The 115,343-nt window shown below is 64.9% G+C and carries 88 protein-coding genes (2 of these 88 only partly in view); 54 read left to right on the top strand and 34 right to left on the bottom strand.

The annotated features are described in order from the left end of the window. From mnmE to rpmH, 5 genes are all read right to left on the bottom strand, one after another. Nucleotides 1-605, bottom strand: partial view of a tRNA uridine-5-carboxymethylaminomethyl(34) synthesis GTPase MnmE gene (mnmE, locus tag M9799_RS08550; RefSeq protein ID WP_231042864.1) — the beginning only. It extends 799 nt beyond the left edge of the window; 605 of the gene's 1,404 nt are visible here — the first part of the coding sequence; its start codon is at nucleotides 603-605; the stop codon falls past the left edge of the window. 422 nt (nucleotides 606-1,027) lie between these two features. Further along, nucleotides 1,028-2,707: a membrane protein insertase YidC gene (gene yidC / locus M9799_RS08545; RefSeq protein ID WP_231042865.1), complete on the bottom strand. Its 1,680-nt coding sequence runs from the start codon at nucleotides 2,705-2,707 to the stop codon at nucleotides 1,028-1,030. Beyond that, complete coding sequence (yidD, locus tag M9799_RS08540; protein ID WP_231042866.1) at nucleotides 2,704-2,991, bottom strand: membrane protein insertion efficiency factor YidD; 288 nt, start codon at nucleotides 2,989-2,991, stop codon at nucleotides 2,704-2,706. The genes yidC and yidD overlap by 4 nt, the downstream gene beginning before the upstream one ends. Continuing rightward, nucleotides 2,988-3,509: a ribonuclease P protein component gene (locus tag M9799_RS08535; protein WP_231042867.1), complete on the bottom strand. Its 522-nt coding sequence runs from the start codon at nucleotides 3,507-3,509 to the stop codon at nucleotides 2,988-2,990. The genes yidD and M9799_RS08535 overlap by 4 nt, the downstream gene beginning before the upstream one ends. Before the next feature lie 61 nt (nucleotides 3,510-3,570). After that, entirely contained in the window at nucleotides 3,571-3,705 is a 135-nt protein-coding gene (rpmH, locus tag M9799_RS08530) for a 50S ribosomal protein L34 (protein ID WP_012207856.1), read from the bottom strand. Between the two features lie 295 nt (nucleotides 3,706-4,000). On the opposite strand from rpmH, the gene dnaA reads away from it, so the two are divergent. The 9 genes from dnaA (at nucleotide 4,001) to M9799_RS08485 (ending at nucleotide 15,847) form a co-directional block, all read left to right on the top strand. Further along, entirely contained in the window at nucleotides 4,001-5,404 is a 1,404-nt protein-coding gene (gene dnaA / locus M9799_RS08525) for a chromosomal replication initiator protein DnaA (RefSeq protein ID WP_231042868.1), read from the top strand. Between the two features lie 128 nt (nucleotides 5,405-5,532). Further along, the gene (gene dnaN, locus M9799_RS08520; RefSeq protein WP_231042869.1) at nucleotides 5,533-6,651 is read left to right on the top strand and encodes a DNA polymerase III subunit beta; all 1,119 of its coding nucleotides are present in this window, start codon (nucleotides 5,533-5,535) and stop codon (nucleotides 6,649-6,651) included. A 119-nt stretch (nucleotides 6,652-6,770) separates the two neighbouring features. Further along, nucleotides 6,771-9,380, top strand: a complete 2,610-nt coding sequence (gene gyrB, locus M9799_RS08515; RefSeq protein WP_231042870.1) for a DNA topoisomerase (ATP-hydrolyzing) subunit B — start codon at nucleotides 6,771-6,773, stop codon at nucleotides 9,378-9,380. Between the two features lie 345 nt (nucleotides 9,381-9,725). Continuing rightward, nucleotides 9,726-10,166 carry a hypothetical protein gene (locus M9799_RS08510; RefSeq protein WP_231042871.1) on the top strand — a complete coding sequence of 147 codons (441 nt, stop codon included), beginning with the start codon at nucleotides 9,726-9,728 and terminating at the stop codon, nucleotides 10,164-10,166. Nucleotides 10,167-10,703: 537 nt separating this feature from the next. Continuing rightward, nucleotides 10,704-11,933, top strand: coding sequence for an RtcB family protein (locus M9799_RS08505; protein WP_231042872.1), 1,230 nt, complete (start codon nucleotides 10,704-10,706; stop codon nucleotides 11,931-11,933). 44 nt (nucleotides 11,934-11,977) lie between these two features. Then, nucleotides 11,978-12,307: a DHCW motif cupin fold protein gene (locus tag M9799_RS08500; RefSeq protein WP_231042873.1), complete on the top strand. Its 330-nt coding sequence runs from the start codon at nucleotides 11,978-11,980 to the stop codon at nucleotides 12,305-12,307. Nucleotides 12,308-12,310: 3 nt separating this feature from the next. After that, nucleotides 12,311-12,715 carry a hypothetical protein gene (locus tag M9799_RS08495; RefSeq protein ID WP_231042874.1) on the top strand — a complete coding sequence of 135 codons (405 nt, stop codon included), beginning with the start codon at nucleotides 12,311-12,313 and terminating at the stop codon, nucleotides 12,713-12,715. Between the two features lie 134 nt (nucleotides 12,716-12,849). Beyond that, a complete protein-coding gene (locus tag M9799_RS08490; protein WP_231042875.1) occupies nucleotides 12,850-15,375 on the top strand; it encodes an inositol phosphate phosphatase SopB in 2,526 nt (841 codons plus the stop codon). A gap of 22 nt (nucleotides 15,376-15,397) precedes the next feature. Continuing rightward, nucleotides 15,398-15,847 carry a type III secretion system chaperone gene (locus tag M9799_RS08485; RefSeq protein ID WP_231042876.1) on the top strand — a complete coding sequence of 150 codons (450 nt, stop codon included), beginning with the start codon at nucleotides 15,398-15,400 and terminating at the stop codon, nucleotides 15,845-15,847. A 3-nt stretch (nucleotides 15,848-15,850) separates the two neighbouring features. Here the strand turns inward: M9799_RS08485 and M9799_RS08480 are convergent, their stop codons facing one another. Together M9799_RS08480 and M9799_RS08475 are read right to left on the bottom strand one after the other, a co-directional pair. After that, nucleotides 15,851-16,711 carry an N-formylglutamate amidohydrolase gene (locus tag M9799_RS08480; RefSeq protein ID WP_231042877.1) on the bottom strand — a complete coding sequence of 287 codons (861 nt, stop codon included), beginning with the start codon at nucleotides 16,709-16,711 and terminating at the stop codon, nucleotides 15,851-15,853. Nucleotides 16,712-16,731: 20 nt separating this feature from the next. Next, entirely contained in the window at nucleotides 16,732-17,724 is a 993-nt protein-coding gene (locus M9799_RS08475) for a Bug family tripartite tricarboxylate transporter substrate binding protein (protein ID WP_231042878.1), read from the bottom strand. A 120-nt stretch (nucleotides 17,725-17,844) separates the two neighbouring features. Between M9799_RS08475 and M9799_RS08470 the strand changes: the two genes are divergently transcribed. Beyond that, nucleotides 17,845-18,762, top strand: a complete 918-nt coding sequence (locus M9799_RS08470) for a LysR substrate-binding domain-containing protein (protein ID WP_231042879.1) — start codon at nucleotides 17,845-17,847, stop codon at nucleotides 18,760-18,762. Nucleotides 18,763-19,024: 262 nt separating this feature from the next. On the opposite strand, the gene M9799_RS08465 is transcribed toward M9799_RS08470, so the two are convergent. Beyond that, the gene (locus M9799_RS08465) at nucleotides 19,025-19,975 is read right to left on the bottom strand and encodes a LysR family transcriptional regulator (protein WP_231042880.1); all 951 of its coding nucleotides are present in this window, start codon (nucleotides 19,973-19,975) and stop codon (nucleotides 19,025-19,027) included. Between the two features lie 104 nt (nucleotides 19,976-20,079). On the opposite strand from M9799_RS08465, the gene M9799_RS08460 reads away from it, so the two are divergent. The 8 genes from M9799_RS08460 (at nucleotide 20,080) to M9799_RS08420 (ending at nucleotide 32,755) form a co-directional block, all read left to right on the top strand. Then, on the top strand, nucleotides 20,080-21,066 hold the full coding sequence (locus tag M9799_RS08460; RefSeq protein WP_231042881.1) for a Bug family tripartite tricarboxylate transporter substrate binding protein: 987 nt from the start codon (nucleotides 20,080-20,082) through the stop codon (nucleotides 21,064-21,066). Between the two features lie 74 nt (nucleotides 21,067-21,140). Then, nucleotides 21,141-22,766, top strand: coding sequence for a gamma-glutamyltransferase (gene ggt, locus M9799_RS08455; protein WP_231042882.1), 1,626 nt, complete (start codon nucleotides 21,141-21,143; stop codon nucleotides 22,764-22,766). Between the two features lie 359 nt (nucleotides 22,767-23,125). Further along, nucleotides 23,126-24,445: a tetratricopeptide repeat protein gene (locus tag M9799_RS08450; RefSeq protein ID WP_231042883.1), complete on the top strand. Its 1,320-nt coding sequence runs from the start codon at nucleotides 23,126-23,128 to the stop codon at nucleotides 24,443-24,445. Nucleotides 24,446-24,718: 273 nt separating this feature from the next. After that, nucleotides 24,719-26,857, top strand: a complete 2,139-nt coding sequence (locus M9799_RS08445) for a putative bifunctional diguanylate cyclase/phosphodiesterase (protein WP_231042884.1) — start codon at nucleotides 24,719-24,721, stop codon at nucleotides 26,855-26,857. Nucleotides 26,858-26,877: 20 nt separating this feature from the next. Next, entirely contained in the window at nucleotides 26,878-28,644 is a 1,767-nt protein-coding gene (locus M9799_RS08440; protein ID WP_231042885.1) for a putative bifunctional diguanylate cyclase/phosphodiesterase, read from the top strand. Between the two features lie 14 nt (nucleotides 28,645-28,658). Continuing rightward, a complete protein-coding gene (locus M9799_RS20565) occupies nucleotides 28,659-29,996 on the top strand; it encodes a methyl-accepting chemotaxis protein (protein ID WP_304505203.1) in 1,338 nt (445 codons plus the stop codon). Between the two features lie 260 nt (nucleotides 29,997-30,256). Then, a complete protein-coding gene (gene atzF, locus M9799_RS08425) occupies nucleotides 30,257-32,047 on the top strand; it encodes an allophanate hydrolase (RefSeq protein ID WP_231042886.1) in 1,791 nt (596 codons plus the stop codon). A 30-nt stretch (nucleotides 32,048-32,077) separates the two neighbouring features. After that, a complete protein-coding gene (locus tag M9799_RS08420) occupies nucleotides 32,078-32,755 on the top strand; it encodes a GntR family transcriptional regulator (RefSeq protein WP_231042887.1) in 678 nt (225 codons plus the stop codon). A 203-nt stretch (nucleotides 32,756-32,958) separates the two neighbouring features. Here M9799_RS08420 and M9799_RS08415 read toward each other — a convergent pair whose 3' ends face one another. The 8 genes from M9799_RS08415 to M9799_RS08380 all read right to left on the bottom strand — a co-directional run bounded on the left by M9799_RS08415 (nucleotide 32,959) and on the right by M9799_RS08380 (nucleotide 41,131). Continuing rightward, nucleotides 32,959-33,768, bottom strand: coding sequence for an alpha/beta hydrolase (locus M9799_RS08415; protein ID WP_250621332.1), 810 nt, complete (start codon nucleotides 33,766-33,768; stop codon nucleotides 32,959-32,961). Further along, nucleotides 33,768-34,565: an ABC transporter ATP-binding protein gene (locus M9799_RS08410; protein WP_231042889.1), complete on the bottom strand. Its 798-nt coding sequence runs from the start codon at nucleotides 34,563-34,565 to the stop codon at nucleotides 33,768-33,770. The genes M9799_RS08415 and M9799_RS08410 overlap by 1 nt, the downstream gene beginning before the upstream one ends. Further along, a complete protein-coding gene (locus tag M9799_RS08405) occupies nucleotides 34,558-35,469 on the bottom strand; it encodes an ABC transporter permease (RefSeq protein WP_231042890.1) in 912 nt (303 codons plus the stop codon). Before M9799_RS08405 ends, M9799_RS08410 begins: the two co-directional genes overlap by 8 nt. Before the next feature lie 39 nt (nucleotides 35,470-35,508). Beyond that, complete coding sequence (locus tag M9799_RS08400) at nucleotides 35,509-36,450, bottom strand: ABC transporter substrate-binding protein (protein WP_231042891.1); 942 nt, start codon at nucleotides 36,448-36,450, stop codon at nucleotides 35,509-35,511. A gap of 511 nt (nucleotides 36,451-36,961) precedes the next feature. Beyond that, complete coding sequence (locus tag M9799_RS08395; RefSeq protein ID WP_377007752.1) at nucleotides 36,962-37,939, bottom strand: Bug family tripartite tricarboxylate transporter substrate binding protein; 978 nt, start codon at nucleotides 37,937-37,939, stop codon at nucleotides 36,962-36,964. Between the two features lie 36 nt (nucleotides 37,940-37,975). Continuing rightward, nucleotides 37,976-38,956 (bottom strand): tripartite tricarboxylate transporter substrate binding protein, encoded by a 981-nt coding sequence (locus M9799_RS08390; RefSeq protein WP_231042892.1) that lies wholly within the window; start codon nucleotides 38,954-38,956, stop codon nucleotides 37,976-37,978. Nucleotides 38,957-38,990: 34 nt separating this feature from the next. Continuing rightward, a complete protein-coding gene (locus M9799_RS08385) occupies nucleotides 38,991-39,923 on the bottom strand; it encodes a hydroxymethylglutaryl-CoA lyase (RefSeq protein ID WP_231042893.1) in 933 nt (310 codons plus the stop codon). Nucleotides 39,924-39,934: 11 nt separating this feature from the next. After that, nucleotides 39,935-41,131, bottom strand: a complete 1,197-nt coding sequence (locus tag M9799_RS08380) for a CaiB/BaiF CoA transferase family protein (RefSeq protein ID WP_231042894.1) — start codon at nucleotides 41,129-41,131, stop codon at nucleotides 39,935-39,937. Nucleotides 41,132-41,298: 167 nt separating this feature from the next. Between M9799_RS08380 and prpR the strand changes: the two genes are divergently transcribed. From prpR to M9799_RS08275, 21 genes are all read left to right on the top strand, one after another. Beyond that, complete coding sequence (gene prpR / locus M9799_RS08375) at nucleotides 41,299-43,233, top strand: propionate catabolism operon regulatory protein PrpR (protein WP_231042895.1); 1,935 nt, start codon at nucleotides 41,299-41,301, stop codon at nucleotides 43,231-43,233. A gap of 136 nt (nucleotides 43,234-43,369) precedes the next feature. Next, the gene (locus M9799_RS08370) at nucleotides 43,370-44,389 is read left to right on the top strand and encodes an XdhC family protein (protein WP_231042896.1); all 1,020 of its coding nucleotides are present in this window, start codon (nucleotides 43,370-43,372) and stop codon (nucleotides 44,387-44,389) included. A 475-nt stretch (nucleotides 44,390-44,864) separates the two neighbouring features. Then, complete coding sequence (locus M9799_RS08365) at nucleotides 44,865-46,280, top strand: mannose-1-phosphate guanylyltransferase/mannose-6-phosphate isomerase (RefSeq protein WP_231042897.1); 1,416 nt, start codon at nucleotides 44,865-44,867, stop codon at nucleotides 46,278-46,280. 135 nt (nucleotides 46,281-46,415) lie between these two features. Then, a complete protein-coding gene (locus M9799_RS08360) occupies nucleotides 46,416-47,570 on the top strand; it encodes a KpsE/RkpR family capsule polysaccharide export protein (RefSeq protein ID WP_231042898.1) in 1,155 nt (384 codons plus the stop codon). A 92-nt stretch (nucleotides 47,571-47,662) separates the two neighbouring features. Then, nucleotides 47,663-48,388 carry an ABC transporter permease gene (locus M9799_RS08355; protein ID WP_231043237.1) on the top strand — a complete coding sequence of 242 codons (726 nt, stop codon included), beginning with the start codon at nucleotides 47,663-47,665 and terminating at the stop codon, nucleotides 48,386-48,388. After that, a complete protein-coding gene (locus M9799_RS08350; RefSeq protein ID WP_231042899.1) occupies nucleotides 48,385-49,041 on the top strand; it encodes an ABC transporter ATP-binding protein in 657 nt (218 codons plus the stop codon). The genes M9799_RS08355 and M9799_RS08350 overlap by 4 nt, the downstream gene beginning before the upstream one ends. Nucleotides 49,042-49,274: 233 nt before the next feature. Beyond that, nucleotides 49,275-50,360, top strand: coding sequence for a glycosyltransferase family 4 protein (locus M9799_RS08345; RefSeq protein WP_250621333.1), 1,086 nt, complete (start codon nucleotides 49,275-49,277; stop codon nucleotides 50,358-50,360). Then, nucleotides 50,357-52,201: a hypothetical protein gene (locus tag M9799_RS08340; protein ID WP_231042901.1), complete on the top strand. Its 1,845-nt coding sequence runs from the start codon at nucleotides 50,357-50,359 to the stop codon at nucleotides 52,199-52,201. The genes M9799_RS08345 and M9799_RS08340 overlap by 4 nt, the downstream gene beginning before the upstream one ends. Nucleotides 52,202-52,212: 11 nt before the next feature. Further along, nucleotides 52,213-54,504 (top strand): DUF4214 domain-containing protein, encoded by a 2,292-nt coding sequence (locus M9799_RS08335; protein ID WP_231042902.1) that lies wholly within the window; start codon nucleotides 52,213-52,215, stop codon nucleotides 54,502-54,504. Between the two features lie 41 nt (nucleotides 54,505-54,545). Further along, nucleotides 54,546-55,763, top strand: coding sequence for a glycosyltransferase (locus M9799_RS08330; protein ID WP_231042903.1), 1,218 nt, complete (start codon nucleotides 54,546-54,548; stop codon nucleotides 55,761-55,763). Then, nucleotides 55,763-56,944 carry a glycosyltransferase family 4 protein gene (locus tag M9799_RS08325; RefSeq protein ID WP_231042904.1) on the top strand — a complete coding sequence of 394 codons (1,182 nt, stop codon included), beginning with the start codon at nucleotides 55,763-55,765 and terminating at the stop codon, nucleotides 56,942-56,944. The genes M9799_RS08330 and M9799_RS08325 overlap by 1 nt, the downstream gene beginning before the upstream one ends. Before the next feature lie 152 nt (nucleotides 56,945-57,096). Then, nucleotides 57,097-58,131 (top strand): GDP-mannose 4,6-dehydratase, encoded by a 1,035-nt coding sequence (gmd, locus tag M9799_RS08320; protein WP_231042905.1) that lies wholly within the window; start codon nucleotides 57,097-57,099, stop codon nucleotides 58,129-58,131. Between the two features lie 29 nt (nucleotides 58,132-58,160). After that, nucleotides 58,161-59,660 (top strand): phosphomannomutase, encoded by a 1,500-nt coding sequence (locus M9799_RS08315; RefSeq protein ID WP_263725862.1) that lies wholly within the window; start codon nucleotides 58,161-58,163, stop codon nucleotides 59,658-59,660. A 429-nt stretch (nucleotides 59,661-60,089) separates the two neighbouring features. Beyond that, nucleotides 60,090-60,989 (top strand): GDP-mannose 4,6-dehydratase, encoded by a 900-nt coding sequence (locus M9799_RS08310; protein WP_231042907.1) that lies wholly within the window; start codon nucleotides 60,090-60,092, stop codon nucleotides 60,987-60,989. Between the two features lie 9 nt (nucleotides 60,990-60,998). Then, nucleotides 60,999-62,132 (top strand): glycosyltransferase family 4 protein, encoded by a 1,134-nt coding sequence (locus tag M9799_RS08305; protein ID WP_231043238.1) that lies wholly within the window; start codon nucleotides 60,999-61,001, stop codon nucleotides 62,130-62,132. Nucleotides 62,133-62,163: 31 nt separating this feature from the next. Beyond that, nucleotides 62,164-63,363 (top strand): polysaccharide biosynthesis/export family protein, encoded by a 1,200-nt coding sequence (locus M9799_RS08300; protein ID WP_231042908.1) that lies wholly within the window; start codon nucleotides 62,164-62,166, stop codon nucleotides 63,361-63,363. A 36-nt stretch (nucleotides 63,364-63,399) separates the two neighbouring features. Next, entirely contained in the window at nucleotides 63,400-64,569 is a 1,170-nt protein-coding gene (locus M9799_RS08295) for a glycosyltransferase family 4 protein (RefSeq protein ID WP_231042909.1), read from the top strand. Continuing rightward, nucleotides 64,553-65,599 (top strand): capsular polysaccharide export protein, LipB/KpsS family, encoded by a 1,047-nt coding sequence (locus M9799_RS08290; RefSeq protein WP_231042910.1) that lies wholly within the window; start codon nucleotides 64,553-64,555, stop codon nucleotides 65,597-65,599. Before M9799_RS08295 ends, M9799_RS08290 begins: the two co-directional genes overlap by 17 nt. Before the next feature lie 32 nt (nucleotides 65,600-65,631). Next, nucleotides 65,632-66,825, top strand: coding sequence for a capsule biosynthesis protein (locus M9799_RS08285; protein ID WP_231042911.1), 1,194 nt, complete (start codon nucleotides 65,632-65,634; stop codon nucleotides 66,823-66,825). Continuing rightward, nucleotides 66,816-67,586, top strand: coding sequence for an SDR family NAD(P)-dependent oxidoreductase (locus M9799_RS08280; protein WP_231042912.1), 771 nt, complete (start codon nucleotides 66,816-66,818; stop codon nucleotides 67,584-67,586). Before M9799_RS08285 ends, M9799_RS08280 begins: the two co-directional genes overlap by 10 nt. Nucleotides 67,587-67,590: 4 nt before the next feature. After that, nucleotides 67,591-69,114, top strand: coding sequence for an LTA synthase family protein (locus M9799_RS08275; RefSeq protein WP_231042913.1), 1,524 nt, complete (start codon nucleotides 67,591-67,593; stop codon nucleotides 69,112-69,114). A gap of 235 nt (nucleotides 69,115-69,349) precedes the next feature. On the opposite strand, the gene M9799_RS08270 is transcribed toward M9799_RS08275, so the two are convergent. The 4 genes from M9799_RS08270 to M9799_RS08255 all read right to left on the bottom strand — a co-directional run bounded on the left by M9799_RS08270 (nucleotide 69,350) and on the right by M9799_RS08255 (nucleotide 79,945). Next, nucleotides 69,350-70,039: a TerC family protein gene (locus M9799_RS08270; protein WP_231042914.1), complete on the bottom strand. Its 690-nt coding sequence runs from the start codon at nucleotides 70,037-70,039 to the stop codon at nucleotides 69,350-69,352. Between the two features lie 113 nt (nucleotides 70,040-70,152). After that, nucleotides 70,153-70,995 carry a 2-oxo acid dehydrogenase subunit E2 gene (locus M9799_RS08265; RefSeq protein ID WP_231042915.1) on the bottom strand — a complete coding sequence of 281 codons (843 nt, stop codon included), beginning with the start codon at nucleotides 70,993-70,995 and terminating at the stop codon, nucleotides 70,153-70,155. Beyond that, nucleotides 70,995-72,344 (bottom strand): aminotransferase class I/II-fold pyridoxal phosphate-dependent enzyme, encoded by a 1,350-nt coding sequence (locus M9799_RS08260; protein ID WP_231042916.1) that lies wholly within the window; start codon nucleotides 72,342-72,344, stop codon nucleotides 70,995-70,997. The genes M9799_RS08265 and M9799_RS08260 overlap by 1 nt, the downstream gene beginning before the upstream one ends. After that, entirely contained in the window at nucleotides 72,344-79,945 is a 7,602-nt protein-coding gene (locus tag M9799_RS08255) for a type I polyketide synthase (RefSeq protein WP_231042917.1), read from the bottom strand. Before M9799_RS08255 ends, M9799_RS08260 begins: the two co-directional genes overlap by 1 nt. A gap of 1,273 nt (nucleotides 79,946-81,218) precedes the next feature. On the opposite strand from M9799_RS08255, the gene dinG reads away from it, so the two are divergent. Next, on the top strand, nucleotides 81,219-83,384 hold the full coding sequence (dinG, locus tag M9799_RS08250) for an ATP-dependent DNA helicase DinG (RefSeq protein WP_231042918.1): 2,166 nt from the start codon (nucleotides 81,219-81,221) through the stop codon (nucleotides 83,382-83,384). Between the two features lie 1,462 nt (nucleotides 83,385-84,846). Here dinG and M9799_RS08245 read toward each other — a convergent pair. Then, nucleotides 84,847-85,431: an acyloxyacyl hydrolase gene (locus M9799_RS08245; protein WP_231042919.1), complete on the bottom strand. Its 585-nt coding sequence runs from the start codon at nucleotides 85,429-85,431 to the stop codon at nucleotides 84,847-84,849. A 195-nt stretch (nucleotides 85,432-85,626) separates the two neighbouring features. Then, nucleotides 85,627-86,181 carry a Spy/CpxP family protein refolding chaperone gene (locus tag M9799_RS08240; protein ID WP_231042920.1) on the bottom strand — a complete coding sequence of 185 codons (555 nt, stop codon included), beginning with the start codon at nucleotides 86,179-86,181 and terminating at the stop codon, nucleotides 85,627-85,629. Between the two features lie 285 nt (nucleotides 86,182-86,466). Here M9799_RS08240 and M9799_RS08235 point away from each other — a divergent pair, with 285 nt between their 5' ends. Continuing rightward, a complete protein-coding gene (locus tag M9799_RS08235) occupies nucleotides 86,467-87,507 on the top strand; it encodes a recombination-associated protein RdgC (RefSeq protein WP_231042921.1) in 1,041 nt (346 codons plus the stop codon). A gap of 185 nt (nucleotides 87,508-87,692) precedes the next feature. On the opposite strand, the gene M9799_RS08230 is transcribed toward M9799_RS08235, so the two are convergent. From M9799_RS08230 to M9799_RS08220, 3 genes are all read right to left on the bottom strand, one after another. Then, entirely contained in the window at nucleotides 87,693-88,880 is a 1,188-nt protein-coding gene (locus M9799_RS08230; protein WP_231042922.1) for an acetyl-CoA C-acyltransferase family protein, read from the bottom strand. Between the two features lie 187 nt (nucleotides 88,881-89,067). Beyond that, nucleotides 89,068-89,538, bottom strand: a complete 471-nt coding sequence (gene cueR, locus M9799_RS08225) for a Cu(I)-responsive transcriptional regulator (RefSeq protein WP_231042923.1) — start codon at nucleotides 89,536-89,538, stop codon at nucleotides 89,068-89,070. 58 nt (nucleotides 89,539-89,596) lie between these two features. Continuing rightward, entirely contained in the window at nucleotides 89,597-89,791 is a 195-nt protein-coding gene (locus M9799_RS08220; RefSeq protein WP_231042924.1) for a heavy-metal-associated domain-containing protein, read from the bottom strand. Nucleotides 89,792-89,943: 152 nt separating this feature from the next. Between M9799_RS08220 and M9799_RS08215 the strand changes: the two genes are divergently transcribed. After that, nucleotides 89,944-92,199 (top strand): heavy metal translocating P-type ATPase, encoded by a 2,256-nt coding sequence (locus tag M9799_RS08215; RefSeq protein WP_231042925.1) that lies wholly within the window; start codon nucleotides 89,944-89,946, stop codon nucleotides 92,197-92,199. A 104-nt stretch (nucleotides 92,200-92,303) separates the two neighbouring features. Then, nucleotides 92,304-93,992 (top strand): methyl-accepting chemotaxis protein, encoded by a 1,689-nt coding sequence (locus tag M9799_RS08210; protein ID WP_231042926.1) that lies wholly within the window; start codon nucleotides 92,304-92,306, stop codon nucleotides 93,990-93,992. A gap of 82 nt (nucleotides 93,993-94,074) precedes the next feature. Here the strand turns inward: M9799_RS08210 and M9799_RS08205 are convergent, their stop codons facing one another. After that, on the bottom strand, nucleotides 94,075-95,193 hold the full coding sequence (locus M9799_RS08205; RefSeq protein WP_231042927.1) for an alkene reductase: 1,119 nt from the start codon (nucleotides 95,191-95,193) through the stop codon (nucleotides 94,075-94,077). 435 nt (nucleotides 95,194-95,628) lie between these two features. Further along, a complete protein-coding gene (gene gstA / locus M9799_RS08200; RefSeq protein WP_231042928.1) occupies nucleotides 95,629-96,234 on the bottom strand; it encodes a glutathione transferase GstA in 606 nt (201 codons plus the stop codon). A 219-nt stretch (nucleotides 96,235-96,453) separates the two neighbouring features. On the opposite strand from gstA, the gene mnmG reads away from it, so the two are divergent. The 7 genes from mnmG to M9799_RS08165 all read left to right on the top strand — a co-directional run bounded on the left by mnmG (nucleotide 96,454) and on the right by M9799_RS08165 (nucleotide 103,479). Beyond that, nucleotides 96,454-98,424 (top strand): tRNA uridine-5-carboxymethylaminomethyl(34) synthesis enzyme MnmG, encoded by a 1,971-nt coding sequence (gene mnmG, locus M9799_RS08195; protein WP_231042929.1) that lies wholly within the window; start codon nucleotides 96,454-96,456, stop codon nucleotides 98,422-98,424. Next, entirely contained in the window at nucleotides 98,421-99,080 is a 660-nt protein-coding gene (gene rsmG / locus M9799_RS08190; RefSeq protein WP_231042930.1) for a 16S rRNA (guanine(527)-N(7))-methyltransferase RsmG, read from the top strand. The genes mnmG and rsmG overlap by 4 nt, the downstream gene beginning before the upstream one ends. Nucleotides 99,081-99,166: 86 nt before the next feature. Continuing rightward, complete coding sequence (locus M9799_RS08185) at nucleotides 99,167-99,781, top strand: LysE family translocator (protein WP_231042931.1); 615 nt, start codon at nucleotides 99,167-99,169, stop codon at nucleotides 99,779-99,781. A 16-nt stretch (nucleotides 99,782-99,797) separates the two neighbouring features. Further along, nucleotides 99,798-100,568 carry a ParA family protein gene (locus M9799_RS08180; RefSeq protein WP_231042932.1) on the top strand — a complete coding sequence of 257 codons (771 nt, stop codon included), beginning with the start codon at nucleotides 99,798-99,800 and terminating at the stop codon, nucleotides 100,566-100,568. 5 nt (nucleotides 100,569-100,573) lie between these two features. Further along, nucleotides 100,574-101,098: an RBBP9/YdeN family alpha/beta hydrolase gene (locus tag M9799_RS08175; protein ID WP_231042933.1), complete on the top strand. Its 525-nt coding sequence runs from the start codon at nucleotides 100,574-100,576 to the stop codon at nucleotides 101,096-101,098. A 4-nt stretch (nucleotides 101,099-101,102) separates the two neighbouring features. Continuing rightward, a complete protein-coding gene (locus M9799_RS08170; protein ID WP_231042934.1) occupies nucleotides 101,103-102,011 on the top strand; it encodes a ParB/RepB/Spo0J family partition protein in 909 nt (302 codons plus the stop codon). Nucleotides 102,012-102,039: 28 nt separating this feature from the next. Further along, nucleotides 102,040-103,479 (top strand): lyase family protein, encoded by a 1,440-nt coding sequence (locus tag M9799_RS08165; RefSeq protein WP_231042935.1) that lies wholly within the window; start codon nucleotides 102,040-102,042, stop codon nucleotides 103,477-103,479. A 5-nt stretch (nucleotides 103,480-103,484) separates the two neighbouring features. On the opposite strand, the gene M9799_RS08160 is transcribed toward M9799_RS08165, so the two are convergent. Beyond that, nucleotides 103,485-104,999: an argininosuccinate lyase gene (locus M9799_RS08160; RefSeq protein ID WP_377008666.1), complete on the bottom strand. Its 1,515-nt coding sequence runs from the start codon at nucleotides 104,997-104,999 to the stop codon at nucleotides 103,485-103,487. A 217-nt stretch (nucleotides 105,000-105,216) separates the two neighbouring features. On the opposite strand from M9799_RS08160, the gene M9799_RS08155 reads away from it, so the two are divergent. Continuing rightward, nucleotides 105,217-106,485, top strand: a complete 1,269-nt coding sequence (locus tag M9799_RS08155; protein WP_231042936.1) for an MFS transporter — start codon at nucleotides 105,217-105,219, stop codon at nucleotides 106,483-106,485. A 512-nt stretch (nucleotides 106,486-106,997) separates the two neighbouring features. Here M9799_RS08155 and M9799_RS08150 read toward each other — a convergent pair. Continuing rightward, nucleotides 106,998-108,422, bottom strand: coding sequence for an FAD-binding oxidoreductase (locus M9799_RS08150; protein WP_231042937.1), 1,425 nt, complete (start codon nucleotides 108,420-108,422; stop codon nucleotides 106,998-107,000). Between the two features lie 264 nt (nucleotides 108,423-108,686). Between M9799_RS08150 and M9799_RS08145 the strand changes: the two genes are divergently transcribed. Continuing rightward, nucleotides 108,687-109,256, top strand: a complete 570-nt coding sequence (locus tag M9799_RS08145) for a cob(I)yrinic acid a,c-diamide adenosyltransferase (protein ID WP_231042938.1) — start codon at nucleotides 108,687-108,689, stop codon at nucleotides 109,254-109,256. Nucleotides 109,257-109,260: 4 nt separating this feature from the next. Here M9799_RS08145 and rraA read toward each other — a convergent pair whose 3' ends face one another. The 5 genes from rraA to M9799_RS08120 all read right to left on the bottom strand — a co-directional run bounded on the left by rraA (nucleotide 109,261) and on the right by M9799_RS08120 (nucleotide 114,621). Next, nucleotides 109,261-109,734 (bottom strand): ribonuclease E activity regulator RraA, encoded by a 474-nt coding sequence (gene rraA, locus M9799_RS08140; protein WP_231042939.1) that lies wholly within the window; start codon nucleotides 109,732-109,734, stop codon nucleotides 109,261-109,263. A gap of 7 nt (nucleotides 109,735-109,741) precedes the next feature. Continuing rightward, nucleotides 109,742-110,725 carry a Bug family tripartite tricarboxylate transporter substrate binding protein gene (locus M9799_RS08135; protein ID WP_377007711.1) on the bottom strand — a complete coding sequence of 328 codons (984 nt, stop codon included), beginning with the start codon at nucleotides 110,723-110,725 and terminating at the stop codon, nucleotides 109,742-109,744. Beyond that, on the bottom strand, nucleotides 110,631-112,715 hold the full coding sequence (locus M9799_RS08130) for an aconitase family protein (protein ID WP_231042940.1): 2,085 nt from the start codon (nucleotides 112,713-112,715) through the stop codon (nucleotides 110,631-110,633). The genes M9799_RS08135 and M9799_RS08130 overlap by 95 nt, the downstream gene beginning before the upstream one ends. 88 nt (nucleotides 112,716-112,803) lie before the next feature. Further along, on the bottom strand, nucleotides 112,804-113,652 hold the full coding sequence (locus M9799_RS08125) for a LysR substrate-binding domain-containing protein (protein WP_231042941.1): 849 nt from the start codon (nucleotides 113,650-113,652) through the stop codon (nucleotides 112,804-112,806). Nucleotides 113,653-113,724: 72 nt separating this feature from the next. Further along, nucleotides 113,725-114,621: a LysR family transcriptional regulator gene (locus tag M9799_RS08120; protein ID WP_231042942.1), complete on the bottom strand. Its 897-nt coding sequence runs from the start codon at nucleotides 114,619-114,621 to the stop codon at nucleotides 113,725-113,727. 100 nt (nucleotides 114,622-114,721) lie between these two features. On the opposite strand from M9799_RS08120, the gene M9799_RS08115 reads away from it, so the two are divergent. After that, nucleotides 114,722-115,213 (top strand): (R)-mandelonitrile lyase, encoded by a 492-nt coding sequence (locus tag M9799_RS08115; protein WP_231042943.1) that lies wholly within the window; start codon nucleotides 114,722-114,724, stop codon nucleotides 115,211-115,213. A 10-nt stretch (nucleotides 115,214-115,223) separates the two neighbouring features. Next, a protein-coding gene (locus M9799_RS08110; protein ID WP_231042944.1) for a carboxymuconolactone decarboxylase family protein crosses the window boundary here: on the top strand, nucleotides 115,224-115,343 show its 5' end (the start). The gene runs 612 nt beyond the window's last position; only the first 120 of its 732 coding nucleotides appear in the window; its start codon is at nucleotides 115,224-115,226; the stop codon falls past the right edge of the window.

Raw genomic sequence — 115,343 nt, 5'->3', positions numbered from 1 at the left:
TCGGCCTGCTGCAGGAAGTCGATGTCTTCCTCGGGGAAGTCCAGCGTCGCCTCGACCAGCATGCGCAGGCGTACCAGTGCGTCGCGCAGCGTGTGGATCTCCTGCGAGAACGCGCCCGACAGCGAGCGGCTGGCGCTGCGCGCCGCGGCCTCGGTGCTGGCGTCGATCAGGTCGGCAATGGCCTCGGCCTGGGCCAGGTCGATCTTGTCGTTGAGAAAGGCGCGCTCGGTGAACTCGCCCGGCTGCGCCAGGCGCAGGCCCGGCAGGCAGGGTTGGCCCGTGGATTCCAGCTCGGCCGCGGCTTCGAGGCAGCGCGCCAGCAGCAGCTGCAGCACCACCGTGCCGCCATGGGCCTGCAACTCGAGCACGTCCTCGCCGGTGTAGCTGTGCGGGCCGGGGAAGAACAGCGCCAGGCCGTGGTCGATGGGCTGGCCCTGGGCATCGCGCATCGGCAGATAGGTCGCCTCGCGGGGCTTGAGCGCGCGCCCGCACAGGCGCTGCACGAGGGGCGCCAGGCCCTTGCCGGAGACCCGCACGATGCCCACGGCTCCGCGACCGGGGGCTGTGGCAATGGCGGCGATGGGGTGGTCGTGGCGGGGGAGCATGTGACTTTGAATTTTGAGGACAGACGTTCATGGTTCGACGGGGCCGCCGAGGCAGGCTCACCACGAACGGTTTTTATCCGTTCGTCCTGAGCTTGTCGAAGGATGAAGGGCCTGCAATCCAGTTTAGAGGACAGGCCGTCCATGGTTCGATCCTTCGACAAGCTCAGGATCACCACGAGCGGCTTCCGTTCGTCCTGAGCCTGTCGAAGGATGAAGGGCCTGCGCTCAAGTTTCGAGGACAGGCCGTCCATGGTTCGACATGGCTCACCACGAACGGTTTTTAGGACAAGCTCACCACGAACGGTTCAAAACAGGCATCGCGGCATGATAGCCCGACGTCTGCCCGTCCGTTTCACACTCCACAAACCACCACGGCCGCAAAAGCGGCCGTGGCGTTCAGGAGCGTGAGCCCGTCAGGTCAATTACTTGAACTTCGGCAGATTGAACTGCGGCGGCACGCCCATGCGGGTGTTGATCAGCCATTGCTGGGCGATCGACAGCAGGTTGTTCGTCAGCCAGTACAGCACCAGGCCGGCGGGGAAGAAGAAGAACATCACGCTGAACATCAGCGGCATGATCCACATCATCTTGGCCTGCATCGGGTCCGGCGGCGCGGGGTTGAGGGCGGTCTGCAGCAGCGAGCTCAGCGTCATCAGGACGGGCAGGATGAAGAACGGGTCGGGCGAGGACAGGTCCTTGATCCAGCCGATCCAGGGCGCGTTGCGCATCTCGACGCTCGACAGCAGCACCCAGTACAGCGCGATGAACACCGGGATCTGGATGATGATCGGCAGGCAACCGCCCATCGGGTTGACCTTCTCCTCGCGGTAGATGCGCATCATCTCCTGCTGCATCTGCTGCGGCTTGTCCTTGAGGCGCTCGCGCATCTCCATGATCTTCGGGTTGATGGCCTTCATCTTGGCCATGCTGGCGTAGGCCTTGGCGTTCAACCAGTAGAACAGGATCTTCAGCACCAGCACCAGGCCGACGATCGACCAGCCCCAGTTGCCCAGCAGGCTGTGGATCTTGTCGAGCAGCCAGTACAGCGGCTTGGCCATGATGGTCAGCCAGCCATAGTCCTTGACCAGTTCCAGGCCGGGGGCCAGGGCTTCGAGCGTCTTCTCGAGCTGCGGGCCGGCAAACAGCCTGGCGTCCACGCTCTTGCTCTGGCCGGGTTCGACCGTGCCCAGGGGCGTGATCATGCCCACCGCATAGAAGTTGTCGCTGACCTTGCGCGCGAAGATGTCGCGCTGCATGCCGTCGGCCAGCAGCCAGGCGCTGGCGAAGTAATGCTGCACCATGGCCACGTAGCCGTTGGCCGAGGCCTTCTCGAATTCGGCCTTGCCGTTTTCGATGTCCTTGAAGGCGACCTTCTGGTACTTCTTGGCCTCGGTGTAGACCGCGGGGCCGGTGAAGGTCGAGTACATGCTCGACTCGCCCGGGGGCGCATTGCCGTCGCGCGCCAGCTGCACGTACAGCTGCGGGTTGATCGCGGAAGTGCCGGCGTTGACCACTTCATGCTTGACGGCGATGTCGTAGGCGCCGCGGCGCAGCGTATAGGTCTTGGCCAGCTTCACGCCGCCGAGCTCGGCCGACTCGAAGCGGATCTGCAGCGTGTCCTGGCCGTCCTGCAGGGTCGTCGCGCCCGGCATGAGCTGCATGGGCGTCGTGTGGTTGGGGAAGCTGCCGCCGATCAGGCCGGACTCGGCCTTGTACATGCGCTGCGCGCTTTCATCGAACAGCACGAAGGACTTGGTCTTGTCGGCCATGTCCGCGTACTGGCGCATCTCGGCGTGCTTGAGCGTGCCGCCCTGCGTGTCGAAGGTCAGTGCCAGCACATCGGTGGCGACCTGCACGTTCTGGCGCGCGATGGCCGGGGCCGCGGCGCCGGGAACCTGGTTGGGGTTGACGGACGCGGGCGCCGACGACGGCACCGTGGAGGCACCCGATGTCACGGGCGTCGCGGGCGCGGCGACCGGAGTGGTCACGGGCGCGGGGAAGAAGGTGGCCTGTTTGCCGTTGTGAACTTGCCACTTGTCCCATAGCAAGACCATGGAAAAGCCAAATATCACCCACAGGATGGTGCGGCGAATGTCGTTCATGAAGACTTCTTTGAGGAAGGTTGGGTGGTCGAAGAAGAAGGCTGGCAGCAGGCAAACAGCCGGGGCGCCTGCGTGGGGACCGGATCATGACCGCCATCACACCACGGATGGCAGCGCGCCAGCCGGCGCAGGGTCAAATAGCTGCCCGCGGCCGCGCCATGCCGCTCGAGGGCGCCCAGCGCATACACGGAGCAGGTGGGCTCGAAACGGCAGGCCGAGCCAAGCCAGGGGCTCAAGGTCAGGCGGTAGCCCCGCACCAGTGCCATGAGCAGGGCACGCATCATGGGGCAGCCCTCGCTGGAACGGCTTCTGCGGGGGCGGCGGCCTGCGCCGGCACAGCCTTGGCCTTGGGTGCCGGAGACGCCGGCGCGTTCTGGCGGCGCACGGCGTAGGCGAAAAGCTGGTGCAGCTCGGCGCGCACCGCCTGCTTCAGCACCTCGGACGTCGCGCTGATGAACTGCTTGCGGTCGAAGGTGGCGCGCAGGCGCACCACGTAGGCGGCGCAGGCCAGCTGCGGCGCGTATTCGTCGCCCAGCACATAGACCTGGCGGTTGATCGCATGGCGCGTGACGGAGCGCTTGGCCCAGCGCTTGGGCGCCATGGCGCCGAGCCAGGGGCCGGGCGCCATGGCAAACAGGGCCTGCGGGGCTTGCGCTGAAGGCAAGCCGCCGGGCCCTGAGGGAGGCGTTGCAGGCACATCCCCGCCGAGTACCAGCCGATGCAAGGCAAAGTGCGGGGTACGGGAGACGATGCCTCCCGCCATCGCAGCCTGGAACTGCGGACGCGTTTTCAGCCGTTGCATACGTGGCACCTCCGAGGAGGAGCCCAAGGGGTGAACCGATGGGCAGGCGCCAAGAATGGCCTTAGACGGCCAGGCGCTTGCGGCCCTTGGCGCGACGTGCGTTGATGACAGCACGGCCGCCCTTGGTCTTCATGCGGACGAGGAAGCCGTGGGTACGGGCGCGGCGTGTCTTGGAGGGCTGGTAAGTACGTTTCATGATGTTGTTCCTTGAGGAGGTTCAGATTTGCACCGGGCCGGCAAAACGCCGCCTTCCGGCAACACCCGCTGGCTGCAAAAAACAGCCGGCCGGGCCATATCACCCTGAACACATTCAGGGAAACCCGCGATTATCTCCACATTCGTTCCATGTTGCAATGCCCCTTCACGGCGCAGGCCGGCAACTTTCCGGGGCACGGGTTGAGGACAACCACCTGATATTTTGTGGATAAGTCCTGTAAAAGCTACAATCGGTGCCCCGCAACTGTTCCTCTATCCACAACAAGACACCGAAGATGACCGAGGAACCTAACAACGACGCCGGCCAAGGCCTGTGGCAGGTCTGCGTGGAGCAGCTGGGGCAGGATCTGCCCGAACAGCAGTTCAACACCTGGATCAAGCCGCTCACGGCCACGGTGGCTGAGGACTTTTCAAAGGTCACGGTCCACGTGGCCAACCGCTTCAAGCTCGACTGGATCCGCGCGCAGTATGCCGGGCGCATCTCGGCCATGCTCGAGGCCCTCTATGGCCAGCCCGTCACCCTGGAGTTGGCGCTCGCTCACCGGGAATCGGTGACGCGCACTTACGTGCGCCCGCCTTCCGCCGACCGTCCCGGCGTGCAGGAAACGCAGCAGATCACCACCAGCGCCGCGCCGGAAGAACCCGCCGCGCCGGGTTTCCGCACGCGCCTGAACGCCGCCCTGACCTTCGACACCCTGGTCGAGGGCACGGCCAACCGCATGGCGCGCTCGGCGGCCATGCATGTCGCGGGCTCACCCGGCCATCTGTACAACCCGCTGTTCATCTACGGCGGCGTGGGCCTGGGCAAGACCCACCTGATGCACGCCGTGGGCAACCAGCTGCTGGCGGACAAGCCCGACAGCAAAGTTCTCTACATCCACGCCGAGCAGTTCGTGTCGGATGTGGTCAAGGCCTACCAGCGCCGCACCTTCGACGAGTTCAAGGAGCGCTACCACTCGCTCGACCTGTTGTTGATCGACGACGTGCAGTTCTTCGCCAACAAGGACCGCACCCAGGAGGAGTTCTTCAACGCCTTCGAGGCGCTGCTGGCCAAGAAGAGCCACATCGTCATGACCAGCGACACCTACCCCAAGGGCCTGGCCAACATCCACGAGCGCCTGGTGTCGCGCTTCGATTCGGGCCTGACGGTGGCCATCGAGCCGCCTGAGCTCGAGATGCGCGTCGCGATCCTGATCAACAAGGCGCGCGCCGAGAACGCCGACATGCCCGAGGAAGTGGCGTTCTTCGTGGCGAAGAATGTGCGCTCCAACGTGCGCGAGCTCGAAGGCGCGCTGCGCAAGATCCTGGCCTATTCGCGCTTCAACCAGAAGGAAGTCTCGATCCAGCTGGCACGCGAGGCGCTGCGCGACCTGCTGTCGATCCAGAACCGGCAGATTTCCGTGGAAAATATCCAGAAGACGGTGGCCGACTACTACAAGATCAAGGTCGCCGACATGTACAGCAAGAAGCGCCCGGCCAGCATCGCGCGGCCGCGCCAGATTGCCATGTACCTGGCCAAGGAGCTGACGCAGAAGAGCCTGCCCGAGATCGGCGAGCTGTTCGGCGGCCGCGACCACACCACGGTGCTGCATGCGGTGCGCAAGATCGCCGGCGAACGCCAGCAGCTCACCGAACTCAACCAACAACTGCACGTGCTCGAGCAGACGCTCAAGGGCTGAGGTGCTTCGACCCTCGCTTGCCAACCTCCAAAAAAGCCCCGCGAACGGGCAGAATGCTGGATGGGGTGGCGCGAGGGCTCCGCTCCCCCTTATAGCGCGCAACGTACCCCAAAACACTAGAGGTTGACATGATCGTCCTGAAGGCAACACAAGACAAGGTTCTCGCAGTCCTGCAGTCGGTGTCCGGCATCGTCGAGCGCCGCCACACGCTGCCCATCCTGGCCAATGTGCTGATCCGCAAGACAGGCAACGCCCTGCAACTCACCACCAGCGACCTGGAAATCCAGATCCGCACCACCGTCGAGCTCGGCGGCGACACCGGCGACTTCACCACCACCGTGGGCGCGCGCAAGCTGATCGACATCCTGAAGACCATGCCCGGCGACCAGACCGTGGCGCTGGAAACCAGCCAGAACAAGATCGTGCTCAAGGGCGGCAAGAGCCGCTTCACGCTGCAGACCCTGCCGGCCGAGGACTTCCCGCTGGTGCAGGAAGCCGCGGCCTTCGGCCCCTCGTTCAGCGTGCCGCAGAAGGTGCTCAAGGACCTGCTGGGCCAGGTCTCGTTCGCGATGGCCGTGCAGGACATCCGCTACTACCTCAATGGCATCCTGTTCGTCGCCGAGGGCAAGACGCTGAGCCTGGTGGCCACCGACGGCCACCGCCTGGCCTTCTCCAGCGCCACGCTCGACGTCGAGGTGCCCAAGCAGGAAGTGATCCTGCCGCGCAAGACCGTGCTCGAGCTGCAGCGCCTGCTGTCCGACGTCGGCGGCGACAACCAGCCGCACATCGAGATGCAGTTCGCCAACAACCAGGCGAAGTTCACCTTCGGCGGCATGGAGTTCGTGACCAAGCTGGTCGAGGGCAAGTTCCCCGACTACAACCGCGTCATCCCCAAGAACCACAGCAACAGCGTGACCCTGGGCCGCGCGCCGCTGCTCGCGAGCCTGCAGCGCACGGCCATCATGACCAGCGACAAGTTCAAGGGCGTGCGCCTCACGCTCGAGCCCGGCACGCTGCGCGTGGCGTCGAACAACGCCGAGCAGGAAGAGGCCGTGGACGAACTCGACATCGACTACGGCGGCGCCACGATCGAGATCGGCTTCAACGTCACCTACCTGATCGATGCCCTCACCAACATGGCGCAGGACATGGTGAAGATCGACCTGGCCGATGGCAACAGCTCGGCGCTGCTGACCATTCCCGACAACGAGCAGTTCAAGTACGTCGTCATGCCGATGCGCATCTGAGGCCCGGGCCCGCGCATCGTGAAACCACGCGGCACCTGCCCTCCCCGGCCGGTGCCGCCTTACTACCCCATTGAATATTTTGGAAACCCCGTTTCCTCCGGACCGCAAGGCTTCTCCCAATGACCGCTGACACTACGCTGCCCGAACCCCAAGGCGACTCGATCGAGCCGACCCACAAGATCGACGCCCAGCAGGCCGGCGCCAGCGAAGGCTATGGCGAAGGCGCGATCCAGATCCTCGAAGGCCTCGAGGCGGTGCGCAAGCGCCCCGGCATGTACATCGGCGACACGTCCGACGGCACCGGCCTGCACCACCTGGTCTTCGAGGTCGTCGACAACTCCATCGACGAAGCGCTGGCCGGCCACTGCGACGACATCCTCGTCACCATCCACGCGGACAACTCCCTGTCCGTCATCGACAACGGCCGCGGCATTCCCACCGGCGTGAAGATGAACGACAAGCACGAGCCCAAGCGCTCGGCCGCCGAAATCGCGCTGACCGAGCTGCACGCCGGCGGCAAGTTCAACCAGAACAGCTACAAGGTGTCGGGCGGCCTGCACGGCGTGGGCGTGTCCTGCGTGAACGCGCTGTCGTCCTGGCTCAAGCTCACGGTGCGCCGCGAGGGCAAGGCGCACGAGATCGACTTCGCGCGCGGCTTCGTGCAGAACCGCCTGATCGAAGAGGTCGACGGCGTCGAGATCTCGCCGATGCGCATCATCGGCCCGAGCGACAAGCGCGGCACCAAGGTCCACTTCCTGCCCGACACCGAGATCTTCACGCAGAACAACGAGTTCCACTACGAGATCCTGGCCAAGCGCCTGCGCGAGCTGTCCTTCCTGAACAACGGCGTGCGCATCCGCCTCAAGGACGAACGCTCGGGCAAGGAAGACGACTTCTCCGGCGCCGGCGGCGTGCGCGGCTTCGTGAACTTCATCAACGCCAACAAGAAGGTGCTGCACCCCACGGCCTTCTACGCCACGGGCTCGCGCCCGGCCGAGTCCTATGGCGGCATTCCCGGCACCGAGATCGGTGTCGAGGTGGCGATGCAGTGGAACGACGGCTACAGCGAGCAGGTGCTGTGCTTCACCAACAACATCCCGCAGCGCGACGGCGGCACCCACCTCACGGGCCTGCGCGCCGCGATGACGCGCGTCATCGGCAAGTACATCGAGCAGAACGAGTTGGCCAAGAAGGCCAAGGTCGAGGTCACGGGCGACGACATGCGCGAGGGGCTGTGCTGCGTGCTCAGCGTCAAGGTGCCCGAGCCCAAGTTCTCGAGCCAGACCAAGGACAAGCTGGTGTCGAGCGAAGTGCGCGCGCCGGTCGAGGACATCGTCGCCAAGACCCTGGCCGAGTTCCTGGAAGAGCGCCCGAACGACGCCAAGCTGCTGTGCGGCAAGATCATCGAGGCCGCCCGCGCCCGCGAGGCCGCGCGCAAGGCGCGTGAAATGACGCGCCGCAAGGGCGTGCTCGACGGCATGGGCCTGCCCGGCAAGCTCGCCGACTGCCAGGAAAAGGACCCCGCGCTCAGCGAAATCTACATCGTCGAGGGCGACTCCGCCGGCGGCTCCGCCAAGCAGGGCCGCGACCGCAAGTTCCAGGCCATCCTGCCCCTGCGCGGCAAGATCCTGAACGTCGAGAAGGCGCGCTACGAGAAGCTGCTCGCCAGCCAGGAAATCATCACGCTGATCACGGCGCTTGGCACCGGCATCGGCAAGGCCAGCGCCGAGTCAGGCAAGAGCAGCAGCGACGATTTCGACCCCGCCAAGCTGCGCTACCACCGCATCATCATCATGACCGACGCGGACGTGGACGGCGCGCACATCCGCACCCTGCTGCTGACCTTCTTCTACCGCCAGATGCCCGAGCTCGTCGAGCGCGGCCACATCTACATCGCCCAGCCGCCGCTGTACAAGGTCAAGAGCGGCAAGGAAGAGCTCTACCTAAAGGACGGCCCGGCCCTCAACAGCTACCTGCTGCGCATCGCCTTGAACCACGCCAGCGTCACCACCGGCGGTGCCCAGCCGCGCACGCTGGAGGGCGAGGAGCTGGGCAAGCTGGCCTATATGCACCTGGCGGCGGAATCGGTCATCGAGCGGCTGTCGGCTTTCATGGACGCCGAAGCTCTGCGGGCGATTGCCGATGGGGTGCAGATCAAGCTTGATACGCTGGAGGAAGCGCAGGCCTGCGCGCCGGTTTTGGAGGCCAAGCTGCGCGAGCTGACCGTGACTGGCGTCCCTGCTGAAGTCACCGGCGAGATCGACCCGCAGTCTGAGAATCCGGTGCTGCGGATCAGCCGGCATCATCATGGGAATATTAAGAGCTCTATCTTGACGCAGGACTTTGTGCGGAGTTCTGACTATGCGGCGTTGTCGGCTGAGGCGCAGCATTTCAATGGACTGCTCTCGGAAGGTGCCAAGGCGATTCGTGGAGAAGGCGACAAGGCTCGCTCGGAGCGCGTTGGGGACTTCCGCCAAGCCATGCAGTGGTTGCTGTCTGAGGCGGAGCGGACTACCAGCCGCCAACGCTATAAAGGTCTTGGTGAGATGAACCCGGCGCAGCTTTGGGAGACTACTATGGATCCTAATGTTCGTAGTCTGCTGCAGGTTGGCATTAGTGATGCTATTGAGGCGGATCGGGTGTTTACCATGTTGATGGGGGATGAGGTCGAGCCGCGACGCAACTTTATTGAGGCTAATGCGTTGAGGGCGGGGAATATTGACGTTTGAAAATACAGGTTTTCAAAAATTCTCATAAATGAGAAAAAGCCCGGCGTGCCGGGCTTTTTTATTTAGAAAGTGTGAAGGAAAATTTTCGAGTGACTGCTTCAGGCTGAGAGCTGACGTATGAGCTTCAACATCGAATGTCGGCGGCGATCAACAGCTGAACTTGATGGTCTCTGGCTGTAATCTCCAAGAATCGGCATTCAAGGATTTACGCAGCCCTTGTCGGCGACCACCCCGACCCAGCCCCTTGACGAAGATTACCGTGCCTTCAGGCAAAATCCAGATGATCGGGGCAAGCCTGGCGTCGGGTCTGCCGGGAAGCCCACCTTGAAGAATGGAACAGCACCAATGGCACTGACGAAGAAGGGCGAGTTCTGGTACGGGACGACGTCCGGCGACACCCAAGCCGAGCTGCGCAGCTATAGCGTTGCGAATCGCCATGAGGCCGTCCGGTTTGCCTCGTCCAAATGCGATTGCGGGTGCCGGACTTTTGCGCTGCAGACAGATGAACAAGCCGGTGTGGCAATCCGCACCTGCACCGACTGTGGGCAGGAACACCTGATGGGCGACAGCGCGGACTACGTTGAAGAGGCCGCCCCCGAGGCGCACGAGTGTGTGTGCGAGAACGAGGCGTTCGAGCTGATGTCTGGCGTCTCCGTGTATGAGGGCACACATGACGTGCGCTGGTACTACATCGCTTGCCACTGCGTGGAATGCAATCTGGTTGGGGTCTTCGCAGACTGGAAGTGTGAAGCGGGTGATGCGGCGGCCTTCCTCGCCAAGGTATGAGTGCGCGCATCCCGCAGAGATCCTGCTCGCAGGCTCGAGCGGCCGAGGAGTGTCATGAGGTGGTCGGTGGACTTGGCTGTATTAATGACAGCAATCGCTGCAATGCAGTCACTCGGCCTTAACGCAAAGATAACTATTAGGACCCAAAAATAAAAGAAAACTTCGTGAAAAGTCATCGACCTTCGACTGATGAATGCTTTAGCTACTATCCCGAATCGCCAGGCAGATGAAAAATTCAGATGGCGCAAACGCGGCTTTCACGCAGCTGTTCCAACTGAAATGCTTGTTTTTACTGATCTAACCCCCATGTATCTGGACTAAGCCCAAAGACTTCTCGACAGCATCAGCGCGGTGAATAGACGCCACGCTGCTACCAAAGAGCAGTAAAGACAAGTGATCGACGATGGGTTCTGCAACATCACAAAAGGCAGATCTATCGGTCAGCAGCATCACGCACACGGGGTCGGCTGTTCACCTCGCAACAAGCTCCCCAGTTCGCGGTCCCCCAAAGACCGCACTTCGAGTAGAGAGATGAACATGCCCAAACAGACCTACAACGTACAAGAAGTCCCAGGAGGCGTCCCCGTAAAAATGTGGACCAAAGGCGTTCCCGTCGAAGAAGAAGCCCGCCAACAACTAGCCAACGCCGCTCGCCTCCCCATCGTCTTCAAGCACATCGCCGCCATGCCCGACGTGCACCTGGGCATTGGCGCCACTGTGGGTTCGGTGATCCCCACGCTCAAGGCGATCATCCCGGCGGCCGTGGGTGTGGATATCGGCTGCGGGATGATGGCGGCGAAGACCACGCTGCGCGCCGAGGATCTGCCGGACAATCTGGGGAAGCTGCGCTCGGCCATCGAGAAAGCGGTGCCGCATGGCTCGGCGCCCAAGCATAAGGGGCGCGACGTGGGCAGTTGGGGCGACAGGCCGCCGGAGACGGTGGACAAGGCCTGGGCTGGGCTGGCCGATGAGTTCGATGCGCTGTGCGAGCTGCATCCGCGGCTGAGGCATACCAACAACCGCAAGCACCTGGGCACGCTGGGCAGCGGCAATCACTTTATCGAGGTCTGCCTGGACGAGGTCGGCTTCGTGTGGTTCATGCTGCACTCGGGCTCGCGCGGGGTGGGCAATGCCATTGGCACGCATTTCATCGAGCTGGCGAAGAAGGATGCGGAGCGGCACCAGCGCAATCTGCCCGATCAGGACCTGGCCTATTTCGAGGAAGGGGCGCAGTATTTCGGCGACTATGTGCGCGGCGTGTCGTGGGCGCAGAAGTTTGCGATGAAGAACCGCGAGGTGATGATGGCCAACCTCATCGCCACGGTGCGCTCGGTCATTACCAAGCCTTTCGAGGTCTACGTCGAGGCGGTCAACTGCCACCACAACTATGTGCAGCAGGAGCGCCACTTCGGCCAGGATGTGTTCGTCACGCGCAAGGGCGCGGTGAGCGCGCGGCGTGGCGAGATGGGCATCATTCCGGGGAGCATGGGGGCGCGCAGCTATATCGTGCGCGGGCTGGGCAATCCGGAGAGCTTCGAGAGCTGCAGCCATGGCGCGGGCCGGGTCATGAGCCGCACCAAGGCGAAGAAGATGTTCACGGTCGCGGACCAGGTCCGGGCCACGGCGGGGGTCGAGTGCCGCAAGGATGCCAACGTCATCGACGAGATTCCCATGGCCTACAAGGACATCGATGCCGTCATGGCGGCGCAGAGCGATCTGGTCGAGGTGGTGCATACCTTGAAGCAGGTCGTTTGCGTGAAGGGGTAAGCGCATCGGGCGCAGCTGCGGCCCCACTCCCCTAAGATCCCCCCATGAAACTTGCCAACATTCCCTTCATCACCACCGACTGGTCCACCCTCCCCCGCACCGAGCATTCCGCCGAAGCCGGCCAGGCCTTCTGGCGGACGCAGCACTTCGGCGACGTGCGCGTGCGCATGGTCGAGTACACGGCGGGGTATGTGTCGGACCATTGGTGCAGCAAGGGCCATGTGCTGCTGTGCCTGGAGGGCGAGCTGGAGACCGAGCTGCAGGACGGCCGCAGGTTCACGCTGAAACCTGGCATGAGCTACCAGGTGGCGGACGATGCCGAGGCGCACCGCTCGCGCTCCGTGGGCGGGGCCCGGCTGTTCATCGTCGATTGATAGATGGCTGCCCGCGTGCCGCACCGGATGGTGCTGGGCCTGGTGGCAGTGGCAGTGCTTTTGCCCGCCACCCTGGGCGCGGGCTTCTGGTCGCTGCTGGGGTTTGGCTTCGTGGCGGATGCGCTGCTGCGCAGCCAGCACCCCGGCGCGGCGGCGATGGTGCTGGCGGCGCTCGTGGGCGGGTGGTTCGGGCTGGGCACGGCCTGGCGCCTCTACTACTGCCTGCTGCGCGGGGATCTCTCGTTCGACCGCCGGCGCGCCTGGTGGGGGCTGGGCAGCGGGGCATTGGTCGCCATCAGCCTGATTGCCCTGTCCAGCGGCTCGCTGATGTTCCGGCTGGCTTTCTTTGGCTGGCCTTTGCTGGCGGTGGCGTTCTTCGGTGGGGTGCTTTGGCGCCTTCGGGGCTAGCCTGCGGCCCTTCTTTCTGCGGCGCGGCCTCCCGGCTGGCTGGTCCAGAACCATGCAGGCTGGAACCTTCCTCCGGCCCCGGTTACTCATTTCCGATGTCCGCTGCGTCCAGCGGCCATCACAGGAGAAACCACTTGTCCGTCGCCATCAGCCACCGCAACGCGCTGCAGCCTGCCACGCTGCCTTCTCCGGGCAGCCAGGACGGCATGGAAGGCGCGCGACAGGCCAAGGACAAGTCCGCCGCCGGACTCGAAGGCAGGGAGGGACCGCGCAGCATCCGTCCTTCGACGCCGGTGCGCATTGCGGGCATGGTCGACGGCGCCCAGCTCGCGCGATCGCTTTCGGAACGCACGCTCCATGCAGCGACCCCGCAGCAGATCGGCGCGCGGCGCGACCTGACGGCGGGGCTGGTCAACAAGCTCATCAACGCCATTGAAAGCGAGCGCGCGAAGGACGGCGTGCTCAGCCAGCAGGGCGAGGCGCTGCGCGAATGCGTGAACCGCTTCGCGGATGCCTTCGAGTTGCTGGGCGAAGGCCCGGTCGTGGGGGACAGGCTGCTGGCGCAGATGGAGCGCCTGGAAGACGTCGCGGCTTCCCTCGAAAGCGGGATCGACGCGGATCCAGGCACGCTGCTCGCGGGCCCGGAGGTCGACAGCTTGCGCAAAAGCCTGCTGGCGCAGGTGCAGGACCGCCTTTCCTACCTGGGCCGCACGGTGGACAACGCTCCCCTGTCGCTGCCCCATATGTACGAAAGCAAGGCCCAGTTCTCCGAAGTCGCGGTGCGGGTCCTCGACACGCAGCTGGACCGCGTCGACCTGGGCGCCGTGCAGCGCGACATGCTGGAGAAGGCGCGCAAGAGCATCTTCCAGGCACGCGCCGGGCAGCTGCATCAGGAGGCGCGGGAGCACGCCGGGAAACTGGGCGATCCCCGGAAGGTGTTGGGCAGCAAACCCTCCCGGTTCCTGGGCATGCTCGGCATGGGCGAGCAGCACCGGGCGCGCGAAGCCCTGGGGCGGGAGCTGCTGGCGTGCGCGGCGGGAGGCGCGCTGCCCGGCTGCGACACGCCGCAGATCGACGAGCAGACCCTCGTCCAGGACACGCTCAAGAAGCTGTTCAAGGAGGCGGGGCTCGACACCAGCGGCCTGAAGCATGCTTTCCACAGGGGCATGAACGATGTCCTGAACAACGGCCAGGAGTGGGGGCCCGTGCGCAACGGGATGCAGCTGCGGACGGACGGCGAGACGCTGCTGAGCCATAGCGAGATCACCCCGGCAGGCGACTTCAGCCGGGACCATGAGAACCCCCTGAAGCCGGAACTCGGACGCACCGCGTCCTATCGCGGCAGGGGCATCAACTCGCACGACACCACCGAATACCACCACGGGGTGAACGTGGCGCAGACCCGGCTGCTCGATGGGCAGGGCCAGGTGCTGTTCTCGGGCATGCGCCATGGCGTGATCTCGGCCTTCGGCATCAACCAGGACGCCGTCCGGCACATGAGCGACCAGGAGCTCGCGCCCATGGTGAAGGCCTTGCTGCCCGAGCATCTCTGGACAAGCACGAACCATCCCGTGCCCAACCTGACGGGGGCCCTGGAGGCGGTGCGCCAGGATTCCCGGCTGGTCGATACCATGCGTGCCAACGCCAACCACAACCGCGCGCGCGACACCGTGCTCTCCACCTTGCTGGCCGACAGCGCGCTGGCGCAGCGCGCCTTCTCTGGCGGCGCCGTGGCGCTGGACATCCTGTCGATCTCGCTGCTGACGCCGGACAACGTGCGGCCCCTCGTCTCCGACGCCTCGAAGAACGAGCGCCAGATGATGCGGGAGCAGATGCAGGCATGGGACAGCGTGAAGGGCGAGCAGAGCTTCCTGGTTGCCGATGGCACGGGCCGGATGCGCACGATCAAGGTGAACGTGAACCCCGTGGCCTGCAACTACGGCGTGAACGCCGGCGCCGTCGGTTCGGCCTCGTGGCTGGTCGGTGGCTGGGACAACGTGGAGGGCATCAACGGAAAGGCCATCGGCGAGCTGCTGGGCGGCGATATCGCATCGTTGGCAACCACTGGCATGCCCGGCGGCCTGATCGGCGAACGCATGCAGGCGCTGGAGGAGCAGGTGCGCACGGATCACGAGGAGCTCCAGCACGCCGTTCAGGTGGGCGACGAGCTGCAGGCCGACAAGGCGCGCGCCCGGCTGCGCCTCGACGAACCCCGCCTGGCCCAGGCACGCGAGCTCGCGCGGCAGATCGCGCGGATCCACCAGGATGGCAGCTATCGCAGCGCGGGCCAGGAGCCCTACAAGATGCCGACGCGGCTGGCGGTGCTGGCCGAGATGTTCGGCCTCAAGGTCCTGTTCAATTGCAAGAGCGGCAAGGACCGCACCGGCGAGCTCGACGCCGAGATCAAGCACTTCAAGCTGCAGATGGGCCTGAGCGGCAAGGTGCCGGACCACGAGCGCACCCGCAGCGCCGCGGAAATCGCCCAGTTCCACGAGGTCGTGACCCAGAGCGGCAACTTCGAGATGCAGCGCCTGAACACCGGCTACGCGGGCTACAAGCTCAAGGGCGTGGAGGCGCTGTACCGGCAGTTCGGCGGCGAGAGGAAGGGCGACGCGCTCACCGCCAATTTCCACGGCCTTTCACACCTGACCGCCAGCTGACTCTTCACGCAGGACCCATGCCATGGACATCTATGAACAAGCCAGCGCCCTCCTGCTCGGCCTGGGCAGCACTCTGGGAATCGCGCTGGCCCTGGACGCCGACGGCGCCTGCGGCCTGCGCGTCGACGACCGCCTGGAACTGACGCTGCGCCTGGAGCCGCGGCAGCAGGCGCTGCTGGCCTATGCCCAGGTCCATGCGCTGCCGGAGACGGGCGCCGAGAGCGTGCTGCTCCACCTGATGGCCGCCAACCATGTCTGGGAAGAAAGCCAGGGCGCGACCTGGTCGCTGCACGGTGGCCAGCTCACGCTGGCGCGCCTGCTGCCGCTTCGGGATCTGGATGCCGGGCAGCTGGCGCAGGAACTGGCGCGCTTCGCGGATGTGGCGCTTGGCGAGCAGCAGCGCCTGCAAAGCCTGGCCGGGCCGCCGGCTTATGGCCAGGGCCTGCCGGTTTTTGCCATGCTCGCCGCCTGAGCTTCAACGCGCCGCCGCGGCCTCGGCCAGCGCCGGATGCGCCTCGAAATACCCCGCCATGTGCAGCAGCAGCCCGGTGATGTCGCGCTGCACCACCTCGAAATTGGCATTGCGCTCGCGTGATTCCTCGTCCATGTAGATCGGGCGGCGGATCTCGATCTGCATGCTGTGGCGCTGGAGCGCGGGCTGGCCTATTTTTGCGATCAGCTGCACGCCCTTGTACGGGTCGTTGCGCGCCACGCTGTAGCCGCGGCCGCGCAGGTATTCCTCGACCAGCGCCACGAAGGCCGGCTCGCAGGTCGTGCCGTCGCGGTCGCCGAGCACGAAGTCGGCCAGCGGCTTGTCGCTCTTGATCTGCAGCCGCTCATAGGCGTTGTTGGGCATCGAATGCAGGTTCAGATGCCACACCGCGCCAAAGCGCTGGTGCGTGCTTTCGACGGCCGCGGCCAGCGCCTGGTGGTAGGGCTGGTAGCAGCGCGCGATGCGCTGCTGCACCTCGGCCACCGACAGCAGGCGGTCGTAGATCGGCGTGTTCTTCACCGTGCGCCAGACCAGGCCCGAGCCCAGGCGGGTCTTCTCGCTGGGCGCCAGCGGGGTCGGCCAGGGGCTGGCGAGCAGCTCCGGGTCGATGTCGTCGAGCGTGCGGTTCAGGTCCAGATAGCTGCGCGGGAACAGCGCCTCGACCAGCGTGGCGCCCAGTCCGGGCGCGGCGCCCCAGAGGGCTTCGACATGGGTGTCCTCTGCAGCGCGCAGCAGCGCGCGCGGCACCGCGTGGCCGAAGTCATCGGGGTAGCGCACGCCGCTGTGGGGCGAGTCGCAGACCAGGGGAATGGCGGCGCCCTCGGGCGCGTGCAAGCGGAACATGGCGGAGCTCTCTTGCATGCTCACTCCACCGCGATCTTCGCGACCTTGGCGACGTTCTGGTAGCGCTGCACGGCCTGCTCGATCTGGGCCTGGAACTGTTCCGAGGTGTTCGGGATCAGCGTGGCGCCGGCTTCTTCCATCTTCTTGATGAAATCGGGCTGCTTCATGGCCGTGTGGATGGCCTGGTTGAGCTTCTTCACGATGGGCGCCGGCGTGCCCGCGGGCGCGACCACGCCGAACCAGCCGCCGTTGCCCATCTGCGGGAAACCCAGCTCGCCATAGGTGGGCACGTCGGGCAGCGCGGGGTTGCGCTTGTCCGAGAGCACGGCCAGCGCATGCAGGCGGCCGGCCTTGATGTGCGGCAGCGCCGAGGGCAGGTTGTCGGTGATGGCATCGACCTGGCCGGCGATCGCGTCGTTGAGCGCCATGCCCGAGCCCTTGTAGGGCACGTGCAGCAGCTTGATGCCGGCCAGGCTGGAGAAGTACTCGATGTTGGAGTGGCCCAGCGATCCGGTGCCCGGCGAGGCAAAGGTGATCTTGGCCGGCTCCTTCTTCGCCAGCGCGAGGAAGTCCGGCATGTTCTTGGCGGGGAACTTGCCCGTCACCGCCAGCACGCTGGGCACCGTCGCCACGTTGCTCACGGGCACGAAGTCCTTGACCGGGTCGTACTTGAGGCGGCTGCCGTAGGCGGCGACGTTCGAGCCATGGGTGCTCATGGTGGCCATGCCCAGCGTGTAGCCGTCGGGCTTGGATTTGGCGACCATGTCCATGCCCAGCGAGCCGCCGGCGCCGGCGCGGTTCTCGATGACGATGGCCTGGCCCAGCTCGCGGCTGGCGTACTCGCCGATCAGGCGCGCCGCGAGATCGGTCGAGCCGCTGGCCGCAAAGGGCACGATCAGCTTGATCGGGCGGTCGGGGTAGTCGGCCTGCGCGGCGCTGGCGCCCAGGGCGGCAAAGACGGCCAGCGCGAGGGCGGCCGAACGGCGGGAGATTGGGAAGTGGGGCGTGGTCATGGCTGCCAAGTGTCGGGCTGCGCCCCCGCGGCGCAAAACGACAAATTGGCAACGAGCATGACTGTTGTGCATACTCGCACCCTCACAGGGCATCCGCCCTGCCCCAGACGCTCCTGCCCCATGCGAATGCACTCGCCCTCGATGTCCGAACTCCATGCCTTTGCCGCGGCGGCCAGGCTGGGGAGCTTTTCCCGCGCGGCCGCGGAACTGTGCGTGACGCAGAGCGCGATCAGCCGGGCCGTGGCGCGGCTGGAGCAGCATTACGGCGTGCCGCTGATCAAGCGCAATGCGCATGCGCTGGCGCTGACTCCCGTCGGACGCGAGCTGCTCGACGCGGTGCGCGGGCCGCTGAGCAGCATCGAGGAAGCGAGCGCGCGGCTGCGCGTCATGCCCGCCGACCGGCCGCTGCATCTGGCCGTGGTGCCGACCTTCGCCAGCGTCTGGCTGATCCCGCGCTTGCGCGACTTCCAGGCGCTGCACCCGGGCATCAAGCTGAACTTCGTGCCCTACAGCAAGCAGGAGGATTTCTCCGGTCCCGTGCCCGACGCGGCGGTGCTCACGGGCGTGGGGCCGGAGGCCTGGCCGCAGTGCAGCTGCGACTACGTGATCGGCCGCGAGATGGTGCCGATCTGCCACCCCGCGCGCCTGCAGCAGCGGCTGGCGCAGGGCGCCTGGCAGCAGCCTGGCGACCTGGCATCGGAGCCGCTGCTCTATCACACCACCGCCCCCGGCAACTGGACGCAATGGCTGCGCGCGGCGCATGCGGGACGCACCGCGCCCAATCTCACGACGGCCTTCGATCAGGTCTCGATGCTGATCCAGGCGGTCATTGCCGACATGGGCGTGGCACTGGTGCAGCGCTGCCTGGTGAAGCAGGCGCTGGAGTCGGGGGCGGTGGTGGCGCCCTTCGATCTGCCGATCGAGCTGCAGCGCGGGTACTTCCTCTGCACGCCGCGCGACCGGCGGCCAAGGCCGGGGTTTGCGGAGTTCCGGCGGTGGTTGCTGGGGGCGGCGGAGGAGGATGTAAGGGGGGTGTAGGGCTCCAGATTCGTGGGGGTTGGTGAGGGGAGCGCGATTGCTTGAGGGCAGGACGTCCATGGTTCGATCCTTCGACGGGGCCGCCCAGGCAAGCTCAGGATCACCACGAACGGTTTTCACATGAGGGGGCTGTTGATGGTTCTGCGAGCTCACTATGGAAGGCTTATGACAAACTCGCTACGAACGGTTTTTCCGTTCGCCCTGAGCCTGTCGAAGGGTGAACGGCCACCCTTCCAATAGAAAGCATAAAGGCCGGACTGCCCTACGCCGCGCCCGCCCTCACCTCCCCACAAGCCCTCTGCAAACACCCGATGAAATCCTCCAGCGTGGAGCTCACATGGTCCGCGTTCCAGATCACCGCAATGGGCCCGAAGCGGATGGCGGATTCCATGGGCAGCTTGCGGAACAGCCCCACGCTGGCCATTTCGTCGGCCATGGACTCGGAGCACACGCCCACGTAGTCGCCCTTGCTCAGCAGCGCCTGCATCATGGCCAGGGCGGCGGTTTCGGCGCGCGGCGTGAGCCAGGAGGCGCCCTGATCCAGGAGGAAGGCATCGAACTGGATGCGCGTGAGCGTGCCGGCCGGGGGCATGACCCAGCGCTGGCGCAGCAGCTCGCTCAGCGGGGGCTGCACCGGCTGGGACCAGAATCTGCTGCCGCGCCCGATCACCACGGCCACGCGGTCCTCGAACAGCACCGCGTGCTCGAGCCGGTCGCGGTGCGCGCGCGCGTCGAGCACGCCGATCACCGCGTCCATCGTGCGGTTCTCCAGGCTGTCGAGCAGGCTGGAGAACACGCCGTCGTGGATGGAAACCGCCACGTCCTCATGCAGGTTCTGGAATTCGGAGATGGCCTGCGGCAGCCCGCCGGCAATGCCCGCCCAGACGCTGCCGATGTTCAGGCGCGGCACGCGGCCCGCGGCCACCGCGCTCAGTGCCTTGCCGGTGTGCTGGATGTCGCCCAGCACATTGATCGCCAGCTGCTTGAGCAGGTGCCCGGAAGGCGTGAGCTGCAGCTTGCGGCCACGCACCACCAGCGCCGTGCCGACCACGCCTTCGAGCTCGGCCAGCCAGTGGGACATGGCCGATTGCGTCATGTGCAGGCGTGCGGCGGCCTGCGTCAGCGTGCCGGCCTGGTCCAGCAGCAGGAACAGTTCCAGGTGCTTGATCTTCAGGCGGCGCGCCCAGTGCATCTCGTCTGTTTTATCGATCATGAGCAAACCTTCATGCAGGCATATTGCATTTTCATTAGGTGTTATAGAAGACATGACATGAAAATCAACTCATGTTTTACGATTTCTAAGTTGAAGGAGTGCCTGTGTCAAACGCTTTTTCCCATGCTTCCAAGCTGCTGGCCTGCGCCGCAGTGTGCGCCATCGGCACTTCCACCGCATTCGCGCAGGGTGCCTACCCCGAGCGTCCCGTGCGCCTGATCGTCTCGCAGGCCCCGGGCGGCAGCTCCGACACGATCGCGCGCCTGTGGGCCGAGCATGCGGGCAAGGCCATCGGCGCGACGATCGTGGTCGAGAACCGTCCCGGCGCGGGCGGCATCATCGCCGCCCAGGGCCTGCTGGGCCAGCCGGCCGACGGCTACTCGCTGCTGTACGGAAGCGTGTCGCTGATGGTGCTCAACAAGTTCACCTACAAGCCCCTGCCCTACAACCCCGAGAAGGACTTCACGGGCGTCGCCATGCTGACCACCGTGCCCTTCGTGCTCAGCGCCAACCCCAAGACCGGCATCAAGACGCTCAAGGAGCTGACGGACCAGGCCAAGGCCGCGCCCGGAAAATTCAACTACGCCTCCGCCGGCCTGGGCAACTCGACCCACCTGGCGGTGGAGCTGCTGTCGAAGAACCTCGGCATCACGATGACGCACATCCCGTACAAGGGCGAGTCCGACGGCCTGCTGGCCACGGTGGGCGGACAGACGGAAATCATGGCGCCGGTGTATGGAAGCGCGCTGCCGCACATCCAGAACAGGAAGCTCAACCCGCTGGCCGTGCTCTCGCCCACGCGCCTGCCCGATCTGCCTGAAGTGCCGACCGCCAGCGAGCTGGGCGTGAAGGGCTTCGACAACATGGGCTGGAGCGCCATCGTGGCGCGCGCCGGCACGCCCGCGGCCATCGTGGAAAAGCTCAATAAGGCGACGGAGAGCTTCCACCAGAACCCCGCGGTGCAGGCGCGCCTGAAGACGCTGGGCGTGATCCCGGTCTCCGGCCCCGCCTCGCTGGTGACGGAGACCGCCGCGCGCGACGTCGCCGCGTGGGGCCCGACGCTCGACACGCTGAACCTGAGCAGCAAGTAACCCGGTTCGCGCTTTTTCCAACCATGCCCCATGGGCCCCTGCGCGGGCGCCCCTGGGGCCATTGACCTTATGCGATGAAAAAAGAAGCAATGGTGGCCTGCGCCCAGCCGGAGGCCGCCGAATCCGGTATCGAGATCCTGCGCGCCGGCGGCAACGCCGTGGACGCGGCCGTGGCCACCGCCCTGGCGCAGACCGTGGTCGATCCGCTGATGTGCGGCATCGCCGGCTTCGGCACGGCGGGCGTGTACATGCCCGGCGCCGGCGTGCATGAATACTTCGACTTCCATTCCCCGGCGCCGCTGGCCGCCACGGAAACCATGTGGGAGCACCTGCTCGAAGGCGAGACCAAGGATGGCTTCGGCTTCATCCTCACGGGCCGCGTCAACGACATCGGCCCGCAGTCGATCGGCGTGCCGGCCACGCTCAAGGGCCTGGCGGACATGCACCGCGCCCACGGCCGCCTGCCGTGGAAGCAGGTCGTCGAGCCGGCCATTGCCTGGGCCAACGACGGCTATTTCGTGCGCCCCGGCATGCATGCCTTCTGGATCGACGAGCCCTCGATGGGCCGCGTCGGCAATCTCGAGCGCCTGGCATACAGCGAGGAAGGCCGCGCCCTCTACTGCCGCCCCGACGGCCGCCCCAAGCCCATCGGCACGCCGCTGCGCAATCCGGGCATGGCCGAGGTGCTGCGCCAGATCGCCGACGAGGGCGATGCGCCCTTCTACGAGGGCGACCTGGCGCGCAGGATGGTGGCGCACCTGCAATCGCTGGGCGCGCTGATCACCCTCGAGGACCTGGCCCAGTACCGCGTGCAGCGCAACGCGCCGCTGGTGGGCAGCTACCGCGACCGCACCATCACCACCAATCGTCCCCCGGGCGGCGGCGCGATGCTGCTGGAGATGCTCAACATCCTGGAGAACTTCGACCTGGGCGCGATGGAGCACAACAGCCCCGCCTACATCCGCCTCATCAGCGAGGTCATGAAGAAGGCCACGGCGGACAAGGACCGCTACATCGGCGACCCGCGCTTCGTCGACGTGCCGCTGGACAAGCTGCTATCGAAGGACATGGCGCGCGAGGTGGCCGAGCAGATCCGCGCCGGCCAGCGCTTCAGCGTGGAGCGCGTGAACCCGGGCGCGCCCGTGCCGCGCGACACCACCCACCTGAGCATCGTCGACGGCGACGGCAACGCCGTCTCGATGACGCATTCGCTGGCCATGCCCTCGGGCGTGATCACGCCGGGCATGGGCTTCCTCTACAACGGCTGCATGGGCGTGTTCGACCCGCGCCCGGGCCGCGCCGGCAGCATCCAGCCGGGCAAGAGCCGCTTCACGTCCTCGTGCCCGACCATGACCTTCAAGGACGGCGCGCTCGACGTGGTGCTGGGCGCGCCCGGCGGCACGCAGATCGCGATGGGCGTGCTGCACGTGCTGCTCAACGTCATCGACCACGGCATGGAGATGCAGGCCGCCGTCTCGGCGCCACGCTTCTCCTCGACCAGCAATTCCATCGACGTCTGCAACCGCATCCCGCGCTACACGACGCGCGAGCTGGAAGCCGACGGCTACACCGTGGGCCGCAACCCGTACAACTACACCATTGCCTGGGTGCACGGCATGCAGGTGCAGCCCGACGGCCTGCACGGCGGCGCCGACCCGGGGCGCGATGGCGTGGCGCTGCGCACCGCCGTCGGTGCATGACCGCATGACCGGAGCGCGGTGAACGCCGCGGCTTCGGGCCTGCATCACCCGAAAGCAAGGGTCCTGGATCGCATGGCGGTCCAGGACCCTTTTCTTTGCCCGGCCCGCATGCAGATGCGGAGCCTGTGTCACGGCCGCAACAGCTATCCGGCTCATATAAAAATTCGATTTACATCATAAATCCCATAGCTTTTTATCTACTTCTGTGGGAACGCAACACAACGTTACAAAGTAAACGACACAATGCGCAGGCCGGATTTGATTAATTTCATGAATGGCTCCTTGTGCATCAATAGCCAGGGATCAGTGCTTTCTGTTCTTTTCCCATGGTGCGCTCCCTGTGAGCGGCCGAATACGCTATGACCGAAACCGAAACCATGCTGCCCTGGGGTGGGCTGTCCATCGATGCCGATGGCAATGTGTACCTCAATGCCCTGAAGCTCGATCTCGCGCCCAAGGAGCAGGCGGTGCTGCACCGCCTGCTGATCCGCTGGCCGAACGTCGTGCGCAAGGACGAGTTCTCGCAGCACATCTGGGCGGGCCGCATGATGTCGGACGAAAGCCTGGCGCGCTGCGTGGCCCGGGCACGCAAGGCGCTGAGCGCAGTGCCGGGGGTCTGGATCCGCGCGCTGTACGGTCAGGGCTACTGCATCCAGCGTCTGGGCGGGCCCGACATGCCGGTGCCGGCATACCAGGCGCCCTTTCATCAGCGTTTGATGGATATTGCCCGGGCGCCCTCGCAGCTGGCCGAAACCGTGGCGCATTGCGAGACGCTGATCCATCTGCGCTCGCGCTTTTCAATGCAGCAATCGGAGCGGCTGCTGCGCGCCGTGCTGCAGCAGGATGGCAATTACCCCGCGGCGCGCGTCCTTCTGGCCACCTGCCTGGCGGCGCAGGTGAACCTGGGCCTGGCCGACGACCGCCCGAACATCGCCGAGGGCATTGCGCTGCTGGCGCCCGCCATCGCGCGCGGCCTCCCGGGCACCGGGCTGCTGACGGCCCATGCCCATCTGCTCGACTGCAGCTGGCGCTTCGCCGAGGCCGAGGCGCTGCACGGGCAGGCCCTGCAGCAGGCTGGCGAAGATGCCACGACGCACTACAACCACGGCTGGCACCTGCTGGCGCGCGGCCAGCGCGAGCAGGCCCTGGCGGCGCTGCAGACGGCCCATACGCTGCGGCCGTTTTCCGTAGCGATCTCGATCATGTATGCGCGCGCGCTGCTGATGCTGGGGCTGCAGGAGCGCGCCCTCGAGATCGTGGCGGAAATGTGCGCGCGTTTCCCCGACAGCGCCGCGGCCCAGCTCTACTGGATCTCGCTGCAGGCCGGGCGCGCACCCAGCGCCGAGGTGGCCGGGCGCGCGCGCCAGGTCCGGGCGGACTGCCTGGCCTGGCCGCTGTGCAATTCCAACCTCTCGTACATCCATGCGCGCTGCGGCGACCATGAGGAGGCGTGGCGCGCGATCCGGGCACAGGATGATCAGGGCCCGACCCTGCGCCTGTCCCATGTGGCGGCACTGTTCCTGATGGATGCGGCAGGCGAGGCCTTCGACCGCATCGAGCAGGCGTTCGCGGCCCGGGTCAGCATCCTGCCGGTGCTGCTGCGGCTGCCCGAGGTCCATGGCTTCGTCCTGGCGGATGCGCGCGGCCGCGCCGTGCTCGGCCAGCTGGCCGAAGCGTAGGCGCGCGCAGAAATCATCTTTCCATCAGGATTGCATGAACCCCCATCCCTACACTGACCTGCATCCCCTCCAGTGCTTCAGCCCCGGCCGGCCATGCACTGCCGGGCGTGCCGCCGTGCCAGGCATGAAGCCGGCAAGGCGCACAGCCAGCGCGCCTGCGCCGGTACGCAGCCGCTGCGCTCTGCCAATGCCTTTGCGCTCGCGCCTGCGGGCCCGGGCCGTGGCTCTGCGCCGGGCTCATGCGTCTGCCGGTCCCAACCCGAATTCTCCAAAGTGAATAGTTTCCTGCGTGTCAGCCACGACCCTGGCGTGGTGGCTGCTTCCTTCGCGATCGCCCTGTTCGCGTCCTATGTCACCCTTGATCTGGCCAGGCAGCTGCGGCATTCAACCCGGCAGGTGGCGCTCGCGTGGTGGGCTGCGGGCTCGCTGGTCATGGGCACCGGCGTCTGGTCGATGCACTTCCTGGGCATGCAGGCCTTCGCGCTGCCGATTCCGGTAGGCTTCGACAGCCGGCTCACGCTGCTTTCCTGGCTGGTGGCCGTGAGCGCCTCGGGCATGGCGCTGCGGCTGGCCAGCCGCCAGCGCGTCGGCCGTCGCCACCTGGCGTTCGGCGCCGGCGTCATGGGGCTGGGGATCAGCGCCATGCATTACATCGGCATGGGCGCCATGCGGATGGCGCCCGGCATCGTGTGGAACCAGGCCCTGGTCGCGCTTTCCGTGCTGATCTCGCTGCTGGCCTCGGCAACGGCGCTTTGCCTGTTCAATGCCTTCCGCGAAGCCGGCCGGGCCCACCGGCATCTGCTGCAGGGCGCCGCCGCCCTGGTGATGGCAGTGGCCATCTTCGGCATGCATTACACGGGCATGGCCGCGGCGCACTTCGCCACGGGTTCCGTCAGCCTGAGCGCCGGCGAGCTCAGCGGCCCGGGCATGACGGCGCTGGTGCTGATGGCGACCCTGCTGCTGCTGGTCAGTACGCTGTTCACCTCGGTGCTCGATGCGCGCCTGCAAAGCACGGCACGGCGCCTGGCGCAGTCGCTGCAGGAAAGCAATGCGCGCCTGCAGGCCGCCAACGACGAGCTGCAAAAGCGCGCGCTGTCCGATGCATTGACCGGCCTGCCCAACCGCTTGCATTTCGAGGACCGGCTGCGCGAGGCGCTGCAGCGCCACCACGGCGCGGGCCCGCAGACGCAGCTGGCCGTGCTGTTCGTCGACCTGGACGGCTTCAAGCCCATCAACGATTCCTTTGGCCATGCCGCCGGCGATCTGATCCTGTGCCGCGCTGCCGAGCGGCTCCTGCACGAAGTCCCGTCCCCGGCAACGGTGGCGCGGGTCGGCGGCGATGAATTCCTGGTCCTGCTCGAAGGCGCAGGCCAGGCCGAGGCCATGGGCGTGGCCCAGCGGCTGCTGGCGACCCTGGCGCAGCCCTTTGGGGTGTCGGGCAAGCCGGTGCAGATTGCCGGCTCCATAGGCATCGCCGCCTACCCCGGCCACAGCGAGGGCAGCAAGCTGGTGGCCAGCGCCGACGCCGCGATGTATGCCGCCAAGCGTGCCGGCGGCGGGCGCTACAAGCTGTTCGAGCCGCACATGGAGTCCGACGCCGCCTGGCAGCTCGAGCTGCAGAACGCGCTGCGCGGCGCCATCGAGCGCAACGAACTGGCGCTGCATTACCAGCCCAAGATCGATGTCCGGCAGAGCCGCAGCAGCGGCGTGGAGGCGCTGCTGCGCTGGAACCACCCCGTGCATGGCGCCATCGCGCCGGCGGTGTTCATCGCCCTGGCCGAGCGCTTCGGCCTGATTGGAAAAATCGGCAACTGGGTCATCGAAGAAGCGTGCCGGCAGATGGCCGAATGGGCCGCCCAGGGCCTGCGGATGCGCGTGGCCATCAACCTGTCGGTGCATCAGCTGCGCGAAGACGATCTGGCCGGGCGCATCGAGAACGCCCTCAGGGCCCATGGGATCGATGCCGGCCAGCTGCTGTGCGAGATCACCGAGACGGTGGCCATGGAGGACACCCGCGCCACCCAGCACACCTTCGACGGGCTGGCGCGGATCGGCGTATACCTGTCCATCGACGATTTCGGCACCGGCTACTCCAGCCTCAACTACCTGCGGCATCTGCCGGCCCGGCAGCTCAAGATCGACAGCAGCTTCGTCAGCGACCTCGAGCACAGCCAGCAGGCGCGCTCCATGGTCGGCGCAGTGGTCGGCCTGGCGCATGCGCTGGGCCTGAGCGTGGTGGCCGAGGGCGTGGAAACGCAGGGCCAGCGCGACATCCTGCTGGCCGCCGGCTGCGACGAGTTCCAGGGATTTTTCTTTGCCCGCCCCATGCCCGCCTCCGTGCTGATGGCCTGGCTGCAGGCGCGCCACCCACACGATGCCGGCAACGGCCTCGCACCCACGGGCGCGGCATGAACCGCGCCCCACCTGAACCTATGAACCGCAAGTCCCCTCCCTCTTTTCAGCACGCGCCGCCACCCGCTGGCGAACGATTGCCCTCGCTGCGCCTCTATGCCTGGCTGGCGCGCTTCAAGCGCCTGAACTACCAAGCCAAGATCATGGTGATGGCCTTCATCGGCACGCACTTGCCGCTGCTGGCGCTGACCTCGTGGTTCGCGCTGGAAAGCACGCACGACTGGAGCGTGCTGCTGCACGTGCTGGTCATCACCCTGGCGGCCACGCTGGTGGGCACGGCCGTGACGCTGCTGGTGCTGCACCACCTGCTGCGGCCGGTGGCTGCCACCGCCAAGGCCCTGCGCGTGTACCGCGAGCAGCGCCTGAAGCTGGCGCTGCCCACGCATTTCACCGACGAGGCCGGCGCCCTGATGGCCGACGCGCATCGGGCGCTGCAGCACCTGGACAAGACGCTGGAGTCGCTGCAGTTCATCGATGACGTCACCGGCCTGCCCAACCGCAAGCGCTTCCTGGAAAACGTGCAGGACCGGATTGCCCATGGCCAGCCCTTTGCCGTGGCCATCGTGCGCATCGCCAACCTGGCGCGCATCGAGGAGACCATCGATCGCGGACACGCGGAGCTGGCCGCGCGCAGCCTGGCCCAGCGGCTGGAACGGACGGGCCACTTCTGGGATCAGCTGTCGCGCGTCGGGCCTTCCAAGTTCGGCTGCATCCTGCATCTCAATGGCAAGCAAGACACCTGGGCGGCAAGCGCGGCGCGCCTGCGCGCCAGCCTGAAGCTGTGCGCCGGCGAACTGCCGCTGGGCGAGCTGCAGTTCCAGCCGCAGCTCCAGGGCGGGCTGGCGGTGTTTCCCGACGACGGCGCCCAGGCCGACGCGCTGCTCGATGCCGGCATTGCCGCGGCCTCGCTGGCCAATCCGGCGCAGGTCATGCTGCATTCGGTCAACGCGCGGCGCCAGGCCATCGAGCAGATGCAACTGGAGCAGGACCTGCGCCAGGCCCTGGCGCGCTCCGAATTCGTGCTGCACTACCAGCCGGTCTTCGACCTGCAGGCCGGACGCGCCATCGGTGCCGAGGCCCTGGTGCGCTGGCAGCATCCGGAGCGCGGCCTGGTGCCGCCCGGGGCCTTCATCGACACCGCCGAGTCATCGGGCCTGATCGGGCCGCTGGGCCTGTGGGTGATCCGCGAGGCCTGCCGGCAGCTGGGCGAGTGGAACCGCGCGGGCCTGCCGCACATGCGCATGGCCATCAACGTGTCGGCGCGCCAGTTTCTCGACCCGCAGCTGGGCCAGCATCTGCGCGAGGCCATTGCCGCCGCAGGCATCTCGCCGGACCAGTTGGAAATCGAGCTGACCGAGACCGTGGCCATGGTGGACCACGCCCATACCCACCGCGTGTTCTCGGCGCTGCGCAGCGATGGCGTGGGCATTGCCATCGACGACTTCGGCACCGGCTACGCCAGCATGAGCTACCTGCGCAAGCTGCCTTTCGACAAGCTCAAGATCGACCGCGAGTTCGTCACCGACGTGCACCGCTCGCGCGAGGGCCAGGCGATCTGCGGCGCGCTGATCGAGCTGGGCAAGGGCCTGGGCCTGCGCGTGCTGGCCGAGGGCGTGGAGCAGAAAGAGGAGGTGCGCTACCTCGCGCAGCAGGGCTGCGACCTGTTCCAGGGCTACTACTTCGCGCGGCCGGTGGCTGCCGCGCAGTTCGAACATTCACTGATGCTTCCCCCCGCTCTGCTCCATGGCGCCGAAGCGCGTCTGATGGACCCACTGGGGCTGGTATAGAAAGAGCTCACTTCATGCGATCCATCCGTTCCGTGCTGGCCAGATTCGGCCTGTGCTCCCGCCGTGCCAACGCCCAGATGCAGGCCCTGTACCGCAACCAGGCGGTGATCGAATTCGACGCGCAGGGACGCATCCTCGATGCCAACCCGCAGTTCATGGAGCTGATGGGCTACCGCATCGACGAACTGCGGGGCCAGCACCACCGCATCTTCGTGGACCGTGCGGAGCATGACGGGCCGGGCTACGCCGCATTCTGGGCGCGGCTTCGCGCAGGCGAGGCCTTCGTCGGGCGCTGCCGGCGCCTGGCGCGCGACGGGCGCGATGTCTGGCTGCAGGCCCACTACTGCCCGGTTCTCGACCGCAGGGGCCGGGTGCTGCGCATCGTCAAGTACGCCATGGACATCTCGGCCGAGGTACGGCGCGATGCCGAAGCCATCAGCCAGCTGGCCGCCGTCGGCCGGGCCCAGGCGGTCATCGAGTTCACGCTGGACGGGCATATCCTGCGCTGCAACCGCAATTTCCTCGATGCGCTGGGCTATGACTCCGAGCAGGAGCTGATCGGCCAGCACCACAGCATCTTCGTCGACCCGCAGGAGCGCAGCTCGGCCGGCTACGCGGCATTCTGGTCGCAGCTGGCCCAGGGCCAGCATTACCGTGGCCAGTTCCGCCGCGTCGGCCGCGGCGGCAACGATGTCTGGATCGAGGCGAACTACAGCCCCGTGCTGGACGAGTCGGGCCAGCCCTTCAAGGTCGTCAAATACGCCACCGACATCACCGCGCGCTTCGAGGCCACGCAGCTGGTGCAGGCCGCCTTCGAGCAGCTGCAGCAGCTGGTGCGCGACAGCGCCGCGCAGGCGCGCGAGGCCCATGCGCAGACCCGGCAGGTGGCGGCCGTGGCCCAGCAGGGCGATGCCACCCTGGACAACGCGGTCGCCGCGATGTCGCGCATCATGGCCGATTCCAGACGCATCGGCGACATGGTCGGCCTGATCGACGGCATTGCCTTCCAGACCAATCTGCTGGCGCTCAACGCCGCCGTCGAGGCGGCACGGGCAGGCGAGCATGGACGCGGCTTTGCCGTGGTCGCCAGCGAGGTGCGCAGCCTGGCGCAGCGCAGCGCGCTGGCCGCCAAGGAGGTCAAATCGGTCATCGGCCACTCCACCCAGACGGTGCAGGAGGGCGCGCAGCGCGTCGACGAATCCGGCGCCATGATGCGCCAGATGCGCGCCGGCGCCGCCCGCGCCAGCGAGATCATGGACCACATCATCCAGGCCTCGCGCGCGCAGGACGAGCGCCTGGTGGATACGCGCGAGGCGGTGTTGCGGCTGGAGAATACGGTGATCCAGCGGTAGCAGCGCATCCTGGGCCCATACGCCTCTTGAGGGAGGCCGCTCATCCTTCGATCCTTCGACAGGCCCAGGATCAGGACGAACGGATAAAAGGCTGCGCTTTCCACCGTTCGTGGTGATCCTGAGCTTGTCGAAGGATCGAACCATGGACGTCCAGCCCTCCAGAACATGTACTGCCCGAAAGCCAGGGAGCAAAGTCTTCTCTCGTCCCTGGCACATAAACTGCTTCATCAGCGTGACTTGTATACATCAGGGTATTCATCATGCTGATCGGCACTATCGAAGACTGGAAGAACGCATACACCCAGGGCGCAATGCCCGCCGAACTGCTGGAGCAGCAGCGGCTGGCCTGCAGCGCGCAGGACACGGCCTGGATAAGCATTGCCAGCACTGAGCAATTGCAGACGCAGCTCGCGCAACTGGCGGCTCTCGAGCTGGCGGTGGGCCGCGAACAGCTGCCGCTGTATGGCGTGCCCTTCGCGGTCAAGGACAATATCGACGTCGAGGGCTTCCGCACCACCGCTGCGTGCGAGGAATTCGCCTACGTCGCGCAAGAGGATGCCTTCGCCATTCAACGGCTGCGAAACGCAGGCGCCATCGTACTGGGCAAGACCAATCTCGACCAGTTCGCCACGGGCCTCGTGGGCACCCGCTCGCCCTATGGCATCGTGCCCAACACCTTTGATGCCAGCCTGATCAGCGGCGGCTCCAGCTCGGGGTCGGCCTCGGTCGTGGCGCGCGGGCTGGTGCCTTTCGCACTGTCCACCGATACCGCCGGCTCGGGGCGCGTGCCCGCGGGCTTCAATCAGATCGTGGGGCTCAAGCCCACGCCAGGTGCGGTCAGCGGCACCGGTTTGGTGCCCGCCTGCCGCACGCTGGACTGCATTGGCGTGCTGGCCTGCACCGTGGCGGACAGCGCCAGCGTCCTGTCGGTGATGGAAGGGCATGACGCGGCCGATGGCTACTCGCGCGCGCGCCCCATGGCGCCGGCGCACAAGCCGCTGGCGCAGCTGCGCGTGGCGACGCCCGCGCACCGCAAGCTCTCCGGCAGCTACGAAACCGCATTTGCGGAGTTTTCATCCCGGTTGAAGGAGCAAACGGCGCAGTTGGAGGAAATTCCTTTCGGCACGCTGTTCGAAGTGGCGGAGCTCCTGTACTACGGCCCCTGGGTGGCGGAGCGCGTGGTGGGCGCGCGCAGGATCTACGAAGACCAGCCGGACAGGATGCTGCCCGTGGTGCGCAGCGTGCTCGATGTGGCGCAGCGCTTTTCCGCGGCCGACACCTTTGCCGCCCAATACCGCCTGCAGGAGCTCAAGCAGGAAGCCGACAGGCTCTGGCAGCAATGGGACGTGCTGTGCGTGCCCACGGCGCCGCGCCATCCGCGCATCGACGAGGTCATGGCCGACCCGATTGCCGTCAATTCGGAGATGGGCATCTATACCAACTTCGTGAACCTGCTGGGCTGGTCGGCGATCGCCATTCCCGCCAGTCGCCTGCCCGATGGCCTGCCCTTCGGCATCACGCTGATCGCACCCGGCTGGCGCGAGCCCGATCTGGTGCGCTGGGCCGCCGAGCTCGAGCAGCAGGCCGGCCTGCCCGCGGGCGTCACGGGCCTGAAGGCCGGCGCTTCGGCGGCGCCCTGCGCGTGGACCGTCGGCGCCCAGGGCGACATGATCCAGGTGGCGGTGGTAGGCGCGCACCTGCGCGGCATGCCGCTGAACCATGAACTGCTCTCCTGCGGCGCGCGTTTCGTCGAAGCCACGCAGACCAGCGCCGACTACCGGCTCTACGCCCTGCAGGGCACGGTGCCGCCCAAGCCGGGCCTGTCGCGCGGCGAAGGCGGCGCGGCGATTGCCGTCGAGGTCTGGGAGATGCCGCTGGCGCACTTCGGGCGCTTCGTCGCGGGCGTGCCCGCGCCACTGGGAATAGGCACCGTCACGCTGGCCAGCGGCAAGGCCTGCAAGGGCTTCATCTGCGAAGGGCATGCGCTGGCGCAGGCCACGGACATCACGGCTTTCGGCGGCTGGCGCGCCTATTGCAGCAGCCTGCGCTAGACCGCCCCACTACAAGAATAGGAGACATCCGTGACCCAAGTCAGCCTTGCCGCCTCGGCCTATGCGCAGCTCAAGGAGGCGCTGGACAACTTCCACTTCGTGCCGGGCGACCGCTTCAGCGAAAACGAGGTCAGCGCCCTGCTCGGCATGAGCCGCACGCCGATCCGCGAGGCGCTGGTGCGGCTGCAGCGCGAGGGCTATATCTCGGTCATGCCCAAGCTCGGGTGGCTGGTGAACAGCATCGATTTCCATGTCTTCGAGCAGCTGTACGACGTGCGCTCGGTGCTGGAATGCGCCGCCATCGATCTGCTGGGCGCGGCCCCCGACCTGGCGCAGCGGCTCGCGCCGCTGTGCGAGCTGTGGTGCGTCGATGCTTCGCAACGGCTGGCCACCTGCACCGCCGTGTCGCAGATGGATGAAGCCTTCCACATGGCGCTGGTGCATGCCAGCGGCAACCTGGAGATGGCGCGCATCCACTGCGACCTGACCGAGCGCATACGCGTGGTGCGCCGGCTGGAATTCACGCGCAGCTACCGCATCGATGCGGCCTACGACGAGCATGCGCGGATCCTGCAGACATTGCTGACCCGCGACACGCTGCGCACCAAGGCGCTGCTGCAGCAGCATATCGCGGTGAGCCGGGACGAGGTGAGGAAGATCACCTTGCATACGCTGCAGGGGGCGAGGCAGGCAAGGGTGGCGGCGTGAGGGGGTTCTCGGGAAAGTCCAGGGTTGTTTTGTAGGGCAGGCCGTTCATGGTTCGACAGGCTCACCACGAACGGGGAAAACCGTTCGTCCTGAGCCTGTCGAACCATGAGCGGGGAAACCGTTCGTCCTGAGCCTGTCGAAGGATGAATGGCCTGCTCTCGAGATGGGGCACTACCCTTTCCTATGCTCAAGACAAACGGGTTTTAAAGCCAACCCATCAATTCCTCCAGTAACACCCCCTGCGGCTCCGCCAGCGCATTCAGGATGCTGAAATGATCCGCCCCCTGCACCGCCACCACTGCCCCCGGCAAGCCCTCGCGGTGCCGTGAAAACGCCAGGCTCTGCGCCTGCAGCTGCGGCAGCTCGGCCGTGCCGTAGGCGGTCACGAAAGGCTTGTCCACAGGCGCCAGGCGCAACGGGCTCAGCGCCTGCACCTCGCCGGGAGTCAGCTGCAGCGCCTGGTTCAGATAGGTATGCGCAATGGGCGCCAGATCGTAGATCCCGCTGATCCCCAGCCCCGCCCGCACGCCCTCGCAGTCCAAGCCCAGCGCCGTCAGATGCCCGCCCGCCGACCAGCCGCACAGCAGCACCTCGCCGCTGCCGCCCTGCTCCAGCGCATGCGCACGCACCGCAGCAATGCCTGCGCGCACCTCCTGCGCGATCTGCGTCAGGCTGGCCTGCGGCGCCAGCGTATAGCCGATCAACGCAGCATGCAGGCCACGCGCCAGCGCACCTTCGGCAACGAAGCGGAAGGTGTTCTTGTGCCGCATCTGCCAATAGCCGCCGTGGATGAACAGCAGCGTGGGCGCGCCGGCGTGGCTTGGGAAGTAATCGAAGACCTGGCGCTCGGCGGGCCCGAAGCGCTGGTCGAGCCGGCCCGCGGCGCGCGCCACCAGCGCGGCGCTGCGCGCCTCGAAGTCGGCCAGTTTCACGGCGCTGTCGCGCACCGCGGCCGTGTTGTCATAAGCCGCGTCGCGCAGCCCCTGGGGCAGCGCCTGCAGGCTGTCCAGCATCATGCGGCCTTGGGCAGCGACACGTGGCTGCTGAGCATCTCGGTCAGCTCGCGGCGCACCAGGTTGAACTCGGGGTCGGTGATGCAGCGCGGGCGGCCGAGCGGAATGCGGTAGTCGCGCTCGACGCGGCCGGGCCCGGCGGTCATCACCACCACGCGGTCGGCCATCAGCACCGCCTCCTCCACCGCGTGGGTGACGAAAACCACCGTCAGCTTGGTCTTTTCCCAGATGTCCAGCAGCTCCTGCTGCAGCACCTCGCGCGTCAGCGCGTCCAGCGCGCCGAAGGGCTCGTCCATCAGCAGCACCTCGCAGTCGTTGGCCAGCGCGCGCGCGATCGACACGCGCTGCTTCATGCCGCCCGACAGCTGGTTCGGGAAATGGTCGGCGAACTTGCCCAGGCCGACCATGTTCACGAAGCGGTCCGAGATCTCCTTGAGCCGCGCCGCGGGCAGGCCGCGCTGCCTGGGGCCGAAGGCGATGTTCTCGCGTACCGTGAGCCAGGGGAACAGGCCGTAGTCCTGGAACACCATGCCGCGCTCAGGGCCGGGCGCCTGGATCGGCGCGTGGTACATGCGGGCCGAGCCCGTCGAGACCGGCTCGAAGCCGCCCATGATGCGCAGCAGCGTGGACTTGCCGCAGCCCGAGGCGCCGATCAGGCAGATGAACTCGCCCTTGCGGATCTGCAGGTCGACGTCCTTGAGCGCATGGATCGGGCGGCCGTTGAGGCTGAAGACCTTGCTGACGTTGGCAATGTCGATGATGGGAGCCGGGGTGCGGGTTGCGATCGTTTCAGACATTGTGTTGCGGGCTCCACTTGAGCAGACGGTTGTTGAGGGCGACCAGCAAGCGGTCGGTGACGAAGCCCGTGAAGCCGATGACGACCATGCCGGAGATCACGACATCGGTGCGCGAGAGCATGCGGCCGTCCATGATGGCGGCGCCCAGCCCCTCGGGCACGCCGGTCATCTCGCCGACCACGATCAGGAACCAGGCGATGCCGTGCCCCAGGCGCAGGCCGTTGAAGATCGAGGGCAGCGCCGCGGGCAGCACCACCTGGCGGAACATCGAGGCGCCCGAGCAGCCCAGCATTGCCGCGGCCTCGAACAGGCGCACCTCGACCGATTTCACGCCGAAGGTGGTGTTGATGACGATGGGAAAGAACGCGCCGAGGAACACCAGGAAGATGGCGGCATTCGGGCCCACGCCGAAGAAGATCATCGACAGCGGCAGCCAGGCCGTCACCGGTACCGGGCGCAGCATCTGCAGCGTCGGGTCGACGAAGCGGCGGATGGCGGCGTTCTTGCCGATCACCAGGCCCAGCGGAATGCCCACGGCAGTGGCCAGCGCGAAGGCGCCATAGACGCGCGCCATCGACTGCAGCCAGTGCGTGCCCAGGGTCTCGCTGAAGGCGTCGTCATAGATGCCGCCAAACGCGAAATCCCAGAGCATCAGCGCCACTTCCCGGGGCGAGGGCACCAGCATGGTTCCCGTCCAGCGCACCGCCAGGTCCCAGGCCAGCAGCAGCGCCAGCGGCAGCAGCACCGGCACCACCCATCTGCCCAGCCAGAGGCGCAATGCACCCGGCTGGGCCGGCATCGCGAACCCGGGCTGGGCGTTCTGTGCCTCGGCCGCGGGCTGCGCCGGCTTGGCATGGGGCGCGGGCGCGGCGCGCGCGCTGGAATCAAGGACGGATGTGGACATGGCGGATCTTTCCGGAACGGGCTGCAGGCGGGAAGGCGATCAGGACTGGGGAACCAGGCCCGTCACGATGAAGCGGCTGTAGTCGGGCAGCTTGCGGATCTGCTTGCGCTCGAGCATCAGCGAGCCGTAGTACTTGCCGCGCTGCACCCAGTCGGCGTCGATCTTCCAGGTCAGCTGGACGTTGTCCGCGGCCAGGTTGGCGACGTCGGCCGGCAGGCCCAGCTTGGCGCCGGCCATCTCGATCAGCGCCGGGCGGTTGGCGGTGGCGTATTCCGCGGCCTTGCGGTGCATTTCGAGGAAGGCCTTCGTCAGCTCGGCATTGTTCTTCACGGTATCGGCATGGGTGGTCATGACCATGTTCACGGAACCGGTCGGCGTGCTGTACGGCAGTTCGAGCACCTTGCCCACGCCCTTGATCACGCTGATCGAGGGGCCGGGCTCGGCGCCCACGTAGGCATCGATGTCGCCGCGCTCGAGCGCGCCAGCCATCTCGCTGAACGACACGCGCACCGACTTCACGTCCTTGATCGTCATGCCCTCGGCCTTGAGTCGGTCGAGGAACACGGCTTCCTGGGTCGAGCCGGGCAGGATGCCCACGCGCTTGCCCTTGAGCGCCTTGAAGTTGCCCACGCCCGCGTCCTTGTGCACGACGATCGCCATGCCGCCGTTGGACTGCGGCGCGATGATCACCACCGGCTCGCCCGCCGCCGCGCCCAGCGTCGCGGCCGCCAGGCCATAGGTGCCGAAATCGACCGACTTGGTGACCACCGCGTTCTTGCCGTCGGTGGGGGTGTCGAAGGTCACCACCTCGATCTTGTAGCCGGCCGGCGCGAAGCGGTCATAGAAATAGGGCGTGATGCCATGGATCAGCTTCAGGGTGCCGACCTTGATGACCTTGTCGGCGGCGTGCGCCGGCGCCACCATGGATGCGGCAAGTGCGGAAGCGGTCAGGGAAGCAAGCAGGAGGCGGCGAGAAAACATGGCAGTTCCTTGTGGTTGGGCCTTGGCGACAATCGCCCTGCGCTTGAATACTCTCTTGTACACAAGGCAGATGAGAGCTCTCAAGCAAACTGCGTGCCAGGTTTTTCCCGTGCGTTTTAGCCGCCTCGGGGCCATGGCACAGCGCCCGGCGCACCAAATGCGATCAAGCTGCACATGGATGAGGCAGGTGCGGATGCACCAAAGCAAAAGCGCCGGCACGGGGCCGGCGCTTTGCATGCGGCGCCTCGAGGTGCACCAGCGGCGGGATCCGCTAGGGTTTGTCTGACTGAAGTCATGGGAGCCGAGCCACAATGAAGCGACATTCACAGCAACAAGAAGCTAAGTCCCAAACATCCGTTCGTCCTGAGCCTGTCGAAGGATGAACGGCCTGCGCTCAAGGTATGAGAACAGGCCGTTCATGGCTCGACGGGGCCGCCCAGGCAGGCTCAGCACGAACGGCTCCACCAGCAGTCAGTATTGGCTGCGTCGCTGCTTCTCAGTCAAACAGACCCTAGTTCTGGATCTTCGCGCTCTTCACGATCTGTGCGTATTTCTTCAGGTCCTGCTCGATCTCCTGCTTGAAAGCGGCCGGTGTACTGCCCGAGGAAATGATGCCCAGCGAGGCCAGGCGCTCCTTGACGTCCGGGCTGTGCACCACCGTGTGGATCTCCTTTTGCAGCCGGTCGACGATGGCGGCGGGCGTCTTGGCCGGCGCCAGGATGCCGATCCACGAGTTCACCACGAAGTCAGCCACTCCGGACTCCTGCACCGTCGGGGTGTCGGGCAGCGAGGCCAGGCGCTGCGCGGTCGAGACGGCAATGGCGTTGATCTGGCCGTTCTTGATGAAGGGATAGGCGCCGGCCACCGCGGTGTAGAGCATGGGCAGGGTGCCGCCGACCACGTCCGACATGGCCTGCCCGCCGCCCTTGTAGGGGATGTGCACGAAGTTCGCGCCCGTGCGCAGGCGCAGCAGTTCGCCCGCCAGGTGCGGGGTGCTGCCCGTGCCGGCGCTGCCATAGGAAACGCCGTTCTGTTGCTTCTTGGAATAGGCGATCAGCTGCTCCAGGTTCTTCGCCGGCACCGAGGGGTGCGTGACGATCACCAGCGCCGCGTCCCCGATCTTGCTGACCGGCGCCAGGTCCTTGAGCGTGTCGAAGGGCATCTTGGGGAAGACATGCGGATTGATGACCAGGGTACCGTCGAAGCCGACGACCAGCGTATAGCCATCGGGCTCGGCAGTGGCTGCCCCCTGGGTGCCGATATTGCCCGAGGCGCCGGGCCGGTTGTCGACGACGACCTGCTGGCCCAGGCGCGCGGAGAGCTTTTCCGCCACCACACGGGCCCCGGTGTCGGTCACTCCGCCCGCGGCAAAGGGCACGATCAGCCGGATCGGCTTGCTCGGATAGTCCGCGGCGTGGGCCGCACCCATGCCGGCCCCCGCCAGCAGCGCGCATAGCGCCGAAAACCGTAGGAATTGCCTGAACTTCATGCTTGTCTCCTCTGTTGTGCCACCTCTGCGGGTGGACTATTCGGCCCGGATGCCGCCCTGGCGCGCCACCTGGGTCCACTTGCGGGTTTCCTGCTGCAGGAAGCTGCCGAACCGGTCCGGAGGCGAGAGCACCACATCGGCGCCCTGCGCCTGCATCTGCTTCACCACGGCCGGATCGGCCGCCACCTTGCGCAGGTCGCGGTTGACTTTCTCGACGATATCTTTGGGCAGGCCCGCGGGGCCGAAGAGCCCATACCAGTTCAGGGACTCGACGCCCTTGAGCTGTGCTTCCTGGAACGTCATGGCGTCGGGGAAGATCTCCATGCGCTTGTCCGCCGCCACGCCGATCACGCGCAGCTTGCCCGAATGCACGTGGGGCAGCGCCGTGAGCACGCTGGTCACGCCCACGGGCAGGTGGCCGCCGATCACGTCCACCATGATCGGCGCGCCGCCCTTGTAGGCCACGCCCATGAACTTGAGGTCGCCGGCCTGGCGGATGAGCTCGCCCGTCAGGCGGGTCTGCCCTTCGGAATAGCCGAACGCGATCTCCTGCTTGCGCGCCGCCTCGATCAGGTCGGGCAGCTTCCTGTAGGGACCGTCCGCCGCCACCACCAGCACCATCGGCGACGTGGCGATGTTGGTGACGGGGGTGAACGCCGCCGCCGTGTCGTAGGGCATGCTCTTCATCAGCACCGGGTTGATCGCATGCGAGCCGACGACCAGCAGCAGGGTGTGGCCGTCGGGTGCGGCCTTGGCCACGAGGCTGGAGCCGATCACACCGTTGGCGCCCGTGCGGTTTTCCACGATGACCGACTGGCCCCAGAGCTCCGTGAGCTTCTGGGCGAACAGGCGCGCGACGACATCCGTGCCGCCGCCTGCCGAGTAGGGCACCATCAGGGTCACGGGCTTCTTCGGGAAGGCGGCTTCCGTGGCGCTCCAGGCGGAAGTGGTGCCGGCAGTGCAGCAGGCCAGCACCGACTGCGCAAAGCTGCGCCGGGTCCATAGGGGGGATGTCATGTTCTTGTCTCCTTGTTTATCGATTCTGTGGGTCTCAAGCAGCGGCGCAGGCCGCTTCCCGCCGCGCCGCGCCCTGGCGCCGCAGCCAGGCGCTGCTGCGCCCGCCCAAGGGCCGCTGCAGCTGCCGTTCGGCAAACGCCACCGCCTGCATCAGCGCCTGCAGGTCGATGCCGGTATCGAGGCCGCTGTTCTGCGCCATCAGCACCAGGTCCTCGGTGGCGAGATTGCCCGCCGCGCCCGGCGCGAAGGGGCAGCCACCGATGCCGCCGGCGCTGGCATCGAAACGGCGCACGCCGCTCTCCAGCGCGGCCCAGGCGTTGGCGGCGCCCAGCCCACGCGTGTCATGCAGATGCACCGCCAGCTGCTCCAGCGGCACGGCCTCGCGCAGGGCGGCGAAGCGCTGGCGCACCTGGCCGGGCGCGGCCGCGCCGATGGTGTCGGCAATGACGATCTCGTGCGCGCCGGCCGCGTGCATGCGCTGCGCCAGGCGCACGACTTCGTCCAGCGGAGTCAGCCCCTCGAAGGGGCACTCGAAGGCCACCGCCACATAGGCGCGCGTGCGCAGGCCCGCGGCCAGCGCCTGGCGCAGCGTCTGCTCGCTGACGTCGAGCGCCTCGTCCAGCCCCATGTTGATGTTCTTGCGGTTCATGGTCTCCGTGGCCGAAAGCACCACGGCGATCTCCTCGGCCCCTGCGAGGCGCGCGCGCTCCAGCCCCTTGAGGTTGGGAACCAGCACGGAGGTGCGCAGTTCGGGCCAGCGCCCGCGCACCAGCGGCACCAGCTCGGCGGCGTCGGCCATCTGCGGCACCGCCTTGGGCGACACGAAGCTGGTCGCCTCCACGCTGCGCACGCCCGCGTCCACCAGCAGCCCGATCAGCTCCAGCTTGGCCTGGGTATCCACGTGCAGCGCCTGGTTCTGCAGGCCGTCACGCGGGGAGACATCGGTGATATGGATTTGCTCGCGCATGCTTGCCTCCTTCAGGCAATCGCGCCGGCCTGGCGCAGGCTTTCCATCTTCTCTGCCGGGTAGCCGAGCACGCCGCCCAGCACCGCCTGGGTCTGCTGACCCAGCGCGGGCGGCGCGGTGTAGGCCGTGGCGGGGCTGGCGGAGAGCTTGATCGGGTTGCCGGGCATGCGCAGCTGCTGCCCGTCCGGTAGGTCCACGGTCGCCACCATGTCGCGCGCCAGCACCTGCGGATCGCTCAGCGCCTGGGCGAAGTTGTTCACCGCGCCGCACGGGATGCGCGCTGCGCCCAGCACCTTGAGCCAATGCTCCGTGCCCTGCGTGCTCAGCACCTCGGAGACGATGGCATCGATCTTGTCCTTGTCGGCATAGCGCGCCGGCTGCTGGCGGTAGGCCGGGTCCAGCAGCGCCTCGTGCGGAATGCATTCGATGAAGCGCTCGAAGAAGGAGTCGCCGATGCACGCCACGATGATGTGGCCGTCCGCCGTGGGATAGCAGTTGTAGGGCACGTGCACGAAGTGGCCGTTGCCGATGCCTTCGGGCACGTTGCCGGACATGAAGTACATCGTCGCCATGTAGTTGAGCATGGAGATCTGCGCATCGAGCATCGACACGTCCACATGCTGGCCCACGCCGGTGTGTGCGCGCTCCACCAGCGCGGCGAGCACGCCCATCGCGCCGAACATGCCCCCGGCCAGGTCGCCGGTGGGAATGCCGCTGCGCGTCGGGCCGGTCTGGGGGGTGCCGGTGATCGACATGCCGCCGCCCATGGCCTGCACCACCTGGTCGAAGGCCGGGCGCTGGGTGTGCGGGCCGGTCTCGCCGAAGCCCGTGACGGAGCAGGTGATGATGCGCGGATTGACCTGCGCCAGCGACGCATGGTCGATGCCCAGGCGCTGCGTCACGCCGACGCTGAAGTTGTCGAACACCACGTCCGCATGCCGCACCAGGTCGAGGAAGACCTCGCGCCCGGTATCGCTCTTGAGATCCACGCAGACGCTTTGCTTGTTGCGGTTGAGCGTCAGGAAGTACGCGCCCATGCCGTTGCGCGAATACTCCGGGTCGTTCTCGAGCAGGCGGCGCGTGCCCTCGCCCGCGCCCGGCGGCTCCACCTTGATGGTGCGCGCGCCCATGTCGGCCAGCAGCATGGTTCCATAGGGGCCCGACAGCATGTGGGTCAGGTCGAGGACGGTGATATGTTCGAGTGTCACGTTGCAGCTTTCCTGAAAGTCTGGATTGCAACGAGTGCAGCAGGTCCCATGCCAGGCCGGCCAGAAATCGCAAGCCGTTGATTTCATTGGACTTAATTTTGAGGGATGACTCAAGCGGAGTTTCATGAAACACTGATGAAACCTCGACATGTTTCATTGGACCGCATATGCGACACGCGCTGCCCGAAACCGACCTGCCCCGCCTGTGCTTCGTGAGCTACCGCCACATCCGCGAACTCGCCATGCCGGTGATCGCGGAGTACACCGGCCGGGCGCATATCGAGGTCGTGGACGGAACCTTCGGCGGCGCCCTGGCGATTGCCCGTGACCGCCTGGAGAAGGGCGTGGTCGATGCCTTCGTCAGCGCCGGCTCCAATGCCCATATCCTGCGCCAGGGCCTGCAGGTGCCGGTGGCCACCATCCAGCTCACGGGCTTCGACCTGCTGCAGGTGCTGATCCGCGCGCGGCGCCAGGCTTCGCGCGTGGGCGTGGTGATGTACGGGCAGACCATTCCCGAGTTGGAAGAGGTCAAGGACCTGCTGAACATCGAGGTGCGCCAATACGCCTACCAGACCCCCGGGGACGCGCGCCAGTGCTTCGACGCGCTGCGCCGCGCCGGCTTCGAGGTGATCGTCGGCTCCAGCCTGGTCGTGGAGCTGGCGCAGGAGGCGGGCCTGCATGGCTTGCTGGCCTATTCGCTGAGCAGCGTGCGCAAGGGCTTCGACGACGCCATCGAGCTCGCGCGCATCACCCGGCTGGAAGCGGGCCGCTACGAGCAGCTGCATGGCGTGCTGGACAACCTGCAGGAGGCCGTGCTGGCCGTGGACCGCAACGAGCGCATCATCGCCATGAACCCGCCCATGCGCCAGCTGCTGGGCAGCCCGCAGCCGGCCGAAGGGGTGGCGCTGGGAACGCTCGAGCCCGCGCTGTCGCTGAAATCCATCCTGGATTCCGGCCAGCAGGAGCGCGCCGTGGCCATTCGCCTGGCGCAGCGCGACTGGATCGCCAACCGCACGCCCATGCGCGAGCACGGGCAGATCGTGGGCGCGGCGCTGACGCTCTACGACGCACGCACCATCCAGGACGCCGACAGCAAGCTGCGCCGGCTGCAGCGCCAGAAGCACCACCTGGCGCGCCACGGCTTCGACAGCGTCATCGGCACCAGCCCCCTGCTGCGGCAGGCCATCGCCAAGGCCCGGCGCTTCGCGCGCACCGAGGTGCCGGTGCTGGTGACCGGCGAGAGCGGCGTCGGCAAGGAGGTCTTTGCCCAGGCCATGCACAACGCCAGCCTGCGGGCGGACCGGCCCTTCGTCGCGGTGAACTGCGCCTCCTTTCCCGAGAGCCTGCTGGAGAGCGAGCTGTTCGGCCACGAGGAAGGCGCCTTTACCGGCGCGCGCCGCGGCGGCAAGATGGGCCTGCTCGAGGCCGCCCACACCGGCACCCTGTTCCTCGACGAGATCGGCGACATGCCGCTGCAGATGCAGACCCGCCTGCTGCGCGTGCTGCAGGAAGGCGAGATCACCCGGCTGGGTGCCACCGTGCAGATTCCCGTCAACGTGCGCGTCGTTGCGGCCACGCACCAGCCGCTGGAGCAGTTGGTGGCCCAGGGGCGCTTCCGGCAGGACCTCTACTACCGCCTCAACACCCTGCGGCTGCAGCTGCCGGCCCTGCACCAGCGCCGCGAGGACATCGCGCCGCTGCTGCACGGTTTCCTGCAGCGCTGCCTGAGGCGCCACGGCGTGCAGCTCGACGCGCCCCGGCTGCTGGCCCCGCTGATGCCCGGGCTGCTGCGCTACGGCTGGCCCGGCAACGTGCGCGAACTGGAGAACATCGCCGAGCGCATCGCCGTGTTCGCCATGGACTGCGAGAGCTTGCAGCAGATCGACTACCAGGAGATCAGGGATGCGTGCAGCGAGGTGTTCGGCACCGCCGCCGCGGTGCCATCGGACGCCGAGGCAAGCCTGGCCGAAAGGCTGGCCGGCGCGCTGGAGGCGGCGGGTGGCAACCGCGCCAAGGCGGCGCAGTCCCTGGGCGTCAGCCGGACCACCTTCTGGCGCTGGTGCCGGGAGCAGGGCGTGGAGGCGCACGCGACCGGGCATTGACACGGCGGTAAAGGGGCCGCGTCCCACGCGGATGCTTGTTGCAGCCGCTTACCATGCCTTGCGGCTCTTCCGGCCCCTTCCCTTTGCCATCTCCTGCCTGCACGCCGGCCCTTGCGGTGCGCACGGCGCGTTCCGCATGAACCACATCGATATCACCGTCCTCCAACAACTGCAGCGCTGGCGCGCCCAGGGCCTGCACGCCGTGCTGGCCACCGTCGTGCGCACCTGGGGATCGTCGCCCCGCCCCGTCGGCGCCATGATGGCGCTGTGCGAGAACGGCCAGACCGTGGGCTCGGTGTCCGGCGGCTGCATAGAGGACGACCTGCTGCAGCGCTACACGCACCTGGGAGAGCAGATGGACCATGCGCTCGGCTGGGCCCAGCCGCCGCAGCGCGTGACCTATGGCGTGACGGCCGACGAGGCGCACCGTTTTGGCCTGCCATGCGGCGGCACGCTGGAGCTGGTGCTGGAGTTCGATCCCGACGCCGGCGCGCTGGAACAGCTGACCAGCCAGCTGCTCGGGGGTGCGCTGGTATGCCGCAGCGTGGACCTCGGGACCGGCCAGGTCACGCTGACCGAGGCCGAGGCGCCGCAGGCACCCGGCATCGACACCCAGGCGCTGCACAACGTGCTCGGTCCCGGCTACCGCATGCTGCTGATCGGCGCCGGCACCCTGAGCGAATACCTCGCGACCATGGCCATCTTCAACGGCTTCGTCGTCACCATCTGCGACCCGCGCCAGGAATACATGGACTCGCTGCAGATCCAGGGCGTGCAGCGCTGCGCACTGATGCCCGACGACGCCGTGACGGACTTCAAGCCCGACCTGCGCAGCTGCGTCATCGCCCTCAGCCACGACCCCAAGCTCGACGACCTGGCCCTACTCGAAGCCCTGCAGAGCCCAGCCTTCTACGTCGGCGCCATCGGCTCGCGCCGCAACGCCCGGAGCCGCCGCGAGCGCATGCAGGAACACTTCGACGTCGCGCCTGAAACGCTCGCGCGACTGCATTCGCCCGCGGGGCTGTCGATAGGCAGCAAGACGCCGGCGGAGATCGCAGTGAGCATCATGGCGCAGGTGATCGCGCGCAAGAATGGGAATGTGACGGGGTTGCCTGAGGGCCAGGTTGGACAGGCTGCACCGCTGGACCTGCGTTGAAAGTTGTAACCGCCGGTTCTACGAGCAATGAAGAATTACTTGGTTGCAATGCTTTCATTGCAGGATGTCGATCAAAATATTTCTGCCGATTTGCACCCACACAACTCTCACAGTAAAAATTCCCCTCGTCCTACATACAAGCAATTAGCAAACCATTAACTAATCTGCTTTGAAGTTACCTTGCTTCGCTATCAAGCTAGGCGTGCAATAGCCTGCTGCCTTTTAGCAAGGTTTAGCTCGTGGTCACGAGTTCAATTCAAGTGCAACAAACTTATTGGCCGTTACAACTTATGTGAAAATATGAACCCCATCAACCGGTGCGGTATGGCGCGTAAGCTAGTAGGGACCCTATGATGCTACGGCCTTCGAGCACCCGGTGCAGATGGGCTTCCTGCCGGACGCTGCCCTCAACTCAACTTCCGTTTCGTGCATCGTGGTTGATGCCAAAGTGAAACAGACACTGCTAGCTCTCTCAATGAAACTCATCCCGACAATTCTCTGTGGTGGCGCCGGTTCCCGTCTTTGGCCCGTTTCGCGCGAGATGCATCCCAAGCCATTCATCCGCCTGGCCGATGGGCAAAGCCTGCTGCAGAAGGCCTTCATCCGCGGCGCCGTGCTGCCGCAAGCCGAGGAAGTGCTCACCGTCACCAACCGCGAGCTGTTCTTCAAGACCAAGGATGAGTACCGCGAAGTCAACCAGGCCGGGCTGAAGACCTCCTACATCCTTGAGCCCTTTGGCCGCAACACTGCCGCCGCCATCGCTGCCGCTGCAATGCATGTTTCCGCGACCCATGGCGAAGACGCCATGCTGCTGGTACTCGCAGCGGACCACCTGATTTCCGACCAGCAGGCGTTTGCCGATGCAGTGGCCAAGGCCATGGCGCTGGCGCAGCAGGGCAAGCTGGTCACCTTCGGCATCCAGCCCAACGCACCCGAAACCGGCTATGGCTACATCGAAGCGGAAGGCAACGAAGTGCGCCGCTTCGTGGAAAAGCCTTCGCAGGAAATCGCCGTCGAATATGTGGCATCGGGCCGCTTCCTCTGGAACTCCGGCATGTTCCTGTTCCAGGCAGGCGCCATGCTCAAGGCCATGGAGCAGCATTGCCCCGACATCCTCTCGGCCACCCGGAGCTGCCTGGACGCATCGCGCAAGTCCGAAGGCAAGGACATGATCGAGCTCGAGCTCGACGCCACCTGCTTTGCCCAGGTGCCCGACAACTCCATCGACTACGCCGTCATGGAGCAGTCCAAAGAGGTCGCCGTGGTGCCCTGCTCCATTGGCTGGAGCGACATCGGTTCCTGGAGCGCGCTGGGCGACCTGGTCGCTCCCGACGCCCAGGGCAACCGTATCGAGGGCGAGGCGCTGCTGCACGATGTGAGCAACTGCTACATCCAGAGCAGCCAGCGCATGATTGGCGCCGTGGGCGTCGACAACCTGATCATCGTCGACACTCCCGATGCGCTGCTGATCGCCGACAAGTCGCGCTCGCAGGAAGTGAAGCACCTGTACAAGCAGCTGCAGGCGCAGGGCCACGAAGCCCACAAGCACCACCTGACCGTGCACCGCCCCTGGGGAACCTATACGGTTCTGGAAGAAGACCCGGCCTACAAGATCAAGCGCATCGAAGTCAAACCCGGTGCTTCCCTGTCGCTGCAAATGCACCACCATCGCAGCGAGCACTGGATCGTCGTCAGCGGAATGGCTAAAGTCACCAACGGTGACATGGAGCTGTTCGTGCGTACCAACGAGTCCACCTACATCCCCGCTGGCCACATGCACCGGCTGGAAAACCCCGGCGTGCTCGATCTGGTAATGATCGAAGTGCAAAGCGGCCAATACCTCGGCGAAGACGACATCGTGCGTTTTCAGGACGTATATGGACGGGTCTGATGCGTCTTGATTGACGCACCCGGCCCCAGTGGCCGGAACTGGAATCCACGAAGGGGCCGCATGTCGAGCCCCTTCCGCGCATCTCAAACACAACAATTTGCACGCTCGACCTCGACGTGCAACTAGGAAAATCTCTTGGAAACGCAAGCCTCCCCTGCCCCCATCGGGGCTTCCCGCAATTGGGGCCAGTCCCTGAAAAACCGTTTTTCGCGCGTGAACCGGCTGTTTTTGGTGACAGTGGCAGTACCTACGGTACTGGCAACCCTTTACTTTGGCCTGATGGCCTCGGATGTCTATGTTTCGGAAAGCCGCATCGTGGTGCGCAGCCCGGACAAGCAATCCATTACTGGATTGGGCGCACTGCTTCAGGGCGCTGGTTTTTCGCGCGCGCAGGATGATAGCTACACGGTGCGTGACTATGTGCTCTCGCGCGATGCCCTCAGGGAGATCGACAGCAGTCTGGCAGTAAGCAAGGCATTCTCCAGCGATGACGTGGATCGGGTCAGCCGTTTCGGCGGCTTGGATTTTGACACCAGCTTCGAGGCCCTGCACCGCTACTACCAAAAAAAGGTGGATGTCCAGCAGGACACCGCTTCCTCCATCACCACGCTCACAGTGCGCGCCTACACCGCTGAAGACGCACAGAACATCAACCAGAAGCTGCTGGAACTCAGCGAAGCCTTGGTCAACCGCCTCAACGAACGTGGCCGCCAGGACTTGATCCGCTCCGCCGCCGCTGAAGTCGCCGTTGCCGAAAAGAAATCCAAGGCTGCGGCGCTTGCGCTCTCCGCCTATCGCAATGCCAAGGGAGTGGTGGACCCTGAACGACAAGCCACGGTACAGCTACAGCAAATCGCCAAGCTGCAAGACGAGCTGATTGCCACTACGACTCAACTGGCACAGCTTCGAACCTTCACACCGCAGAACCCGCAGATTTCTGCGCTGCAAAAGCGCGCAAACACGCTGCAGGGGGAAATTGACGCGGAAACCACCCGGGTTACCGGTGGCGAGCGCTCCCTTGCCAACAAGGCGGCCGAGTACCAGCGGCTGGCACTGGAACGCGAATTCGCCGACAAACAGTTGGCAAGCACTCTCGCTTCGCTGGAGCAAGCTCGCAACGAAGCGCAACGCAAGCAGGTTTATATCGAACGCATTGCCCAACCCAGCCTGCCGGATATCGCACTTGAGCCCAGGCGCATACGCAGCATTCTTGCGACCTTTGTACTGGGTCTGGTAGCTTGGGGCATTCTAAGCATGCTGCTGGCCGGCGTGCGAGAGCACCAAGACTGAAAGGACACCCCGTGAAAGGTTCCGCCCCCACTCCCCATACATCCTTGGCGGCCTCTTGGGCAATTCAGCGTCGGGTTATTGGCGCATTGCTAATGCGTGAGGTGCTCACTCGTTTCGGACGCCACAACATTGGCTTCTTATGGCTGTTTGTTGAGCCCATGCTTTTTACACTGGGCGTGACCATACTATGGTCTGTGGCAGGGGCTGCTCATGGTTCGGATTTGCCAATCACAGCCTTTGCTCTCACAGGTTATTCAAGCGTATTGCTTTGGCGAAATATGCCTGGTCGCTGCATCGGTGCTATAGAGCCTAACTTGGCTTTGATGTATCACCGCCATGTCAAGGTGATAGATATTTTCGCCGCGCGCCTGCTCTTAGAGGCTGCAGGCGCCACCATTTCATTTATGGTCCTAAGCCTGATCTTTTCTGTCATTGGCTGGATCAGCCCACCTGAAGACATTGGTAAGGTACTATTTGCTTGGTTCATGCTTGCTTGGTTCGGCTTTTCGCTGGCTATATTGATGGGGGCTTGGAGCGAACAATCAGAGATTGTCGACAAGCTCTGGCATCCTTTTTCCTACTTGCTATTTCCACTTTCAGGTGCTGCATTCATGGTGGATGCCTTGCCTACAACAGCGCAAGAATTTCTACTGCTATTGCCAATGGTGCACGGTATTGAGCTATTGCGCGAAGGATATTTCGGATCGACTTTCAAAGCCCACTATGACATAGGCTATATGGCAGTATGCTGTGCTGCTTTGAATCTAATCGGCTTTGCAAAAATGCGTCAAATCAGCCGCACGGTGATGCCCGAATGATCCATATAGAACATGTGAGCAAACACTATACGACGCGCCATGGCAGCGTCACAGTGCTGAACGACGTAAACCTAGCCATTCATCCGGGAGAAAAGGTTGGTATTCTGGGCCGCAATGGTGCGGGCAAATCAACCATCATTCGTCTCATCAGCGGTGCAGAGCGCCCCAGCTCAGGTGTTATCCGGCGCGAGATGAGTGTTTCCTGGCCCTTAGCTTTTGGCGGCGCCTTCCAAGGAACGCTCACAGGGTTAGACAATCTGCGTTTCATCTGCCGCGTATATGGCAAGAGTACGGAGGACAGGATCGCCTATGTTCAAGAATTCTCTGAACTGGGCCGCTATCTGCATGAGCCCGTCAAGACCTACTCAGCAGGGATGCGCGCGCGACTGGCTTTTGCAATCAGCATGGTGGTCGAATTTGACTGCTTTCTGATTGACGAAATCGTCGCTGTCGGCGACAGCCGCTTCCACGAAAAGTGTCGTGTCGAGCTGTTTGAAAAACGAAGGGACAGAGCGATGATCATCGTTTCTCATGATCCTGGCTATGTACGTGAGCATTGTGATCGCGCAGCCGTTCTAATCAAGGGAGAACTTACTGCGTTTGACCACGTGGATGATGCATTTGCGTTTTACCAAGACCACGCTGCTGAATAATGCGCCTTGTCCGGAAAATGCCCGCTTGGTTAATAACACGCTTTCCAGTACGACTCGCGCGTCAGTGTGTGAGTGGGATTGTGCACCACGCAGCGCTATCAGTAGATCATCCCAGATTACAACTGCTGGTCGATGTGTCCGTTATACACCGAAGCGACGCACGCACTGGTATTCAACGCGTTGTGCGTGCACTATTATTGCAGTTACTGCTATCACCGCCCGAAGGCTATCGTGTGCGCCCGGTCTATGCCACTCGTCGCCATGGCTACTCTTACGCCAACGAAGACTTTCTCGATTCTCCAACGCAGGGGGAAAAAAATACGGTCCGGCCGGTGGAAGTACAAAGCGGTGACATCTTTCTCGCCCTTGATCTAGCGGCTCATCTACTTCCTCGGCATCAGGCGCAGGTATTAGATTGGAAAAGAACGGGCGTCCGGCTACATGTTTTGGTGTACGACCTGCTGCCTTTACAGCATCCTGAATGGTTTCCCTCTAGAACCGAGCGCAACTTCAAACGGTGGATGAGATGGCTTGCAATATATGCTGATAACGCTATATGCATTTCTGCTTCCGTCAAGGATGAATTGCAGAATTGGCTTAAAGTCCATTACAGTTTGCCGCCAACTGCGCTACCAGCAAGCATCATCGTCTTAGGAGCCGACATCAATGCTAGTGTTCCTAGCGGCGGACTTCCGAATGACGCCAAAGATTTACTCGCTCACTTACGCAACACACCCTTTGTCTTGATGGTCGGGACGATTGAGCCGCGCAAAGGCCACGATCAAGCCTTAGCCGCTTTCGAGCACCTTTGGAAGCAATCCAGTTCCATGCCTTCATTAGTACTCGTGGGACGTGGAGGATGGAAAACGGAAGCTTTACAAGATAAGCTGCGTAGACACCCTGAATCTGGCAAACGCCTTTTTTGGCCACAGAATGTCAGCGACGAGTACTTGCTCCATCTTTATGCAGCCTGCAGTGGCGTGCTCGTAGCATCCAGGGCCGAAGGCTTTGGCTTGCCGGTAATCGAAGCGGCTCTTCACCGAAAGCCGGTACTTGCACGGGACCTACCGGTATTTAGAGAGATCGGTTTGCCAGAGATCACATTTTTTACCGGCCAAGACGCGAAAAATCTGGCCTGTGCGATTACTTCTTGGCTAGCGAAAAAACATCTTGCATCAGACGCAGAGCGGCCTCAAAAAGTGGATACTTGGCGAACTGCAGCTCAGCAGTTGCTGCTCGCTCTAGGTTTTACGGCCGATACCAGTGTCAACGGGGTAAAAAGCAATACCAGGACACATAAGCAAGGGGCAGCAGCATGAATAAGTTGGTCACTCCTCTTTCGGTAAATAGCGTCGCATTGACTTGTGACTTCTTGAGGGCTCAACCTGGAATTCATGGTTTTACTAATTTTCAACAAAGAAACCTTGCATGGCTTGCAAAAGTGACTGGCGCAAGCAGCACATGGGAAAGTTGGGGAATAAAGACAGACATCATCACTGCGCCTACAGAGCCAAAAAATTTTCGAGGTAGCCTTGGCAGTGACAATCTATATTCAGAATATTTAGAAAATCCCGATCAAGCTTGGGCTTCTACATATGACAATGACAGTCTTCAGGTTTTCCCTGGGATACTAAATAGTCTACTGATGCACGACCTTGTGGTAGGTTTTGAGTTGCCACCAACCCTTAAACGTGCGTTAGATAAAGAAGGAAAACGGTATATTAGCTTTTATATCCATCCCGTGAGATTTTTACGGGATCTATGCTTTTTGGTTACGACCAATTGCACGGATATAGCCAAGCTCATCGCACAGGATGAGGTGGCCTCACATGAGATTTATTATCAAGCAAGAAGATTTAGCGCCTTATTTTCTCGCTTGCAACTGCCTGCGCTTTCTTTTCCAGAAAATGTGCCTGTGCTAATTGGTCAAACAGAGAGGGACTCTGTTCTCATTCGCGATGGTCGCTTCATAACGTGGGCTGACTATGACAACGCTCTTGCGCAGACACTGGAACCGTATTCTGAAGTCATATTTCTTGAGCATCCATACCGCAAAAATAGTGCCGTAAATACAGAGTACTTACGTGGAAGACATGGAAAAACTGTAATTTCTTTCCGCGGCAACAGCTATGGTGTTATTTTTTCTCAAGTTGAATCACCATTTTTTCTGACTTTGTCTTCTTCACTGGGAATTGAGGCCCAATGCGCAGGGAAAAAATGCACCTTTCTTTCAAGCGACCCATGTAAAAAATTTATTCTGGACGGCGTGGATGTGCCAAATGCGGCTATGGTCTCGCACGCTGTGCTTCAGGATGAATTCTGGCGCACAATTTTCTCTACACAATATCAAAAGAAAAAAGTCAGAGAAAATGCTTTTGCATTGGGTGACCATTTCATTCGAAACAGCCTTGAATCATGGGCTTTTCGCCCTTTGCAATTTGGCGCGAAGATCGATCCCGTGCGCAAACTGATTCTTCCCTCCGCCACCGTTAGTGAAAACCGCTTGGCGGCTGTCAGCACTGAACTTCGTGGCGAAGCAACCGGCCGAGGAGATCAGCCGTTCATCCATGGTTGTAAAGAACATTCTTGGGGTACAGTAGAAATACTGTCTAAGCCTTTCGCCAAGGGCCCACCTACCAAAATAGATTTTTCGGAACCAAGCGTCTCACATTATCTAGTGGAAGGCTTTCACAAACCTGAAAGCTGGGGAGTATGGAGCTGCGAGAAAGATGCAAAAATTGTTCTACCATTAGATATTTCTGAAGCATCAGAGGTACAGATTAAAATAACAATTGGGGTTAAAGTACTGCCAGAGATATTAGATCAAGCCCCGGTTCTTCAGATAACCATGGCAGGTAGCGAAATTGGATTTGTCCTTTTCAGAAAATCCGCGAAAAACGATCAGACAATCCATTTCACTCGCCATATAAATTATCCCGTATGTCAACTTGAATTTAGTGTTTCGCATACTGGATCTCCAGCACTGCTCAGCCGTTCGGCCGATCAACGCATATTAGGTTTTGGCATCTTTGAATTGAGCGTGGAGATTTTAGCAATCCCAGCAAACACACACGTTGGCAGCATCGACGTACCGCACAATATTATTTTGGGTGGTGGGCCTGACCAAGGCGTTGACGATAGCGTTCAGAGAACACAATAAGGTCGCATGCAATGAATAAAAATAAACAGATGGAGCAAATTCATGCTTTGAACCTGTCATTTTCAGCTACTGAGCTGCAATTGACAGAAAGAATCTCTTTCTTAACTCAGCGTGAACAGCAATTGACTTCTGAATTGCAGTCAATCCAGAAAAAATTTGCGATCGATAAAGACGTACTGTTAGCTGATCAAAATGAGAACGAAAACGCATTGCGACGCAAGCATGTCGAACGTGAATCCACACTAATCGAACAATTAAGAACCGCAAAAGAAGAGCTCGAGCGTCTACAAGAAGAATTAGAGCGCCATGAAAAAAAACATGTGCAACAAGCCACAGATTCTAAACAAGAAATAGAAAAGCTACTGCATTTTCAAGTGCAACGTGAGCGGGAAATCAGCACTCAGCTTTTCAAGCTTCAGCAGCAGTCTGCGCAGGAGAAGACAGATCTTGCACGCATCCAACATGAGTATATGCGTGTACAGAAAAATGAACAGGCGGACCGTGAAAAAGCTCTTGCTCAACAACTGAAGAATGGCCAGATCGAAGTTCAACGTTTACAGCAGGAGCGAGTACGAGCGGAACAAGATCACGCGCAGCAAACGCGGCAAATTTTAGAAAAGTTGGAAGACCATTTGCGCTTCCAAGTGCAGCGCGAGCAGCAATTTTCCACACAGTTGCTTGTATTGGAACAAGAAAAAGCTCAGCATTTTCAAGAGCACTTGAAACAGACGGCTGCGCTGCAAAGCCGCAATGCCGAGCGTGAGGAAGGCCTTAGAAACCAGTTGAAAGTCCGACAGCAAGAGCTTGAAGACCTGCAAGCTAGCCGCGCCATACGTGAGCAGGAAATTGACTTGCAACTGCGTGAAATTCACAGACAAGCTTCACTAGAAGCGGACAAGCTGCATTGCGATTTTCAAGAACGGACAGATTCACTAAACTTCCAACGTGCCGAGCAGGAAAAAATATTTGCACAGCAACTGCAAGCTGCAAACGCTGAAATCCTTCACCTCAGTATCGAATTAGAGAAACGTGAGAAAGAATATCTTGAACGTGCGAGCCAATCCAGTCAGGTTATAAAGGAACTCCTTAGCTATCAGGAACAGCTTCAGCAGAAAATCAATCAGGAGCTGGTTGGAATCCAGGAGGAAACAGCAAAAGCAAGTAGCGAATATGTTCGTTTGCTCGAGTCTTGTACTTCTATAGAAGCTCAACTCAGGGCAGAAATTGAGTCCAACCACCAAACTGTAAAGCAGTTGCGCCAATTGCTTACAGAAGTACAGGGAAAACTTGATGCGAATCAAGCTTCTTTGGCTTGGCGAATTACGGCACCACTGAGACAATTAGCTAGGTTGTTAAAGCTTGATAAAAAGCATAAGCCCGCGCCATCTAAAAAAATTGATGATATTAACAAAAGCTCGCGGACACCAGAAAAAACAGATTTGCATCCGGCAATTACCATGCAAGAAAATTCAGTTGATCCGTTCTCGCCTGCATCCGGAATAAAAACAGCCAATAATATGTCAACTACTGCATCGACACTAGAAGAACTGCTAACTATAAATGGCCAGCAGTTTATAGAATCCGCTTACAGGGCTCTATTAAAAAGAGATCCAGATTCTGAGGGCAAACTTTATTACCTTTCACGACTGGAAGCAGGCTATTCAAAAATGCAAATTATTTCTCAATTGCATTTTTCGAAAGAAGGCAAAGAGCGAAAACCAAAATTACCAGGTTTAGACAGCGCTATAAAAAAATACAAGAGATCTCAAACTCCTTTGGTTGGGTGGATCTTTGCTACTATTGAAAAAACGGAAAACGACGGTACGCACACTCGACATCTACGTGCTCTCGAATATAAAATACATAATCTTGCAAATGAAAGCTCAAAAAACTTTGAACGATTAGAAGAGAGATTATCAGATATTTCGAAATTTATTTCTGATCAGTCAAGCAAGATATCTGAGATAAACGAAAGAACAGCGCAAACCAATTTAGAGCTAAGCAATTCTTTAGCTTATATGCGTAGCCTTGCCTCACAACAAGGAGCACAGGGGAACTCGCCAGAAAATCTTCCAAAAATAGAAACCGACAAGCCAATTTCCACCCACAATAATGAGAATCATTCGGAAAATGGAAAATCATCAGATTTTGAGACGCATAAAAGTCTTTCGCCATTGTCTGTAGAGGATTTAATAAAAATAAGTGTTTCCCATGAAAACATTTCAACAGTAGAGAAAATTTCAATTAAAGCAAAACCTCTAACAATTGAAAATTTACTTGATATTTCCAAATTAATAGTTTAATGCCACAAAAAGAATTCATCAAATAATTTAACGGTATACAAATGAAAAAACGTTTTTTTATAAGCAACGCAATTGACGAAGAAAAACTTCCATTTATTTCCAATGAGGAAATGAAGTTTGGTCGCGCGCACTATTCTTGGAAAATTGTGGCCGATCTTTACTCAAAAGGCCTTGAAGCGGCAGATATAGAAACCTACCGTGTAATAAGGCCAGAAATTTATCAATCCAAGATTGCGCAGGAAACTTTTGGAGTCAGGCACGACGACAATCATCTCGCAGTGAAGCCAATTGAGCACATTCGTCCATTCTATGGAATGAAGAATATATTCAATAGCGGCTGGGAGTTTCCTCAATTCAGCAATGAATCATTCAATGGAAATCCTTTAAATAACCATATCAACATACTAAAGAATGCTGATCAGATATGGTGCTGGTCCAATTTCACTAGAGATAACCTCAAATCCTATGGAATCGACACAGCAATAACTTTGCCTCCTCCAGTCATCGTTCCAAGAGTTTCAGATGACACGACGATTGATCATATCGCCACGCTGCCTCTTAATACGACACGTCCACCTGTTCCATCGGACATCAAGACACTCGCAGAAATATTGAAAACTTATGAGAAAAGCAAGGTATTTTTCTCGATATTGAATCCTTTCGATAAGCGCAAACAGATCAAGTCAATGTTGACCGCATTCGAAAAGGCTCAAAAGAAGCAGCCAAACATAATTCTGCTTGTGAAACTGGTGGTTGATAACATACATACAACACTTGGAAACATACAAGAAATATTGGAAGTGCATCACGGATTCACAGGAGAAAATAATCGAATTATTTTTATCGGTGAAACCTTGACTGACGGCCAGATGAAAAATCTGGTAAAAAAAGCCAATTTCTACTTGTGCACATCCTCAACTGAAGGGCTGAACCTTCCAATGATTGAGGCAATGGCACAAGGCGTAGTTCCAGTTTCTACCAAAGCGACAGCAATGGCGGATTACATCAATGAGAAAAATTCTATCGTTATCAAACACGAAGAATTACAAACAGAAGGGCCGTATCATGCCCTGCATAATTATTTACGGACAACACATTTCCCCCCACAGTTGGAATCGACCATTGCTTCCTTAGTTTCTGCAGCAGAAATTAGCGACAGCCAATACAGAGAATTGTCGAAAAATGCAAAAAGGGATGCCGAGGCAAAATATAGCCTTCAGGCATTTATTAAGAATATTCAAGCGCTGGGAGTAATGTGATGAACAATGAATTTCGCAACAGTACAAAACCCATCTTGATGTTGGGAGTTGCGCCACTGTGGGAGCTGGAATACACTGGCATCTCAAATGTTGTATTTGAGCTTACGAAGAGATTTTTCTTTGATCAATCTCTGGATTTTGAAGTTCGTTTTAGCGTTTTCGATAAAGTTGTTGATAAAAATATCATCAAAGATTGCCTTGACAACAGAAGCGGGGCAAACTTACAGGCATCCTTTCAAAAAAATGAAGGAATTTCTGAAATTGAAGTCGATGAGTATGGCCGCATTGAAGGCCGCTTAAGCTATGGGCTTTTTCTCCATACAAAGCCACATCGAAGGGTTTTCCATAAAGACAGTCATTTGTATTATGATTTCTCTTTTCTGCTAACCCAAGAGTGCCATACCCAAGACACTATAAATTTCCATCTTAATGGATTAACAGAACAAATATCCAGTACTGATTTATTTTTTTGCATATCAGAATCGACAGCGAGCGACCTTCGGTGGCTGTTCAATGTCCCCAAAGAAAAAACTGTTGTAGCGCTTCTGGGAAACAACGTAAATACAGATATTGCTTCCAAGGCGCGGGAACTGATTGGCGATCGCGAAATAGAGCCTTATTTACTTATTCTCGGGACGATTGAGCCACGGAAAAATATTGCATTAATATTTGAATGGCTGAAGAAAAACCCTAATCTTCTGAAAAAATACAGATTTGTTTTTGCTGGCAGGCAAGGATGGGGCCCGGCGTTTGCAGACTATGCAGAAAAAACCGGACTTTCTTCAGAAATTGACTCAGGACGTATAGTTCATCTGGGATACGTTGATGAATCGCTAAAGGCGACATTGATTGTCGGAGCACAAGCAATATTTTATCCATCCATATTCGAAGGTTTTGGTTTGCCTGTCTTGGAAGCGATGGAATTGGGTGTTCCAGTCATTGCCAGTTGCTCGACTTCGATTCCTGAAGTCTTAGGTGACACGGGTTATTACTTCGATCCCTATTCAGTTGAATCTCTTGACGTCGCCTTTTCAAAGTTTCTTTTTGATCAATGCACTGGACAACTTGAAATTCAAAGAAAAAAAGCGTCTCAAAGGGCTGCCGAGTTCAGTTACGACAGAACGTATACCGTAATATGTGATTCATTGAAAAAAGAGTTTCTAGATAGTCAGACAAATTAATTTTATCAACAAGAACAAATTACTTGGAGAGTTTAACTTCTGAACTAAAAAATGCCATGCTGCATGGCACAACCAATATCTCATGATAGAAATCATCTATCAAAGATGATTTACAATCTTTTCAACCCTAACGTCAATTAATTCAGGAATATATGACAACCGCAATCATCACTGGTATCACCGGCCAAGACGGCGCTTACCTCGCCGAACTTCTGCTCAGCAAGGGCTACACGGTCTACGGCACCTACCGCCGTACCAGCTCGGTCAACTTCTGGCGCATCGAAGAACTGGGCATCGACAAGAACCCCAACCTGCACCTCGTGGAATATGACCTGACCGACCTGTCGGCCAGCATCCGCCTGCTGCAGACCACGGGCGCCACCGAGGTGTACAACTTGGCGGCGCAAAGCTTCGTGGGCGTTTCGTTCGAGCAGCCGCTGACCACTGCCGAAATCACTGGCCTCGGCCCGGTGAACCTGCTGGAAGCCATCCGCATCGTCAACCCCAAGGTTCGCTTCTACCAGGCCAGCACGTCCGAAATGTTCGGCAAGGTGCAAGCCATTCCCCAGATCGAAGACACGCCCTTCTACCCACGCAGCCCCTATGGCGTGGCCAAGCTGTACGCGCACTGGATGACCATCAACTACCGTGAAAGCTACGGCATCTTCGGCAGCAGCGGCATCCTGTTCAACCACGAAAGCCCGCTGCGCGGCCGCGAATTCGTGACGCGCAAGATCACCGACAGCGTCGCCAAGATCCAGCTGGGCCAGCTGGACTGCCTGGAGCTGGGCAACCTCGACGCCAAGCGCGACTGGGGCTTCGCCAAGGAATACGTGGAAGGCATGTGGCGCATGCTGCAGGCCGACGAGCCCGATACCTTCGTGCTGGCCACGAACCGTACCGAAACCGTGCGCGACTTCGTGCAGATGGCATTCAAGGGCGCTGGCATCAACGTCGAGTTCAAGGGTCAAGCCGAAGGCGAAACCGCTGTCGACACGGCAACCGGCAAGACCGTGATGCGCATCAACCCCAAGTTCTACCGCCCCGCGGAAGTGGAACTGCTGATCGGCAACCCCGAGCGCGCCAAGGCCAAGCTGGGCTGGGAGCCGACCACCACACTGGAACAGCTGTGCCAGATGATGGTTGAAGCCGATATCCGCCGCAACAAGGCCGGCTTCTCGTTCTAATCGACAACTTCGCACCACTGATGACTTCCATGACGCAAAATCCGCTCGTAAATATCAGCGACCTCATGGCCCAGAGCGGAGTCGCGTTTGGCACCAGTGGTGCGCGCGGCCCCGTCGTGGCCATGACCGATGCGGTGTGCTTTGCCTATGCGGCGGGCTTTCTGCAGCACATGGCCAGCCTCGGGGAGTTTTCTCCGGGCATGCAGGTGGCCCTGGCGGGCGACCTGCGGCCCAGCACGCCGCGCATCCTGGCGGCTTGCGCAGCGGCCATCGAGGCCCAGGGGGGCGTGCCGCTTTTCTGTGGCTATGTGCCCTCGCCGGCTCTGGCGCTGCATGCTTTTTCGCTGAAGATCCCGTCGCTGATGGTGACGGGCAGCCATATTCCCGACGACCGCAACGGCATCAAGTTCAATCGCGTTGCGGGCGAAGTCTTGAAGCCTGATGAATTGGGCATGAAGGCCCAGCAGGTCGACATGCGCACGGGCGATTTCGACGAGGCGGGCGCGCTGCGCCAGCCCAAGCCACTGCCCGAGGCGGTGGATGTGACACGCGCCTATATCCAGCGCTATGTGGACTTTTTCGGCGCCAACTCGCTGAGCGGCATGCGCGTCGGTGTGTACCAGCATTCGGCCGTGGGGCGCGACATTCTGGTGACGCTGTGCGAGGCCCTGGGCGGTGAAGTCAAGGTGCTGGGCCGCTCGGCTACTTTCATTCCCGTGGACACCGAGGCAGTGCGCCCTGAAGACGTCGCGCTGGCTCGCCAATGGGCTGCCGAGCACAAGCTGGACGCCATTCTGTCCACCGATGGCGACTCCGACCGCCCGCTGATTGCCGACGAGCATGGCGAATGGCTGCGCGGCGATGTGCTGGGCGTGCTGTGCGCCCACTATCTGGGTGCGCAGTGCGTGGCAACGCCGGTCAGCAGCAATACCGCACTGGAGAAGTCCGGCTGGTTCGCGCATACGGCGCGCACGCGCATCGGCTCACCCTATGTGATCGAGGCCATGGAAACCGCCCTGCAGCAGGGCCGCCCGGGCGTATGCGGCTACGAGGCCAATGGCGGCTTCCTTTTGATGAGTCCGATGCAGGTGCATGGCCGCGAACTCGCGCCCCTGCCCACGCGCGATGCGGTGCTGCCCATGCTGGCGGTGCTGGCCAGCGCGCGTGCCAAGGCGTGCACGGTGTCGGCGTTGCTGGGCGCCCTGCCCGCGCGCTTCACCTGCAGCGACCGGATCCAGAATTTCCCGACCGCGCTGAGCCAGGAGCGCCTTGCGTCGTTGCAGGCGGGCAGCGGGGCCGAGCAGCGGCAGGCGTTCGAGCAGGCGTTTGGCGCGGTGTCCGGCACGGTGACGGGTCTGGATGCCACTGATGGCCTGCGCGCGACGTTCGCCAACGAGGAGGTGATTCACCTGCGCCCTTCGGGCAACGCGCCTGAGTTGCGTTGCTATACCGAGGCGCCGACGGCGGCGCGGGCGGCGCAGATCAATGCGGCGGCACTGGAGGTGCTGGCCGCCTGGCGTCAGCCCTGACTGCATCTGTTGCGCGTTTGTTACCGGTGAACCGTGTGGGGAGCCGGCACAATGCCGCACGCTTTGGAGCGAGGGTTTGCTTTGAGATGGCTGGAAGGAGGTTGGAGGATGATTCCTGGAGTGGGTTTGACCCGGGGGCTTCCGACAGGCTCCGCGAAAACTCTTGGATGGGCCCTTCATCCTTCGACGCGGCCGGCGAGGCAGGCTCAGGACGAACGGTGGGAGACCGGTCAGCTCTTGATGGGCTCTGCTCAGGCTCGGGATGAATGGCTGATAGAACAAACTGAAGAAGAACGATAAGGAACGATGGGACATTTCACATCGATCTCCCACCAACAACAGATTTCCCGGGTTTGAGGGGCCGTATTCAGGTGCCGCATGGGCGCCTGGAGCCCGCTTCCCGTGCACTACACAGTAAAAGGCATATCGATGAAGAAAATCTTGGTGACCGGCGCGGATGGTTTTACCGGCCGCTATCTGGCGGTGGAACTGCAGCGCGCAGGGTATGAAGTGCATGGGCTGGTGCGCAATGCAGAAGCCGGCGATATCCCGGGCGTAAGCGCATTGCATGCGGCCGATCTGTCGGATGCTGAGGGGCTCGCGCAAGTGGTGCAAAAGGTGCAGCCGCACAAGGTGGCGCATCTCGCGGCAATCGCTTTCGTCGCGCATGGCGATGTGGAAGCCATCTACCGCACCAACCTGGTTGGCACGCGCAATCTGCTCGAGGCCCTGGCGCAGGCCAGGGCGCCGCTCGATGCGGTGCTGCTGGCGAGCAGCGCCAATGTCTATGGCAACTCCGTGGGCGGCGTTCTGGGTGAAGACACTCCGCCCGCGCCCGCCAATGATTACGCGGTCAGCAAGCTGGCGATGGAATATGCGGCGCGTCTCTATGCAGAGCGGCTGCCGCTGATCGTCACGCGGCCGTTCAACTACACCGGCGTGGGCCAGGCGGACAATTTCCTGATCCCCAAGATCATCAGCCATGTGCGCCGCCGCGCGCCGGTGATCGAGCTGGGCAACATCGATGTCGAGCGCGACTTCTCCGACGTGCGCAATGTGGTGCAGCTGTACCGCCGCCTGCTCGAGGCGCCGGCCGCCGTGGGGCAGACCTTCAATGTATGTTCGGGCCAGGCATGGTCGCTCAACGATGTGCTGAACATGGCGCGCGAGATTTCGGGGCATGACTTCGAGGTGCGGGTGAACCCGGCTTTCGTGCGCCAGAACGAGGTCAAGACGTTGGTGGGCAGCCGCGCCAGGCTGGATGCGGTGGTCGGCGAAGTGCCCGAGATCGCGCTGCGCGACACCCTGCGCTGGATGCTGGAGGCATAGCACGTGGATCTGAAGCTGGTCTTGTCGGTCGAGGCGCTGGCACCGCACCTCACGGGCATCGGGCGCTACACCTGGGAGCTGGCACAGCGGTTGCCCATGCAGGCACAGGTGCAGGACGTGCGTTTCTACCGCGGCGGGCGCTGGATCGACGAACCGGCTCGCCTGCTGGAGGCGCCGCCCGCGCCGGGAGCGGCAAAGGCCAGGAAGCCCTTCTTCAAGCTCAAGCCGCCGCGCTGGCTGCGCGACTGGCAGACTTCGGCCAACTGCCGCGGCCGGGTGTTCCATGGCCCGAACTTCTTTCTGCCCGCCTGCGCCGAGGCGGGCGTGGCCACTGTGCACGATCTTTCGGTCTTCAAATATCCCGAGACGCACCCCATCGAGCGCATCCGCCATTTCGAGCGCGACTTCAAGCAATCGATGGCGCGCGCCAGCCATCTGCTGACCGACTCCGAGGCCACGCGGCGCGAGGTCATCGACTTCCTGGCGTGGCCCGGGGAGAAGATCACCGCCGTGCCGCTGGGGGTGTCGCCGCGCTTCGCGCCGGCCGCAGCAGAAGTGATCGCTCCCTGCCTGGAGCGGCACGGATTGCAGTACAAGCGCTACGCGCTGTGCGTCTCCACGCTCGAGCCGCGCAAGAAGATCGCCAACCTGCTGCAGGCCTACGAATGCCTGCCGGCCGGGGTGCGCGAGCAATACCCCTTGGTGCTGGTGGGCGGCACGGGGTGGCTAAGCGATGACTTACACGCGACAATCGAACGTTTGGCGGCACAGGGCTGGCTGCGCTATCTGGGTTTCGTGCCCGAGGCCGACCTGCCCGCGCTGTATGCAGGCGCCCAGGCGTTCGTCTACCCATCCATCTACGAGGGCTTCGGCCTGCCGGTGCTCGAGGCCATGGCCTCGGGCGTGCCGGTGGTGACGTCCATCTTCACCTCGCTGCCCGAAGTGACGCAGGGCGCGGCGCGGCTGGTGGACCCGGATGACATCGATGCGCTGGCCCTGGGCATTCACACCGCCTTGTGCGATGAAGCCTGGCGCGCAACGGCCTGCGAGACAGGTCTGGAAAAGGCCAGGAATTTTACGTGGAGCCGCTGTGTCGAGCAGACAATCGATGTCTACCGGCAGGTGGCCGCCAGGAATGGCTGAACAGCAAGTGAAAAACATGACGACCAGAGATATGAAGACAAGATCTGCCGCGACCACGGCAAGCTCCACGACCTTGCGCCTGCTGCTCGCGGCTGGCGTAGCGGCCGTGTTGAGCGCCTGCTCCACCAGCCCCACCTGGCTGCCGACTTCCGGTCCGAGCCGCGAACAGGTCGAGGAGGTGGCTGCTGCCCCGAACGACCGCGGCATCCAGATCGTCGAGGTCAATGACGCGGTGGCGCGCCGGGTGCTGGCCAGCCAGCGGCAAAGCCTGTTTTCCGAAGTGTTCGGCACTTCGGCGCAGTCGGGCTATGTGATTGGCGCGGGCGACGTGATCGAGGTCTCGGTGTGGGAAGCACCGCCCGCGGCCCTGTTCGGCAGCGGCGCGATCGATCCGCGCACGGGCCCCTCGACCACGCGCGTCACGGCCCTGCCCGAGCAGATGGTCAACAGCAACGGCAGCGTCAACATTCCCTTTGCCGGCCAGATCATGGCGGCCGGCCGCAGCCCGCAGCAGATCGAGGCCGAGATCATCCAGCGCCTCAAGGGCAAGGCCAACCAGCCTCAGGTGCTGGTGCGCATGATCCGCAACAACACAGCCAACGTGACGGTGGTGGGCGAGGTCGCCAATAGCACGCGCATGCCGCTGACGGCGCGCGGCGAGCGGCTGCTCGATGCGCTGGCAGCTGCCGGCGGCACGCGCCAGCCGGTCAACAAGATGACGCTGCAGGTGACGCGCGGCAACCAGGTGCAGGCGCTGCCGCTGGACACCATCATCCGCGACCCGCGCCAGAACATCCTGCTGCAGCCGGGCGACGTCGTGACCTCGCTGTTCCAGCCGCTGAGCTTCACGGCGCTGGGCGCGACGGGCAAGAACGAAGAGCTCAATTTCGAGGCCCAGGGCATCTCGCTGGCGCAGGCGCTGGCGCGCGTGGGCGGCGTGCAGGACAACCGTGCCGATGCGCAGGGCGTGTTCATCTTCCGCCTCGAGTCGCCCGCCGCGCTGGATCTGCAGGGCAAGACCATCATGACCACGCCCGAGGGCCTGGTGCCGGTCATCTACCGCATGAACCTGCGTGACCCGGCAAGCTTCTTCGTGGCGCAGAGCTTCCCGATCCGGGACAAGGACCTGCTGTATGTCTCGAACGCTCCCGCGGCCGAGCTGCAGAAGTTCCTCAACGTGATCTTCTCCACCGTCTTCCCTGTGGCCAACCTGATCAGCGTGACCCGGTAATCTGCTGCGTGCTTGTGTAGTTCTGAAGGCAGCGCTATGCGTGAGTCAGTGATCGATGTCACCCGCCTGGTGGACCGGGCGATGCAGGGCCGCCGGCCCACGGGGGTGGACCGGGTGAGCCTGGAGTACGTGCGCCACTTCGGTGGGCGCGCGACGGCGCTGGTGCGCTTTGCGGGGCAGTGGATCGAGCTGTCCGAGGCGGATTCCACGCGCGTCTTCGCGGCGCTGCTGGCGCCCGCGCGCGACTTCAACATGCTGGTGCGGCGCGCCGTGGCCAAGGCCTTCGCGCGCAGCGTGGGGCGGCAATTCTCCAAGCCGCGGTTCTTCTTCAACACCGGGCACAACGGCCTGGAAAAGCCGGTCTATGCGCAGTTCGTGCAGCGCTCGGCGCTCAAGCCGCTGTATTTCGTGCATGACCTGATCCCGGTTTCGCACCCCGAGTACTGCCGCCCGGGCGAGACCGGGCGCCACGAGATCCGGATGGATACGATGCTGCGCACCGGCCATGGCGTCATCGCGAATTCGGCTGCGACGCTGGCGGAATTCGCCGCCCATGCCGCGGCAAAAGGGGTGCCCATGCCCGCGACCACGGTGGCGCTTCTGGCCCCTGCTCCGCTGCCCGCGCCGGCCGCGCAGCGGCCGCTGGAAGCGCCCTACTTCGTGATGCTGGGCACCATCGAGCCGCGCAAGAACCACTGGCTGATCCTGCAGTTGTGGCGCCGGCTGATCGAGCGCCTGGGCGCCGCCGCGCCGCGCCTGGTCATCATCGGCCAGCGCGGCTGGCTGTGCGAGAACGTGGTGGACCTGCTCGAGCGCTGCGAGCTGCTCGAGGGCTTCGTCTTCGAGAAGCCGGGCTGCAGCGACACCGAGCTGTCCACCTGGCTGCACCACTCGCAGGCGCTGCTGTTCCCCTCGTTTGCCGAGGGCTACGGCATGCCGCTGGCCGAGGCGCTGGCATCCGGCGTGCCGGTCATTGCCAGCGACCTGCCGGCCTTCCGCGAGATCGCCGGCGATATTCCCGAATATGTGGATCCGCTCGACGGCCGGCGCTGGGCCGAGCTGGTGAGCGAATACGCGCACCCGCAAAGCCTGGCGCGGCGCGGCCAGCGCCGGCGGATGGCGGGGCTGGTGCTGCCCAGCTGGGAAGCGCATTTCCAGCAGGTCGAGGCGTTGATGGAGCAGTTGCGTGTTGCCGCAAAGCGTTGAGTTGCCGGATGTCTCCGTGGTGTATGCGCTGGACTTTTCCTCCTGGAAGAGATCGGTGGTGTGCCAGTGCTTCGCGCCGGCGCGGGTGGTGTTCGTCGCCAGCGTGGCCGATGTGCCCGCGGGCGCGGTGCTGGCCGTCTGGGGCATGAAGCCTTTCAACGCCGCGCTGCAAGAGGGCGTGCGGGTGCTGCGGCTGGAGGACGGCTTCCTGCGCTCGGTGGGGCTGGGCGTGGACCTGATCCGGCCGATGTCCTGGGTGATCGACGGACGCGGCATCTATTACGACGCGACGCGGCCCTCCGATCTCGAGCATCTGCTGGCGAACGCCAGCTTCGATGCCGCGCAGCTGCAGCGTGCAAAGCTGCTGCGCGAGCGCATCGTTTCCCAGCGACTGACCAAGTACAACACCGGCGGCGGCGTCTGGCAGCGGCCCGCGGGCGCCGCCAGCGTGGTGCTGGTGCCGGGGCAGGTGGAAAGCGATGCGTCGCTGGCCTATGGCGCGCCCGGCATCCGCACCAACATGGCGCTGCTGCAGGCGGCGCGCGCGGCCCATCCCGATGCCCATGTCGTCTACAAGCCGCACCCGGACGTGCTCGCCGGCCTGCGCGCGCGCGGCGCGGACGAGCACGAGGCGCTGCGCTGGTGCGACGAAGTGGTCGAGCACGCGCCGATGGGCGAGCTGCTGCTGGCGGTGGACCATGTCCATGTGCTGACCTCGCTGGCCGGCTTCGAGGCGCTGCTGCGCGGCAAGGCCGTGACCTGCCATGGCCAGCCCTTCTACTCGGGCTGGGGCCTGACGCGCGACGCGGTGCCGAACGCGCGCCGCACGCGGCAGCTGTCGCTGGACGAGCTGGTGGCCGGGGCGTTGATCGAATATCCGCTCTACATGAGCCGCACCGGCGCCAGCCTGACCGCTCCCGAGCAGGCGCTGGACGAACTGGTGGCCTGGCGCACGCGCGCCGGCCACAGGCTGCCCTGGTGGCGCAAATTATTCAGAGTGGTGCTGCGCCGGGTGGTGGGGGTGCGATGAGTCGCGTGCGTTCTTTCCTGTTTCTGCAGGGGGTGTGTTCCCCCTTTTTCCTGCGCCTGGCGCAGAGCCTCAAGGCCGACGGCCATGCGGTGCACAAGATCCATTTCAATGCCGGCGACTGGCTGTACTGGAGCGGCGGCGGCGCCTCGCACTACCGCGGCGGCCTCGCGCACCTGCAGGGCTTCCTGGACCAGAAATACCGCCAGCTCGGCATCACCGACCAGGTGCTGTTCGGCGACTGCCGGCCGGTGCATCGCCCCGCGGTCGAGCACGGCCGTGCACTGGGGCTGCGCACCCATGTGTTCGAGGAAGGGTACTTCCGCCCGCACTGGGTCACGCTCGAGCGCGAGGGGGTCAACACCCATTCGCTGCTGCCGCGCGATCCACAGTGGTTCATGGACGTGGGCCGCAGGCTGCCCGAGGCCGCCGCCGTGCAGCCCTTCCACTCGCCCTTCCGGGTGCGCGCGGGGCATGACATCGCATACCACTCGGCGGGTTTCTGGAACCCGCTGGCCTATCCGCGCTACCGCACCCATTCGACGATCACCGCCGCGACCGAATACGCGGGCTATGCGCGCCGCCTGCCGATGCTGCGCTGGCATGCGCCGCGCGACAACGCGCTGATCGAGAGGCTGCTGCAGAGCGGCGCGCCGTTCTATGTGCTGCCGCTGCAGCTGGGCAGCGATGCGCAGATCCGCGAGCATTCGATGTTCAACGACATGGCCGAGGTCATGGAGTTCGTGCTGGCCTCCTTTGCACGGCATGCGCCGGCGCGCAGCCGCCTGGTCGTCAAGAACCACCCGCTCGACACCGGCCTGGAGAACCACCGGCGCACGCTGCGCGGTCTGGCGGCACGCTTCGATGTGGCGGATCGCGTCGATTACATTGAAACCGGCAATCTCGATGCCCTGCTCATGCGCGCGCGCGGCACCGTCACGGTGAACAGCACCGTGGGGGCGATCTCGCTGGGGCTGAACTGCCCGACGATGGCGCTGAGCAACCCGATCTACCAGATGCCCGGGCTGACCTTCCAGGGCACGCTCGATGATTTCTGGCGCAAGGGCACGGCACCCGACGCCGAATTGGTCAGGCACTTCCGCAATGTCGTGGTCCACACCACGCAGGTCAACGGCGGTTTCTATTGCCGCGACGGCATCGCGCTGGCGGTGCAGGGCAGCCACCGGCTGCTGGCCGCCGAGCGCTCACCTTTGGAGGAATGGCTTTGACGGCACGCACGGTATTGATCACAGGCTCCACTGGAGGCATTGGCGGCGCGCTGGTCGAGTCCTATGCCGAGCCCGGCAACACGCTGATCCTGCAGGGCCGCAACGCGCCGCGCCTGGCCGAGCAGGCGGCACTGTGCGAGGCGCGCGGCGCGCGCGTGATCACGCAGGTGCTCGACGTGCGCGACCGCGCCGCGCTGTCGGCCTGGCTGCGCGAGGTGTGCGAGCGGGAGACGGTGGATCTGGTGATCGTCAACGCCGGAGTGAACACCAACATCGGTCCCGACAACGCGGGCGAGCGCTGGGAGGACATCGAGGCGCTGATCGAGGTGAATCTGCTGGGGGCCATGGCCACCGTCGATGGCGTGCTGCCCTCGATGCGCGGGCGCGGTGCCGGGCAGATCGCGCTGATCAGCTCGCTGGCGGCGTATTTCGGGCTGCCCGTCACGCCCAGCTACTGCGCCAGCAAGGCCGCCATCAAGGTCTATGGCGAGGCGCTGCGCGGCTGGCTGGCGCCCGAGGGCGTGCGCGTGAATGTGGTGATGCCGGGCTATGTGGAGTCGCAGATGTGCCACGACATGCCCGGCCCCAAGCCCTTCCTGTGGCCGGCCGACAAGGCGGTGCGCGTGATCCGGCGCGGGCTCGAGCGCAACCGGCCGCGCATCAGCTTCCCCTTTCCGCTGAATTTCGGCACCTGGTGGCTGTCGGTGCTGCCGCCGGCCATCTCGGAACGCATCCTGCGGCTGATCGGCTACCGTGGCTGAGGCCATGCCTTGGACGGCCCTGGCGTGGCCCATCCTGACAGGGCTGGCGCTGTCGCTGGCGCTGGAGCCCGCGGTGCAGCCGCGGCCGCTGCCGCTGTGGCGGCGCCCGCTGGCGGCCACCGTGATCCATGTGGCGCTGTGGCTGCTGCTGTTTTGCTTCGAGCTCGCGGTGTTCCACCGCCCCTGGTTCGCCATGGCCATCGTGCTGGCGTTCCAGCTGTTCGTGGTGCTGGTCAACAACGCCAAGTTCCATTCGCTGCGCGAGCCCTTCATCTTCCAGGATTTCGAGTATTTCCTCGATGCGCTCAAGCACCCGCGCCTGTACCTGCCCTTCCTGGGCACGGCGCGCGCGGTCATCGCCGTTGCGGGCTTTGGCGTGGCCTTCTATGGCGGCCTGCACTTCGAGCCGGCGCTGAGCGCCTCCCTGCCGCTGGCGGATTTCTTCGGGATGGTGGCCGCACTGGCGGTCTTTGCCGGCGCGCTGCTGTGGTGCGGCGCGCGCCGTCCCCTACCCGTGAGCTTCGCGCCGCAGGAGGATCTGCGCGCGCTGGGCCTGCTGGCCAGCCTGTGGTGCTATGCGCGCGAGGAGCGCCGGCACCACCCGCTGCCTGCGGCCCGCCCCGCGGCGCCCGCTGCCGAAAGCGCCGCGCTGCCGCATCTGGTGGTGGTGCAAAGCGAGTCCTTCTTCGATGCGCGGCGGCTGTTTGCCGGCATCCGCCCGGAAGTGCTGCAAACCTTCGACGCGCTGCAGGCCGCAGCGGTCCGCCAGGGCCGCGTCGAGGTCGCGGCCTGGGGCGCGAACACGGTGCGCACCGAGTTCGCATTCCTCTCGGGGCTGGACGCGTCGGCGCTGGGCGTGCACCGCTTCAACCCCTACCGCAAGCTGGCGCGCCAGGGCGTGCCGACGCTGGCGGGTCTTCTGCGCCAGCAGGGCTACCGCACGGTCTGCGTGCACCCGTACCACGCGAGCTTCTACACGCGCCACGAGGTCTATCCGCTGATGGGTTTCGATGAGTTCATCGACATCGAGCACTTCAGGGACGTGGAGAAGACCGGCCCCTATGTCGGCGACGCGGCCCTGGCCGAAAAGGTCTGCGCGCTGCTGCAGCAGCAGGCATCGGACCAGCCGCTGTTCGTGTTCGTGATCTCGATGGAAAACCACGGGCCGCTGCATCTGGAGAAGGTGTCGCCCGGGGATGAGGAGCGGCTGTATTCGGCCCCGCCGCCCGCCGGCTGCGACGACCTGACGATCTACCTGCGCCACCTGGCCAACGCCGACCGCATGGCGGGCATGCTGCGCGACCAGCTGCAATCCATGGCCCGCCCCGGCTGGCTGTGCTGGTATGGGGACCATGTGCCGATCATGCCCCGGGTTTATTCGGCGTTGTCCGAACCGGATGGGAGGACGGATTGGTTTCTCTGGCGGAACGGGGATGTGCCTGGGTCGGGGGAGCGGGTAGATCTGAGGATCGAAGACCTATCGGACTTGGTGCTGGAGGAAATGGGGTTGAAGTCGCCAAGCGTGTGACAGGGCGACCGGTCAACTGTTTTCTGAGGGCAGGCCGCTCATGGTTCGACAAGCTCACCACGAACGGTTTAACCGATCTGAACCGTTCGTCCTGAGCCTGTGGAAGGATGGACGGCCTGCACTCAAGTTTCGAGAACAGCTCCACCTACACACACGGTCCCAAACGAAAAACGCACTGCCAAAGCAGTGCGTTTTCTTTCCAGCAAACCAGAGACTCACACCCTGGCGCTGCGCATCACAGCGCCTGCTGCTTGCTGGCCGAGCGCGCCTGCATGAACTTGCCCAGGCCAACCACCAGCAAGGCGCCGGCGGCGGCGGCGGCGTAGTGCAGCCAGGGATGCGCCATGGTGTAGCCGCGCAGCAGGTTGTCGTTGACGACGGTCTCGCCGCCGACCCAGCCGATCAGCGCGGCGCCCAGCGTGATGATCACGGGGAAGCGCTCCATGAGCTTGATCATCAGCGTCGAGCCGAAGATCACCAGCGGGATGCTGATCGCCAGGCCCAGGATCAGCAGGACCATGTTGCCCTGCGCCGTGGCGGCCACGGCGATCACGTTGTCCAGGCTCATCACCAGGTCGGCGATCAGGATGGTGCGGATCGCGGCGGCCATCGAGCCCGTGCCCTTGGCGTGGCCTTCGCCTTCTTCCTCGCCGGTCAGCAGCTGGTAGCCGATCCACAGCAGCAGCACGCCGCCGATCACCTGCAGGAAGGACAGCTCCAGCAGCTTGGCGGCCACCACCGTCAGCACGATGCGCAGCACGACGGCCGCGCCGGAGCCGAACATGATGGCTTTTCTTTGCTGTTCAGGGGGAAGCGAGCGCGCCGCGAGGGCGATGACGACGGCGTTGTCGCCAGACAGGATGATGTTGATCCAGACGATCTTCACCAGCCCGATCCAGAAGTCGGGGGTACTGAGAAATTCCATTGTTACTCCACTGTTATGAATGCGAAAGCGCCGCAGGCGCGGCGCTGTCTTTTATGAGTGGACGAAGTTTAGGCCCGAAATCCGACCTTGCCGATTCGTAATACTGCGTAAACCTACCCGTGCCGGTGCGGCGGCTCGAGCGCGCAGCCGGCCTCGAGCATGGCCTTGAAGCGCGTGCAAAAGCGCATCAGCGGGGCGCCGTCGATGATGTCGTGGTCGGCGCCCAGGTTCAGCTGGATGAATTCGCGCTCCACGGGCTGGCCGTTCTCCAGCACCAGCCGCTTGGCGATCGAGCCTATCGACAGCGTGAGCGTCATTGGCGTGATGGGCAGGACGATCGCCGCGCCCTGCGCATGCATGCCCATCGAGGTGATGCCCACCGTGCCCACCAGGTCCTTGAACATGACCGGGTCGCGGCGGATGAAGAACCAGACGATGCGGCGCAGCGGCCGCGGCAGCCCGAAGAAGCGCTTCTCCAGCGCCGTCAGCGGCCCGCCCTGCCCCAGCGGCGCCGTCTTCGCGGCCTGGAGTTCGGCATGGATCCCGGACGCAGCCTTGCGCTGGGCGGCGCGCACGATGTAGTTCAGCGGCAGCGCCGCGCCGCCGCCGATATCGCGCTCGACCATGAAGGTCAGGTCGATGTCCTCGAAGACCGTCAGCCTGGATCTGCCGCGCCTATAGGCATGCATCGAGCGGTTCTCATTGACCGCGCAGGCCAGGGTCCGGGCGATGTAGCTGGTCAGCGAGATGCGTTCGGCCTGCGCCGCGAGGTGCCGCCGCATGGGCGCAACCTCGGCTTCGAACAGCAGGTTGATGGTGTTCTTGCGCCGGCCCTCGGCCATGACGTCGAGGATGAAATTGCGCAGCTTCGGATAGGGCTGCTGCGTGCTCGCGGGCGCCGGCTGGCGCAGCAGCCCCCACAACTGCGACAGCACCAGCGCCAGGCCCCTTGCCATCAGAGGCGGCGCGATTCTTCGACCAGCGCCTCGACGGTGGCGCGGATCTGCGCCTCGGTGTGCTCGCAGGAGACGAAGAAGCGCAGCCGCGCCGATTTCTCGGGCACTGCCGGGTAGAGGATCGGCTGCACGTTGATCCCGCGCTCGAACAGCACTGCCGACAGGCGCGCCGCCTTGACCGAGCTGCCGACGATCGCGGGAATGACCGCCAGGCCGGTGCTGGTGCCGGTGTCGATGCCGCCGGCACGTGCCTGCTCCAGGAAGAACCGGCCGCGCTGCTGCAGCGCCGTGACGCGCTCGGGCTGCGCCAGCATGATCTTCAGCGCCGCCAGCGAGGCCCCGGCCACCGGCGGCGGCATGCCCACGCTGTAGAGGAAGCCGGGCGCGAGGAACTTCAGGTGCTCGATCAGCGCGGTCTCGCCGGCGATGTAGCCGCCGCAGCCGGCCAGAGCCTTGCTCAGCGTGCCCATCCAGATGTCCACATCGCCGCCGGCCAGCCCGAAGTGCTCGCGGATGCCCAGGCCGGTCTTGCCCATGACGCCGAACGAGTGCGCCTCGTCGACCATCAGGAACACCTTGTGCCGGCGCTTGACCTCGATGAACTTCGGCAGGTCGGGGAAGTCGCCGTCCATGCTGTAGATGCCCTCGAGCACGACCAGCACGCGTTCGAACTGGTGGCGCTGCTCGGCCAGGATCTGGTCGAGCGCGGCCCAGTCGTTGTGCGCGAAGGACAGGCGGCGCGCGCCCGACAGCAGGATGCCCTGCACCACGCTGTTGTGGATCAGCTCGTCGTGCAGCACCAGGTCCTTCGGGCCGAACAAATGGCCGATGGTCGTGACGTTGGCCGCATGCCCGCTGACGAAGGTGATCGCGTCGTCGACGCCATAGACCCGCGCGATCTCCTGCTCGAGCTGGCGGTGGATCGGACGCTCGCCCGACACCAGCCGGCTGGCCGACACCGAGGTGCCGTACTGGTCGATGGCGGCCTTGGCGGCGTCGGCCACCTCGGCGTTGCCCGACATGCCCAGGTAGTTGTAGCTCGAGTAGTTGACGTACTCGCGGCCGGCGATGCGCGTCACGGCCCCGGCAATGCCGTCATGCAGCTTGAAGAACGGGCTGCCGATGCCCAGGCGTGCCGCGCCGTCGTTGATGATGCGGATCTGCTGGTAGCCCGGGTGCAGGCGGAAGCTGTAGTGCTGCTCGGCGATCTGCACTTCGCCGGCCGCCACCGGGGCCGGCGCCGCGACGCTGCTGCCCTGCTCCGCCTGGCGCAGCCGGCGCTCGAGCGCCTGCTGGATCAGCTTGTCCTTGATCTGGGCCGTGAGGCCCGGAAGTCCCTTGCGTGTCATCAGTTGATCATCCTTACGGCCGTGTCCTGGGATTCGATGTCCTGCGCCAGGCTGGCGATGGATTCCGCCGACACCTCGCTGCCGTGCTGCTCCATGATCTGGCGCGTCTGCGCCAGCACTTGGCTCTCGGCCGGGGCGCCGCCCTGCTCGTCGCTGCCCTTGAGCTGCAGGCCGATGCGCTCGGCCAGCTTGGCGATGGTCGGACTCTGGCTCAGCGCCATCACGGACAGCTGGATGCCGAAGCGCCCTTCCAGCGCCACCACCAGCTCCACGCCCATCAGCGAGTCCAGGCCCATGTCGTAGATCGAGCGGTTCGGATCGATCTTCTCGGGCGACACGCGCAGGATCTCGCCGACCTCGCTCTTGATCATGTCGGTCAGCGTGACCTGCAGTTCGGCGTCGGAGAGCTCGGCCAGCACGCGCTGGATGTCGCCCGAATCCTCCTCGTCGGCCTCGTTGTCCATCGCGTCGCGCGCCAGCTCGCTGAACTTGGGGCTGCCGGCGCTGGGCAGGAAGCGCGCCAGCGCCTTCCAGTCGAGCTCCATGACGCCCAGGCCCGACTGGTCGGTGGTCATCATGCTTTCCAGCGCGTCGAGCGCGATGGTCGAGTTCAGCGCCGAGCCGCCCATGCGGCCCTGCAGCGCGTCCTTGATCTTCTCGTTGCGCGCGAGGAAGCCGACATCGTCGATCGCCCCCCAGCGCACGCAGGTCGCGGCCAGCCCGTTGGCGCGGCGGTATTTCGCCAGCGCCTCCAGGCAGGCGTTCGCGGCCACGTAGTTGCCCTGCCCGGGGTTGCCGAACAGCGTGGTGGCCGAGGAGAACATGACGAAGAAGTCCAGCGCCGTGCCCAGCGTCAGCTCGTGCAGGTGCTGCGCGCCCATCGCCTTGGGCGCGAGCACGCTGCGGATCTGCGCGGCGTCCATGTTGCGGATCAGGCCGTCGTTGATGACGGTGGCCGCGTGCACGATGCCCTTGAGCGGCGGCATGCTTCGGCCGATGTCGGCCAGCAGCCCCGCCAGCGCCTGGCGGTCGGTGATGTCGCAGGCCGCGGCATGCACCTTGACGCCCTGCTGCTCCAGGCGCGCGATGGCTGCCTTCGCCGCGTCGGCGCTCGGGCCGCTGCGGCTGATCAGCACCAGGTGGCGCGCGCCCTTGGCGGCCAGCCATTCGGCGGTGCGCAGGCCGAAGCCGCCCAGGCCGCCGGTCACGAGGTAGCTGCCGTCGGCCGCGAGCTCGAGTGGCTTGGGCGCAGCGGGCGCGGGCGTGTGGATCTGGCCGATGTCGTTGCTGTAGGTCACGACGATCTTGCCGATCTGGCGCGCCTGCTGCATGTAGCGGAACGCCTCGACGATGTCGTTGGCGTCGAACACGTGGTAGGGCAGCGGGTGCAGCACGCCTTCGGTGAACAGCGCCATCATCTCGGCGAACAGGCTGCGCGTGAGCTCGGGGCGCGACTGCATCAGCTGGTCGGCGTCGATGCCGAAATAGCTGATGTTGTTGCGGAACGGGCGCAGGCCGATCTTGGTGTTCTCGTAGAAGTCGCGCTTGCCCAGCTCCAGGAAGCGGCCGAAGGGCTTGAGCACGCGGAAGTTGCGGTTGATGGCCTCGCCCGCAAGCGAATTCAGCACCACGTCCACGCCCTTGCCGCCGGTCTGGGCCAGGATCTCGTCGGAGAAGGCCAGGGAGCGCGAGTCGTAGATATGGTCCACGCCGAGCTGGCGCAGGAAGTCGCGCTTCTCGTCGGAGCCCGCCGTCACGTAGATCTCGGCACCGATCCACTTGGCCAGCTGGATCGCGGCGATGCCCACGCCCCCGGCCGCGCCGTGGATCAGCACCTTCTCGCCGGGCTGCAGCCGCGCGAGGTGATGCAGCGCGTAGTACACGGTGAAGAAGGTGCTGGGGATGGTGGCCGCGGCCTCCAGCGAGATTTCCGGCGGGATCAGCGAGATCGCGCTGGCCTGGGTGACCACGCGGTTGCCGAAGCTCGAGGGCCCGAAGCCCACCACCAGGTCGCCGGGCGCGTAGCCGCAGTCCGCGTCGGCCACGGCCGTCACCACGCCGGAGAACTCCAGGCCCAGCGTCGGGCCGGCAAAGCCGTTCTCGATGGCTTCATCGGACAGCAGGCCCAGCGCGTACATGACGTCGCGGAAGTTCAGGCCCGTGGCGCGCACGTCGACCTCGATCTCGCCAGGGCGCAGCATGGCGCGCGGGTGCGCCTCCCAGCGCAGGTTGCGCAGCTGGCCCGGGTACTGGAAGGCCAGGCGGATGGTCGGCGAATCGATCTCCTGCTGGACCTGGGGGCGCGGCGCCAGGCGCAGGCGCGGCACGTAGCGCGCGCCGCCCTGGGTCAGCACCACTTCCTGCTCGGCGTCGGGCTGTTCGAGCTCCTGCGCCAGCGCGCCGACCACGGTGTCCAGCGCCAGCGTGCTTTCCAGGTCGACCAGGCGCACCTCGCAGTCCGAGGCCTCGTTGATCAGCGTGCGCCCAAAGCCCCACAGCGCCGCGTCCTGCACCGGCGTGGCCGTGGCGTTGGGCAGCAAATCGCTGGCGCCGGCCTGGGTCACGAGCCAGCAGGTGGTGCTGGTCGACGTGCTCTCGCAGGCCTGGACGATGGCCGCGGCCAGCGCGCAGCGCGCGACCTGCTGCTCCAGCACCGCCTCGGCTTCGGTGGCGGCGCTGGCAATGCCTGCCAGGTGCACGATGCCGTCGAGCTTGCCGTAGCTGGCGGTGGTGGTGCGCAGCAGCGCTTCGATCGCGGCGGTGTCGCCGGGGCCGGCCTGCACCACCATGTCGCCGCGCGCCTGCAGCTTCTTCACCAGCTGGTCGGACAGCTGCGCCGACACCCCTTGCGCATCCGCCAGCAGGATCCAGCTGCGCGGCGCGCGCTTGGCCTCCGTGGCCGGCAGCTGCGCCGGCTTCGAGGGCCGCGACAGCAGCAGATAGGGGCCGGACAGCGTATCGGGCGACAGCTCGAACAGGTCGGTGTCGGCAAAGCCCAGCTGCTGCAGCTGCTGCTGCCAGAACTGCACGGGGCGCTGGTTCGACAGCCAGCTGCCGTTTTCCGTCAGCGACCAGTTCTTCTGCTGGGCGCCGAACACGAAGTCGATCCAGCGCGAGGCATGCTGGCCGACCACGACCAGCGAGCCGCCGGGCGCCAGGCAGGCGCGCGCGTATTCCAGCGCGGCCACGGCCTCGGGCACGGCGGCGAAGTCCAGCGAGACGATGGCCAGCTGGCAGCCGGGAACCGGCGCGGCGCTGCCGATCTGGCGCGTGTCGATGTGCGGGAACTGCTCCTTGAGGCGCGCGGCTTCCTCGAGCGCGGCGGCCGATTGGCTGGCAAACGCATAGTCGGCGCGGTCGGCATCGAGGCCCAGGCAGGCATCCATGGCAAACGACGGCGCGCCTTCGCTGATCTCGACCAGGCGCAGGCGCTGGCCCTCGGGCAGCTGGCGCAGGCCCTGCGCGATCAGCTCCTGCAGCGTGCGGCCGATGCGCTGCTTGCTCTTGGCGCCCAGCGCCTGGCGCAGCAGCGTGACCAGCGAGGTCTCGCGCGGGCAGACCTTGTCGAGCGTTTCGGTGCCTTGGAGCAGCTGCGGCAGGTGCATGCCGATGCGGCCCACCGAATGGACGATCTGGAAGTAGTCGGGATAGTCCGCGACCAGGGCGTTCCAGATGTCCTCGGCGGAAGCCTGCTCGTCATCGCCCGGCACCAGCTCCCAGCCGTCGGGCGTGTGCGTGATGGCCTGGTCGTCGCTGGCCAGCAGCAGCAGGTGCGCGAGGAAGGGAGCGATTTCCGGGTTCGCGGATTGCAGCGCCAGCACCTGCTGCGTGAACAGCTTGCGGCCGTCGGCGGACAGGCGTTCGAAGGCCTGGCGCGTGAAGCGGCTGCACAGGCTGTCGAGCAGCGGATCGACCTCTTCGCAGTAGCGGCGGTGCGAGCCGGTGAGCGCCGAACGCCGCGCCAGTTCGGCCAGCGCCGAGTGCACGCTGTCGAAGGCGATGGCCGGCGCCGCGTCGCCCGCGAGCGCATGCGGCTGGGGAATGCCGTGGTAGTCGAGGAAGCGCAGCCGGTCGGCGGCGTTCTTGCTCAGGCGGATGCTGCGGAAACGCGCTTCCTTCACCGCGGCAATGGGCACGCCCTCGGTGTCGAACACGGTGAATTCGGCGCTCAGCGAATGCGCCGTGCGGCGCAGCAGCGTCACGCGCGCGAAGCCGGGCTGGGCCTGGCTGGCGCGGAAGCTGATGCGGCCCATCTTGGTGGGAATGAAGGTCAGGCCCTCATGCACGCCCATCTCGTCCTTGAGCAGCTGGATGATCAGCTGGAAGGTGCAGTCCAGCACCGCCGGGTGCAGGTGGGTCTGCGCGAGTTCGGCCTCGATGCTCTGCGGCATCTTCAGCACCGCCAGGGCCGAGCCGCCCTCGACCCAGCCGAAATCGATGCACTGGAACGCCGGGCCGTAGCCCAGGCCCGCGGCCTCGGTCAGCGCCGCATGGCTGTCGCCGCTGAAATCGGGCTGGCGGGTGGGCAGCACCGGTGCGTCCTGGCGCAGCAGGCCGTCGCGCGGCTCGCGCAGGATGCGGCCGACGGTGTGCAGCGTCCAGGGGTCGGTGCTGCCGACCTCGCGGCCCTTGACGCTCAGGCTGCCGTCCTGGGGATCGATGGACACGCGCACGATCTTGGCGCTGCCTTCGTTCAGCAGCAGCGGCGCGCGGATCTCCAGCTCCTCGACCTCGGCCAGCGTGCCGGGCTGCCACTGCAGCGCCGCGGCCAGCGCCAGCTCGCCGAAGCCGGTGCCCGGGAAGATGGTGGTGTCGCCGACCACGTGGTCGGCCAGCATCGGGTTGAGGCGGGGGTCGAGCTGGTTCTCCCAGGTCAGGGCCTGCTGCTGCAGCGCGTAGCCCAGCAGCGGATGGACCTTCTGGCGGTCGAGCAGCCCCAGCGACTGCGCCGTGACCGGGTGCCAGTGGCGCTCGCGCTGCCAGGGGTAGTACGGCAGCTGGACGAAATTGCCGGTGGTGGGGAACAGCTGCTGCCAGTCGATGCCGGCGCCCGCGATCAGCACCTGGCTGCAGGCGCTCCAGACGCGCTGCGCCGCGTCGTCGCCACGCGCGAGGGTGGGAATGACCCGGCCTTCGGTGCCCTGGTCCTTGAGGCAGTCGTTGATGTAGCTGCGCAGCACCGCGTGCGGGCCGACCTCGACGAACACGTTCGTGCCGTCGGCCATGATCTGCATCATGGCCTGCTCGAAGCGCACCGGCTGGCGGATGTTGTGCCACCAGTACTCGGCGCCCAGCGCCGTGCCGTCCAGCAGGCCGCCGGTCACGGTGGAATAGAAGGGCACGCTGGCCGCGCCCGGCTGGAGACCCGCCAGCGTGACGCGCACGCCCGCCTCGATCTCGTCCATGGCCGGGCTGTGGAAGGCATAGTCCAGCGCCAGGCGGCGGTTGAAGACGCCGCGCTCGGTCAATGCGGTTTCCATTTGCGTCAGCAGCGCCGGATCGCCGGCGATGGTCACGCCGCGCGAGCTGTTCATGCCGGCAATGACCAGGCCGGGCGTGAGCCCCAGCTCCGCCAGGATGCTCTCGGCCGCGCCGTGGCCCAGGCCGACGGCGGTCATCTCGCCCTTGCCCTTGGTCGTGCCCTGCAGGCGGCTGCGCTGGTAGATCACCTCGACCGCCGCTTCCAGCGTCAAGGCGCCGGAAGCCCAGGCCGCCGCCACCTCGCCCACGCTGTGGCCGGCCACGGCCACGGGCATGACGCCGCGCTGGCGCAGCATCTGCGTCACGCCCACCTGCAGCGCGAACAGCGCCGGCTGCGCGACCTCGGTGAACTCGTAGCGGTCTTCGCCATTGCGGCCCGCGAGCTCGGCTTCGAGCGAGTCCGGCGAATAGCGCTGGAAGATGGCGTCGACCTGCTGCACCGCGGCCTTGAACACCGCCGACTCTTCCAGCAGGCGCTTGCCCATGCCGGCCCACTGCGAGCCATTGCCCGAGTAGACGAACACCGGGCCCAGCGGCTTTGCCAGCGCCGTGCCGGATTCCACGCCCTTGGCGGTCGAGGAATCCTCGGCAAATGCGCGCAGCGCCTGTGCGACGGCCGCGCCGGTGGCGCCTTCGACCACGGCGCATTGTTCGTGGCGCTCGCGCCGGAAGGCCGCGCTGTAGGCGATGTCGTAGAGCGCCGCGGCCGGCTGGTCCTGCACGAAGTCGGCAAACGCGCGCGCCGCGTCCTTCAGCGCCGCGGGATCCTTGGCGGAGAGGATGAAAGGTGCGGCCGCAGGCACGGCCGCCTGGGCACCGCCCTGCGCGTCGATCGCGGCCGGCTCGTGGCTTTCCAGGATGACGTGGGCATTGGCGCCGCCAAAGCCGAAGGAGTTGATGCCGACGATGAGCTTGCCGGACTTCTTGAGCTGCCGCGGCTCGGTCGCCACCTGGATGTTCCAGTCGTCGAACTCGATCTTCGGGTTCAGCGTCTTGATGCCGATGGTCGCCGGCACCACGCGGTGCTGGATGGCGTAAAGCGCCTTGACCAGGCCGGCGACGCCCGACGCGGCCTCGAGGTGACCCATGTTGCTCTTCACCGAGCCGATGAGCAGCGGGTTGTCCCTGGAGCGGCGCTTGCCCAGCGCATCGCCGATGGCGCGCGCTTCGATCGGGTCGCCCACCGCCGTGCCGGTGCCGTGCGCCTCGACGTAGTCGATGTCCGCGGGGTCGATGCCGGCCTCGCTGTACGCCTTGTTCAGCAGCGCCGACTGGACCTTGGGGCTGGGCACCGTGAGGCCGGTCTTGCGGCCATCGGTGTTGACCGCGGTGTTGGCGACCACGGCCAGGATCCGGTCGCCATCGGCCACCGCCTGGTCGTAGTCCTTGAGCACGAACATGCCGCCGCCTTCCGAGCGCACATAGCCGTCGCCCGCGGCGTCGAACACGTTGCAGCGCCCGCGCTTGGACAGCATCGTGGCCTTCGAGAAGGTGATGAAGCCATAGGGGTGCAGATGCAGGCTGACCCCGCCGGCCAGCGCCTGGGTGGTTTCACCCGAGACGATCGAGCGGCAGGCCTGGTGGAAGGCCACCATCGACGAAGAGCAGGCGGTATCGATGGCCATGCTCGGACCCTGCAGGTCGAGCACGTAGGAGATGCGGTTGGCGGCAATGCTGGCGGTGTTGCCGGTGGCCACCGAGGAGTCGATGGCGGACAGATCCTCCGACAGGCGGTAGGCATAGTCGGCGCTGGCGATGCCGATGAAAACGCCGCACTGGCTGCCGCGCAGCGTCGAGGGCTTGATGCCCGCGTTCTCGAGCGCTTCCCAGCTCATCTCCAGCAGCAGGCGCTGCTGCGGATCCATCAGCGCCGCTTCGCGCGGCGAGATGCCGAAGAAGCCGGCGTCGAACAGCGAGACGTCGCCCACGGAGCCGGCGGCAAACGTGTAGCTGCTGCCGGGATGGTTCTTGTCTGGATGGAGAAAGCCGTCCTTGGCCCATCGCGAGGACTCGACCTCTGTCACCAGATCGCGCCCATCGAGCAGGTCTGTCCAGTATTGGTCGGTATTCGTACTGGGGAATCTAAAGGAAAGACCTATGATTGCGACGCGCTTTTTCATTATTTCCAATCAGCCAGCAATATGGGCTGGCTTTTCAATTCATCGGTTTCTGCGGCCGGCAGAAGCTGCCTGATGCGGCAGGAATTTTAGGTTAAGTTGCAAACGACCCGGCTCCCTGCGAGGCATTGCGGAACGCGGTGTGAAACTGACGCGTTCCTGGCCGGCCAGGCACTGCCACGGCCGAAGGCGTGGATTTCGGCGCTCTGCGGCAGGGGGACGGCCCCCAGCGCATGATACGGGAAGCCCGAAGCGCAGCAGTGGGCTTGCAACTCCTTTTGCCTGCAGTAACGAAGAACGTTGGTTTTGACCAACTGGCTGCTTCAGGCAGGTCCGCCTCCGCTTCGCCTCGCAGGCCATCTCCACCTTCGGATTCAACCGCTGGCCTTGCCTGCAACGGCTTGGCGCTTTGGCCTGGAGATGTGGTGTTGCCCGGCTGGCAGCGCCGGGCTGTGCGTGAATAACTGCCCCGATGCAGCTTGCCCCCTGGCGCCCGGCGTCTCGGTTCCTCAGCCATTTCGACCCGATGCGGCAGCGCGAGAAAGATATGAAAAATTACAAATCGTCTTTCTTGCTTTGCGATGCCTGGGCCCGAAAACCAGCTCCGATTTCCATGAAATCCCATTCCTGAGGGCTTGCAGCCTGTTCTTCAAGCTCTTTATTTCATAGCAAGCTGCAGCAACGAATGCGGGAACCCGCCATTCTTTTGCCTATTTTTTAAGCAATTTTCAGGGTGTCGGTTCATGGCTTTCTCCATGGCCGCCCTTATAGGGCTGCAGGGCGATGAGGCCCGCGTGCCCGATGATCCTATGCACAAGAGGACGGCATCCGGCTCATCCACTGCTGTGGATAACCGCAAGGACCTGCGGCCGCCTCCGCGCACGCTCTGCTCCCATGGATCTGGACAAGCTGTGCAAAGTTGCTGCAAGCCCATGATCCTGCTGCATATCTTGATTTTTCCCCAGGACAGCCCACAGCCCTGCCCCCAGGGATATGCACAGCCTGTACGGACAGAAACTTGTCGGCGTCGCTGTGGATAAGTGGAGCTTCAGATGAACGGCGGATTACTTGTCCTCGCTTGTCCACAGAATTTCCAGTCCTGCGAAAATGGCCTCCTGATCGCTGCCTGCACATGCAAATACATACGCAGCAGTGTTCCAAGCGCCTGTATGTATGGCAAAAAACATAAGATTTAACATCTTATTCAATACATATCTGTGTTTTATTTATTATTTAATACGGCTGGCGCCTGAAGGGCCAGCCCATTTCGCATCGAATGTCCCAGCAAAAGTGGGCCCAGATGGGCCTTGAATCGTTTGACGAGGTGGTCGCATCCATCCCCGGGTTCCGCAGCCGCGAGGGGCAGCGGCGTATGGCGGGCCAGGTCGCGTCCACGTTTGGCGCGGCCCAGCTCGGCAAGGTCGATGACGACGCGGTGGCGCCCGAAAGGGCCATCGCGGTGGTGCAGGCAGGTACGGGGGTGGGAAAATCGCTGGCCTACAGCGTGCCCGCCATTACCCTTGCGCTGGCCCGCGGCACGCGGGTGCTGATCTCGACGGCGACGGTGGCGCTGCAGGAGCAGCTGGTGAACAAAGACCTGCCCGCGCTGGCCGCCCAGCTGGAACAGCCCTTCAAGTTCGCGCTGGCCAAGGGCCGCGGGCGCTTCGTCTGCAAGCTCAAGCTCGAGCGCCTGGCAGGCACCGGGGAGTCGCATGACGATACCGACGACCTCTTTGCCGAGGAGGAAGCCGCGACCCGCAACGCGCGCCCGGCGCAGGAACGCGAGGCGCGCATGCAGTTCTATGCAAGCATGGCCGATGCCATGGCCACCGGCGTCTGGGACGGCGACCGCGACTCGCTGGCCACGCCGCCCGAACCCGAGGCCTGGAGCCCGGTGGCGGCGGAGTCGAGCTCCTGCACCGGCAAGCACTGCCCGGTCTTCGACAGCTGTACGTATTACGAGCGCCGCAAGTCGATGGTCGCGGCCCAGGTGATCGTCGCCAATCACGATCTGCTGCTGTCTTCGCTGGGCGCGCGACTGCTGCCCGATCTGGACAACTGCCTGCTGGTACTGGATGAGGCCCATCACCTGCCCGCCACCGCGCTGTCGCAGTTCGCCTGCGCGCTGGATCTGAGCCGCCTGGGCTGGATCGACAAGCTGGCCAGCCGCGCACTGCGCGTGGGCACGCTGCTGGAGGTCGAGGAAGTGGCCGACGTGCCCGGCCATTCGAGCCAGCTGCGCCAGACGCTGCAGGACCTCGCGCGCCTGGTCATGGACTTCTATGGCGACGAACTCAAGGCGCGCAAGGACAGCTGGGGCCCGGCGCGCGTGCGCGCAGCCCGCGGCATGCTGCCCGAGGCCCTGCTCGAGCCGCTGGCCCAGGCCTCGCACCACGCCAACGGTTTCCTGGACGCATTGCGCGCCATCTCCAAGGCGCTGCGCGCGGAAATCCGCGACAAACCCGAAGAAGCCCGCAGGTTGTCCACACTCTATGCACAGGTCGGCGCACTGGCGCCACGGCTGGAATCGGTCTATGACACGGCGCAGCTGCTTCTGCAGCAACCTGCGGAGGATGAAGACACCAAATACGTTCCCAACGCCAAATGGTTCACGTTGGAGACAGATGGCGAATTCATCGTGGTCAAGGCCCATGCCAGCCCGCTGCTGCCGGGCGCCACGCTGCGCCAGCATCTGTGGTCGCAAGTGCGCGGTGCGGTGCTGACTTCGGCCACACTGACAAGCTGTGGACAATTCGACTTCTTCCTGCGCGAGTCGGGCCTGCATGGCGATGCGGCCGTGACCACGCTGGAAGTGCCCAGCCCTTTCGACTACGCGTCCCAGGGCATCTTCGTGGCGGCCGAGACCCATGCCGATCCGCGCCAGGCCAGCGCATTCACCAACGAGATGGTCGATGCCCTGCTGCATGACCTGGCGCGCGTCGAATCGGGGGCACTGGTGCTGTTCACGTCGCGCGAGCAGATGCGCCTGGCAGTGGACGCGCTCTCCACCGCGATGCGCGCCAACGTGCTGGTGCAGACTGCCATGCCGCGCGCCCAGCTGCTGGCCCTGCACCGCGAGCGCGTGGCGCGTGGCGAGGTGTCGATCATTTTCGGCATGCAGTCCTTTGGCGAGGGGCTGGACCTGCCCGGGGCGCAGTGCGAATCCCTGTTCATCACCAAGCTGCCCTTCGCACCGCCTGACGATCCCGTGGGCGAAGCACGCGCCGAATGGCTGCGCAGTGCCGGGCGGGACCCGTTCAGCGAGCTGGTCGTGCCCGCCACCGCCATCCGCCTCGCGCAATGGGTGGGCCGCGCCATCCGTACCGAGGAAGACCGGGCCTTCGTCTATTGCTACGACAAGCGCCTGGTGCGCACCAGCTATGGCCAGCGGCTGCTCAACGGCCTGCCGCCCTTTGCCCTGGAAAAGCGCCCTCCGCGCTGACGCGGACGTTGGACAGGCGGCCAGGCAGGGGCCGCCCAGCCGGGATATCGGTCGGGCCAGGGGATGTGGTCCATGCCTGCCAGCCTCCCATTCCCCGTCCGTTGCCGGCGGAGCCTTGATATCCGCCAGGAGGCCCGCCTCCTTCCCATGCCTTTGCCGGCCCTTTAGACGCCCTTCAAGCGCCTTGCAGCACCGCAGTGCATCCCACCCCCGTCCGGACCTGAAAACGCGTCCTGGCGTCTCTGCGCTGTGTTTGCGAGGTGTCCTCCGTTCCTGTACCCGCTAGCGCCTTCCCAGCAACGCGTATTTGCCCATACCGCTTTCAGGACTGAAGCTCAGGTGCCCTCGTGATGCCGTCCATTGCCATTGCTCGACATGGATGGTTCGATCGCCCTTTTTCGCTTGTAACCGGGTTACACGCCTTGCCTGCAGCGGAACACCTCGTTGAATTTATTTGAACAATCCAATGAAATCAACGACTTAGCAAAACCAACCGATTTTCCCGGCAAACCCTCCACAGATGTTGATAAGAAACTGTGGATAACTTTCCCTCCCTGGTTCATCTGCCACTGCTTTTCCACATTCCTGCACGTGTGCGTCCAGCTACTGCGGGTTTTTCCTGCATCGAGCCCCGAAAGAACCGAACTTTGCGCTTTCCGGCGCCTTTGTGCAAGGCGGATTCGCCTGGAGACGCTCCCGGCGCGGCTTGTCCCAGGAACTCTCCCGGTTGTTCATTTATTTCACTATGAGAAATTAGTCGTAGTAGTAGATGCGTCCATGCGCTGTGGATAAGTATCTTTTTCCCTGGAAAAACAAGGGACTCCGATTCCAGGAAGTCTGTGCGCCGCACCCTGCTGCGGATGTACTGCAAAAGTGGATAACTTCGCTAAATTGGCGTTTCCTGTGGATAAACAATGCGTTGATATTTAGATATCCACAGAGTGTTCGTGCGTTGTTTTTTCCACTGATTTGGAGTGTTTGCCCTTTGTTCAACTAGTGAGTTAGCTATCAATTTATGAGTGAATAACTTTTTTTATTGCGGATTTTTTCTGTCTGCATGTCTGCTGTGTTCTTTTTTTTCCGTGGAAGTTGAAGGCCAATCGGTTTGGCAACGAGACTTGCCCTGCCGAAAATTTGGGCATGGTTGTCATTCCTAGAAGTTCTATTTATGCATAGTGGTAGTAGTAGAGCGCCACGCGTTCTGTGGATAACTTGATATTCGTGCGATGAATCAAGCACTTGCAGTTCATCGAAGTATGTGTCCGAAGCACCGCTGCTGCTGCAACGCTTTTGGGCACAACTTCGCGGTCGATGCGCGGGCTGTGGATAAGATGAAAGTTGTGCAGAAATTCAACACAGATTTATGCACAGGGTCTGCGGGCATGAAAAAACCGCCCTCGCGGGCGGTTCGTGTTGCAGATTGCCGGCTCTGGTCGCCGGATCTGTGGATAACTACGGTCGGTCAGAACCGGCGGGCGTAGCGCAGCTGCAGGAAGTCTTCGCCCGGATTGGGGTGCTTGATGCCGGCATTTGAATAATGTTCAATTCGCAGCATGATTTCATGCTCGCGCTGCGCACCGAAATTGGCGCCTACGGCCAAGTGGGTGCCGAAGTTGTAACGGGTGCTGAAGTGCTTTTCATGGGACTGGTAGCGCTTGGTCGCCAGCGCCAAGCCGGTCCCCACCTGGGCGAACCAGGCCGATCGACCCTGGTCACCGCGCCAGCGCAGCGTGGGCAGCACACCGAACACATAGGAGCGCTGGCGATCGTCATTGGCCATGCGACTGGACCAATGGCTGGCAAACAGATCCCAGTGCCCCGTGATCTGGCCCGAACCCAGCGCATAACTCCATTGGCGCCAGGGCAGGGTGGCTCCCAGGCTGGCCGAATAGGCATCGTTTTCCGCCACCGCTCCCTGTACGTACCAGCTGGGCGAATGGTCATTGAATACCGGTGCGCCCTGGGCTAGGGCTCCCAAACTCACCAGACCCAGTGCGGTGCCTGTCGTCCATGTAAATACGAAACGCCGAAAATTCTTCAAACGCATTGTGGCAACTCCAGAGGACGATCGATTACTCTTTTATACAAGTGTAGGGAGGTTGAGGCCATTGGCGTGACAGCATTTGTCGCATGATTTGCAGGCTTGCGCTCACTTTGCCCGGCGCAGGACGGGAGCCCAAAAAAAAGCAGGCCCGAGGGCCTGCTTTGCAGTCGTGGCAAGCCGTGATGGCTTGACGCTTCTTCAGCGCGCGGCGCCGGCTGCGGCAGGTGCCGCAGCCTGAGCGGGCGCGTGGTGCTTGCCATGGCCATGCGGGCCGTGGCGCTTGCCGTGCGGGCCGTGGCGCAGGGTCTGCGCATCGAAAGTCTTCTGCTGCGCGGGCGTCAGCGTGGCGTAGAAAGCCTTGGTGGCTTCGGCGCGGCGGTCCGCCTGGGCGTTGCGCTCCGCGCGGCGCTGCTGCATGTGGTCGATGCGCTGCGGCGTCGTGAGCTTGGCAAAGCTCTCGCGGTCCAGATGCTTGGCCGGTCGCACGGGCTTGATGGCTTCGCGGTAGCGGTTCCAGTCGGCTTGCTGGGCTTCGGTCAGCTGCAATGCCGCCTGGAATTTCTGCGCCTTCTCGGCCATGCGCTTTTCATGCGCTGCACGGTCGCGCGGCTGGTGGGCCGGTGCGGTGCGGGCAGCGGGTTCGGCCGCGGGGCCGGTGGCGGCAGGTGCCTGGGCCCACACGGGCATGGCCAGCGCGGCGAAGACGGTGGCGGCGGCAGCGGTGGCAGTCAGGGTGCGTTGGAAGATAGCCATGTGAGGAGTCCTTTCTTGGTGGAGGGACGCTGCAGCAGGGAAACTTCAGCGTTGGATGCCAGTTTGCGCGGCGCTTGTATCGCTGGCGTGTGGAGTGCGTGATGCTGTGTAAAGTAGTGCCAAGTTGCGCTGTGGCCTGCAAAGCTTGCTTTACAGGCGCAGGGCGTGCGGGCCTTGCCGGGCCGGCGCCGCAAGCCATCGATTTTTCAGTCAACCAGTGTGATGTCGATCGTCACCGGGCAGGGCGGGGCACGCCTTCCCTGCTGCATGAGTTAAGGGTTTGGGATGTTCAAGAACATGATCGTGTACCGCATTGCCGAGCAATGGCAGGGTACTTTGGAGCAGGTGGAGGAGGCGCTGGCGCGCACGCCGTTCACCGAGTGCGGCGCCACGCAGGAGCGCTCCGCCGGCTGGGTGCCGCCGCGCGGCGAGGCCGAGGGCGCTTTTGCCGAATCGGTCGGAGGGCAGTGGATCCTGCGCTTCATGAGCGAAAGCAAGATGCTGCCGGCCAGCGTGCTCAACCGCAAGGTGCAGGAAAAGGCCGAGGCCATCGAGCGCAACTCGGGCCGCAAGCCGGGCAAGAAGGAAAAGCAGGAGCTCAAGGACGAAGCCAAGCTCGACCTGCTGCCCATGGCCTTCACCAAGCAGGGCGGCATGTGGATCTGGATCGACCCCGAGGCGCGCTTTCTGGTGCTGGACACGGGCAGCCAGGCGCGCGCGGACGAGGTGGTGACGCTGCTGGTCGACGGCCTGCCGGGGTTTGCCGTGGCACTGCTCGATACGCAGACCGCGGCGCAGGCGGCCATGGCGCACTGGCTGTCGAGCCAGGAGCCGCCGGTGGGCTTCACCATCGACCAGGAATGCGAGCTCAAGAGCGCCGACGAGGCCAAGTCTGTGGTGCGCTATGCACGCCATCCGCTGGACATCGAGGAGGTCAAGGCGCATATCGAGGCCGGCAAGCTGCCGACCAAGCTGGCGCTGACCTGGGACGACCGCGTCTCGCTGCTGCTGACCGAGGGACTGCAGGTCAAGAAGATCACCTTCCTGGAGACGGTGTTCGACGGCCAGTCCAAGGACGATGGCGGTTTCGATGCCGATGTGGCTATCGCGACAGGCGAGCTGAGCAAACTGCTGCCGGATCTGATCGAGGCCCTGGGCGGGGAAGGGCGCACGGCGCTGGGAGAAGGGTTGCCGGCGGCGCTGGAGAAAGCCGCACCCGCCGAGACGCTGGCAGTGCGCGCCGCGGCGGCCAAGGGCAAGCTGGTGGCGGTGACGGGGCCGAAGGAGGCGCCGGAGGATTCGGATCCGGAATCGGCGCCGTTTTAAGGCGTTCGCACGATGAAAAGGAGCCGCTGGATGCGGCTCTTTTTTCCATCTGGAGGCTGGCCGTCCATCCTTCGACAGGCTCAGGACGAACGTAAAAACCGTTCGCCCTGAGCTTGTCGAAGGGTGAAGGACCTGTCCTCAAGCCTCGTCAAACTCTGGACGAAAGTTCCTCGAGCAAGGTTCATTCACACCCGCTCGAACACCGCCGCAATCCCCTGCCCACCCCCGATGCACATCGTCACCAGCGCATAGCGCCCGCCCGTGCGGTGCAGCTCGGCGATGGCCTTGGTCGCGATGATCGCGCCGGTCGCGCCCACGGGGTGGCCCAGGGAGATGCCGGAACCGTTGGGATTGACCTTGGCCGGGTCCAGGCCCAGTTCCTGGATCACGGCGCAGGCCTGGGCGGCAAATGCCTCGTTGGCTTCGATCACGTCCATGTCTGCAATCTTCAGGCCGGTGCGCGCCAGCACCTTCTGCGTGGCGGGCACGGGGCCGATGCCCATGTACGCCGGCTCGACGCCCGCATGCGCATAACCGACCAGGCGCGCGAGCGGCTTGGCGTTCAGGCCGGCCAGGCGCTCGCCTGCGACCAGCACCATGGCGGCGGCGCCGTCGTTGAGGCCCGAGGCGTTGCCAGCGGTGACGCTGCCTCCCTCCTTCTGGAACGCGGGCTTCATGCCGGCCAGCACTTCCAGCGTGGTGGCGGCACGCACATGCTCATCCGTATCGAAGGTCACCGTGCCCTTGCGCGTGGCGATTTCCACGGGAACGATCTGTTCCTTGAAGTAGCCCGCGGCAATGGCCGCGGCCGCGCGCTGCTGGCTTTGCAGCGCCAGCTGGTCCTGCTGCTCGCGGCTGATGCGGTAGCGCGTGGCGACGTTCTCGGCGGTGATGCCCATGTGCATCTTCTGCCAGGGGTCGTGCAGAATGCCGAGCATGTAGTCGATGCTTTTCGCATCGCCCATGCGCGCGCCCCAGCGCGCGGCGGTGTCGAAATACGGGCCGCGGCTCATCGATTCGGAGCCGCCGCCGATGGCCACGTCGCAGTCGCCCAGCGCGATGGCCTGCGCCGCCGAGACGATCGCCTGCAGGCCCGAACCGCACAGGCGGTTGACGTTGAAGGCCGGGGTCTCGATGGGGCAGCCGGCATCGACGGCCGCGACGCGGCTGAGGTAGGCGTCCCGGGTGTCGGTGGGAATCACGTTGCCGATGACCACATGGCCGACGGCCTGCGGCTCCAGGCCCGAGCGTTCGATGGCGGCCTTGACGGCGGTGGTGGCCAGCTGGGTGTTGGGAACGTCCTTCAAGCTGCCGCCAAAGGTGCCGATGGCGGTGCGCGCGCTGCCGACGACGAAAATCTCGCGAGTGGTCATAGCTGATCCTGTGGATAACTTTGCAGTCAGCGGCCGGTGGAACGGGCAGGCTGCTTTGGGAGGAATGCGTCGGTGCCGGAGCGCAGGCCTTGCGGCTGCGCACAGGCGCCGACGCCATTCATTGTGCTTCAGGCTATGGAAAAGGCCTGTCGCCAGCGAGGCAGGGCATCAACGTCGAAGGATGGCGTCATTGGCTGGGCAGGTCCCCATGAACAGGGGATCGAAGGCCCTCGTCTGCCCCCGCCAGATCATCCAGGATCGGGCATTCCGGCCGATCGTTCCCCTGGCAGCACTGCACCAGCGACTGCAGGCTGCGCTGCATGGCCTGCATTTCGGCAATGCGCTCGGCAAGGCGCTGGATGTGGAGCTGCGCCATTTGCTTGACGCTGGCGCTGGCGCGCGCCTGGTCCTGCCACAGTCCCAGCAGGGTGCCTATTTCCTCGATGGAAAAGCCCAGGTCGCGGCTGCGGCGGATGAAGCGCAGCGCCTGCACCTCCGCCGCGCCGTACTGGCGATAGCCGCTGTCGCTGCGCGCCACGCGTGGCAGCAGCCCCAGGCTTTCGTAATGGCGCAGCATGCGCGCCGACACCCCGGCGCGGCGCGCGGCTTCGCCGATGGCCACGGGCCAGCGCTCTGTGGAAGAGGATGTTGGCGGCATGTGGATAAGCTTGTTGGGCCCTTGTGCAGAGTGTGTGCGAAGCGTGTGGGCAGCGCCCTCAGGCCACCTCGTAGCCTGCCTCGTGGATGGCGGCTTGCAGCGCCGCACGCTCGGCCTTGCTGTCGACTTCCACGCGGTTCTGGCTGCGGTCGATGCGCACGCCGGCGCCGGGGTCGGTGCGCTGCAACGCCTGGGTCACGAGCTTTTCGCAGTGGCCGCAGGTCATGCCCTGGACGTCAAATAGATGTTGCATGTCGATTCCTCCTGTGGATAAGTTCAAGGTCCGGATGGCCCAGGGATGCCATGATGAACCTTGACAGCATGGCAAGGTCAAGAACCCGGTTATCCACAGGGTGGAACGAAGCGGCTTGACCTTGACATGGCGTCAAGGATTAACCTCGGCGCATGAATACACCGTTGTCACCTTCCTCGGAATCCATTGCCAGCGTGGACTTTGGCGTTGCCGGCATGAGCTGCGCGAGCTGCGTGGGCCGGGTCGAGCGGGCCTTGCGGCGCGTGCCCGGCGTGGCCGAAGCCTCGGTCAACCTGGCGACCGAAAGCGTACGCGTGCAATGGCAGCCCGAAGCCGGGCAGGACGCCGAGCAGATGCAGGCGCGGCTGAAGCGCGCAGTGCGCGATGCGGGCTACGAGCCGCGTATCTTGTCCACCGGGAGGCCGCAGCAGGAGCTTTCTCCCTGGACTGGCTTTGCGCCGGTGGCCATCGGCCTGGCGCTTTCACTGCCGCTGGTGCTGCCGATGGCTGGCATGCTCTGGGGCGCGCACTGGATGCTGCCGGCCTGGCTGCAGTTCCTGCTGGCCACGCCGGTGCAGTTCATCCTCGGGGCGCGTTTCTACAAGGCCGGCTGGCATGCGCTGAGGGCCGGCGCGGGCAATATGGATCTGCTGGTGGCGCTGGGGACCTCGGCCGGCTGGGGCCTGTCCATGTGGCTGTGGCTCACGGCCGCGCCGGGCACCGAGGCGCATCTGTATTTCGAGGCTTCGGCGGTGGTGGTCACGCTGGTGCTGCTGGGCAAATGGCTGGAAGGGCGGGCCAAGCGCCAGACCACCGAGGCGATCCGCGCGCTGCACGCGCTGCGCCCCGATACCGCGCACCTTCTGGGCCGTGACGGCGAGGTCGATGTGCCGGTGGCCGAAGTCATGGTGGGCGACCGCATTGTCGTGCGCCCTGGCGAGCGCGTTCCGGTCGATGGCATATTGCTGGAGGGCCAGACCCAGGTCGATGAGTCGATGCTGACCGGCGAGCCGCTGCCTGTTTCACGTGAAACAGGAGACGCGCTGACCGGCGGCTCGATCAACGGCGAAGGCCGCATCGTGCTCGAGGTGCGCGCCGTGGGCAGTGAAACCGTGCTGGCGCGGATCATCCGGCTGGTCGAGGACGCGCAGGCCGGCAAGGCGCCGATCCAGCGCCTTGTCGACAAGGTCGCGGCGGTGTTCGTGCCGGTGGTGCTGGGCATCGGGCTGTTGACGCTCGTGGGCTGGCTGCTGGCGGGAGCGCCGACGGAGCAGGCGCTGATCCACGCGGTGGCGGTGCTGGTCATTGCCTGCCCCTGCGCACTGGGCCTGGCGACCCCCACGGCGATCATGGCGGGCACGGGCGTGGCGGCCGGGCGCGGCATCCTGATCAAGGACGCGCAGACGCTGGAGCTGGCGCACCGGGTCGATACCGTGGCCTTCGACAAGACCGGCACGCTGACCCAGGGCCGTCCGCAGCTGGCGCATTTCATGGCGCAGCCCGGTGCCGACGAAAACGCCTTGCTGGCCCGCGTGGCCAGCGTGCAGGGCGGCAGCGAGCATCCGCTGGCGCGCGCCGTGGTGCAGGCGGCCGAGGCGCGGCGGTTGGAGGTGGCCGCGCCCGAAGCGGTGCGCGCTGTGCCGGGACGGGGCACCGAAGGCCGTGCACAGGGCCAGGAGCTGCTGATCGGCAGCCTGCGCTGGATGCAGGAACTGGGCGTGCCCGGGCTCGATGCCGCGCCCTGGGCGCCGGCGGCTGCGCAGTGGCAGCGCGATGGCGCGACGGTCTCTGCGGTGGCGGAGCGCGGTGCGGACGGCCTGAAGCTGCGCGCTCTGCTGGGCTTTGGCGACGAACCCAAGCCCGGTGCAGCCGAGGCGCTGGCGCAGCTGCGCGCGCGCGGGCTGCGCACGGTCATGGTCTCGGGCGACAACCGCGGCGCGGCGCATGCCATGGCGCGCCGCCTGGGCCTCGACCCCGACCGCGGCGAGGTGCTGGCCGAGGTGCTGCCGGCCGACAAGGCGGCGCGGATCGCGCATCTGCGCGGCGCAGGGCAGGGCGGTCATGTGGTGGCCATGGTGGGGGATGGCGTGAACGATGCGCCGGCGCTGGCGGCGGCCGATGTGGGCCTGGCCATGGGCAACGGCACCGACGTGGCCATGCATGCCGCCGGCATCACGCTGATGCGTGGCGACCCCAGGCTGGTGGCGCAGGCTTTCGACATCTCGCGGCGCACGGTGGCCAAGATCCGGCAGAACCTGTTCTGGGCCTTTGCCTTCAACGTCGCGGGGATCCCGTTGGCGGCATTGGGCTACCTGAGCCCCGTGGTGGCGGGAGCGGCGATGGCGTTGAGCTCGGTCATGGTCATGGCCAATGCCTTGCTGTTAAAAAAGGGGGCTTCACCCCGCTGATCAAGGGAGTCGCCCATTTGACCTCTGGCAAACTGCAACATTTTGTTCCTGCCGGTGGACTTTCGTCCTCCTGCAGTTTGCCCATCAGGGAGAGGACGGAGATCATGAAAGTTTTGGGGCTCATGCGGATGCTGACCATCCGCACGCGGATGATTGGCGCGATAGTGATGGTTCTGACGCTGCTGGCGCTGCTCGGAGGTGCAGGAATGCTGGGGATGCTGCGCATCCACGACATGAGCCAGCAGTTCATCGAGCAGTCGCACACCAAGCTGCGCCATCTGGTCGAGTTGCGCCAGGCCATGGGCAATGTGCGCCTGGCCGAAAAGGACATGATCATCCAGTACGAGCGTCCTGAAGCGGTGCGCAAGGCCATGGGTGAATGGAACCAGGGTCTGGAATCCGCCAAGAGCATTGGCGGCCGTTTCCTGGCGGGCCCCGAGGATGCGGACAACGCCGTGGTCAGCAGCGTGCTGGCCCGCCTGGACAGCTACAAACAGAAGTTCGAGCATGTGGCGCGCCAGCTCGAAGCCGGCGGTTATGACACCGCCACCATTGCCAACCGCATGGGCGCCAACGCCATGCTCGAGTTCGCCGAAGCCGACAAGACCATGGTCGAGCTGGAGAAGCTGCTCAATGCCCAAGTGGACGACCTGATCGCGCAGGAGCAGGGCGTGGCCGACCAGACCCAGTGGCTGTTCGTGCTGGCGGTGCTGATCGCCATCGCGCTGATCGTGCCGCTGACGCTGCTGAACATGGTGTCGATCTGCCGTCCGCTGGAGCGCGTGCGCCAGACGACGCTGGCAATCGCACAGGGCGACCTGTCGCAGCGCACCGAAGTCGAGGGCCGCGATGAGGTGGCCGACCTGCAGCGCGCGCTCGAGCAGATGCAGGACGGCCTGAGCACCATGGTGCGCCAGGTGCGCGATGCCAGCGGCAACATTGCCACGGCCAGCCAGGAAATCGCCTCGGGCAACGAAGACCTCTCCGCCCGCACCGAGCAGACCGCCAGCAACCTGCAGGAGACCGTGGCCTCGCTGTCGCAGCTGACCTCGACGGTGCAGCAGACCGCATCGTCTTCGCAGCTGGCCAACCAGCTGTCGGCCTCGGCTTCGGGCACCGCCACGCAGGGCGGCCAGGTGGTGCAGCAGGCCGTCGTGAGCATGCAGGAGATCACGGCATCGAGCCGCAAGATCGGCGACATCATCGGCCTGATCGACTCGATCGCCTTCCAGACCAACATCCTGGCCTTGAACGCCGCCGTCGAGGCCGCGCGTGCGGGCGAGCAGGGCCGCGGCTTTGCCGTGGTGGCCGGCGAGGTGCGCAACCTGGCCCAGCGCTCGGCGCAGGCGGCCAGCGAGATCAAGGTGCTGATCCAGAGCAGCGAGCAGGCCGTGGGCGGCGGCGTGCGCCAGGTCGAGGACGCGGGCAAGGCGATGCAGGAAATCGTCAACAGCGTGCAGCGCGTGGGCGACATCATTGGCGAGATCACTGCCGCATCGGGCGAGCAGTCGTCGGGCATCGGCCAGGTGAACCAGGCCGTGGGCGACATCGACCGCATGACGCAGCAGAACGCCGCGCTGGTCGAGGAATCCGCGGCGGCGGCCCAGTCGCTGCGCGAGCAGGCGGCGCGCCTGGCCCAGGTCGTGAGCCAGTTCCGCCTGGCCAATGACGTCGGCATGATGCGCTCGGCCGTGGGCTATGCCGCCGGCCAGCCCATGCGCCAGGAGCCGCAGGAGCCCGCGGAGCCCGCGCTGGCGGCTCCGGCGCCGCGCCGGCCGCTGATCGAGGCCTGATCGGCCTTCCGCGCTCCGGCGCCGAACGCAAAAAAGCCCCGGAGCTGCAAGGCCCCGGGGCTTTTCTCATTGCCGCGGCAGCTTATTTTTCCGCGTAGCTGGGGTAGTCGGTATAGCCTTCGGCGCCGCCGCCGTAGTAGGTGCTCTGGTCGCCGGTGGCCAGCGGCAGATCCTCCTGCAGGCGATGCACCAGGTCCGGGTTGGGAATGAAGGCCCGGCCAAAGGCGACGATGTCGGCCTGGCCGTTGGCCACGGCTTCCATCGCGCTGGCGCGGCCATAGCCGTTGTTCACCATCCAGGCCCCCTGGCCGCCCGCGTCGCGGTACGCCGCCTTCAGCGCCGCGTAGTCGAACGGACGATCGGGCAGCTCGCGCGGGCCGCCGGTCGCGCCTTCGATGATGTGCACATAGGCCAGATCCAGCGTCGCGAGCTCGCGCACCACGTGCTCGAACAGCGGCTGCGGATCGTCTTCGGAAATGTCGTTGGCCGGTGTCACGGGTGACAGGCGGATGCCGGTGCGGTCGGCGCCGATGGCATCGGCCACGGCGCGGGTCACTTCCAGCAGCAGGCGCGCGCGGTTCTCGATGCTGCCGCCGTAGGCGTCAGCGCGCTGGTTGGCGCCGGTCTTGAGGAACTGGTCCAGCAGGTAGCCGTTGGCACCGTGGATCTCCACGCCGTCGAAGCCCGCGGTCTGCACCGCATTGCGCGCCGCGACCACGAAGTTGTGGACGATTCCCGGCAGCTCCCCGGCATCCAGCGCGCGCGGCTGCGCGGTGGGCGCGAAATGGCCCTTGCCGGTCTCGGCATCGATCAGATAGGTCTTGGACTTGGCCGCGATGGCCGAGGGCGCGACAGGTGCCTGCCCGTCCGGCTGCAGCGATTCATGCGAGATGCGGCCCACATGCCACAGCTGGGTGACGATGCGCCCGCCGGCTTCATGCACCGCATCGGTCACGCGCTTCCAGCCTTCGAGCTGCTCCGTGCCGTAGAGGCCGGGTACGTCGGCATAGCCCTGGCCCTGCTGGCTGATGGCCGTGGCCTCGCTGATCAGCAGGCCGGCGCTGGCGCGCTGGGCGTAATAGGTGGCGGTGAGTTCGTTGGGGATGGCCTCGGGCGAACGGTTGCGCGTCAGCGGGGCCATGGCGATGCGGTTGGGCAGTTCCAGGCTGCCGGCTTTCACGGGATCGAACAGGGTGGGCATGGATTTCTTTCTGGCGGTTCGGGAAGAAAAACCATAGCAGACCTGCTTCATCCTGTGTGTACGACGCGGCTGACGCAAGGTTTCACGTGGAACATTCCGGGGAGTGGCCTGCCTTGGGACCGTCAACCTCCAATCCGGCATCCTCCGGGGAAGGCGCCGAGGCGGGTTCAAAGGGCCTCGCCTCGGGAACGAGGGGGAGGCGGCGTATAGAAAGAGACCGCTGATTGAACCGTTCGTCCTGAGCTTGTCGAAGGATGGACGGTCACCTCTCCAGTCATTGGTGAAGTCTGGTTATCTGCCCCGTGACCCGGCACCCTTCGACAAGCTCAGGGTGAATGGGGGTGAGCCGTTCGTCCTGCACCTGCCTGGACGGCCCCGTCGAAGGTTGAACCGCCTGGTCTCAAGCTTGATAGCCTAGCTGGTCAGAAAGCGTGATTACTTCTGCCCCTCGATCGCCAACGCCGCCCGCACCGCCGCCCGCTGCCCCATCCGCTCCTGGAACGCCAGGATATTCTTCATCCCGGAGATATCCAGCCCCACGAACTTGCTCCAGCGCGACACGGTGTACAGATAGGCATCCGCCACGCTGAATTCATCGCCCAGCAGATAATTCCTGCCGGCCAGCTGTTCATCCACCCACTGCAGGCGCTTGGCCAGAGCTTCCAGCGCGATCGGCTTGTAGTTCTCGGGCGTGTTCGGCTTGAACAGCGGACCGAAGCCCTTGTGGATCTCGGTGCCGATGAAGTTCAGCCATTGCTGCAGCTGATAGCGCTCGAAGCTGCCGTTGGCGGGCGCGAGCCTCTTGTGCGGCACCTGGTCGGCAATGTATTGCACGATGGCCGGGCCTTCGCGCAGGCGCGCGCCGTTGTCGAGCTCGAGCACGGGCACGTAGCCCAGCGGGTTGATGGCGTAGAAGTCGGTGCCGTCGGCCAGCTTGTGGGTCTTGGTGCTGGCCAGCACGGGCTCGTAGGCAAGGCCCGATTCCTGCAGCACGATCTGGGGCGACAGCGAGCAGGCGCCGGGGCTGTAGTAAAGCTTCATGGTGTCGATCGAATGGTGGTTGCAAACGGCTCCATGCTAACGCGCGGCCGGGTTTCCCGCCTGCGCGCGTGGTGGAGCGGCGCCGGGCGGCGAAAAATGCGCAAAAGTGGGAAAATCGCAGGTTCTCCCGCAGGGGGTGGCTACAGGGGCCATCCGCCGCGCGGGGCGGCGCCCAGGGCGCGGCGTATGGATCACGGCCAGCACGGCCCGGAGTTTTTCATGTTGTATCCCCAGGAATTTGATGTCATCGTCGTTGGCGGAGGCCATGCCGGCACCGAGGCGGCGCTGGCCGCTGCCCGCATGGGCAGCAAGACGCTGCTGCTGACCCACAACATCGAGACGCTGGGCCAGATGAGCTGCAACCCGTCGATCGGAGGCATCGGCAAGGGCCATCTGGTCAAGGAGGTCGATGCGCTGGGTGGCGCGATGGCGCTGGCGACGGACGAGGGCGGCATCCAGTTCCGCATCCTCAACAGCTCCAAGGGCCCGGCCGTGCGCGCCACGCGTGCCCAGGCCGACCGTATCCTCTACAAGGCCGCGATCCGCCGCATGCTGGAGAACCAGCCGAATCTGTGGCTGTTCCAGCAGGCGGTCGACGACCTGATGGTCGAAGGTGACCGCGTGGTCGGCGCGGTGACGCAGGTCGGCATCCGCTTTCGCAGCCGCGCGGTGGTGCTCACCGCCGGCACCTTCCTCGATGGCAAGATCCACGTCGGCCTGAACAACTACGCGGCCGGCCGCGCGGGCGATCCGCCGGCGGTGAGCCTGTCGGCGCGGCTCAAGGAACTGCAGCTGCCCCAGGGCCGGCTCAAGACCGGCACGCCGCCGCGCATCGACGGCCGCAGCATCGACTTCTCGCAGTGCGAGGAGCAGCCCGGCGACGGCATGCCCGGTGGCGTCAACGAAGGCGAGCTGCCGGTGTTCAGCTACATGGGCAATGCCGCGATGCATCCGCAGCAGATGCCCTGCTGGGTCACGCACACCAACGAGCGCACGCACGAGATCATCCGCTCCGGTTTCGACCGCAGCCCGATGTTCACCGGCAAGATCGAGGGCGTGGGCCCGCGCTACTGCCCGAGCGTCGAGGACAAGATCAACCGTTTCGCCGACAAGGACAGCCACCAGATCTTCCTCGAGCCCGAGGGCCTGACCACGCACGAGTACTACCCCAACGGCATCTCGACCAGCCTGCCCTTCGACGTGCAGTACGAACTGGTGCGCTCGATGAAGGGGCTGGAGAACGCGCATATCCTGCGCCCGGGCTATGCCATCGAGTACGACTATTTCGACCCGCGCTCGCTCAAGGCCAGCTTCGAGACCAAGCAGATCAACGGCCTGTTCTTCGCCGGCCAGATCAACGGCACGACGGGCTACGAGGAGGCCGCGGCCCAGGGCCTGTTTGCCGGCCTGAACGCAGCGCTGCAGGCGCGCGGCGACGCGCCCTGGACACCTGGGCGCGACGAGGCGTATCTGGGCGTGCTGGTCGACGACCTGATCACCAAGGGCGTGACCGAGCCCTACCGCATGTTCACCAGCCGCGCGGAGTTCCGCCTGCAGCTGCGCGAAGACAACGCCGACATGCGCCTGACCGAGACCGGCCGGCGCCTGGGCCTGGTGGACGATGCGCGCTGGGAGGCCTTCAGCCGCAAGCGCGAGGCCGTCGAGCGCGAGACCCAGCGCCTCAAGTCGACCTGGGTCAGCCCGCGCAATCTGCCGGCCGAGGAGTCGGTGCGCGTGCTGGGCAAGGCCATCGAGCACGAGTACAGCCTGTTCGAGCTGCTGCGCCGGCCCGACGTGAGTTATCCACAGCTGGTCAGCCTGAATGGCGGCCAGCATGTATCCAGCGATGTTTCACGTGAAACGCTGGGCGAGCTGAGCGCGCCGGTCATCGAGCAGGTCGAGATCGCGGCCAAGTATTCCGGCTATATCGACCGTCAGAAGGATGAAGTCGAGCGTGCCGCGCATCTCGAGCACCAGAAGCTGCCGGCCGATCTCGATTATCTGCAGGTGACGGCGCTGTCCTTCGAGGCACGCCAGAAGCTGCAGAAGCACCGCCCCGAGACCCTGGGCCAGGCCTCGCGCATCTCGGGCATCACGCCGGCGACGATCTCGCTGCTGATGGTGCACCTGAAGAAGGGCGGCTTCCGCGGTTTCGCGCAGAACGCGCAGGCCAAGGGAGAAGCCGCATGAGCGCGGCGCTGCGTCCGACCCTGGAGCAGGGCATTGCCACGCTGGGATTGGAACTGAGCGCGGCCCAGGTCGATCTGCTGATGCAGTTCCTCGCGTTGCTGCAGAAGTGGAACAAGGTCTACAACCTGACGGCGGTGCGCGACCCGCAGGAGATGCTCACGCACCACCTGCTCGACAGCCTGGCGGCGGTGGCGCCGCTGCAGCGCCATGTGCGAGGGCTGCCGCGTGCCGAAGGCGCGCTGGTGCCGCTGCTCGATGTAGGCTCTGGCGGCGGGCTGCCCGGCGTGGTGTTCGCCATCTGCTGCCCCGAGGTCGATGTGAGCTGCGTCGACACCGTGGCAAAGAAGGCGGCCTTCATCCAGCAGGCGGCGGCGAGCCTGCGGCTGCGCAACCTGCACGGCATCCATGCGCGCGTGGAATCGCTGACCGGGCCCTATGCGGTGGTGAGCTGCCGCGCGTTTGCCTCGCTGCCTGACTTCACGAGTTGGTCGCGCCCGGCGCTGGCCGCCGACGGCATCTGGTTTGCGATGAAGGGCAAGCATCCGGCCGAGGAGATCGCCGCACTGCCCGCCGATGTCCACGTGTTTCACGTGGAACAACTGCAGGTGCCGGCGCTCGACGCCGAGCGCTGCATCGTCTGGATGCGCCAGGCCTGAGTCTTTTTGCCGACGCCGCGGCGCTGCGGGCGATGGATGTTTGCAGGGCTCGAATAAACTGACGCCTTTTGGAGCCGGGAATTTACATGTTGGGCGTTGCGGATTACGGGGCGTTTGTCGCTGCCATTGTGCTGTTCTTGATGATTCCCGGCCCGGGCAATCTCGCGCTGATCACCTCGACCGGGCAGGGCGGCGTGCGCGCCGGCATGGCCACCTGCGCCGGCAACCTTGCCGCCGACCAACTGCTGATGTGGCTGGCGGTGGCGGGCGTGGCGGCGCTGCTGGCCGCATACCCGAGCGCATTCACCGCGCTGCAGTGGCTGGGCGCAGCCTACCTGGCCTGGCTGGGTTGCAAGATGCTGCTGGCGCGCTCCGGCACCGCACCGGTGCTGAAGATGCAGCCGGGCCATTACTTCCGCCAGGGCGCGCTGATCACCCTGCTCAACCCCAAGGCCATCGTGTTCTACATGGCGTTCTTTCCGCTGTTCGTCGACCCGGCAACGCACCAGGGCCTGCCCACCTTCGCGCTGATGGCGGCCACCGTGGCGGCGCTCACTTTCGTCTACAGCCTGATCGTGGTGCTGATCACGCGCCTGCTGGCCGATCGCCTGCGCTCTAATCCGCGCCTCGTGCAGATGCTCGAGAAGGGCGCGGGCACCTTCCTCATCGGCTTCGGCATCAAGCTGGCCATTTCCAAATAAGTCATCCGAGGTCCCTATGGCCAAGATTTTCTGTGTTGCCAACCAAAAAGGTGGCGTCGGCAAAACCACCACCTGCGTGAACCTGGCCGCTGGCCTGGCCAAGATCGGCCAGCGCGTGCTGCTCATCGACCTCGACCCGCAGGGCAACGCCACCATGGGCTCGGGCGTGGACAAGCGCAGCCTCGAGCTTACGGTATATGACGTGCTGCTGGAAAACGCCTCGGTGCAGGAAGCCGCGGTATTTTCCGAGAAGGTCGGCTACCACGTGCTGGGTGCGAACCGCGAGCTGACCGGCGCCGAAGTCGAGCTGGTGGCGCTGGACCGCCGCGACAAGCGCCTCAAGGGGGCGCTGGCGGCGGTGGACGCCGACTACGACTTCGTGCTGGTCGATTGCCCGCCGAGCCTGTCGATGCTCACCCTCAACGGCCTGTGCGCGGCCAATGGCGTGGTCGTGCCCATGCAGTGCGAATACTTCGCGCTCGAAGGCCTGACGGACCTGGTCAACACCATCAAGCAGGTGCATGCCAATCTGAACCCGGACCTGCAGATCATCGGCCTCCTGCGCGTCATGTTCGACACTCGCACCACCTTGCAGCAGCAGGTCAGCGACCAGCTCAAGGAGCATTTCGGCGACAAGGTGTTCAACACCGTGATCCCGCGCAACGTGCGCCTGGCCGAAGCCCCCAGCTATGGCGTGCCGGGCGTGGTGTTCGATCCCTCGGCCAAGGGCAGCAAGGCCTTCGTCGAGTTCGCGCGCGAGATGGTGGAACGCATCAAGACGATGTGATGGCCATGCCGCAGACTTCTTCCTCCACGCCGCAGGTCTGGCTGCTGCCCGATGGCGGGCCGCAGGCCCGCGCCGAGCCCTGGCTTGCGCACTGGCAGGCGCAGGGCCATCGGCAGCTGGAGCAGCATGACTGGCAGCGGCCGCTGCGCGGCGACTGGAGCGCGCGCCTGCAGGAGACGCTGGTCGATGCCGAGGCGCCGGTGGTGCTGGTCGCCAGCGGCCTGGGATGCATCCTCACGGCCTGGTGGGCGGCGCATTCGCCGGCGGCCGCCAAGGTGCGCGGCGCGCTGCTGATCGCGCCCACCGATGTGGAAGATCCCGCGCTGCGCGAGCAACTGCCGGGCTGGGCGCCGATTGCCTTGAAGCCATTGCCCTTTCCCTGCCTGGTCATCGGCCGCAAGCCGCCCGCCGGCTGCAGCCTGGAGCGCGCGCAGGCGCTGGCGCACGCCTGGGGCGCTCCCTTTGCCGTGCTGGACGACCCCGCGCCGGATGCCGGCGAAGCACTGCTGCAATCCCTTTTGAAAGACTGAAGCCATGGTGACAAAGAAACCCAAGGGCCTGGGCCGCGGCCTGGAAGCATTGCTGGGCCCCAAGGTCGAGGCGCAGCCCGCCGCGGCAGAGGCCGCCACGCCGCATGAACTGCGCCTGGAGCAGATGGTGGCCGGCCAGTACCAGCCGCGCACGCGCATGGACGAGGGCGCGCTGTACGAGCTGGCCGAGAGCATCAAGGCGCAGGGAATCATGCAGCCGATCCTGGTGCGGCGTCTGGCGCAGGGCGCCAACGCCGGCAAGTATGAAATCATCGCCGGCGAACGGCGCTTTCGCGCGGCGCGCCTGGCGGGCCTGGAAAGCGTGCCGGTGCTGGTGCGCGAGGTGGCCGATGAAGCTGCTGCGGCCATGGCGCTGATCGAGAACATCCAGCGCGAGGACCTGAACCCGCTGGAAGAGGCGCAGGGCCTGGCGCGGCTGGTCAACGAGTTCGGCCTCACGCACGAGCAGGCGGCGCAGTCCGTGGGCCGCTCGCGCTCGGCGGCCTCGAACCTGCTGCGCCTGCTGAACCTGGCCGAGCCGGTGCAGGAAATGCTGATGGCCGGCGATATCGACATGGGCCATGCGCGCGCGCTGCTGGCGCTGGACCGGGCCACGCAGATCACCGCCGGCAACCAGATCGCCGGACGCAAGCTCTCGGTGCGCGAAGCCGAATCGCTGGTCAAGAAGATGGGCGAGGACTTCGACGCCAAGCCCGCGGCCGCGAAAAAGGACAAGTCGCGCGACGTGAAACGCATCGAGGAAGAGCTGTCGGACCTGCTGATGGCGCAGGTCGAGGTGCGCGTCAAGAAGCGCGTGCGCCGCCGCGGCAAGGTGCAGGACATGGGCGAGGTGTCGATTCAGTTCGGCTCGCTGGAAGAGCTCAACGGGCTGATCGAGAGACTGCGCGGCTGAGACCGCAGACCTGTTTCCTGCAATGCATATGACACTGAACCGCGACGATTTCTTCTGGCTGGGCCAGATCAACAAGGCCTCGGCCGTGATCAACACCGCGCAGGGCCTGCTCGACAAGGCCATTGCGCCCAGGATCGCGCGCGGGCTGCGCAGCGTGCTGGCCGCGGGCGATGCGCCCGGCGGGGCGCGGCCCAGCCTGGTCATCACCTTCGAGCCGTTGCTGATCGCGGCTGCCGGTGTCGAGGCCACCTTGCTGCATGCCGGCCGTTCCAGCCAGGACATGCTGGTGGCGGTGCGCCATGCCATCCTGCGCGAGGAGCTGCTGGCGCTGGCGGACCAGTTGCAGCAGACCAGCGCGGTGCTGGTGGCGATGGCGCGCCAGCATGCCGATGCCATCGTGCCGAACTACACCAATGGCGTGGCGGCACAGCCCAACAGCTACGGCCACTACTTGCTTGGGCATGCCGCGGGGCTGCAGCGCGATGCGCAGCGGCTGCAGCAGGTGTATGCGCGGCTGAACCTGTCACCCATGGGCACGACCGTGCTCAACGGAACGGGCTGGCCGCTGGACCGCGAGCGCATGGCGGCCTGCCTGGGCTTCGACGGCGTGGTCGACAACGCCTACGACGCGGGGCAGATCCACGGCGCCGAGATGCCGGTGGAGCTGGGCAACCTGGTCAGCACCATGGCGCTGCATGTGGGCGCGTTCATCCAGGACGTGACGCTGCAGTATGCGCAGGCGCGGCCCTGGATCCTGCTGCGCGAGGCCGCGGGCAATACCTATGTCTCGAGCGCCATGCCGCAAAAGCGCAACCCGGGACTGCTGATCGATACCCGCACCAAGGCCTCGCGCACGCTGGCGCTGGGTTCCGGGCGGGCGCTGCATGCGCACAATATTCCGCCGGGCATGAACGACGCCAAGGTGGTGGTGGAAAACGTCGAGGTGCTGCGCTGCGCGCAGGAGATGCTGGCGATGTTCGCGCGTGTGCTGCAGGGCCTGGAGCTCAACCGCGCGCGGGCCCTGGAAGAGCTCAACAGCGACTGGACGGCTTCGCAGGAAGTGGCGGATGTGCTGATGCGCGAGCACCATCTGCCCTTCCGCGTGGGCCATCACTTTGCCTCGGAGATGGTCACCCATGCCCGGCGGCACGATATCCGGCCCAGTGATTTCGCCTACGCCGATGCGCAGGCTCTTTACGCGCGCACCATAGCCGAGGAAATGCCTGGGGGCGATCCAGTCTTGCCACTGAGTGAAGAGGCATTTCGCGCCACGCTGGACCCCGTGGGCATCGTGCTGGGCCGGCGCACGCAGGGCGGGCCGCAGCCAGGGGAAATGCAGCGCATGCTGGCTGCAGCCGAGGCCGATCTGGCAGAACAGGCGCAGTGGGTGCAAGCCCGGCGCTGCGCTGTTGAAGCCAGCATGGCCCGGCTGGATGCAGACTTCGACAGTCTCGCGGGCCAGGCCTAAGCCGCTTACTGCGCAGCCAACCGCGCAAAGTCGCGGTCGAGCTGTTGCTGCGCCGCGTCGATGCGGCCGCGGCGCTCGGCGATCCACTGGTCTTCCTGCGCCAGCCGCTGCTGCGCCTGGGCGATCATGCGCGCCATCTCCCTGGGCTGCGGGCCGCCGGCCGTCGCGCGGTCGCGCACGATGGCCACCGGGTCCAGCGCCGCGCGGAATGCGCTTTCAGACATCGGGAAACGCGCGTTCTCGACCTGCATCTCATGCTTGACGGTGGCCGCGTACAGGCGCTGCGCCTCGGCATAGGGGAAGTCGCTGGGCTTGATGTTGCGGTCCTTGGCAAAACTCACCATCTCGGAGGCGAAATGGTGGCCCACGCGGAAGGGCAGGCGGTGCTCGCGCATCAGCACATCGGCCACCTCCTGCGAGGCGGTCCAGTCGAGATTGAGCTCTTCCAGCGCGCGTTCCGGGCTCACCACCAGGCCCTTGAGCACGCGGTCGAAGGACTGCAGCATGGCCAGCGTGGTGTCCACCATCGCCGCAGAGTCGCGCGTGGGCTTGCTGTCGCTCATGCCCGGCGGGATGTTGTGCTGGGTGATCAGCCGGCCGATGCCCAGGGTCAGCACGCGCGAGGCATGGACCCGCGTGTCGTTGAGCAGCCCGGGGTTGCGCTTTTGCGGCATCGCGCTGGAGACATAGGTGTTGCCGCCGCCTTCGCGCAGCAGGATCCAGGGCCGGGGCTGCGCGTACTGCACCATCACGTCCTCGACGAAGGCGCCCACGTGCAGCGCGATGCTGGAGGCCACGGCGCCGATCTCGGCGGGCATTTCGGCGGCCAGGATCTGCGCCGCGTCGTAGGCATTGTCCACCGTGGCAGGATAACCGAGGTACTTCGCCATGCGCTCGCGGTTGAGCGGCCAGCTGGTGCCGTTGAGCACCGTGGTGCCCATGGCCGACTGGTCCAGCCGCGCGAAGGCCTCGTGCAGGCGCTGCGCGTCGCGGTCGAAACCAGCCAGGTGCCCGAGCAGGTAGTGGCCGTAGCTGTTGGGCTGCGCGGCCACGCCATTGGTGTAGTTGGGCACGATGGTGCTGGTGTGCGCCTGCGCCAGCTGCAGCAGCTGGGCGCGGGTCTGGCGCAACTGCTGCGCCAGGCGCAGCAGGTTGTCGCGCTGGATGGCCGAGCGCACGGTAGCCAGCATGTCCTGGCTGGAGCGGCCGGCGTGCAGCAAGGTGGCCTCGACACCCGCGGCCTCGATCAGCAGCGGCTCGAAGGTGATGACCGAGCTGGGGCGCTTGCCATTGGGCGCGTCGCCCGCGGCCAGCACGCTCTGCAGGCCCTTGGCAATGCGCGGGGCGGCGGCCTTGTCGAGCAGGCCTTCCTCGGTGTTGATCACTGCCGAGGCCTTGTTGATCTGGCCGAGCCAGTAGAAGTCATCCCGCTTGCTTTCCTGCGCCAGCGCCAGCTGGGCCAGCGTGGCCAGGCCCAGCGCGCAAAGCGTTTGCGTGGCGCGGCGCGCCCTGGCGCCCAGGCGTGAATGGCTTGTCTTGATTTTCAAAATTGTCTCCAGTGCTTGTCATTGTTTTCAAACGGGGCCGTCGGCCCCGCTGCAGTGTCTCAGGCTTGCAGGCTTGGCTCAAGCTGCTTGGGATGCGAAGGGGCAGGAGGCCGGCAGTTTTGGCATGTTGGCGACAGTTTCTGGCAGCCTGCCGGCTGCAGGCCGCGCCGCGCTTGCCTAAGATGGCGGGATGAATGCTTCCCCATCCCTTTCCGCCCAGGCCCCGGCGGCCGTGCCGCTGCGCCAGGATGCGCGCACCATCGGCCTGATCGGCCTGGCCCATGGTTCCTCGCACTTCTTCCACCTGCTGCTGCCGCCCCTGTTTCCCTGGCTCATCGCCGATTTCGGCTACAGCTATTCCGAGCTCAGCGTGCTGCTGTCGGTGTTCTTCGTGGTGTCGGGCGTGGGACAGGCGCTGTCGGGTTTCCTGGTGGACCGCGTGGGGGCGCGTCCGATCCTGTTCGCGGCGCTGACCAGCTTCACGGTGGCTGGCGTGATCGCGAGTTCGGCCACCGGCTATGCCATGCTGCTGCTGGCCTCGGTGTTTGCCGGGCTGGGCAATGCGCCCTTCCATCCAGTGGACTTCACCATCCTCAACAAGCGCGTCTCGGCGCAGCGCATCGGCCATGCGTTCTCGGTGCATGGCATCTCCGGCAATCTTGGCTGGGCGCTGGCGCCGGTGTTCATGGCGGGCATCACCACGGCCACGGGCTCGTGGCGCACGGCCTGCCTGTGCGGCGCGGCGCTGGCGGCCATCGTCCTGCTGATCGTGGTGCTCAACCGCGACGCGCTCGACGACCGCAAGCCGCTGGTCCAGCCCGATGCCGCGGCCCGCGCCGCGGCGGCGGCCAATGCGCCCACCGAGCATCCCATGGCCTTTTTGCGCCTGCCCTCTGTGTGGCTGTGCTTCTCCTTCTTCTTCTGGAGCACCTGCGCGCTCAGCGCGATCCAGAGCTTCGCCAGCCCGGCGCTGCAGTCGATGTACGGCCTGCCCCTGGGCCTGACGGCACTGGTGGCCACGGGCTACATGCTGTTTGGCGCGGCTGGCATGCTGATGGGCGGCTTTCTCGTCGGCCGGGTGCAGCGGCTGGAGAAGCTGATCGCGGTGAGCATGCTGGCGTCGGCGGTGCTGCTGGCCATCGTCGGCACGGGGCTGCTGCCAGGTTATGTGGGGCTTGCCGTGGCCGCCGTCGCTGGCTTGGGAACGGGCATTGCCGGGCCTTCGCGCGATATGTTGATCAAGAAGGCTGCGCCTCCTGGGGCTACCGGGCGCGTCTATGGGACGGTGTACTCAGGGCTGGATCTGGGCTTTTGTCTGGCGGCGCCGGTGTTCGGGGCGATGCTCGATGCGCACATCTATGGCGGGGTGTTCTTCGGGTCGGCGGCGACGTTGGCGTTGAGTGTGGTGTCGGCGGCGTTTGTGGGGCAGAGGGTGGCGCAGCGGTACGCTGCGACCTAAAGCTGCTCTGTCCTTGAAAGATACCGGGCTGTTTTAACAGCATGCCTTTGCCGCAGGCAGGGGGCCGAGGGGGCCCAGTCCTTGAGAGCAGGCCGTTCATCCTTCGACAGGCTCAGGACGAACGGTTTAGTTGCCTTCTCCTGAGCCTGCCTGTGCCATATCGCTCAACCCCCAAAGAAGCTATCCCGGCCCCGTTCCCCGCCCATCTGGCTGCGCCTGCCGCGCGCAGGGCCCGGGCTGGTCGGTGTGCCGAAGGACACACCGACTTCGTAAACTGACTCACCGCAGTTGTCCGAGCGGAGCGCCGTAGGCGCGTAGCGAGTTCTGCGGTGCAGCCCGGGACCGAGCACGGCAGGTTGCCCGGAGCGAAGCGGAGGGACGCAGACAGCTGGGCCGCATTCTTTTGCTTACTTTTCTTGTGCGAGCAAGAAAAGTGAGTCGGCCGCCGGGCCGAAACCCGGCTCCTGCCCGCGGCAACGGCATACCGTTGAACCCGTCACATGATGGCCCACTCAGAGCGTGAAAATCTTCCCCGGATTGAGAATACTCTTCGGATCCAGCGCCTTCTTGATGGCCCGCATCATATCGATCGCACCCGCACCGGTTTCCTCCACAAGAAAATCCATCTTGTGCAATCCAATGCCGTGCTCACCGGTACACGTACCACCCATGCTCAGCGCACGCATCACCAACTGATGGTTCAGCGCCTCAGCCTTCCCCGCCTGCTCAGGCTGGTTGGGATCGAGCAGATAACCAAAGTGGAAATTGCCATCGCCGACATGGCCCACCAGGAAATACGGGATGCCGCTGGCATCGGCCTCGGTGACCGAGTCCAGCAGGCAGTCCGCCAGGCGGCTGATCGGCACGCAGGTGTCGGTGCTGATCGCGCGGCAGCCGGGCACGGAGCTCACGGCGGCGAAGTAGGCGTTGTGCCGCGCGGTCCACAGGCGCGTGCGCTCCTCGGGGGTGCTGGCCCATTCGAAGGACTGGCCGCCGAACTCGCTGGCGATGTCCTGCACGGTCTCGGCCTGCTCCTTGACGCCGGCGGGCGTGCCGTGGAATTCCATCAGCAGCATCGGCTCCTCGCGCAGCGTGGTCTTGCTGTAGGCGTTGACCAGACGCACGGAATTCGCATCGATCAGCTCCACGCGCGCGATCGGCACGCCCAGCTGAATGGTCTGGATGACGGTGCGCACCGCAGCCTCGATGCTGGGGAAGGAGCACACGGCGGCCGAGACGGCCTCGGGCAGCGGGTACAGGCGCACCGTGATCTCGGTGGCGATGCCCAGCGTGCCCTCGCTGCCGACCATCAGGCGCGTGAGGTCGTAGCCGGCGCTGCTTTTCTTGGCGCGCGTGCCGGTGCGGATGACTTCGCCGCTGGCCGTGACGACTTCCAGCGCCAGCACGTTCTCGCGCATGGTGCCGTAGCGCACGGCGTTGGTGCCGCTGGCGCGCGTGGCGGTCATGCCGCCGATGCTGGCGTCGGCGCCCGGATCGATGGGGAAGAACAGGCCGGTGTCCCGGATGGCCTCGTTGAGCTGCTTGCGCGAGATGCCGGGCTGCACCGTCACCGTGAGGTCTTCGGCATTGATGCTGAGCACGCGGTTCATGCGGCTGACGTCGAGGCTGATGCCGCCCTGCACGGCCAGCAGATGGCCCTCGATCGACGAGCCCGCGCCATAGGGAATGACCGGCACTTCATGTTCGCTGGCCAGCTTCACCGCATCGACCACGTCCTGGGTGCTTTCGGCAAACACCACGGCGCTGGGCGGCGGCGCCTGCAGCGCGCCCTCGTCGCGACCATGCTGCTCGCGCACGGCCAGGGATTGCGAGCACTGGGCGCCAAAGCGCGCCGCGAGGGCATCGAGAAAGGCGGCAGGCACGGGGCGCAGCGCGGTGGCGGGCAGCAGGTGCTGGGCGGCAACGGGAGAATTCATGGGGGGCCTCTTGATGGGTTTGAAAGAATACCATCCGCACCGACGCGGGAGTGGTGGGCTGGCGCATGACTCGGTCGGGCGCGTGACTAATGGGGGCGGTGGGGGAGAATGGGTGTCTTTCCTAGCGCAGGACGTCCATCCTTCGACAGGCTCAGGACGAACGGTTGGCAAAATGTCGAGCCGAGTCGGTATTACCGTTCGTGGTGATCCTGAGCTTGTCGAAGGATCGAACCATGGACGGCCCCCCTTCATGAAAGGACCCCCATGGGCAACCGCCTCACACAGATCGCCACGCGCACCGGAGACGACGGCACCACCGGCCTCGGCGACAACACCCGCGTTTCGAAGAACAGCGGCCGCCCGCATGCGATGGGCGATGTCGACGAGCTCAATTCGCATCTCGGCCTGCTGCTGTGCGAGCCGCTGCCGCAGGACGTGCGCGAGCTGTTGATCGATATCCAGCACCAGCTGTTCAACCTGGGCGGCGAACTGTCGATCCCGGGCTTCGAGCTGCTCAAGGACGACGCGCTGCTGCAGCTGGACAACGCGCTGGCGCACTACAACGCGCAGCTGCCGCGGCTGCAGGAATTCATCCTGCCCGCGGGCACGCGCGCGGCCGCGCAGGCCCATGTCTGCCGCACGGTGGCGCGGCGCGCCGAGCGCATGGTGGTGGCGCTGGAGCAGGCCGAGGCGATGAGGCCCGCGCCGCGCCAGTACCTCAACCGGCTGTCGGATCTGCTGTTCGTGCTGGCGCGCGTGCTCAACCGCATGCAGGGCGGCGACGACGTGTACTGGAAGAGCGAGCGGCTGGCAAAGGCCGGCGGCGCAGCCTGAAGCGTCAGGGCGTATCGGGCATCACGACGACTCCGTCGGCATCCAGCGCCAGCAGCTGCCCGGGGTGGATGTCCACCCCCGCGATGCGCAGCGCCACGTCGCATTCTCCCGTTCCATGGCCCGTGCCGCGCGCCGGCACGCGGCCCAGCGCCACGACGCCGAAGTCCATTGCCGCCAGCGCCACGGTGTCCCTGACCGCGCCGTGGACCAGCACGCCAGCCCAGCCATTGCGTGCGCCCGAAGCCGCCATGCGGTCGCCCAGCACCGCGCGCTGCAGCGATCCACCCGCGTCCACGACCAGCACGCAGCCATGGCCCGGCATCTCCAGCTTTTGCCGGATCAAGCCGGCATCCTCGAAAGCGCGCACGGTGACGACGCGCCCGCCGAAGGCGCTGCGCCCGCCATAGGATTGCCAGGGCGCGACGCACGCGCGCGCCTGCGGGTTCTGGTCGCAGAGATCGGCTGTGGATAACTTCATGGCTGCCTCAATCCAGCGTTGCGCCGGACTGCTTGACCAGTGCCTGGTGCTTGGCCAGCTCGCTCTGGAAAAAGGCCGGCGCGGTGTCCGGCCCCTTGTCCAGCACCATCAGGCCCTGGCCGGCAATCGCGGCCCTGGCTTCGGGCGAGTCCATGGCGGTCTTCACGGCGGCGGCATAGCCGTCCACCGTGGCCTTGGGCAGCCCGGCCGGGCCGACCAGCGCGATCCAGGCGTCGAAGCTGTATCTGGGCGCGCCGGCCTGGGCCATGGTCGGCACATCGGGCAGCGCCGGCGAGCGCGTGGGCGTGGAGAGGGCCAGGGCGCGCAGCCCGCCGGCCTTGATCTGCGGCGCCACCTGCGAGATCGAGACGAAACCCAGCTGCACCTGCCCGCCCATCAGGTCGGTGACCAGCGGGCCGGTGCCGCGGTAGGGCACATGCCGCATGTCGATGCCGGTTTCGGCAATCATCAATTCGCCCGCCAGATGCAGCGTGCTGCCGTTGCCCGCCGAGCCGTAGTTCAGCGTGCCGGGATGCGCCTTGGCATAGGCCAGCAGCTCGGCCACGTTCTTCACCGGCAGCTTGGGATTGACGACCAGCACCAGCGGCACCGTGGCCAGCACCGCGATCGGCGTGATGTCCCTGAGGGTGTCGTAGGGGATGCTCTTGTAGATGCCGGGATTGATCACGTGGTTCGAGGAGATCATGCCCAGCGTCAGCCCGTCCCTGGCCGCCTTGACGACCTGCGTGGTGCCGGGAATGCCGCCCGCACCGACGACGTTCTCGACCACGATCGGATGGCCGGTGGCGCGGCCCAGGCCGGGCGCGATGGCGCGTGCCACCGCGTCCACCGTGGAGCCGGCCGCCAGCGGCACGACCACGCGCACCGGCCTGTCGCTAGGCGCCGGCTGTGCAAGGGCTGCCAGCGGCAGCGGAGTCATCGACACCAGCAGCGCTTGCAGCGCCAGGCGTTTGGTCCGGGAAATGCTCATCGCTTGTCTCCTTTTTGTGGTATCTCTGTTGCAGCGCGGCAAAGCCCATCAGCTCTCCGGCGATGGCGCTGGCGGCCACGGTGGGCGGGCTGGCGAGCCAGACATTTCCCGGGCCGCCGCGCCCGGGAAAGTTGCGGTTGATGGCGCTCACCGTGACCTGGTCGGCGCGTGACGAGCCCCCCGGCCCGCAGTTGCCGCAGGCGCCGCAGGACGGCTGCAGGATGCGCGCGCCCACGCGCTCGAAGGCATCGAGGTAGCCGGCGGCAATGCAGTGGTCGCGCACGGCAGTGGTGCCGAACTGCAGGAACAGCTGCACCCCGGGCGCCACGCGCAGCCCGCGGTCCGCGGCCCAGCGCAGCACTTCGTGGTAATGGTCGAAATCCTCGCGCTTGCCCGCGGTGCACGAGCCGCCATAGGCAATGTCGATGCGTATGCCGGCCTCGGCTTCGGAGAGCGCCATGCCGTTGCCCGGATCGCCCGGCGCGGCCACCATCGGCGGCACCGCAGCGCAGTCGAGTTCGATGCTGTGGGCGTAGTGCGCACCGGCATCGCTGTGCATCCAGCCCTCGATCTCGAATTCCACGCCGCGGCGCTCGCGCAGGAAGCGCCGGGTCTCGGCATCGGGCGCGACGATGCCGGTGAAGCCGCCGAGCTCGGCGCACATGTTGGTCAGCGTCGCGCGCTCGTCGGTGCGCAGCTGCGCGACAGCGGTGCCCGTGAACTCGAACACCTTGCCCACGCCGCCGCCCGAGCGGATATAGGGCAGGGCCAGCAGCTGCAGCACGATGTCCTTGGCCGTGACCCCGGCGCGCAGCTGTCCGTCCAGCACCACGCGCACGCTGGCCGGCATGGTCAGCCGCACCGCGCCGGTGACGAAGGCGTTCGCCATGTCCGTGGTGCCCACGCCAAAGGCCACGCAGCCCAGCGCGCCGCTGTGCGGGGTGTGCGAGTCGGTGCCCACCACCAGCTGCCCCGGCAGCGCATAGTGCTCGGCCACCAGCGCATGCGAGATGCCGGCGACGTTGCTGCCATCGTCGAGCCGCGCCTCGGCCTCGGTCAGCGTGCGGTGGCTGCGCAGCCGGTAATCGCTGGCGAAATCGCGCTGCGCCTGCACCATGCGCTGCACGTTGGGCACCAGGCCGCCGATCACATGCGCCGGGCTTTCCTCCACATAGGAGGTGTGGTCCTCGAAGACGATGATCGATTCCGGGTCGCGCAGCGCCAGCGGGCGGCCGAATGCCGCATGCAGCATGTGCGCGGCCATGCCGGTGTAGTACTCGTGGATGAAGCGCCAGTCGGCGCGCACAAAGGCGCCGTCGCCCACGGCTGGCGCCGCCGATGTCACCGCCGTTGCCAGCGCATGCCGGGCAACGATCTTCTCGAACAGCGTCTGCGGTTTTTCCGCTGCCGCCGCTGGCGCCGGCATCACCTCGCGCAGATGGCGCTGCCCGAAGGCCAGTAAACCGCCGCCGCGCAGGATGGCGGCGGCCAGCGCGTCGCGCCCCGCGACCAGCTCATCGATGGCAATCTCTTGTCCGGCCTGGATGCGCTCGATCAGGCCGAAGTCGGTGGAGGTGAACAGCCCGATGTTGTCGGCATTCTGGCGGTAGATGCGCTCGAAGCTCTCGGCGATGACCAGGCGCACGCCGGCCAGTTTCTCGGCCGCGGGGCTGTGCTCGCGCGACGAGCCCTTGCCATAGCGCTTGCCCGCCACCACCACCTCGATGCCGCTGGCGCGCATGGCATTGACGCCGATCGGCGCCTCGCCGCCGACGCGCAGGCCGGTATAGGGATAGCCGCCCAGCTTCTCGTCGAAGTGGGTCAGGATGGCAATGGGAGTGATTTCGTCGGTGGAGACATCGTCGCGCAGCGGGCCGGCATCGGCCAGCGTGCGGCGGGCGCCGGCCAGGGCGCTTTTGACGGCCTCGGGCTGCTGGCTCAGATACAGGATATGAGGCGAGAAACGGAGTGCTGGCTGAATGGCTTGCATGCCCGCATGATCGGCCGCGGCAAGTGCTGGCGGGAAGCGCTAACTCGGCACAGGGGGTCGCGCAAAACGCGCGATCCGGGTTTTCCCCTCAGCCCTGCAGCATCTGTATCAACGTCTGCACCGCGCGCGGCTGCGGCGTGCGCCGCAGTGCATACAGCGCCAGCATGCGCTCGGCCCAGGCATCGCCCAGGGGCCGGTGGACCAGCGCCGATTGCTCGCCAAACGTGGGCAATGCGCTGAGCGGCACCACGGCAATGCCCAGCCCGGCCTGCACCATGCGGTGCACCGCATCGAAGCTGCTGACCGAGACCTCGGGCTCGAAGCGCCGGTGCAGCGCCTGCGCGCGCTCGTGCAGCAGGCGGTCGAGCGCGCCGCCCTGGTGCACGCCGATGACCGGGTACACCAGCACCTGCGCGAAGCCCACCGAGGGCGCCTGCGCCAGGGCATGGTCCGCGGGAAACACCACCTGCAGCGGGTCGGCCGCGAAGTGCCACAGCTCCATGCCCGCAGGCACATCGGAATGCACGCCGATGCCAAGATCCGCGCGGTCGTCGAGGCAGGCGCGGATCACATCCCGGGTATCGGCCTCGTGCAGCGATACCTGGACGTTGGGATACTGCTGCCTGAAGCGCCCCAGCCGCTCGGGCAGGGCGCCGACGATGGCCGACATGTTGGCGTACAGCCGCACCGTGCCCGCCAGCTCGCTGCCCAGGCTCCTGACCTCGCGCACCAGCGATTCCAGTTCCTCGTCGATGCGCAGCCCGCGCTCGTAGACCATGCGCCCCGCCTCGGTGAGCGCCACGCCGCGCGACGAGCGGATCAGCAGCGCCGTGCCGAAGCTGCGCTCCAGCGCCGCCAGGCGCCGGCCGAGCGCCGACGCGGCAATGCTCTGCTCGCCGGCCGCGCGCACGATGGAGCCGGCGCGGGCCACGGCCACGAACAGGCGCAGGTTGTAGGCATCGATTCGGGGGTTCAGGGCGGTCTCCGGCAGGCCTTGCGGGCCCCGATTCTAGGGCCCGCGCCAGCGCAGCGCCTCCACCACCAGCGCCAGCGCCGGGGCGATCTGCCGGCGGCTGGCGTAGTAGAGGTGGTAGCCGGGGAAGGTGGGCCACCAGTCCTCGAGCACCGGCACCAGCCGGCCCGCGGCGATGTGCTGCTCCATGGTGTCGAAAGGCACATAGGCGAAGCCCATGCCCTCCACGGCCGCCTGCAGCATCAGGAAGGTGTTGTTGAAGGTGGCCTGGCCCTGCACGCGCACGGCAAGCGCCTGCCCCTTGCGTTCGAAGTCCCAGGCATACAGCCCGCCATGCGTGGGCAGGCGCAGGTTCACGCAGCGGTGCTGCATGAGATCGTGCGGCGTCTTGGGCAGCGCCTTGCCCGCCAGATATTCCGGCGACGCGGCCACCGCCATGCGCAGCGGCGGCGCGATCGGCACGGCCACCATGTCCTGCGCCACGCGGTTGCCGGTGCGCACGCCGGCATCGAAGCGCTGCGCGGCGATATCGGTCATCGCGTAATCCACGCTGAGCTCGATCCGCACCTCTGGATACTCGTGCATCAGCGGCAGCAGCCGGGGCCACAGCGCGGTGACGATCGCATGGTCGTGCGCGGTGATGCGCACCGTGCCCGCGGGCCTGTCGCGCAGCGCGGACAGCGAGCCCAGCTCCAGCTCGATCTCCTGCAAGCGCGGCGCGACCCCGGCCAGCAGCCGCGCGCCAGCCTCGGTGGCCGAGACGCTGCGGGTCGTGCGCGTCAGCAGGCGCACGCCCAGGCGTTCTTCCAGCGCGCGCATGGCGTGGCTCAGCGCCGAGCGCGACATGCCCAGCTGCGCCGCGGCGCGCGTGAAGCTGCGCTCGCGCGCCACGGTGACGAAGGCCTGCAGGTCGTTCAACGGGATCTTTGGCATTGGTGAATTCCATGCACAGGTGCATGCGGATTTTGCCATCTTCTCAACAGATGATGCGCCTTCTACAGTGGGCCGGTCATTCACTTTCCACGCCCGCTTCATGAAGAAAACCCTTTTGAACGCCGCCCTGTGCGCCGCGGCAATGCAGGCCGGCGCGGCCGGTGCCGCCGAGGAAAAAAGCAACGCGCCGCAGGAGATCACACGCGCCGGCGCCCAGCCCTCCGTGGCCGGCCCGGCGCAATATTTCACCGGGCGCGTGCGCGTCGAGCCCGTGTGGCCGGCCAATGGCGACATCAATGCCTCGGGCGGCATGGTCACCTTCGAGCCCGGCGCGCGTTCCGCCTGGCATACCCACCCCAGGGGCCAGCGCCTGCTGGTCACCTCGGGCGTGGGCCGCACCCAGGAATGGGGCGGGCCGGTGCAGGAGATACGCGCCGGCGACGTGCTGTGGTGCCCGCCGGGCGTGAAGCACTGGCATGGCGCCGCGCCCCATACCGCGATGACCCACCTGGCGGTGACCGGCACCACGCCCGATGGCAAGAACGTTCAATGGATGGAGAAGGTCAGCGATGCGCAATACCAAGGCCAATAAGGCAATCCGCATGGCACTGATCGCAACCGCGCTGGCCACCGCTGCGCCGGCGTTTGCCAGCGACACCGCCCAGCCCGTCCAGACGCGCCAGGCCGCGTCCAACGCGCTCGATGCGCGCCAGCAGGCCATC

The organism is Comamonas endophytica (assembly GCF_023634805.2).
Taxonomy (GTDB): Bacteria; Pseudomonadota; Gammaproteobacteria; order Burkholderiales; family Burkholderiaceae_C; genus Comamonas; species Comamonas endophytica.
Note: the sequence above shows the minus strand (reverse complement) of the source record. Positions and strands in the feature narration are given on the sequence as shown.

Excerpts from the sequence above, each read along its gene's own strand:
- M9799_RS08475 (WP_231042878.1), bottom strand. The coding sequence starts at position 17,724 with ATGACCACGCCCCACTTCCCAATCTCCCGCCGTTCGGCCGCCCTCGCG.
- M9799_RS08215 (WP_231042925.1), top strand. The coding sequence starts at position 89,944 with ATGAATACACCGTTGTCACCTTCCTCGGAATCCATTGCCAGCGTGGAC.
- M9799_RS08235 (WP_231042921.1), top strand. The coding sequence starts at position 86,467 with ATGTTCAAGAACATGATCGTGTACCGCATTGCCGAGCAATGGCAGGGT.
- M9799_RS08135 (WP_377007711.1), bottom strand. The coding sequence starts at position 110,725 with ATGAGCATTTCCCGGACCAAACGCCTGGCGCTGCAAGCGCTGCTGGTG.
- atzF (WP_231042886.1), top strand. The coding sequence starts at position 30,257 with ATGCTGATCGGCACTATCGAAGACTGGAAGAACGCATACACCCAGGGC.
- mnmG (WP_231042929.1), top strand. The coding sequence starts at position 96,454 with ATGTTGTATCCCCAGGAATTTGATGTCATCGTCGTTGGCGGAGGCCAT.
- M9799_RS08410 (WP_231042889.1), bottom strand. The coding sequence starts at position 34,565 with ATGTCTGAAACGATCGCAACCCGCACCCCGGCTCCCATCATCGACATT.
- M9799_RS08220 (WP_231042924.1), bottom strand. The coding sequence starts at position 89,791 with ATGCAACATCTATTTGACGTCCAGGGCATGACCTGCGGCCACTGCGAA.
- M9799_RS08210 (WP_231042926.1), top strand. The coding sequence starts at position 92,304 with ATGAAAGTTTTGGGGCTCATGCGGATGCTGACCATCCGCACGCGGATG.
- M9799_RS08385 (WP_231042893.1), bottom strand. The coding sequence starts at position 39,923 with ATGCGCGAGCAAATCCATATCACCGATGTCTCCCCGCGTGACGGCCTG.
- M9799_RS08440 (WP_231042885.1), top strand. The coding sequence starts at position 26,878 with ATGAACCGCAAGTCCCCTCCCTCTTTTCAGCACGCGCCGCCACCCGCT.
- M9799_RS08260 (WP_231042916.1), bottom strand. The coding sequence starts at position 72,344 with ATGACACGCAAGGGACTTCCGGGCCTCACGGCCCAGATCAAGGACAAG.
- M9799_RS08155 (WP_231042936.1), top strand. The coding sequence starts at position 105,217 with ATGAATGCTTCCCCATCCCTTTCCGCCCAGGCCCCGGCGGCCGTGCCG.
- M9799_RS08450 (WP_231042883.1), top strand. The coding sequence starts at position 23,126 with ATGACCGAAACCGAAACCATGCTGCCCTGGGGTGGGCTGTCCATCGAT.
- dnaN (WP_231042869.1), top strand. The coding sequence starts at position 5,533 with ATGATCGTCCTGAAGGCAACACAAGACAAGGTTCTCGCAGTCCTGCAG.
- M9799_RS08185 (WP_231042931.1), top strand. The coding sequence starts at position 99,167 with ATGTTGGGCGTTGCGGATTACGGGGCGTTTGTCGCTGCCATTGTGCTG.
- M9799_RS08255 (WP_231042917.1), bottom strand. The coding sequence starts at position 79,945 with ATGAAAAAGCGCGTCGCAATCATAGGTCTTTCCTTTAGATTCCCCAGT.
- M9799_RS08470 (WP_231042879.1), top strand. The coding sequence starts at position 17,845 with ATGCGAATGCACTCGCCCTCGATGTCCGAACTCCATGCCTTTGCCGCG.
- M9799_RS08240 (WP_231042920.1), bottom strand. The coding sequence starts at position 86,181 with ATGGCTATCTTCCAACGCACCCTGACTGCCACCGCTGCCGCCGCCACC.
- M9799_RS08510 (WP_231042871.1), top strand. The coding sequence starts at position 9,726 with ATGGCACTGACGAAGAAGGGCGAGTTCTGGTACGGGACGACGTCCGGC.
- M9799_RS08485 (WP_231042876.1), top strand. The coding sequence starts at position 15,398 with ATGGACATCTATGAACAAGCCAGCGCCCTCCTGCTCGGCCTGGGCAGC.
- M9799_RS08175 (WP_231042933.1), top strand. The coding sequence starts at position 100,574 with ATGCCGCAGACTTCTTCCTCCACGCCGCAGGTCTGGCTGCTGCCCGAT.
- M9799_RS08275 (WP_231042913.1), top strand. The coding sequence starts at position 67,591 with ATGCCTTGGACGGCCCTGGCGTGGCCCATCCTGACAGGGCTGGCGCTG.
- ggt (WP_231042882.1), top strand. The coding sequence starts at position 21,141 with ATGAAAAAAGAAGCAATGGTGGCCTGCGCCCAGCCGGAGGCCGCCGAA.
- cueR (WP_231042923.1), bottom strand. The coding sequence starts at position 89,538 with ATGCCGCCAACATCCTCTTCCACAGAGCGCTGGCCCGTGGCCATCGGC.
- M9799_RS08150 (WP_231042937.1), bottom strand. The coding sequence starts at position 108,422 with ATGAATTCTCCCGTTGCCGCCCAGCACCTGCTGCCCGCCACCGCGCTG.
- M9799_RS08370 (WP_231042896.1), top strand. The coding sequence starts at position 43,370 with ATGAACCACATCGATATCACCGTCCTCCAACAACTGCAGCGCTGGCGC.
- M9799_RS08300 (WP_231042908.1), top strand. The coding sequence starts at position 62,164 with ATGAAGACAAGATCTGCCGCGACCACGGCAAGCTCCACGACCTTGCGC.
- gstA (WP_231042928.1), bottom strand. The coding sequence starts at position 96,234 with ATGAAGCTTTACTACAGCCCCGGCGCCTGCTCGCTGTCGCCCCAGATC.
- yidD (WP_231042866.1), bottom strand. The coding sequence starts at position 2,991 with ATGATGCGTGCCCTGCTCATGGCACTGGTGCGGGGCTACCGCCTGACC.
- rsmG (WP_231042930.1), top strand. The coding sequence starts at position 98,421 with ATGAGCGCGGCGCTGCGTCCGACCCTGGAGCAGGGCATTGCCACGCTG.
- M9799_RS08480 (WP_231042877.1), bottom strand. The coding sequence starts at position 16,711 with ATGTTCCGCTTGCACGCGCCCGAGGGCGCCGCCATTCCCCTGGTCTGC.
- M9799_RS08270 (WP_231042914.1), bottom strand. The coding sequence starts at position 70,039 with ATGGAATTTCTCAGTACCCCCGACTTCTGGATCGGGCTGGTGAAGATC.
- M9799_RS08340 (WP_231042901.1), top strand. The coding sequence starts at position 50,357 with ATGAATAAGTTGGTCACTCCTCTTTCGGTAAATAGCGTCGCATTGACT.
- gmd (WP_231042905.1), top strand. The coding sequence starts at position 57,097 with ATGACAACCGCAATCATCACTGGTATCACCGGCCAAGACGGCGCTTAC.
- M9799_RS08230 (WP_231042922.1), bottom strand. The coding sequence starts at position 88,880 with ATGACCACTCGCGAGATTTTCGTCGTCGGCAGCGCGCGCACCGCCATC.
- M9799_RS08390 (WP_231042892.1), bottom strand. The coding sequence starts at position 38,956 with ATGACATCCCCCCTATGGACCCGGCGCAGCTTTGCGCAGTCGGTGCTG.
- M9799_RS20565 (WP_304505203.1), top strand. The coding sequence starts at position 28,659 with ATGCGATCCATCCGTTCCGTGCTGGCCAGATTCGGCCTGTGCTCCCGC.
- M9799_RS08180 (WP_231042932.1), top strand. The coding sequence starts at position 99,798 with ATGGCCAAGATTTTCTGTGTTGCCAACCAAAAAGGTGGCGTCGGCAAA.
- M9799_RS08130 (WP_231042940.1), bottom strand. The coding sequence starts at position 112,715 with ATGCAAGCCATTCAGCCAGCACTCCGTTTCTCGCCTCATATCCTGTAT.
- M9799_RS08145 (WP_231042938.1), top strand. The coding sequence starts at position 108,687 with ATGGGCAACCGCCTCACACAGATCGCCACGCGCACCGGAGACGACGGC.
- dinG (WP_231042918.1), top strand. The coding sequence starts at position 81,219 with ATGTCCCAGCAAAAGTGGGCCCAGATGGGCCTTGAATCGTTTGACGAG.
- M9799_RS08355 (WP_231043237.1), top strand. The coding sequence starts at position 47,663 with ATGCGTGAGGTGCTCACTCGTTTCGGACGCCACAACATTGGCTTCTTA.
- M9799_RS08365 (WP_231042897.1), top strand. The coding sequence starts at position 44,865 with ATGAAACTCATCCCGACAATTCTCTGTGGTGGCGCCGGTTCCCGTCTT.
- M9799_RS08310 (WP_231042907.1), top strand. The coding sequence starts at position 60,090 with ATGAAGAAAATCTTGGTGACCGGCGCGGATGGTTTTACCGGCCGCTAT.
- gyrB (WP_231042870.1), top strand. The coding sequence starts at position 6,771 with ATGACCGCTGACACTACGCTGCCCGAACCCCAAGGCGACTCGATCGAG.
- M9799_RS08350 (WP_231042899.1), top strand. The coding sequence starts at position 48,385 with ATGATCCATATAGAACATGTGAGCAAACACTATACGACGCGCCATGGC.
- M9799_RS08265 (WP_231042915.1), bottom strand. The coding sequence starts at position 70,995 with ATGGCAAGGGGCCTGGCGCTGGTGCTGTCGCAGTTGTGGGGGCTGCTG.
- prpR (WP_231042895.1), top strand. The coding sequence starts at position 41,299 with ATGCGACACGCGCTGCCCGAAACCGACCTGCCCCGCCTGTGCTTCGTG.
- M9799_RS08495 (WP_231042874.1), top strand. The coding sequence starts at position 12,311 with ATGGCTGCCCGCGTGCCGCACCGGATGGTGCTGGGCCTGGTGGCAGTG.
- M9799_RS08170 (WP_231042934.1), top strand. The coding sequence starts at position 101,103 with ATGGTGACAAAGAAACCCAAGGGCCTGGGCCGCGGCCTGGAAGCATTG.
- M9799_RS08330 (WP_231042903.1), top strand. The coding sequence starts at position 54,546 with ATGAAAAAACGTTTTTTTATAAGCAACGCAATTGACGAAGAAAAACTT.
- M9799_RS08335 (WP_231042902.1), top strand. The coding sequence starts at position 52,213 with ATGAATAAAAATAAACAGATGGAGCAAATTCATGCTTTGAACCTGTCA.
- M9799_RS08465 (WP_231042880.1), bottom strand. The coding sequence starts at position 19,975 with ATGATCGATAAAACAGACGAGATGCACTGGGCGCGCCGCCTGAAGATC.
- M9799_RS08400 (WP_231042891.1), bottom strand. The coding sequence starts at position 36,450 with ATGTTTTCTCGCCGCCTCCTGCTTGCTTCCCTGACCGCTTCCGCACTT.
- M9799_RS08205 (WP_231042927.1), bottom strand. The coding sequence starts at position 95,193 with ATGCCCACCCTGTTCGATCCCGTGAAAGCCGGCAGCCTGGAACTGCCC.
- M9799_RS08120 (WP_231042942.1), bottom strand. The coding sequence starts at position 114,621 with ATGCCAAAGATCCCGTTGAACGACCTGCAGGCCTTCGTCACCGTGGCG.
- M9799_RS08315 (WP_263725862.1), top strand. The coding sequence starts at position 58,161 with ATGACGCAAAATCCGCTCGTAAATATCAGCGACCTCATGGCCCAGAGC.
- dnaA (WP_231042868.1), top strand. The coding sequence starts at position 4,001 with ATGACCGAGGAACCTAACAACGACGCCGGCCAAGGCCTGTGGCAGGTC.
- M9799_RS08415 (WP_250621332.1), bottom strand. The coding sequence starts at position 33,768 with ATGCTGGACAGCCTGCAGGCGCTGCCCCAGGGGCTGCGCGACGCGGCT.
- M9799_RS08535 (WP_231042867.1), bottom strand. The coding sequence starts at position 3,509 with ATGCAACGGCTGAAAACGCGTCCGCAGTTCCAGGCTGCGATGGCGGGA.
- rpmH (WP_012207856.1), bottom strand. The coding sequence starts at position 3,705 with ATGAAACGTACTTACCAGCCCTCCAAGACACGCCGCGCCCGTACCCAC.
- M9799_RS08295 (WP_231042909.1), top strand. The coding sequence starts at position 63,400 with ATGCGTGAGTCAGTGATCGATGTCACCCGCCTGGTGGACCGGGCGATG.
- M9799_RS08165 (WP_231042935.1), top strand. The coding sequence starts at position 102,040 with ATGACACTGAACCGCGACGATTTCTTCTGGCTGGGCCAGATCAACAAG.
- M9799_RS08325 (WP_231042904.1), top strand. The coding sequence starts at position 55,763 with ATGAACAATGAATTTCGCAACAGTACAAAACCCATCTTGATGTTGGGA.
- M9799_RS08245 (WP_231042919.1), bottom strand. The coding sequence starts at position 85,431 with ATGCGTTTGAAGAATTTTCGGCGTTTCGTATTTACATGGACGACAGGC.
- M9799_RS08280 (WP_231042912.1), top strand. The coding sequence starts at position 66,816 with ATGGCTTTGACGGCACGCACGGTATTGATCACAGGCTCCACTGGAGGC.
- rraA (WP_231042939.1), bottom strand. The coding sequence starts at position 109,734 with ATGAAGTTATCCACAGCCGATCTCTGCGACCAGAACCCGCAGGCGCGC.
- M9799_RS08500 (WP_231042873.1), top strand. The coding sequence starts at position 11,978 with ATGAAACTTGCCAACATTCCCTTCATCACCACCGACTGGTCCACCCTC.
- M9799_RS08115 (WP_231042943.1), top strand. The coding sequence starts at position 114,722 with ATGAAGAAAACCCTTTTGAACGCCGCCCTGTGCGCCGCGGCAATGCAG.
- M9799_RS08505 (WP_231042872.1), top strand. The coding sequence starts at position 10,704 with ATGCCCAAACAGACCTACAACGTACAAGAAGTCCCAGGAGGCGTCCCC.
- yidC (WP_231042865.1), bottom strand. The coding sequence starts at position 2,707 with ATGAACGACATTCGCCGCACCATCCTGTGGGTGATATTTGGCTTTTCC.
- M9799_RS08405 (WP_231042890.1), bottom strand. The coding sequence starts at position 35,469 with ATGTCCACATCCGTCCTTGATTCCAGCGCGCGCGCCGCGCCCGCGCCC.
- M9799_RS08395 (WP_377007752.1), bottom strand. The coding sequence starts at position 37,939 with ATGAAGTTCAGGCAATTCCTACGGTTTTCGGCGCTATGCGCGCTGCTG.